This is a genomic window from Flavobacterium helocola (assembly GCF_038289885.1).
Lineage (GTDB): Bacteria > Bacteroidota > Bacteroidia > Flavobacteriales > Flavobacteriaceae > Flavobacterium > Flavobacterium cheniae.
In genome coordinates, this window is sequence record NZ_JBBYHT010000002.1 from 1 (window position 1) to 115,343 (window position 115,343).

Sequence of the window (115,343 nt, forward strand, 5' to 3'; positions counted from 1 at the left end):
CTTCACACCGAATGGTGATGGTATCAATGATACATGGAACATCAGTGGCTTGAATCAAGCAGATGCTAAGTTGTATATTTTTGACCGCTATGGTAAATTAATAAAACAACTAAGCGCTACAGACGATAGCGAGGGTTGGGACGGAACATACAATCAAGAATTACTTCCATCAACCGATTACTGGTTCTCATTAGATTACACAGAAAATGGAGTCGCTAAACAGTTTAAAGCGCATTTTTCACTAATTAGATAAACAATAAAAGCAATCCTTGGGATTGCTTTTATTTCACAAAAAAAGAGTTCACTATTAGTAGTGAACTCTTTTTTTATAATTTTTTATTACTTGTTATTATAAGCAGTAATAGCTTCTTTTAAAATTTGAACTGATTTGATTAAATCATCTTTCTTTAAAACATAAGCTATACGAACTTCATCTAACCCAACATTTGGTGTAGAATAGAATCCTGCTGCGGGAGCTACCATAACTGTCTCTCCATTTAAGTCGTATGATTCTAACAACCATTGAGCAAATTTATCCGCATTATCAATAGGTAATTTTGCAATACAATAGAAAGCACCTTTTGGAGTAGCAACTGTTACACCTTCAATTTTATTTAATTCGGCAATTAAAGTATCTCTACGATCTTTGTATTCTGAAATAACATCATCAAAATAACTTTGTGGAGTTTCTAAAGCAGCTTCGCTTGCAATTTGTGCATAAGTTGGAGGACTTAAACGAGCTTGAGCAAATTTCATAGCAGTAGCCATAACTTCTTTGTTTTTTGAAACAATACAACCAATTCGTGCTCCACACATACTATAACGTTTAGAAACCGAATCAATCATGATAGCATTTTCTTCTAATCCAGGAACATTCATAACTGAAAAATGTTTATCGCCATCGTAAATAAATTCGCGATACACTTCATCAGCAATTAGGAACAAATCATGTTTCTTAACAATTTCCGCTAATTTTAAAATTTCTTCTTGTGAATATAAATAACCTGTTGGGTTACCAGGATTACAAATTAAGATTGCTTTTGTTTTTGGAGTAATCAGTTTTTCAAATGCTTCAATTGGAGGCAAAGCAAAACCAGTTTCGATTCCTGAAATTACTGGAACAACTTTTACGCCTGATGCAGTTGAAAACCCATTATAATTGGCATAAAATGGTTCTGGGATAATAATTTCATCATCTGTATCCATTGTACTTCCCATAGCAAAAAGCAAAGCTTCTGAGCCACCCGTCGTAATGATAATATCTTGTGTATCTATTGGTAATCCGTGATTTTTATAGTATTGAGAAAGTTTAGTTCTATAGCTTTCAAAACCAGCAGAATGACTATATTCTAATACCGTTATGTCGGCATTTTTTACAGCTTGTAGCGCCACTTCTGGAGTTTTAATATCAGGTTGCCCAATATTCAAATGATATACTTTGTGACCTTTTTTCTTAGCAATTTCTGCATATGGAACCAATTTTCTAATTGGAGATTCTGGCATTTGTTGCCCTTTAACGGAAACTTTTGGCATGACTTGTTTTTTAAAGATGTGCAAAATTGCGATTTTTTTTTGTGATATTAGTAAAACAACACATTAAAAAATGTTAAATCAATTATTTGTATTTATGTTTTTATTATCTTAGAATAAAAAATTTATGACAAAAATATTCTTCTTAAGAATACTAATTTTATATACTGCAATATCTTTTGCACAAGACTCTATTGTTTGGAATTCAAAAAAAGATAAAATAAAAATACCATTTGAACTTTCGCATAATCTTATTATTGTGGATGTCATTTTTAATGGAGTTAAGTTAAAATTAATTGTTGATTCTGGTTCAGATGAAAGTTTGCTATTTAGCCTACCTGTAAATGATTCAATCTTTATAAAAGAAGCGGAACTAATTAAAATAAAAGGAGTAGGTAAGAATGATTTAATTGATGCTTATTTAGCAAAAAAAAATATCTTAACAATAAGACAATATACTAATAATAATTTTAATATTTTGGTAGTCCCAAATCAAGAAATTGATATTGTTAATATTACAGGAATTCAGATTAATGGAATATTAGGAGCTAGTTTTTTCGAGCATTTTTTGGTTGAAATTAATTATGAAAACAAGTATATTGTACTTCATAGGGACGTTGAAAAAATAAATAGAAAAATAAAAAAAAATAAAAGTGCGCCTATTTCTGTAGAAAATAGAAAACCCTATATTGAGATTCCCGTTATTGTTGAAAGCATTCCAATTAATTTAAAATTATTAGTTGATACAGGTTTGGCAGATGGACTTTGGTTGTTTGAAAATGAAACCATTAATTGTAGTGCTAATTATTTTATTGATGTATTAGGATTTGGTCTTTCTGGTGTTGTTTCGGGTAAACGTTCAAAAGTTAAAGAAATTGTTTTGTCAGATTATTCTATTAAAAACGCACTAGTTTCCTATCCTGAAAAAGATTTCTTTAAAGGAGTAAATATTTCAAAAGGTAGAAATGGCTCAATAGGAGGTCAATTTTTGAAAAGGTTTAATTGGTTTTTTAATTATAAAGATAGTATTGTGTATTTTGAAAAAAATAAGCTTTTCAATTCACCTTTCGAGTACAATATGTCTGGCATAGAAATTCAACATAAAGAATCTAAATGGGTGAAAAATACAATCTCGTCTGTAGATAGAAAAAGCAATGAATTTGATAAAACAATGGATTTTAATCAAAAAATGGTTGATTTCAAGTACGAATTACAGCCAGTTTACGAGATTTATGCCTTGAGAGAGAATTCACCAGGATTTAAAGTTGGTTTGAAAGAAGGTGATTTGGTTTTGAAAATAAATGGAAGAAAAGCTACAACTGTAAAAATTGATTTTTTTAATGATTTATTTACATCCGAAGATGGTAAACAAATAACAATAGTCGTTGACCGAAAAGGACAAATTTTGACCTTTAAATTCAAACTTGAAAAAATCCTATAAAAAAAGTCCCAACTAAATTGGGACTTTTTATTTATGAATTTGGAAACGTTTTCTTTTTAACTAACGGACTAATTTCTTCCTTAACAATAACTGTACCTTTAATTCGTAAAGGAACCATACCATTTGGTTTGTTAACCGCATTACTTTCAATTGTAATCGTTTTACTAATAGGACCTGGATTCATATTATACTGAACTTTAATTTGTCCTTTACTATTTGGTGCAATGGGTTCTTTTGGCCATTCAGGCACAGTGCAACCACAACTCGATTTTGCATTGGTAATAATAAGCGGAGCATCACCAGTATTCGTGAATTCAAAAACTCTAATCCCATCATCTTTTCCTTTTTCAACTTCGCCATAGTTTATAGTTTCCTCTTTAAACTCAATCTTTGGACCCGTTTGAGCAAATGAAGCCATCCCAACTAATACAGTTAAATAAACAAGTAATTTTTTCATCATCTTATAAATTAATAGGTTGTTGTAAAATTAATTAAATATAAGCAACCAACAAACTACTCCTAACATTTTTTTTATTTTCGTGATATAGTTACTTTTGCAGTTACTAATACAAAAAACATACCAAAGTAAATTTTGGAATGTTAAAAAGAACAGTCAAACTGTTCAACGATTCAATAATTAAACAAGAAAAAAATATAATGATTCCTGCACAATTCAACGCTAAAGAAGTAGAACAAAAGTGGTACGACTACTGGATGAAAAATGATTATTTTACATCCAAACCCGACCACAGAACGCCGTACACCATTGTAATTCCGCCACCAAACGTAACGGGAGTCTTACATATGGGACACATGTTGAATAACACTATTCAAGATGTATTAATTCGCCGTGCGCGTTTAAAAGGGTTCAACGCTTGTTGGGTGCCAGGAACTGACCATGCCTCTATTGCAACCGAAGCTAAAGTAGTAGCCAAGTTAAAAGAAGAAGGTATAAACAAAAACGATTTAACTCGCGAAGAATTCCTAAAACACGCTTGGGAATGGACCGATAAATACGGCGGAACCATCTTAGAGCAATTAAAACAATTAGGATGTTCTTGCGATTGGAGTCGTACTAAATTTACGATGGATGACGATATGTCAGCGTCTGTAATTCACTCGTTTGTAGATTTATACAACAAAGGTTTGATTTATCGTGGTTACCGAATGGTTAACTGGGATCCAGAAGCTAAAACGACTTTGTCTGATGAAGAAGTAATCTTTGAAGAACGTCAAGGAAAATTATACTTTATCAAATATAAAATCGAAGGTTCGGAAGATTTCTTAACCGTTGCAACTACGCGTCCAGAAACTATTTTTGGTGATACTGCAATTTGTATCAATCCAAATGACGAACGTTTTTCGCATTTAAAAGGTAAAAAAGCAATTGTTCCTATTTGTGGTAGAGTTATTCCTATCATCGAAGATGAATATGTTGATGTAGAATTTGGTACGGGTTGCTTAAAAGTAACGCCTGCTCACGATACAAACGATAAAACTTTAGGTGATAAACACAATTTAGAAATTATCGATATTTTCAATGAAGATGCGACTTTGAATTCTTTCGGATTGCATTATCAAGGAAAAGACAGATTTGTAGTTCGTGAAGAGATTTCGAAAGAACTAGAAACTATCGGAGCGTTAGCAAAAACTGAAACACATTTAAATAAAGTAGGAACTTCTGAAAGAACCAAAGCGGTAATCGAACCAAGATTATCAGACCAATGGTTCTTAAGCATGGAAGAATTAGTAAAACCAGCCATCAAAGCGGTTTTAGAATCAGACGAAATCAAATTATATCCAAGTCGTTTTAACAATACGTATGCGCATTGGTTAAACAATATTCGCGATTGGAATATTTCACGTCAATTGTGGTGGGGACAACAAATTCCGGCTTACTATTTTGGTGACGGAAAAGAAGATTTTGTAGTAGCTGAAAACATTGAAAAAGCAGTTGAGCTTGCAAAAGTAAGAACAGGAAATACACAGCTTCAAGCTTCTGACTTAAAACAAGACGCTGACGCATTAGACACTTGGTTCTCATCATGGTTATGGCCAATGGCGGTTTTTGGAGGTGTTTTAAATCCAGAAAACGAAGATTTTAAATACTATTATCCTACCAATGATTTAGTTACGGGTCCAGATATTTTATTCTTTTGGGTAGCACGTATGATTATTGCAGGGTATGAATATGCAGGTGAAAAACCATTTTCAAACGTATATTTAACGGGATTAGTTCGCGATAAACAAGGTCGTAAAATGTCGAAATCATTAGGGAATTCGCCGGAACCGCTTGGACTAATTGAGAAATTTGGTGCTGACGGAGTTCGTGTGGGATTATTATTAAGTGCTTCGGCAGGAAATGATATTTTATTCGACGAAGAATTATGCAACCAAGGAAAAGGTTTCTCTAATAAAATTTGGAACGCTTTCAAACTAATCAAAGGTTGGGAAGTAGCGGATATTGCACAACCAGAAGCTTCAAAAGTTGCCATCGAATGGTACGAAGCGAAGTTGCAACAAACCTTAGCCGAAATCGAAGATAATTTTGATAAATACAGATTATCAGATGCTTTAATGGCGATTTACAAATTGGTTTGGGACGATTTTTGTTCTTGGTTCTTAGAAATGATTAAGCCAGGCTACCAACAACCAATCGACCGCGCTACGTTTGACAAAGCGATTGAAATGTTAGAAGCTAACTTGAAATTGTTACATCCGTTCATGCCGTTTTTAACAGAGGAAATTTGGCACCATATTGCCGAAAGAACACCAGAACAAGCGTTGATAGTAGGTGAGTGGCCAAAAGCTAAATCGTTTGATGCAAAATTAATTGCAGATTTTGATTTTGCTACCGAAGTTATTTCTGGAATTAGAACGATTCGTAAAGACAAAAACATTCCGTTTAAAGATGCGATGGAATTAAAAGTAGTGAACAACGAAAAAGCGTCAACGTATTTTGATTCAGTGATTCAGAAATTAGGAAATGTTACTACTTTAGAATACGTTTCTGATAAAGTAGATGGCGCATTATCGTATCGTGTGAAATCGAATGAATATTTTATTCCAATTACAGGAAACATCGATGTAGAAGCAGAAATTGCAAAATTAACCGAAGAGTTAAATTACACCAAAGGTTTCTTACGCTCTGTACAAGGTAAACTTTCGAATGAGAAATTCGTAGCCGGCGCACCGGAACAAGTAATTGCAAACGAACGCAAAAAAGAAGCCGACGCTTTAGCAAAAATAGCCATGATTGAGCAGAGTTTAGCAGGTTTGAAATAGCATTTTGTCATTCTGAACTCGATTTTAGAATCTAAATAACAAATCCCGAGTGTGAGCTCGGGATTTTTTTATTTCCAATGTTAAGTTTTTCCTTGAAATGAAAACTTAACATTGGCGTATTCATTTAATGATTAAATTTGTTAACAATTAATTTACATTACAATAACAATAATTAAACATATATAAAATGACAGAAGATAATAAAGCAATTGCTGCGTCTGAAGCTTCAGAAAAACAAGAAATTGTAACTCCTTTAAATGAACCGGTTAAAAAAGCTCCTGTAAAAAGAACAACTGCTCCAAAAGCGCCTGTTAAAAAAGTAGTAGAGAAAGTTGAAAAACCAATTGTTGCTGTTAAAGAGCCTCAAGTTAAGTCGGTTAATCCAATAACTCCCGAAGTAAAAAAAGCTCCTGTGGCAAAACCAACAGTTGAAGAACCAATTGTTGATATTGTTTCTCCTAAAGCGGAAAAAGAGAAAAAAGAGAAAAGTAAAAAACTTAAAAATAAATCTAAAAAAGACAAGATGAGTAAGAAAGACGAAGAAAAAGCAAAAGATAAAAAAGCAAAAGATAAAAAAGCAAAAAAGAAAGCAAAATTAAAAGCTAAGAAAAAAGCTAAGAAGAAAAAAGCTATTCAAAAAGCGAAAAAACAAAAGGCAAAAGACAAAAAGAAAAAGTCAAAAGCTAAAAAGAAAAATAAAAAATAATACAAAAATCCCGAGTGTGAGCTCGGGATTTTTTTGTTTATATTTTAAAAATGGCGAGTAGCCATAAACAGCTTTTTTAGGGTTTAATTTTAACGTTTTGCAGCTACAAGAAGTTGGCGATTTCGGAGACGAAAACTGTCTGCCACCACTAAACTTGATACGGAGCACAATGCTTAATTTGGCCACTGAACCGCCAATTTCTTGTAGGTGCTGTTAGCGGTTCGTTGTTTTTTCACTTTTTTTTATGTCAATATATTCATTATACAATAATGAAAATAGATTTAAATCTTCGTATTTGTCAGCTACAAAATAATGCTGCCTTAATAACCCGTCTTTAGTAAACTGATGATTTTCAATAATTCTCAAAGAAGCAATATTGTTGCTTCCAACATGTGCTTCAATTCTGTGTAAATTTAATTTATTAAAGCCATAATCAATAACTGCACTGACAGCTTCGGTCATTAGTCCTTTTCGTTTAAAATTTTCGTCAGATATGATATAACCTATTTCTGCTCGATGATGTTCTTTATTCCAATTATGAAGTGCGCTCCCTCCGATAATAGTATTTGTTACTTTTTCTGTCAGTAAAAAAAGTATGAAATCCCTATTATAAGATGAGTATCCATTTTTGTACTTGTATTCTTCCTTCTGATAATCTTCTTCAGTCTGGTGTCCTAAAATTTTCTTTATTTCGTCCTTGCTAAAATTTTCAAAAATAAAATTCATATCCTGCGATGAATAACCAGTCAGCTTTAGTCTTTGGGTTTCAATTATTATTGGTTTCAAATTCATTTTATATCTCCGTTTATTATTTTCTTGCTCGTCTTATACAATGACCGCTAACTTGTATATATGCGCTACAAAGTAGCGCCAATCTACCCATTTTTGGGTGTATATGCGCTATAAACTAGTGCTTTTCAAAAATAATAAAAATTTCCTACAAATTATCAAACACAACATTAGTTTAAATATCATTTTATAAACAAAAAAATCCCGAGCCTAAACTCGGGATTGCTTGTTTTTAATGTTCTTTTATTTTTTCTACCGTTGTATCTAAAACACGTTGCATTTTTTCTAATGCTTCAAAAAAGGCTTTTTCTGGGCTATCGGCATTAGCGGTAACGGCTATCGGTTGTTTTTTTTCTACTTTGGCTTCAATGACACATTTTTTGTCGTTTGGAGTAGATTTATTTCCGTTTTCATCGGTAATATGAACTTCAACTCGGGTTACAATTTCGTCAAATCGTGCTAATTCATTTTTAATTTCGGTTGTAAAATATTCTGCAAAACGGCTTCCGCCTTCAATGTTTTTGTCGGTGTGAATTTGAACTAACATAGCGTTAAGGGATTAAATTATTAATACCTAAACTTACGAATATTCTTTCAGTCTTACAAATTCAATAGCGTTAAAAAAGTCCTAATTCTAATCTTCCACAAATTCTAAAATATCGCCTGGCTGACAATCTAAGACTTTACAAATGGCCTCAAGTGTACTAAAACGTACTGCTTTTGCCTTTCCTGTTTTTAAAATGGACAAATTGGCTAAGGTAATGTCTACTTTTTCCGAAAGTTCGTTGAGCGACATTTTGCGTTTTGCCATCATCACATCTAAGTTTACTACAATTGCCATACGTTATACGGTTAAGTCGTTTTCGTTTTGAATATCGATTCCTTTTTTAAAGATAATCGCGATAATATAGATAACACCTCCCATTAAAATAAAAGCGCCGCTGTCTGCCCAAAATTGGTTTAAGTTATCGGGAACAAAACCATGATGCATTAAACTTTTAACTATTTGTCTCGCAATGTGACTTAATATTCCAATCGATAGGGTGAAATAACTAATAAGTAAAATTTGTTTTGCCACAAAAGTGTTGAACGGTTTTGATAAATCCATTTTGTGCATTAGATGAATTACAGCATAAAATAGAAACGCTTTTAAAATAGAAATGATAAGTATAAAGCTATAAACACCATAAAAAGTTAATTTACTGTCGTTATACATAGCCATTAAGTCTAACTTTTGATACAGATTTTGAATAATTTCAGGATTATAAAGGCTGAAAAAGAAATTAACGATTATGGCTCCAGCTTCAATGGATAAGCCAACAAAAATAAGCCAAGCTATAACATATAAGCCCCAAAATACGAAGTTGTTTGTTTTTGACATAACTACAAAGTTTAAAATTACTTTGCAAATGTCAATAAAAATTTATTGAAAAACAATAAAAATTTAGTTATTTTAGATAAATTATTTTAAAATAGTTGTGTTTGCTGGGTTTTGGGAATAAAAAAACTCCTGAGATTAATCAGGAGTTTTTATTACTTAATCACCAAATCATATTTTTTCAAAAGTCCAGCTAAATTGTCTGAAGAAAAAATAGCACGTTTTAGTTTGTTTTTTTCAGGGTCAATGATGAAATCATAACTTGTTGAAAAATCGGTTTTGTGAGCCGTTGTTCCAATAAAAACAGCATGTCTCAAATTGCAATTGTCAAACATCGCTTCTGATAAATCACTTTCCATAAAATCTACGGCAATCATACTGCAATTGATGAATTGCATTTTTTTGAGTTTTAAACTGTAAAACTGAGCATAATCGAGTAAGCTGTCTTTAAAATGAAACTCGTATAAAATTTGATCCGTCATAGCAAAATTCACCGAAGTAAAATCGCATTTCGTAAACCAAACATCACGCAACGACACATGGTTAATCTTCGTACCTCTAAAATTACAATCGATAAAGTTGCAGTCAATAAACGTAACCGCAATAAACGAACACGCTCTAAAATCGCAATTCGTAAACGTGCAATTCTCGTATTCTTTGTATTTTACATCGCTTTCAGCATAAGTAATATCAGAGAAATTCTGGTCGATAATATAATCTGCGTGCATGGTTTTATTTTAGAAATGTAAAACTACTTCAATTTTTTATCGAATCAAAAAGAAACTTATGTGTTTAAAATAAACTATATTCGTGAAAATTTTGGGGATGTAGCTCAGTTGGCTAGAGTGCTTGACTGGCAGTCAAGAGGTCGTGGGTTCGAGCCCCATCTTCTCCACTTTTAAAAAACCTTAATAGTTGATATTCAGTTTATTAAGGTTTTTTTATTTTTGATTTAGACCACATTTAGACCACAATCAATTTAAAATTTATTTACAATTTTATAAAGCCCTTTTTTCTTTGATTTAGCGCGTAAACTTAATTTTTGATACTTAGGCAGCATTTCACAAAAAACATCGTTATATGGCTTTGCATAGCCTTCTTTTATCATAATTTCGTTTAATACTCTACCATCGTTTAAAATAAGATAGCCTAAATGTCTTCCATATTTATCAACTAAATTATTTTGTTCCTGTACTAATGTGCAATAATCACCCAAATTAACTTGATCTTTTAAAAAGTTAAATGATAAATAACCTAACTTGATTAATAGTGCAGCTGGAACTTGCAACTCTTTTTCATCTTGTTTTATTTTATTACAATAATTTATTTCGGGTGCATCGATACCCAAAAATCTAACTTCAAATTCCTTTTTTGAAATAATATCTTCTAAAATAATTCCATCACCATCAACAAACTTTACAATTTTCAGAAGGTTTTTTTTAATCGTTGTTTCTTTTGCGTTAAAATGCATTATTTTACTTTATTTAATACGTTGTAAATCAGTGTTTTATGTTGTAAATTTAAATGAAATTTTTCAAATAAAACAATTAAATTTTTAAAGATTATGGCACAACAAAAAGGTCATGTTAAGTATGTCGGAACACTTGGGGAAGTTAGACACTTCAAAATTAAAGGTAACACTGGTTACTATGCAGGATTAAAAGGAGGACCAACAGGAGAGCAAGTAAAAACCGCTCCGGGTTTTGTTCGTACTCGTGAAAACATGTCTGAGTTTGCAGCATGTGCAATGGCAGGGAAATCTGTTAGAATTGCTTTATCAGCTCTAATGAAACAAATGACTGATAGCCAATTTACAGGTAGATTAACTGCTATTATGAAAAAAATAAATATTGAAGATGGTTCAGAAGCCAGAGGACAAAGAGCTGTCTTGGTTTCACAACAACCTCAATATTTAAGAGGATTGGATTTTAATAAGAACATTTCTTTTAATGGTATTCTTAGTGCTCCATTTACATTAACTGCAACAGTTGATAGAAACGAAAGTACTTTATCATTACCAGCTTTTAATCCAATGAGTTTTTTAAATGTTCCATCAGGAGCGACACATTTTAGAATTATCAATGCCTTAGCTGCTGTATCGGATTTTGTTTATAATCCTGCTACAAGTGCTTATGAGCCTGCCGAACCAACATTAAACGAGTTATCAGACATTGCTTATTCTGCTTATACTCCTGTTAATGCTGTGACTTCATTAATTGATATTACAGCAACTTTGCCAGGTTCTCCAACCTTAACAACTAATATTGCTGTTTTAGGTTGTGTTGGTATTGAGTTTTATCAAGAAGTTGGAGGAAATTACTACTTATTCAATGCAGGTAACGCAATGAAAGTTCAAGAAGTATTCTAAAAAGACCATCAGTTTGCAAGTTTGCAAAGTCTGCAATGTTGCAAAGTAAACCCTTTCGAAAGAGAGGGTTTTTTATTTTGCACTAATTTATCTATAATCTGCACTCATATAGGAGTTATGGTGCATTTAAGTACGGAATATCTACGAATTAAGAAAAAGAAGAACAAACGATTTTTTATCCATTGTCCAATCACAAGGAAGCCCGTAACTTTCCATTCAAAATAGAATTAACCGACTGGTTGGAATTGACGCTGTTTTTTTTGAAAGAATGCCTACCGAAAAACGTTAATCGGAGCGGGAGATATCTGGCATTATTTTAAAAAAAATTGCACCCTAAGGGGTTAGGGGAAATGGGAGATTTCCCCTACTGAACTCTACCTAGTGCGCTGGCAGAAGCGGAACAAGGGTATAGTTTTTTATTTGCTTTACGGGTTTTTCTGATTGTTTTTATTGACGGCTTGATGCTAGATTGGTCTTTTTAAAATCGGGTTTGTTTGTTTATTGAATTGTTCTACGACATTGTATAGCATCAAGACGACTTAAAAACAATTTACTACCAATGTTCTGGCAAATATAAAAATATACTCTTGTGGGCAAATTTGATTTTTGAGGATGCCTGACTTGTCTTTTGAAATGGTTATTTTCTTTATACTACAAATGTTTATTTGTTATGTTATGGCATCTTCAAAAAACAATGAAAATACTTTACCTATTTCGGGTGGGAGCTTTGGGGAGCGGATATTTTACATAATAACTGTTATAACTGCCGTTGGCGTAGCATTGGGAGATGGAAGGCATTATAACACTTATTATGTAAACATAGCTTGGGGTGGTTTAGCTTTGGGAAAAACAGCTCTTGTTTTTTGGTAGGGTGTAAGTGGATAAAAAAAGGCGGACTGTGCGCGTGGGGTTGGGAAAACAGGGAGCCTTTTTTTATTGACTTACTGAGGGGAAAACAAGTGCTGTTAAAGGGAGGGAAAACCACTTGTGCGGTGGGAAGCGTTGGACTGGGTGGGCGCAAATACGTCAGCGATAGCGTACCTATTTTTAAAAAGATAACAAGAATGCCTATAGTTTGCTGTCTAGCCCTGATAGGAGCGATACCGTGTAAAAGCGGATAGCAGGAATATGGAAACCAAGAAAGCCTAAGCCATTCGCTGCTAATTTAATATTACTTTGTATGATTTGGTTTTATTGTCTACTTGTAGATTAATAAAGTAAATACCTTTTGTATTACCTGATAAATTGATTGTATTTGTAGCAGTATTTGTGTCTATCAATTGACCTAATGTGTTATAAACGCTATATTTATATTGTTTGTTCTCGTTGTTTTTGATATAAATTATATCATTTGTAATTGTTGGATATAATAAGTTATTTGATAATGTAAATTCGTCTGATGATAAAACACCCCACGTATCTGTTGCATGTGGACCATTCCAGATTATTGTAGCTAAATAAGGATTATCGATAAATGGATTTCTGTTACCTTGTATTGTGTTTAGGATATTGTTTCTATTCATTTCGTATTGTGAGACTGGGTCTTGTGCATTCCAATCTAAGAATACATTTGGCATATCACCATAGTTTGAATATGAAGTACTACCAACTCCAACATTGTTAGGCAAACATTGTGATGGGTATCGAACATACATATACATTATCATTCGAGCTACATCTCCTTTCCATTCGTTCCCAGGATACCAATTACCTGCAAGAGTAATGTATGACATATTAATACCGCTACCTTCTTCAAATTTTCTATTACTTCTAGAATTATTTCTATCACTATCTATTGAACGTAAATGATGCGCATCAGCCCCTGCAAATTCAAAACCTAAATTAGGTGTTCCTAATGAACGAGGATATACGTGTTCTCTTACCCAAAGTCCACTACATGATGAAGTATGACATGAAGCGGTTTGACTTCTTGAATAATCATTTGTAATATCGGCATCTGTATCGTCCCAACCATATACTAATAGAACATTGTTTGTATTTACTGGATTTAAGTCTGTTTGATATAATGCATCCCAAGTGTCTGTTACACCTGTTGCGGTATATGGTAAGTTAGTAGTATGAGTATTTGTAATTAGAGTGGTTAATTGGTTTTTTAAATTATCTCCTGTTTGGCTAAAATCAATTGAAGAGTAATATGCTGGAATTTGAGCATAGAACAATGATGGTATTAATAGAAAGAGTAGTTTTTTTATCATGGCTTTAAAATATTATCTTATCAAATTTACTATAAAAAAAAGATATTAAATAATTTTATTTAGTTTTGGTATGTCAATAATACTAAACTATTTAATCGATTACTATGGACTCAATAAATGAAAATGAAGAAATTGAATATTCTTTGACTCTAGAAATAAACGATTATAAAGTACCAAATGACTTAAAAGACGAAGTATTATTTTTGACTGTAAAACAAGATTTATTGGATCTGCTTACTGATTCAAATACCAACATTACCTACTTTGGTTATGCGCCTGATAACACAGCAGATAATCAAGATGATTTATTATTAGATGGATTTTTTTTTAGAATAATAGCCTATAACAAAGATTTGTGTTTGACCTTAGATAGTACTAAAGAAGATATACTTTTAGCGTATTCTAATCTTATTACTAATAAATCACCTTATTGGACTACAATTATTACTGAAAAGGGTTTTATAAAAGAAGAAATTACCATAGAGTTATTATATCAGTAGGAAAAGCTTTTGCTACTAAATTTACTTCATAAGGAAAGGCAAATTTATTAATTGGTTCGTGTTGTAACCATTTTGATTCGTCTTCTGGTTTTAGAATAATTGGCATTCTTTTTTTTGTATTGTGAATTTCTGCCATTAATTCATTTGCTTGTGTTGTTACAATCGTATAAGTATCTTTTATTTCTCCTGTAATTGTATTAACCCATTGAGAATATAGCCCTGCAAACGCAAATAAATCTTCGTTTCCAATACCTATTTCGTATTTGATTTTATTTTTTCCTTTGCTGTCTAGCCATTGCCATTCGTAAAAACCATTAGCAATAACTAAGCATCTTTTATTAATTGAGTTTCTAAATGATGGTTTGTCATCTATTGTTTCAATTCTTGCATTTAAAGTGAGTTTTTTAATGTCTTCATCTTTAGACCATGAAGGTATTAATCCCCAATTAAAATGTTTAATTGTACTTGGGTTTTCATCTATGATAATTGGATTTAAGCCAAAATCAAAACCGTTGACATTATTTGAAGTTTTGAAAAGTTCTTTATTTTCTATTGAAGCTTTAAATCTGTTTTCAACTTCTTGAGCTGTTTTTGTTTGTTTTGAATGGAAGCACATGTTTTTATTTTTTATGCTTTAAAAGGTATGTTGAACGTTTCCACGCTTTGTTATGTTGCGAACTACGGAACCGATTATTTTCTATCAAAGATAAAATTTCTTGCGAAAAGTAAACGTGAATTTACTACAAAATTCGCAATCTTTCCAAACGCTTGTTGTGCGACGTATATTTTGGCACGATTTTTTATCTTTATATAAAAAATAAATTGTATTTTTGCAAACAGATAGTTTACCTATGAAAGAAAAAGATATAAAAGAGATTAGCTTTGTTTATGATGACAAAGTAGAGAATATCTTTACTGATTTAGTTCAGTTGAATGTTAATCACGAAACTGTGAAAATTAAATTAGCAGTTAAGGATACTCATGAAGCTACCGCCCAAGTGTCCCATGTAATGATTATGACAATGCCTCATTTTTTAAGATTCGCTAAAATTTGTCATGATGCATCGGAAAAACTTATTTCAGATTTAAATTCTTTAAAAGATTAATTATGTTTTTTATAGCTACGACACAGATTGATAGTTCACAATGTGAATATGATGTAGTATCAACTATTGATACTGAAACATCTCCTCGTTTCAATAAAAATATTTTGAATCAAAATTTTAATGATGTTATGGTTGTATATAAAACCGAAAATGTTGATTTTAATCTTAATGAAGATGAATTGACAAAAACTTTGTATTTTATTTCTACAGATTCATTCGATGAAATATGGAGTAAAGAAGAAGATAATTACTGGGAAAATTACATGTAATAATGAAGTTTAAACAAGGAGATATTGTCATAGTAAATTTTCCATTTACTGATTTAAGTAATTTTAAACCAAGACCTGCAATTATTGTTTCTAATCCTTTAATAAATGTTTCTGGTGATTATATAATTGTGATGATAACTACTCAAGAAATTCGTGGAGGTTTTTGTGTTGAAATTTCAAATTCTGATGTTACAGTTCCATTTAAACCTCCACATGATACTATGTATGTTTATTGTAAAAAAATTGCAACTTTGAGTGAGAGTATTGTAAAGAAAAAAATAACAGAGATAAAAAATAAAGAAAAGTTAGAAGAAATCATTTCAAAAATAAAAAACGGTTTAGATGTAGTCTAAACCGTTTTTTATTATATGTTGCACAACTAGTAAATATCATAAAATATATACAACTTTTTTATATTTTAATTGTAATAATTTCATCAATTCTTGTTGTGTAGGACTTTGATAACTTTTCTTGTTTCATTTTCCATTGTCTGCCAAGTGATTGATTAGCGAACTTGATTTTGTTTTTGCCGTAGCTTTTATTTAGTTTATCAACTACCGACATTAAAGGTTGGTGTTTAGGGTTTGAAGTATTGAATAGTGATAATTGTGTTTGATTGTTTGGTGTTAAACCCATTACTATGACACCTGCTTTTTTATAATTATAGCCTTCTTTAAATATTGCTTTTAATCCTATTTGTGCATAATGATTTAACTCTATTGTTGAGTTGGTTGGGAAATCTGTATTTATCACTATGTTTCTTGAATATTGTGGTTGGTCTTTTCTATGATAATTAGTAAGAACAAAAACCATAATCATGTTGCAATGGCTGTTTTGTCTTCTTAATTTTTCTGAACAAGATGCTGTAAATGTTGATACTCTTTCTGATATATCTTCAAATTTAGTTAAAGACTTTTCAAATGATCTAGTAGTAGCAATCATCTTTTTACTTTTTGGAGTTTCTAAATCCAATGTTGGCTTTCCTTCTAATTCGTGTTTTAATCTCAACCCTACAACTGCCATTTCTTTTTTTACCCAATCATCGTGTAATTGTGTGAATTGATAAGCATTAAAAACATTTACTGCTTGTAATCGTTTTGTGTGTTTTCTTCCAATACCCCAAACATCTTCAATTTTAGTCCATTTAAGGGCTTTAATTCTCTTTTCTTCACTATCTATTACATAGACGCTTTTTGTTCGTTCTGGGAACTTTTTTGCTATCTTATTGGCTACTTTGGCTAATGCTTTAGTTGGTGCAAAACCTACACTTATTGGAATGCCTGTGCTTTTAGTAACCGTCTTTTGTATATTAAATCCATAATCTTGAAGATTGTATAATTCAAAACCTTCAAACTTTAAAAATGCTTCGTCAATACTATATACTTCTATTTCTGGAGTGTATGTTGCAAGTATGTTCATTACTCTACTACTCATATCACCATACAACGCATAATTTGAAGAATAGACAAATACATTATTTTCTTCAAAAAGTTTTTTAAATTCAAATGCAGGAGCACCCATAGGTATTCCTAATGCTTTAGCTTCATTAGAGCGTGCAATTACACAACCATCATTATTGGAAAGTATTACTACTGGTTTTCCAATTAAATGCGGTTCAAACACTCTTTGACAAGAGGCGTAAAAGTTATTGCAATCTACTAAGGCAAACATTCTTTTTAAGTGATTAGTAATTAGTGAATAGTGATTAGTTTCTTGAAATTATTTCTAAGTATTCTTCAATTAATTTAAAGTTAGTAATATCGGAACTTTCTATTTTGAGAGTTTTTCTATCTCCGTTACTAATATCCCAAAGTATAAGATAACTATCTCGACCATCCCAAAACATTTCTAATTCTATCGTTTTAATGTACCACGACTTATAAGCTTCAAATGTGTAATTTGAATCCTTTACATCTTTAATTAAAAAGAGAAAAATATCATAAACAAGCTTTGAAAATGAGTTGTAATTTGCTGATTCAATTTGAATTATTTGTTCAATAAATTTATAATCATCGTTATTAGCTGTGTTTGATTTTATTTTTTCTAAATGATTGATAATTAAATTAAATCTATCCATAACTAATCAAAATGTTTTAATGCTATGGATTACGATTCCCCAAATCATTAGTTCGTTTTCTTCTGTAACCTTAATAGGTTTATATTCTTCGTTTTCAGCTATTAGCCAAACAATATCTTTTTCAATTTTAATTCTTTTTACAGTAAATTCTCCATCGATTTGACATATTGCAATTTTACCATCTTGCGGTGCTAAACTTTTATCAATCACCAATAAATCGCCATCAAAAATACCTGCGTTTTTCATAGAATGACCTTTTACTTTAGCAAAGAAAGTACTGTCTTTATGTTTTATGAGATGCTTATTTAAATCGATAGTTAACTCAATAAAATCATCAGCAGGAGAAGGAAAACCTGCACTAATGCCTACATCAACAAAAGGTAAGTCTAACTCTGTTGAATAGTCTGGTGCGTAAAATTCAAATATTTTTGTAGTATGTAAACTTCTTAACTTCATCATAAGACAAAATTAAGTAAGTATTGTAATAGAAAATAGGATTACTGAAAAAATAGTTATTAACGAAATGAAGCAAACAAAGAATTGATGCTAGGAATACTTGGACTAGGAGCGATTTTTGTGCAGATGAATGAGGTAATAAATATGAATATTATATAGATTTCATTGATTTTATCAAAAATGATAATTGTTGTTCGTTACTTGAAAAAATTTCATTCATATTTTGATGGTCAATTTGTGATGATTGTAATTGCTCAACAACCACTATACCTAAAGGAGGTCTAGAATCTTCATTATCTAATCGATATATAAAAAATGAACAGCTTTTCATTTTAATATTTTTTAATGTTGAGTCTGAAATATTGCATAATTCCTTAATAGCATTTTTATAATCTTTACCATTTTTTGTCCATTGTGGGATGTTATAAATTTCATAGATTTCATTTGCCCAGCCTAATGCAATAAAACCTTCATTTGAAGGATAACTATCACGCCCTTTTTTATTGTATAATGGATTATTAGAATATCTGCCTAATAGTTTAAAAACATCGCCATCATACTTATATACACTAACTCTACCACAGCCATTTGATAAATCAAAAAAACTTTTAAATATTATTCTTAAGTTGTCAGAACATAATTTATAATATTCTTTTTTAATTACTTCTAGTTTTTTATTTGTTATTTCTAGTTCTGAAACTAGTTCTTCATTTGTAATAAATTTTGATTTTATTTTAAAATTAAGATATACAGCTAAAAGAGCTAATGCTATACCAAAAAAAACTAACAAAGAATTTATATCACGCCAAGAATAATCTAAAATGATTAAATTGAAGGAATCACTTTTTATATCTGCAAGTAAATAAAAATAAGCAGATGAAACACCTAGGACCTCAGGTATATTTTTTTCAAATATTTCTTTAGTTTTTGGTAATATGAATAAAATTAAAATTGCAAATACAAAGCCTATAAAATAAAAAACATCACTACTCATCTAAAATATTATAATAATTTAACAACCAATTTTTCAATAACTTTTTTTACCTATTAATTATAATCCTATTTACAATATCATATTTATAATTCACAATTTCACCGCTTATAATTAATTGAATTGATTGTTCTATAACTTCTAATGGAGCTATAAACCATTCTCTAGGTGTGTGACGAATTTTATTTTCATCAAATATATCAATGTTTAAACAAGAGCTGCCAAAAAAGTTATGAAGTAGTTGTTCTAATTTTTGTGGGTTCATATTGTAGCATTTCCAAGCACTTTCTATTTTGACTTTAGCCATTAAATAAGTTGGTTCTTTTTCTGCATTTTTTATTCTTTCTAATACATCAACCTTTGAATATCCTATTTTAAAAAGGTTTTCTATTGATGCTATTTTTTCATCTTTACTCTTCGAACTTAATACATAAATAAATCCTGCTTCTTCATCTTCCTCAGTTATATTGCTAAACTTCTCAATAAAGCTTTCGTTTACTTTATCTATGTTTTCAGATACTACTTGACCATTTGCATACAATATCTTTTCTACCGACCTTTTGAGCATATTTGATACTGTACCATTTTCGAAAATACATCTTGTTCTTCCATCTTCTCGAACTCTTGTGCCATCTTCTCTATAATGTTCTTTCTTACTGATTTGAATTTCTTCTAATAAGAATAAAACTCCGTTATGAACATAATATGCACCCTCACGTAAGTTACCCATTTTGAAATCAACTAATTTTCTTTTGCCATTAGCTAAATCCTTTTGAATTTCCTTGAATAAATGTTCGTATTTATCAAAGTCTTTCATTGGTTTTCTTCTTGCTACAAAGTCTGTTGCAACTCTTTCGTCAGGTTTAGGTGTATGTTTGAAATCAAATAAATCTGTATCGTCGTCAAACAAATCAAAGGCATCATCATTTAGAATATCATCAATTGAGTTTATCTCTTTTATTTCAAAATCAAGCAGGTTATTAGTGTCTATATCCTTTAATTGTTCTTTCTTCTCTGGGTTTTCTCTAATTCCTTTTAATCTAGTGTATAATTGATATTCTGATACGCTTGAAATGTTTGGTTGTGGTTCTCTTTTGTTTTTTTCTACAAAATTATTGATTTCATGAAAAGAATTTAATAACCTTTCATCTGTAGTTTTTGCTCCAGAAGATTTTGGTTTGACATTTAGAATATCAAACGGGTCATTATTAAAAATATCGTCAAGTACTGAATTTTTATCCATTTGCTAAACGTTTTCTTTTTTCCTCTTTTAAATAAATAATACATTCTGCCATTCTTCTTTCTAATGGATCATTAGCATTAAGACTTGGTTCTTTATCATGTAATTTTTTAAATTCAACAATTTTGGGCCATAATATTTTGGCTTCTTCAAAATCCATTTTGATACGAGTTGCTTCAATTGTATCTTGGATAACTTTCAACACTTTTGTAGTAACTGATTTTGATAATATTTCATAAGCTTTTTGGAATGGATTAACCGCATCAATTAAGTCAATATGAATATCATCTATATTAATGAATTTATCTGCTAAACGAATAAATCTTTGGTCGCCAACTTCTTTAATTTCTCCACTTTTAACTACACTATCAACAACTACATATTGTCTGATTTCTTCAACTTCATCTTCAGTTAATTCAGGATATTTTATTTTAATGATTTTTGGGATTAATACTCTGTTGATTACTTCTGCATCAATTGTACCTGACATAGTTTTTAACATGTTATCATCTTGCAGTATAGTAGCTTTTAAGTCATTCAAATCAGCTTCGATAATATCTTTAACTCTTTTTGAACTTGGCTCTTTAAAACCTCTTACTTTGATTGTTCCCGGCTCTGCATCATCATCATTGTCAAGCTTTGTTTTAAATTTGAAATTAGGTGCTAACACTTGCTCCATTAATAATGATGCTGTAATTGCTTTTAGCATATCATTAGTGGCTTTCTTAACATCGTCTTGGATTGCTTCGGGTTGTGCTATTAAATTTGTAAATTGAGCATGCGTTTTATTATTACTATCTCTAGTACATCTACCTATAATTTGAATAATTTCGGTTAATGAACCTCTATAACCAACTGTTAAGGCATGTTCACAATAAGGCCAATCAAAGCCCTCTTTTGCCATACCTAATGCTATAATCAAATCCATATCATCAACAGAAGAAATGTTTCGTAAATAGTTAACTATTTTATCTCGTTCTCTTGGTGTATCTTCAACTAAATCAGCAATTTTAATAATCTTTTTATCTGTATGTCTTTCAACATAAATAACTCCTGTTTCACTATCTTGTCTTAAAACACGACCTATTGCATCAATAATAAAATCTACTTCATTATGCTTATCTTTTGTACTTTCTCCTGAGTTTACATTTGGAATATGAACAATGGTTTTTAAATCAGTATCTAACACATCAAGGATTGCTTCTGTATATTTTCCTGTGTAAAAATGATACCCAATACCCAATGATTTTAAGTAGTTATAACCGTTTAATTGTTCGTAATAGTTATATGTTACTTTAGTGAACTTTGCTTCGTTCTCTGGTGTTAAAATAGGCACACTATCACCTCTGAAATATGAACCTGTCATAGCTATAATATGAGCTGTTGACTTATTCATTATAACTTTTAATAGTTCGCCTAATCTGTTGTTTACATCGGCAGAAACGTGGTGAAATTCATCAATAGCTAATAAAGTATCATTTAATTTAGTTTCGTCTAATGTATCACAAGCAAAGCGTAATGTAGCATGTGTACAAATCAAAATCTTTTCATCGCTATCCATAAAATTATGAAAGGCTTGTACTTTGCTACTGCTACCATCATCGCCAGGAGTACAAAGATTATAATTGTCGTTTGGTTCCCAATTTGCAAAGAAACCATCTTTCATTAAATCTGTTTGAGAAAATGAACTACCAATTGAGCGTTCCGGTACCGCTACTATGACTTTTTTAATGCCTTGATTTATCATTTTATCTAAAGCTAAAAACATTAATGCACGAGATTTACCCGATGCTGGAGGTGCTTTTAATAATAAATATTTTGCATCACGAGCTTCAAAGGCACGAGATTGCATTTCACGCATACCCATTGTATTGGTGCTTGTGCTTTTTCCTGTTTGGTGGTATGATACGTTTACTAAATTTGGCATGTTTTATTTTTTTAATATTTTATCTAATAAATAAATAAACCCTTGATATTGCTGTGATTACGGTTTTTATTTACGATTTTATTTTTTATTTATTTTTTTTTGGAATTTGATATGTTCTATTCTTTTTTCCACCTTCAATTTCAATCTCACCATCATCAACCATTTTATAAACAGTCCTTTGAATATCTTGTTTAGGTACATCGGGCATTCTATTCTGAATATCAGACATTTTACGATTTCCATTATGTTTCAAATCTTCTATTATTAATGCTGCTAAAACATAAGGTTCTATAGTTTTTAGTGAAGGTTTAATATCAAGTTTAGCTTGAGCAAATAAATCAGGATTTAATAAATATTCTGTACCCTTTTTTGCTCCTCTTGTTATTAATATGTTTTTATCTAATAATGTACCAATCCAAGATTTCATTTTATCTTCTTGTGTCATTTGCAATTTCAAAGCTAATTGCGTTGACAATATTTTCTTTTCAGTTGCAACAATTCCTAAAGCAATATATTCTTTTTGTGTTAACTGAAAATGCTTATCTATATAATCAAGAATAGAAATAACTTCCGTATCAATTGCACCTGAAAAGACTGTTACAGCAACCCTTGTAAATTCATTTTCAATAACAGGAAGTGGCTTTGCATCTCTAACTAATTTCTCATACACTAAATCAAATCCAGAACCTTCTCCCTCCATTAGTTTTAAATCACTTAATGTTTGAATAAGATGTGGGTTTCTTCTATGTCTTTCATGTAAAATATTATCTTTAGTTATACCTAAAGGAAGATTACCCGGGCTTGTTATTACCATTCTATCAGGATAAACTTCGATAAAAATATCACCTGAAATAGTGTATTTTTTATGAGCAATTGCATTTATTAATAATTCTCTAACAACTTCTTTAGGATATTGTCTAACAGTTTTTCTAAACAAACCATCTGGCAACTCACTACTGTACGTTAGTTCTACTGCTTCTTTTTCTAAATCTAATAATAATTCTTTAGGACTATAATTGTGAAAATGCCACTCTTTTTTTCTAATTTTTTCATCACGCTCATTGTAAACAATGTATTGAATTGTAAGTGGATAACTCAACCTTGCACGCTGTGATGGTTTGCCTAACCACAAAACCCCTAAATTTGTTAAATAATTATCAGGGCTTAATAATTGATAAAAACTAAGAATTTCTAAATCATCCTTTAATTTGATGAAGTCAGAAACTTTATCAGACTTTTTAATATCATTAATAAAATTAATAACATCGTTGGCTTCAACATCATTTAATGTTATTTTTTGAGGTGCCACGATTTCCCATTGAAAAGCAGTTTTTTCAGCAGACAAATTAGTTAATTCATCACTACCAACTGGATAACAACTATCTGAAATTCTAATTAATACCTTACCCGATGAAGTTGTAGCTATAACTCTTGTTGATGGTAATATTCTTAATGTAAAATAATCTGAACCATTATCATGTATTTGTATTGAGGGATTAACAATACCAACACCATCCGTAAGGCTTCTTAATTGCTTAACCACATTATTCATGTCGTCAACTTTTATTTTTTGATTTATTGGTGGATGTTTATCATTATCTTCTATACCAATTATTAATTCACCTCCTTGAGCATTTGCAAAGCAAACACAAGTTTCTGCCAAAGATTTTAAATCGGCTTGTTTGCCAACAGCTTTTTTTAAGCTTTTATATTCTTTATTTTTGTCTTCAACATTCATACTTTCTTGCTTTTTTTAGCTTTCTTTTCTTCCTTAAATAACGTGTCTTTTGTTTTTTCCTCTGAAATCATTTGTTCGTATAACTTGAAAAGGTATTCTAATCTTTCTTCGTCTGTTTCAAAAGGTTTACTGCGGTAACAACGTTCTACAGCTAAATCATTTAACCTATGAGCTTCACGCAAGCCTTGTGGCATTTTCTCTGGGTCGTATAATTGTGCTAATGTTTTTTCGGAATGGTTTTCTCGTTCTTCTAATATTCTAAATACACATTGTGTTAATTCTTGTTTTTGAGCTTCTGAAATTTTAGGGAATGGGAAAGTGTTGTAACTTAAAGCTGTTAAATATCTAATATCTCCCCTTAACTTGCCGGATGTTAATTTTACCCATAACATGTGAATTTTTGAGCTAATTACACCAAACACATATGTTTCGCCATCATAAATTGCAGCAGCAGAACTTAAAATAATCGTATCAGCTGGTAATAAACCCATTGGTATATATTCTCTTCTACTTGATGAAACAATCGGTATAATAATAATAGAACTTATACCTTGATGACGATATCTAAATTGGTGAGGTCTACTAGCCAAACCTCTAGCAACATCACCACCTTCTAATCTCTGCTTATAGTTGTTATCTATTCTAGTTTTTATTATATCTATATTTTTGGCAAATTCTAAATCATCATCATCAATCCACAAAGAATATCTTTCAATATTATTAATATATTCATTTGCTCCAAATGTTTTTCTAATTAACTTTTTTGAACTAGGATTAAGGTTTATTAATTCATTTTTTTCTTCAGGAGTTAACATTAAATTGCCACCATCATAAGGACTATTTCCAGTTATCATTATTGGTAATGATGAAAATGGATTTTGTTTTTTTGTAACATATATATCGTTTGCTATCGACAAATAACCATTTATTTTAGGTACTTCAAGTTTACGATTTTGATCAAAAAGATATTTCTTTGTATTGGCATTTTTATATTGTACACCAATAATAGAACACGTAACACCTGCTTTGTCTTTTGCATTGTTTGTCCAATTAAATGGTTTGTACGCAAAAAATATTTCATTTTCCAAATCAGATATAATAGGCCAAAGTTGTTCAACCTGAGCTCCTTCACAAATTGAACTTGTAGTTACTAAAGCATATTTTGATTTTTTATCAATATATTTTGAAGCTAATAAAAACCAACAAGCAATATAGTCTAGTTCTTTATAGTTTTTGAAACCTTTAAAAACCAAATCCATATCATCTTTTTGTTCCTTGGATTGCCCTTTACCCCCCAAATACGGTGGATTACCTAAAATATAGATTTCATCATTTTCCTTTTTAGGACATACTTTTTCCCAATCTACTCTAGTAGCGTTACCATGAACGATATTACCACCTGCTTGTAATGGTAATGTTGGGGTGCTTTCTCCTAACACTTCTTTAAACTTTTGGTTCATTTGGTGTTGAGCTAACCACAAAGATAGAATTGCTATCTCGTGAGCAAAATCGTCTAACTCTATACCAAAGAATTGTGCTAACTCAATGCGTGAAAATAATGTTGGTTGGTATTGTGCTGCTAATGTTAATTGTGCTTTTGGAATTAGTTCTAATTGATAAGGCTCAAAGCCTGTTGCAGCTTTTTGTAATTCTTGTAATTGAACAAGTATTTTAATTTCTAGAAAACGTAGTTCTTTGTAAGCTATAATTAGGAAGTTACCACTACCACACGCAGGATCAAATATTTTGATTTTACCTAAACGTTCTAATAATTTATTTAGTCTTTTTGGTTCGTATTTACCTTTTTCAAACTCTTCATTTAATTCATTTAAAAACAAAGGTTCAATTACTTTCATAATGTTAGGTACACTGGTATAGTGCATTCCTAAACCACCACGATGCTCAGGTGTAATAACAGCCTGAATCATTGAACCGAAAATATCGGGATTAATAGCTGACCAATCTAACTCTCCTGCATCAATAATAGCCTGACGAGAACGACGTGTGAAAGTTGGTGTTTTGTGTTTGTGTTGAAATAAACCACCATTTACATAAGGAAATTCATTTAGATAAGCAGGAAGGTCTTTTCTATTTCTATCATGTGTATTAAGAACATCGAATAGTTTATCAAGATAATTGCTTAAATCACTGCCATCAGTTTGCGTATGTGAACTGATTGCATTTGTGAATTGACCTTTCTTGAAAATATTGGTATCTTCTGCAAAAAAGCAAAATAACAACCTAGATAAGAAAACATTTAAACCGTGAATGAACTCATCTGAATTATCTGGATTGTCTTTTTTAATCTCATCAAAAAGCTTTGCCATTTTTTCGGCTGCTTTTACATCGGCAGGGTTTTCATTTTTATGGGTTGCTTTTTCCATTCCAGCCCACGGCAAAAAGAAATCGAAATGATTTGGTAAAACTTCAAGTTCAATATCAAGTGTATCACTTGTTTTTGTATCAACCGCCAACAACGTCTTATAATCCGTTACGATTATAAAACGTTGTTCTTGTTTTGCTTCTTCTTTGCATTTGGTTATAGCAACGTGTAAATCTTCATTTTCAATTGGCTTGAATAGCACCTTTTTTTTCCAAGATACTTCGCCTTGAACCTTAGAAAGATTTAAGTTTCCATTTTGAAGTCTTGTTATTGATGCTTTAGGTAACCCATAAGCCAATAACAAATCGAAAATGAACGTGTCTTTGCTAAAATTTTTAATCAGGTTTTGAAGATTGTTTTCAATTTGTGCTATATTCATATTATTGAATTTCTATATAAAAACTCAAAAATAAGACATTATAATTATTGTTTAACTATATAATTAATTTTAGTTGATTTTTCTGTAATTTCCATAGTCTGGTTGTTCTAAATATTTTCCTAAACATGATTTTAGAAAGTTGCCCACTGAACGTTCACCAATATCAAACTTTTTACCGATTTCAATTGCTTCTTTTCTCTGGAATTTATTAGGTAATGCATCAAAGAATTTCTTTTTATTTTCACCTGATTTGAATGGTCCTTGTTCTCCTTGCTTTGGTAGATTAGTAAACATTATAACACTGTGTTGAATGTAGGTTTTAGTTAATGTTAATGCTGTTTCAAAATCAATATCGGAACAATATACTTCTTTGTGATAGTCATTTGTTGTAAACTTTCTTATTGCTGTGAAAATCATACAAAAACGGTATAATATCAATCCTAAACGCTTTACTATACTTAAGGCATCTTCGCTGACAAATGTGTTTATTTGTTCTAAAAACGAACTGAAAATAGGGTTAAATCTATCCCATTGTTCATCAGTTAAATGTAAAATCATCTCGTCTCTTTCATAAAACTCTACCAGCTTTAAAACTAGTTTTGATTGTGTTGTGAAATAGTCAGTTAAATTTACAGGATTTCCTTTTGGTGATGGGTCTAACCATACTGCATCTGTTTTAAAAACATAGAATATAAATCGACTAAATAAACCATCTTCTGCTGATGAAATAACATTAAAAACTTGTTTTGGTGTGCCTGATAATGCTACTGATAGTTGCGGATTGTTTACTTCTATATATTCTCCATCGGTTTTAACGCTTTTTGATACTTTTTCATGATGAAAACATTTTCTCAATAAATCCGAATAAGCACCCCAATCATTTTTAAAAGCTTGTCCCATTGTGTCGGCTTCGGTTTCACAAATAATTCCTTTACCTTCATTCCATTCTAAATGGTTCATCATTTTTGCATTACTTATGCTTGCCGGAATATATACTACTTTGAATTTTGGAGCTTGGGGCATTTCTTGACCTTGTTCTAGTTTACCTTTTGATTTTAGCATTTTATAGGCTGCTAAATTTTCATCATATCGCTTTTTATCCTCAATTGAAGTAGCTAATGTTTTGTCGTGGTATTTGTCCGCTAATGCTTTTGCAAATTTCAATGCTCCTTTTCCTGAAGCGGCTGGAGCTAAAATAAAAGAAAACAAACTAGGATAAACAATACTTCCACTATATAAGCCTGATACATTAGGTAAACAACCTGAAAGAATTGCCAATGCTCCTGTAAGATATACATCTCTTTCTCTTTCTTGTGTAAATACTTTACAGCTTTCAAACAAAATAGGTGGTAGGTTATCGTAAACCGATTGCGGAATTATAGGTGTTCCTTTTAGACAATCTTCATAATCATCAAAATTATTGTCTGCATTTATAACACTATCTGTATTTGAACTTTGCATGTTTGCAAACTTTGCAAACTTTGCAAAGTCTGCACTTTGGTTTTTATATGTACTGTTTACCGTTGCTTTTATCTCTCTTTCTTCTAAATCAAAATTATTAATGCAATAGTTCAATGTATCATCTTCATAAATACCAAACTTGTTTGCATTGCATGAGAATAGGAAAATAAAGTTGTTTCTATTGCCATTGTAATACTGTTCTTTTTGTTCGGTAAACGTTAAGCATTTATCTAATAATTCATCTGTTGTAAGGTCATGTTTTACTTCTTTTTGTGGTTCTGTTTTTAATGGTTTTATTTCTTCCTTTACTTCAAAAATTACTGCATTTTCATTTAAAAATAAATCTGTATCACAAGAAACAAAACACAATCGGGTAATGTCTTTACATTTTGCATCAAAATCATAACCTGATAACTCTTTATAAAAATTTGCGATTTGATTGTAAACTGTTGTGTGTTGCTCTGCATTTGAATTGACTTTAATGAATACTTTTAAACCTTCGTTACTTGGACTTATAAATGATGCGAACGTGTATCTACAGGTATTTACAAGCGTTACAAGATTGTTTATTTCAGTTAATGGTATATCATCAAAATCTAAACATACTACTTGTGAATAGGTTACTATATTTGCTTTTGTTCTGCTTTCTCCAAATGTTCCAGAAGTTGTAAAACCTAATAAATTACTTTTGATTTCTTCCGCTGTTTTTTCATCTCCTTTATGCAAAGCATATCGGATAGAATTAATTTCACTTTGATATTTATTGGATTTGATTTCTTGTAATACTTCTAAAAGATTTCTTTCTCCTAAATTGTATTTAAACTCTTGATAAACACTAACCATCAGTTTGTTGTTTGCTATCTGTTCCATTGTTACTTAGAGTTATAGTTATCATTTAGTAATCTTTGGATATCTGAAAGTCTGTAATAGATTTTATTACCTACTTGAGAAAACTCGATAATTTTCTTGTTTCTCCATTCCTGTGCTGTTCTTTTACTGATGTTCATTAGTTTCATAAATTCGCCGTTATCAAAAAAAACATCTTCGGGATCTAATTTGCCACCCAATTTCATTTGTGCAACTAATAAGGCAACACTTTCGTCTAACCTTTTTAATACTTTTTCGGCATCGTCATAAAAATTATTCATAGCTTACTTTTTTAATAGGGTTAAACATTCCATTATTTCAGACTTTTTGTAGTAACGTCTTGCACCTATGCCATAGGCTTTGACTTTACCATTGTTTGTCCATGCCCATAAAGTGCTGCTATCAATTTTTAGAAATTGGCAGGTTTCTTCTCTGGTCATTAATTCTTCTGAATTGTCTTTTGTTTGAATTTCTTTTTGAAGTTCAAGAATACCGTTTCTAACGGATGTACCTATTAGCTGTTGAAGCTGTTCAACAGTTAGGGTTTGAAGTAAAATTGCATTGTTTTGCATGACTTGTTATATTTAAGATTAACAAGTCAAAGGTTGGTACGAGGTCGTGTTGTGGATTGAATGAAATCGTGTGTTTTATGACACGGTTGTTTTAAACTCTTTTAAATTCTATTATATATGCCTTCTCTTAAATCATTATTACCTAATTGGCTTAATGGTTTAAGTCTATCTAGATGTATTTCAAAAAATGATAAAAAATCAATATATTCTATTTGCTTTAAATCTTTATAAATTAGATTATCTTTTTTCATTCTGTGAAACACAAAACTATAATTAGCTAAGTCTTGGTTGGTTTTTTCAAATTCATTTCGAAGATTTGTAAATTTTAAATAAGCACCAACGCTTGTAAAAATTCTAGGATATGGATTATCATTCTGTTTGCTAAGTTCATTTTGTTGAGTTGTGACGTCTTGATTGTCATCAATCTGCAAAATAGAATTTAATTTTTCAGTATAGTATTGGTCTTTCTTTTCTGTTAGTTTATCTTCAAGTTTTATTAGTGAGTTTGTTAAAAAATCATATTTCAACTCGTCGGGAATATTATCTAGTGTATTGTCAATCTTTTTTTTCAAATTAACTCTTGTTTCTAGTATATCCTTTTCAAAATCTTCAAGTTTCCCACCATTGTCTAAGTGATTTTTTTTTATAATTTCAAATAATTGATGGATGTCTTTTTTTAGTCTAACTTTTCCAACATAAATTTTACTGTTGTTTATATCAACAAAAAAATCTTCGTTTTTAAAAAGCCATTCTTCAAAATTATTTTTGAAAATTTCTTCGGTTAAACCAAGAGCATGTAAATTTTCTATATTTAAATCAATACACTTCATGTGTCAAAATTAAAAATAATTTGTTAACTCCATAGCAATATCTTTGTTGCTTTTTCCAATATAAGTTAAAAACATTGCTTCTGTTGTATGCCCCGTAATGTACATTAAAAAAGATGTTGGGATTTTACCATAATTATTGGTTGCAAAGCTTCTTCTTCCAATATGAGAAGAAACCAACAAATGTTTTGGATAATCTTTTGTAACTTTTTCTTTTTTGTCATGGTCGAATAATGTGCCGTGAGTAGGAGTGTTGATTTTTGCTTTCTCACATACTTTTTTGATATGCTCATTATAACGCTGGTCTGATATTTTTCTTGGAAAATTACCGTCGTATCTCTTCATTATTTCAATGATTTTGGAATGAAGCGGTATTGTCATTATCTTATCTGTTTTAATCTGTGTAAACTCGATTAATGGCTTTAATTCTCCTGTTTTATTCTTTTCGTATCTAATCATTGATTTATCAAAACGTAAAAAATCGGAAACCCTTTGACCACAATAACAGCTTATCAATAACCAATCACGTGCATTTTCTAAACCATCGGTTAGATTCTTACTTTTTATTTTTTCTATTGCTAGAATCTCCTTTTCATCTAAATAGATATTTTCAACTTTATGGTATTTTGCTTTAATGCTATCAAGCTGATAATGTGTTTCTACTCCGTTAGCTTTTGCATGTCTGCAAACGGTTTTTATAAATCTAATAGTTCTAGCTGTGGTGTTTGGTGCATAACCTTCACTAATACAATAATTTTCAAAATTCATTTTGAATCTTGTGTCTATATCGCGAATTAATAAAGGTAATTTGGTGTATTCTTGATAACGTATTATTAATTGCTTAATAACATTACATTTTGCTATTGTGCTTTTCTTTAAATCTATTTTTTTAAGTGCAACATAGGTGTCAATATACTCTTGAACACTTTCTGGGTGTTTTATTTCTTCTTGAGGAGGATTTATAAAATCTTTTAACCATTGAGTGTCTACAACTTTAGTTCCTTTACTACGATTGTACTCTTTTAATAGGTCGTTTTTTAATGTTGCTAAATCTGTATCCAGGTTTGCAATATCAATATCTTTTAAAGCTTTCTTTGTTGGTCGCTGTTCAGCATCATCCCAATTGATAGGGTCAATATGATAATTTGTTTTAGCTTTGATGTCAAGTGTTCGTCCATCACGTAAACGAATGTAAATTACCGCAGGACTTTTTTTGCTCTGAAGGAGTAGGTAAATAGATGCCATATTTTTGCCTTTTTATGTTCCATAAAGATACAAAATTTAGTCCACATTTAGTCCACATATGTCCTAAAATATCCTAATTTATCCAAACTTATCCAATAGTGATATTTGTAAAAAGTGCTTTTAAGTATTGAATTTGTTGGAGGTTTCTTTGTTTTTAGTGTTTTTGATATTTTAAGAAATTTCAATATTCGAGCCCCATCTTCTCCACAAGAATCCTGTTTCGGCAGGATTTTTTGTTTTAAAACCCTTCAAAAACGCCTAATCCAAATAAAGCAAAATCGTATTTGACTGGATCACTCGAATCTAACTTTCTTAAATTTTCATCCAATTCCGCTAAAGCTTTAGCATCGTTTTGTTTGCGAGTTAGTAATTCTAATTTCCGAGCCACGTTTCCCGAATGCACATCCAACGGACAAGAAAGTAGACTAGGAGAAATGCTGTTCCAAATACCTAAATCGACACCTTTGTTATCTTTTCGAATCATCCAACGCAAATACATGTTGATACGTTTCGCAGCCGAACCATTCAACGGATCAGAAATATGTTTTTCAGTTCGAGCTAAATGAGGTGCTTCAAAAAACAATTGTTTGAATTCTGAAATCGTATGTTGCATGGTTGGATTTTCTTTCGAAAACACGGCTTCTAATCCGTTATGATTTTGGTAAATATGTTGTAAACCTTTAACGAATCCAACAAAGTCTTTTCCGTTAAAAGTACGATGAACGAAATTTTCTAACGATTCTAATTGCGTTTCCGAATGATTCATGACAAAATCGTAAGGTGAATTTCCCATCAAATCCATCATTTTCTTCGCATTGTTGATAATCATTTTACGATTTCCCCAAGCAATTGTAGCTGCCAGAAATCCTGAAATTTCAATATCTTCTTTCACCGAATACAAATGCGGAATCTGAATTGGATCGCTTTCAATGAAATTCGGATTGTTGTATAATTCGACCTTTTCGTCAAGAAATTCTTTTAACTCGGATTGTGTCATTTTAAGAACTTACAATATTCCCATCCACCATCGTTAGTTTTCTATCTGCCATGTTGGCTAATTCTTCGTTATGGGTAACAATTACGAAGGTTTGCCCAAATTCATCACGCAATTTAAAGAACAATTCGTGTAGATTTTCGGCTGTATGTGTATCTAAATTTCCTGAAGGTTCATCGGCAAAAATAACAGCTGGCTTATTGATTAAAGCTCTCGCAACCGCAACACGCTGTTGTTCACCACCAGAAAGTTCGCTTGGTTTGTGATGTGTTCTTTCGGCTAAACCTAAATAAGATAATAAACGTTTGGCTTCGGTTTCCACTTCTTTTTTATCGCGATTGGCTATAAATCCCGGAATACAAACATTTTCTAATGCTGTAAATTCAGGTAATAATTGGTGAAACTGAAAAATGAAACCTAAATGTTGGTTTCTAAATTTAGAAAGTTCTTTGTCTTTTAAATTCAAAACCGATGCTCCATTGATTTCTAAAACGGTATCGTTTTGTTTGGCTGGTAAATCTAAAGTGCCTAAAATTTGAAGTAAAGTCGTTTTTCCAGCACCTGAAGCACCAACGATTGAAACGATTTCTCCTTTTTTAATGTGTAAATCCACTCCTTTTAAAACATGAAGCGAATCGTAATATTTATGTAGATTTTTTGCCGTAATCATAATGGAACATTTCTACAAAGAAACAAAGATTTTTGGCTAATAAAAAAACTATTCGAAATCTATTCACGTATCTCAATTAATAAAGTTTAGTTAAAATAGTATTTATGTTTAATTTTTATGTAAATTTGTTAAACAAAATAAACGAATGTAATTTATGAAAAACAGTTTAAAAGGGTTGTCGTTAGTTTTGGGTTTGGTTTTTGGTTCATGTACCGCTAAAGAAAAACCAATCGTAGAAGAAGAATTTAAAGAACCTGTAAAAATAAAAGTAAAAGAAGGTATGGAAGTTGCAACATTTGCTGGAGGCTGTTTTTGGTGTACCGAAGCAGTTTTCTTAGAGATAAAAGGAGTAGAGAAAGTGGTTTCGGGATATATTGGTGGGAAAACTAAAAACCCAACTTACAAGGATATTTGTACGGGTGAAACAGGTCATGCAGAAGCGATTCAAATTACATTTAATCCGAATGAAGTAGCGTATGAAGATTTATTAGAAGTTTTCTTCGCAACACACGATCCAACCACTCTAAATCGTCAAGGTGCCGATGTAGGAACACAATATAGAAGTGAGATTTTCTATCATTCGGAAGCTCAAAAAGCGAAAGCAGAAAACTACATTCAGTTGTTAGAAAAAGAAAAATTATATGACAAAAAGATTGTAACGAAAGTGTCTTCGGCTAGTGTGTTTTATAATGCAGAAGAGTATCACCAAAATTATTACAATCAAAATTCAAGTCAAGGTTATTGTCAAATGGTGATTGCACCAAAATTAGAAAAATTGCGCAAGTATTATAAATCGAAATTAAAATAGAAGGGAAAAATTGCTATGAACACTACTATTGAAAAAGAAATATTCGACATTATCGGTGATAATCATCAAATGACATCAGTGGAAACTCCATTGAGACCAGATGCTTTTGTAAGATCCGATGCTCAAAAAATGGAAGTTATTGAACACCATTTTGAAATTATCATGAAAGAGTTAGGTTTAGACTTAACTGATGACAGTTTGCAAGGAACACCGCATCGTGTGGCAAAAATGTTTGTTCAGGAAATATTTTCAGGATTAAATCCTGCGAATAAGCCTAAAATTTCAGTTTTTGACAATTCATATCAATATGATAAAATGTTAGTGGAGGCGAATATCAGTTTCAACTCAACTTGCGAGCATCATTTTTTACCGATTGTTGGAAAAGCGCATATTGGTTACGTTTCTTCTGGAAAAGTAATTGGTTTATCTAAACTAAATCGTATTGTAGATTATTATGCGAAGCGTCCACAAGTACAAGAGCGTATGATTATGCAAATTTTCAACGAACTAAAAACGGTTTTAGAAACTGATAATGTGATTGTGGTGATGGAAGCTACACATTTATGTGTTTCGAGTCGTGGTATTAAAGATGAAAGCAGTTATACTTCAACTTTGCAGTATGGTGGAGTTTTTAATCAGAAAGAATTCCGTGACGATTTTTATAAAATGATTCATAAAGAATAATTTGGCATCTATTTTGTATATTCGTAATAGAATTTACAAAATAAGAAATGATAGAAAAAGCAATTAATAATCCAGTTCAACCCGTAAAAAGCGATAAAACCTCGAAATTAATTTTGAGTTTGTTGTTTGATGGAATAGGAATGTTGTCATATTTAGTTCCTGTATTTGCCGAAGTAACCGATTTAGTTTGGGCACCCATTTCAGGAATATTATTAATCACAATGTATAGAGGAACTATTGGGAAGTTAGCTGGTATTTTTGGCTTTATAGAAGAATTGGTACCTTTTATAGATTTTGTCCCAACATTTACCATAACTTGGTTTTACACTTACGTCATCAAAGGCGGAAAAGGACAAGAATAAAAAAAGGAGCTTTATTGCTCCTTTTTTTATTTTTCTTTCTTAGACAAAGTTGCGTTATTAATGAATTTATTAATTTGAATTTTTGATTCACCTAATAGTTCTACTTCAGTTTTTCCTGATGCTGATAAAGTGAGGTTGGTTGTTACATTAACATAGCACTTTGCATAACCTTCCATAGTTAAATCTAAAGTAGCTATTACTAGTTTTTTTGCGATAAGTAATGAAGAGTTATCTAATCTTAGTTTAGCATTATTAGAATTGCCTTCAATTGTAGCCTGACTTTTTTGATACATGTCAAGTTTTAATTCAGGTGATGTAACTAAAGCTTTTAATTCAGCATTTTTACTTAATTCCAAAGAAGTGTTTTCTGCTTTTACGTTGATTTCTGCTTCTGCTTTATCATTTAAAACTAACGCAAAATAGTTAGCTTTCACATTTAAGAATGCTCTAGAATTATCATAATTTTTAACGGTAATGTTTTCTAATTCTAAATCAGCTAAAGCATGAACAGAGCTTTCATTTTTTGCAGTGATTAATTTTAAATCGGAAGTATAGTTAATTCGTAATGCGAATTTTTTTGCTCCAGTAGCTTCTCTCAAAGACGAAACTCTTAATGTTCCAGCAACGACTTCATAATTGATGATTTCGTGAAGATTATCATCGGCTTCAATTTCTAGAGAAGTTTTATCTGCTTTTACTAAGAAGACTTCAAAATTGTCATTGATTTCAATATTTTCAAAAGCTGGAATTTCTTTAACGGAAACAGTTACAATTTTTGAACCTTTAATTTTTTCTTTTTTTTGAGCTACAGCAATTGTAGTGATAAATAAAAGCGCAAATAGAAAAGATATTTTTTTTGTCATTTTTATGATAATTTGATATCACAAACATACACAAAATTTGTTCCAATTTTATTTTTTCAGAAATAGATTAAAAAAATTAACGCTATCTGATAGGGAGAAAAAAATAAAAAGCACCAGTTTAAATACTGATGCTTTCATTGTTTTATATAATGGAATCTATTAAATTTACTACTAAAGTAAAAACAAATTCTACGACTTGAATTATCAACTTAATCATGAGAGTGAAGTTTTTAGTTGTTAATGTAAAATTATAAAATGCTTGAAACAAAGCTGTTAATTAAATACTAATTATTTGTTAATTAGTTAAGGCTCACACTTCCGCCAGAAGTTTCTTCTTTAATCACTTTTTTTGGTTCTTTAACATAATCAATAGAACTTCCGCTAGAGGCTTTTGCATTTAACAATACAATTGGATTTACGGTTGTATTGCTTCCGCTTGTAGATTGAGCTGTGATTTCGTTTGCAGCTAAGTCTTTGGCATCTATTTCACTTCCGCTTGACGATTTAGTATCTAAAGTAAGTGCTTTACCAGATAGTTTAATTTCGCTACCACTTGTTGATTCGCTGCTTACTTTTTCGTATTCTAAATCGGTGTTAATTGTACTTCCGCTACTTGATTTTAAAGCTAAATTTGTTCCTTTTAAAGTGTTTTTTGAACGAATAGTTGCACCACTAGAAGATTCTAACCCTTCGATAGTTTTTGTACTTACACGAACAATTGCACTTTCCATTGTATTAATGTTGCCATCAATTTTTACAATTAAAGTTCCATTTTCAACTCTTGTAACAATATGCTCCATCAAGTTGTCATCTACTTCCACTTCTACTTCTGTAGTTGCGCCTTGTTCTACAATTACTTCAACACCTGTACTGGCATCAATTTTAGTAAAAGGAGCGTCGATAGTTCTTTTTTCGGTTACCACGTTTCCGCTTCCATCAATACCATCTCCTAAATTTAGATTAGCATTGCACGAGGCAAGACTAAGAGTTAGGAATAGAGCAACTAATTTTAAAGTCGTTTTCATGTTTTAATTTTTTAGTAGTTCTTATTTAGTTTTTATTGTAATGATTTCTTTGGTTTTTGAAGAATCAGTTTCATTTACTTTAACTTCTTTTTTAATCAAAACTCCATTCTCGTCATAATAGATGGTTGCAGAAGAATCTTCATTTTCTATTCCATTGTTTTCTCTATTTTCTTCCGCTAAACAATTTAAACATCTTACTTTATCTGCATCTACTCTATAAACTGGATTTTTTGTATCATATTCGTTTTCATCGAAAAACCCGTAATCACTTCTGTCAAAGTTACTAAAACTTTCATCAGTTTGGAAGATAGTTCCTTTTGGTAAATAAAGATAAATTTCTACTTCCTGACCTCTGAATTTATTTTCAACAGCTGTCAATAAATAATTGTCTAAAATGATGGTGTTGCCTTCAATTTTATATTCATATTTAATTTTTTCAGCTCTCTTTTTTGCTTGAGAAGTTGATTTTCCATTAGCTAATTTCTCAATTAACATATAAGGAGCAGCTGCATCAGTTTCTTTGATTTCAATACTCACATTGTTAGAATAAATAATTTCGTTATCACCTTCATCTTGCGTTATCTTGAAATCGTGATTTCTGTAAATACTTTTCGAATAAAAATCATTGTTTTTGAATTTGATTTTCAACGTATCCGTTGGTGCAATCGTAATCACTTCTTTCTGAACTGATTTTCCATCAAAAGCTAATTGAGAAGCTTCGTTAATTCCCAATGAAATAATAATTCCTACTGCAACAATCCAAACAGCTAATAAGCTATATTTTATATAATTACCTATCGATCTTAGGTTGTTAACCATTAATTTTAATCCTAAAATGAATAAGAAAAATAACGGAATTCCAAATCCAAATAAAAATAGTATTCCTTGTGCCCAAAGTGGTGTTTCTAATCCAATTGGTGTTTGAATGTGATTTAAAATATAGTTCTCTGGCATTGTTGATGAAAATATCATAATAATGCTTGTTATAACAATGCCTAACAATGCTATTGCTGAGAAAAATAAGATAAATGAACCTATTATTTTTGCAAATACTTTGAATATTGTGGTAATAACTTCTTCTATTGATGATCCAATTCTTGAAGCTCCTGATTTGGCAGTATTGGTGATTTTTTCATGGTCGATACTACTTATTTTCGAAGTAATATCATCAAAACCTTCCTTTACTTTTTTTTCGATATTAGAGATGGTTATGGGTTGCCCTTTCATTTCTAGTTTTTGAGTAGTTGTAATCGCTTCTGGAACTAAAATCCATAATACGATATATACAAATAAACCAGTTCCAAATCCAAAGAATAATATCACCATTAAGATTCTTAACCACAACGAATCAACCCCTAAATAATGACCTAATCCAGCCATTACACCACCAATCATTCCGTTTTCTTTATCTCTATACAATCTTTTTGACGGATAATAGAAATTAGTTGATGAAGAAGAACTAGATTGGTATGATGTTTTTTCGTCATCAATTTTATAATCTTCTGGTTGTCCCATAATCGAAATTACTTCTTCGATTTCGCTTAAACTTACTACTTGTTTATCGTTTTTTAAACGCTCTTGAAAAAGTTCGGCAATACGACTTTCTATATCTTTCATGATTTCGTCTCTTCCATCAGGCGAAAGTGAACGCTTCACCGCATCAAAATAACGCGATAATTTTTGATAGGCATCTTCGTCAATGTGAAAGAAAAAACCTCCTAAATTTATACTTATTGTTTTGTTCATGACCTTTAGTTTTGACTTGTTATTATGTTTACTGCATCTGCTAATTCTTTCCAGGTGCCATTTAATTCTTGTAAAAATTCTTTGCCTTCATCGGTTAAACCGTAATATTTTCTTGGTGGTCCCGATGTTGATTCTTCCCAACGATAATTTAGTAATCCATCGTTTTTTAGCCTTGTTAGTAGTGGGTAAACGGTGCCTTCCACAACTAGTAATTTAGCATTTTTTAGCGTATCCAATATTTCAGAAGTGTATGCATCTTTTTCTTTTAAGACCGATAAGATACAGAATTCCAAAACACCTTTTCGCATTTGTGCTTTAGTGTTTTCAATGTTCATAATTCCCCTTGTTTTTTTTAATTAGACTGTTCATTTTTTGATTTGTTTTGCTTGCGCAATGATTGATTTGATGATTGAAATTAGATTACCTATTAATTTCTTATACAAAGATAAGTCTAAAAGAAGGTATCTTGTTACGCATAGTACTTATATTTAACATAAAATTAACATTTAAAAAAATAGTAGGAATGCATAGTATTTTTTGTATTTTTACAAAATAAATCAATGAATTATGGAGTTTACACCTGCAAAACTGAATCTTTTTACCTTTTTTAAACTGCCTTCTGCTTTTTGGAGTGGTGTTCGCGTTAAGTCAATTTCACCTGAAGTTTGTGAGGTTACCGTAAAACATCGTTGGTTTAACCAGAATCCGTTTAATTCCATGTATTTTGCTGTACAAGCTATGGCAGCCGAGTTTACAACGGGAGCTTTAGTCATGTATCAGATAAAAGAAAGCAAGAAAAACATCTCAATGTTAGTGGCTCAAAATAAAAGTGTATTCACAAAAAAAGCTACGGGAAGAATTACTTTTACTTGTAATCAAGGAACAGCAATTAAAGAAACCATTCAAAATGCAGTAGCTACTAATGAAGGACAAACGATTTGGTTAACTTCTATTGGTAAAAACGAAAAAGGAGAACAAGTTTCGGAAATGCAATTTGAATGGACAATTAAAGTAAGAGCTTAGAAGTTTTAATCCCAAACTTTCAACTTCTTGCATTCAACTTAAAACTAATCCTAAACATAAGTTAATTTACTTTCATTCCTTATTTATTGATAGTAAATTTGAGAAAAAGGAAAAAGAAAATGACAGTATTAATAACAGGGGCTACGGGGTTAGTTGGACAAGAATTGGTGAATTTGTTGCTACAAAACGGGCACAATGTTCATTATTTGTCCACATCAAAAAGTAAATTAGTTACCAATACTAACTACAAAGGTTTTTATTGGAATCCTAAAAACGCTGAAATTGATACGAATGCCTTAACAGACGTTGAAGTTATCATTCATTTGGCTGGGGCTAATGTGGCAAAAAAATGGACCACAGCTTATAAGGAAGAAATTATTGAAAGCCGTGTACTTTCAACACAGTTGTTATATAAAACACTTCAAAAGAATTCCCATCAAGTAAAACAAATCATTTCGGCTTCAGCTGTTGGAATTTATCCAGATAGTTTAACCGATATCTACCATGAAACCGATTTAGATATTGATGTTTCTTTCCTTGGTAATGTTGTGAAACAATGGGAAAACGAAGTCAGTCAGTTTGAAAAATTAGAAATAATCGTTTCTAAAATTAGAATCGGAATTGTACTTGCTAAAAACGGTGGTGCTTTGCAAGAAATGGCAAAACCGATTAAATATGGAGTAGGAGCAGCGTTTGGTTCAGGAGAACAATACCAATCTTGGATTCATGTTCAAGATTTAGTAGCTATTTTCCAATTTGTTATGGAAAATAGATTACCTGGTATTTATAATGGAGTGGCGCCTTATCCGGTTACCAATTCTGAATTAACAAAAGCAATTGCAAAAACACTAGGGAAACCTTTGTTTTTACCTAATATTCCAAAATTTGTAATGAAACTTATTTTGGGCGAAATGCATCAAATCTTATTTTCGAGTCAACATGTAAGTTGTCGTAAGCTTTTAGATGAAAATTTCCAATTCAAGTTTGCCTCTTTAGATAAAGCTTTGTATGATTTATTGAAATAAAAAAACCGCCAATTGGCGGTTTTTGTTTTTATTGTTTTGTTGCTTTTAATTTTACAACCAATTCAATTTCATCGTTTACAAACTTATCTTTTAAATCATCAAAGATTGATTTTGAAGCGTAGTTAACATTCCATTGAGTTCTGTTAATTTGGAAAGAATCAGAAGTTAAAGTCATATTGTTTCCTTCATACGCAACAGTTGCAGGAAATGTTACAGGTTTTGTAACTCCTTTTAAAGTTAAATTTCCATTTACAGTAGCTTTTCCATTTTCAGAAGTGATAGAAGTAATTTCAAACATTCCTTCTGGAAATTTCCCTACATTAAAGAAATGATCTTCTCCTTCTTTATCGCCGGTTCCTTTTAAGTGTGCTTCTAAATCTTCTTTTCCATCACCTGCTTTCAAATCGGTAACTACAATCGAATTCATATCGATTACAAATTTCCCGCTTTGAATACTATCATTCTTAACGGCAACTTCACCTGATTTTAAATTAATAGTTCCGTTGTGTTTTCCAGCTGGTTTAGAACCAATCCATTCAATTGCTGATGCTTTTGTATCAACCACATAAGTTGTACTTTCGGCAGTTGCAGTTGCTACTTCGCCAGCTTCACCATTTTCTTTTTCTCCTTTACAAGCTACATTCATAGAAATGGTAGCCAAAACAAATAAACTTAAGATGCTTTTTTTCATGTTTTAATTTTTTTTTAGTTCTCACAAACTTAATAAATCGAATTTTTAAATTGTCTTAAAAGCTTGCTAAAATTTTAATTCAAATAAATTTGGCTGACAATTTGACATTTTTAAACATTTGGCAATACATTTGCAATCCCATTTACTAAAGTAAAAATGTTTAAAAAAATATTCAAAAATATGAATCAAGAAAGTACTGAAAACATCGAAAAGGAGAACATTAATGAAGAAAATGTTTCAGAAAATCAAGGAATTCCAACACCAGATTTGTCGGTAGAAGAACAATTGCAAGAAGAATTAAGTAACGAAAAAGATAAATTTCTACGTCTTTTTGCTGAATTTGAAAATTATAAAAGAAGAACTGCCAAAGAACGCATCGATTTGTTTAAAACAGCAAATCAAGAAGTTTTACAAGCCATGTTGCCAGTTTTAGACGATTTTGACAGAGCTTGGGCACAAGTTTCTAAGTCTGATGATGAAGCATTAGTAACAGGTGTGCAATTGATTCATGATAAATTGAGAAGTACTTTAGTTTCTAAAGGTTTGGAAGAAGTAGAAGTTAGAGCAGGAGACGCTTTTAATGCCGATTTTGCTGAAGCTATTACTCAAATTCCAGCACCAAACGATAAATTAAAAGGCAAAATTGTTGATGTAATTGAAAAAGGTTACAAATTAGGAGACAAAATTATTCGTTTCCCAAAGGTTGTAATCGGACAATAATTTTACCGTAGAGACAAGTCATTACTTGTCTTTTTCTACATATTATAATACAAGATGTAATGAAAAAAGATTTTTACGAAATATTAGGCATTTCAAAAAATGCTACACCAGAAGAAATTAAGAAAGCGTATCGTAAGAAAGCAATCGAATTTCACCCTGACAAAAACCCAGGCAATAAAGAAGCGGAAGAAAAATTCAAAGAAGCTGCCGAAGCTTATGAAGTTTTAAGCGATGCTAATAAAAAAGCGAAATACGATCAATATGGTCACCAAGCTTTTGATGGTGGTGGATTTGGCGGTGGTCAGCACATGAACATGGATGATATTTTCAGTCAGTTTGGTGATATTTTTGGTGGCGCTTTTGGCGGTGGCGGATTTTCTGGATTTGGCAGTGGCGGAGGTCAACGTAGAGTAAAAGGAAGCAATCTTCGTATCAAAGTGAAATTAACTTTGGAAGAAATTGCTAATGGAGTTGAAAAGAAAGTCAAAGTAAAACGTAAAGTTCAGGCTAAAGGTGTAACTTATAGAACTTGTCCAACATGTAACGGTTCTGGACAAATAATGAAAATTGCTAACACTATCTTAGGTAGAATGCAAACTGCAACTACTTGTCATATTTGTAGTGGTTCGGGTCAAATTTTAGACCAAAAACCTGCTGGTGCAGATGCACAAGGAATGTTGTTAGATGAAGATACCGTTTCAATCAAAATTCCTGCGGGAGTAGTTGATGGAATGCAATTAAAAGTTGCCGGAAAAGGTAATGAAGCTCCAGGAACTAACAGTATTCCAGGTGATTTAATTGTAGCCATTGAAGAAATTGAGCACGAATTCTTAAAACGTGAAGGCGAAAATTTACACTATGATTTATATATCAGTTTTGCCGAAGCTGCTCTAGGTGTCTCTAAAGAAATTGATACCGTTTCTGGAAAAGTACGTATCAAGTTGGAAGAAGGAATTCAATCGGGTAAAATTTTACGATTAAAAGGAAAAGGTGTTCCAAGTATAAATGCTTATGGAAATGGAGATTTATTAGTTCATGTAAACGTTTGGACGCCAAAAACATTAAACAAAGAACAAAAGCAATTTTTTGAGAAAATGCTTACAGATGAAAACTTTATTCCGAAACCAGAAAAGTCAGATAAATCTTTTTTCGAAAAAGTTAAAGATATGTTTTCATAATTAAATAAATATTAATACATTTGAAACTCACTTTCTTAGGAGAGTGAGTTTTTCTTTTTCATAGCAATTTTTCCCATCCTTTAGCAATAAAGGGTGGGTTTTTTTTGTAACAAATTCCACTTTTTGCTACTAATAAATAAACAAAATCACTCAATTTATGAGCAATATTCTCGAAGTACAAAATGTAGTTAAACAATATGGCAATTATACGGCACTTAATAATGTTTCGCTACAAGTTCCTAAAGGAAGTATCTACGGACTTTTAGGTCCAAATGGTGCCGGAAAAACATCGCTTATTCGTATTATCAACCAAATTACCATGCCAGATAGCGGTGTGGTGCTTTTAGATGGAGAAAAGTTAAAGCCTGAACATGTACAATATATTGGTTATATGCCCGAAGAACGCGGTTTGTACAAAACCATGAAAGTAGGCGAGCAGTGTTTGTATTTGGCTCAACTGAAAGGAATGCCAGAAGCTGAGGCTAAAAAACAATTAAAATATTGGTTTGAGAAATTAGAAATTCAAGGTTGGTGGGACAAGAAAATTCAGGAACTTTCAAAAGGGATGGCACAAAAAATTCAGTTTGTGGTTACTGTATTGCATAATCCTAAATTATTGATTTTAGATGAGCCGTTTTCTGGTTTCGACCCAGTTAATGCAAATTTAATCAAGGACGAAATTATTGAATTAAATAAAAAAGGAACTTCAGTAATTTTTTCTACACACCGAATGGAATCTGTAGAAGAAATGTGCGATTACATTGCGTTAATTCACAAATCGAATAAATTAATCGAAGGGAAGTTGGAAGATGTAAAACGCCAACATCGTACGAATACGTTCCAAGTGGGAATTGTTACTAATAATATTGAAGGTTTAATGTTGCAACTAACACATAAATTCACTTTAAATCAAACCAATTTCAAATCGCTAAACGATGATTTAAAATTAGAAGTGCATTTAGGTCAGTACAATTCAAACGAATTACTTTCAATCCTAACGCAATTTGGTCAAGTGACACATTTTGTTGAGAAAATTCCAAGTGTAAACGATATATTCATTCAAACCGTTAGTCAATAATTATGAGCGTATTATCTTTAATTATCAAAAGAGAGTTTATTGCAAAAGTGCGCAATAAATCATTTATCGTAATGACTTTTTTAGGTCCGTTATTGATTGTGGGAATGACTTTTTTTATCGCTTATTTATCAAGTGTAAACAAAGGCGAAGTAAAAACAATTGGAGTTCATGATAGAGCTAGTGTGTTTGTAAACGATTTTAAAGATTCAGAAGATATTAAATATGTGAATCTTTCGAGTTTGTCTTACGACAAGGCAAAAGATTCTTCAAGCAATGCATTTGAAGGATTAATTTATGTTCCAGAAGTGAAAAATATTGAAGAATTAGCCACTAAAACCACTTATATTTCGGATGATAGTCCAAAAATGGATTTCTTAATGGCTTTGCAAAGAACTATTGATGCCAAGTTAAATAAAGAAAATTTAGAAAAATTGGGATTCAATTCTGATACAATTGAAAAAGCTAAAATCAAATCGGAAGTTCAATTTGCAAAATTTTCAGGTGAAGATGGATTAAAATTCTTAAACGAAATTAAAATTGCTATTGGTTTCGCTTTCGGATATTTAATTATGATGTTCATTATTATCTACGGAAACATGGTAATGCGAAGTGTTATCGAAGAAAAAACCAATCGTATTATCGAAATTATCATTTCTTCGGTAAAACCCTTCAAATTAATGATGGGTAAAATCATTGGAACTTCATTAGCAGGAATTTTACAATTTTTAATTTGGATTGTACTTGGTAGCGCTATCATGATTGGAGCTTCTTTCTTTATGGGAGGCAATCAAGAAGCGGTGGCTACATCGCAAATTACAGCCGAACAAGCAGAAGTAGCAACGAATTTCATGGATCAAATTCATTTGTATATGAATGAAATCCCAGTGGCTTCAATTTTAATTTCATTTGTTGTTTTCTTCATTGGAGGTTACTTTTTATATAGTTCGTTTTATGCCGCTATTGGAGCCGCAGTAGATTCAGAAACCGATTCGCAGCAGTTTTTAATGCCTATCATTATGCCTTTAATGTTAGCGGTTTATGTTGGGTTTTTAACAGTTATGAATGATCCTCACGGAACAGTCGCAGTTGTCTTCTCTTTAATTCCATTAACCTCGCCAATTGTGATGCTAATGCGTATTCCTTTTGGAGTGCCATTATGGCAATTAGCACTTTCTGTAGTTTTATTGTACGGAACGTTTATCTTTGTAGTCTGGTTTGCGGCAAAAATCTACCGAGTAGGTATTTTAATGTACGGAAAAAAACCAACTTGGAAAGAATTATATAAATGGTTGAAATATTAAAGCCAACACATAATAATGAGTAAAATCCTTATCATAGAAGACGAAGCAGCTATTCGAAGAGTATTGACTAAAATACTTTCCGAAGAAAATGATTCGTACAAAGTTGAAGAAGCAGAAGATGGTTTACAAGGAGTTGAAAAAGTCAAAAATGAAGATTATGACTTAATTCTTTGCGATATCAAAATGCCAAAAATGGACGGTGTTGAGGTGTTAGAAGCCGTAAAAAAAATAAAACCTGAAATTCCAATGGTCATGATTTCTGGTCATGGCGATTTGGAAACAGCAATAAATACCATGCGTTTAGGAGCTTTTGATTACATTTCAAAACCGCCCGATTTGAATCGTTTATTGAATACGGTTAGAAATGCATTAGATAAAAAACAATTAGTAGTAGAGAACAAAATCTTGAAAAAGAAAGTCTCTAAAAACTACGAAATGATAGGCAATAGCGAAGCCATCAATCATATTAAAAATATGATAGATAAAGTAGCTCCAACTGATGCCCGAGTTTTAATCACAGGTCCAAACGGAACTGGAAAAGAATTAGTAGCGCATCAATTACATGAAAGAAGCGAGCGTTCATCTGCTCCTATTATAGAGGTAAACTGTGCTGCTATTCCGTCAGAATTGATTGAAAGTGAATTATTTGGTCACGTAAAAGGTGCTTTTACTTCAGCTGTAAAAGACAGAGCAGGAAAATTCGAAGCGGCTGATGGCGGAACCATTTTCTTAGATGAGATTGGCGATATGAGTTTATCAGCTCAGGCTAAAGTTTTACGTGCGTTACAAGAAAATTTAATTCAAAGAGTAGGAGCAGACAAAGACATTAAAGTAAATGTTCGTGTGGTTGCAGCTACCAATAAAGATTTAAAAAAGGAAATCGAAGAAGGAAGATTCAGGGAAGATTTGTATCATCGTTTAGCGGTGATTTTAATCAAAGTTCCGGCTTTAAATGATAGAAGAGATGATATTCCAGAGTTAATAGAGCATTTTGCTGCTAAAATCGCTTCAGAACAAGGAAATGCTGTGAAAAGTTTTTCCAAATCAGCCATAAAACTATTACAAGAATACGATTGGACCGGAAATATCCGTGAGTTACGAAATGTGGTAGAACGTCTAATTATTTTAGGAGGGAGCGAAATTTCGGAACAAGACGTACAATTATTTGCGAGTAAATAATACCAAGTGAAAAGTGATTAGTAATTAGTGAATAGTTTGCTAATTACTATTCACTCTTCACTAATTACTAAATAAAAATGCAATTAAAAAAAATAAATCCCAACCTTCAGAAAGCGTTAATTGAAAACGACTTTATTGAAGCGAATGAGTTACAACAAGAAACATTTTCAACCATTAAAAGTGGTGTTGATGCGGTTATTCAATCGCCAAACGGTTCTGGAAAAACCACTACAATTTTATTGAATGTAATTCAAAGAATGGAAAAACCAGTGGGTGAAAGTACACGTGCTCTGGTTTTGGTTCAGGACAAAGAAAAAGTTTTGGAAGCTGTTGAGCAATTCAAAAAACTAAACCATTACACAAATTTACGAGTTTTTGGAGTGCATGAAAAAGGCGATATGGATTATGATAAAAACCAAATTTCATTAGGAATGGATGTTTTAATTGGAACGCCAATTCGTATCAATGAAATGTTTTCTTCTGCAGGATTTAATATGAATACCATTAAAATGTTTGTGGTTGATGATGTAGAAGAAATGTTGCGTAAACGCGAAGACTCAATCATTCAAAGACTTTCTATGAGTGCTGAAAAAACTCAACGTTTGTTTTTCTGTTCTCAAATTACCGAAAGAGTAGAAGTTTTAGCGGATAGAATAATGATAGAACCACTTTTCTTCGAATCAGAAGATTAGGTAAAGCAAAAGATATGGGAATAATGAAAGTATTTTCGGGAAGTGAAATTCTTGCTGAAGCATTAAAACAAAAAATAGAAGCTGTTGGAGTTGAAGTAGTAAAAAAAGATAACTTACAATCGGCTCGTATGGCTGGATTTGGTTCTTCTGATTTAGCAGTTGAATTATTTGTAGACGAACGTTATTATGGTAAAATTAGTCCGGTTTTAGAAGAATTTAGGATGAGTTTGTAAACTTCCTCAATATATTTAAAAAACAAAGCTCCTGAATTTTCAGGAGCTTTTTAGTATTATTTTACTTGTTCTAAACCTCTTTTTCTAAGAAGTGGCTCAACACTTGGTTCGGCACCTCTGAAGCTTTTGTATAATTCCATTGGATCTTCTGTTCCACCTTTTTCCAAAACGTTTTTTCTAAACGATTTTGCATAATCTGAATTGAACAATCCATTAATTTTAAATACTTCAAAAGCATCGGTATCTAATACGCCTGACCAAATATAACTATAATATCCAGCCGAATAACCTCCAGCAAAAATGTGATTGAAATACGTACTTCTATATCTTGGAATAATTGTACTTGGTAAATTAATTTTGTTCATAGCTTCTTTTTCAAACGTTTCAGCATCTGATGTTATATCTACTTTTTGAGTATGATAAGCCATATCTAAAATAGAAGCCGCTAAATATTCGGTAGTTACAAATCCTTGGTCGAAAGTGCCTGCTTTTTGCATTTTTTCAATTAATGCATCTGGAATTATTTCACCAGTTTTATAATGTTTGGCATACATTTTCATTACTTCTGGTTCGGCAGCCCAGTTTTCCATAATTTGCGATGGTAATTCTACAAAATCTCTTGGAACACTTGTTCCTGCTAAACTTTCATAGGTTACGTTTGATAATAATCCGTGTAAAGCGTGTCCAAACTCGTGAAAGAATGTACTTACTTCATCGAAAGTTAATAAAGCTGGAGCATTTTCTGTTGGTTTTGTGAAATTACATACAATAGAAACTACAGGAGCTACACGTTTTCCGTTTTCCATTTTTTGAGTTCGGTATGAAGTCATCCAAGCGCCACCTCTTTTTGAAGTTCTTGGGTGAAAATCCATGTATAAAATTCCAACGTGACTTCCGTTAGCTTCTGTTACTTCCCAAACGGTAACATCTTCGTGGTATTTTGGAACATTGTTTAACTGTTTGAATTGTAATCCATATAAATTTTTACAAACGGTAAAAACACCTTCTCTTGTTTTTTCCAAACTGAAATAAGGTTTCATTTCTTGTTCGTCTAAATCAAAACGTTCTTTTCTGATTTTTTCGGTATAATATCTCCAGTCATAAGGTTGAACAGGTTCATTAATACCTTCTTTTTGCATCATTTTTTGAATATCAGCAGCTTCTTTATTTGCCATATTTAAAGCTGGAATCCATAAATCAATCAATAATTTGTTAGCTGTTTCTGGATTTTTAGCCATCGATTTTTCTAAAACATAATCAGCATGAGTAGCATATCCTAAAAGACGTGCTTTTTCGCCTCTTAAATTTGCAATTTTGATTGCTAATGATTTGTTGTCTTTGTCGTTTCCATTGTTAGCTCTCAATTGGTAAGCATTCCAAATTTCCTGGCGTAATTTTCTATTTGAACTGTATTGTAAAAATGGCATCACACTTGAATTTGATAAAGTAAATACCCATTTTCCAGCTTTTCCTTTTGCTTTTGCATCAGCAGCTGCGGTTTCAATAAGTTCGTTTGGTAAACCTGATAAATCGTTTTTATCAGAAATTACTAATTCGTACGAATTCGTTTCAGCTAGTATATTTTGTCCGTATTTTAAAGTAGCAACAGCCATTTCAGAGTTGATTTCTCTCAATCGTTTTTTGTTTTCTTCTGAAAGGTTGGCACCACTTCGTACGAAGTTTTTATACAAATTTTCTAAGATTTTAGCTTGTTCTTTGTTCAATTTGAAATTCTTTTGGTTGTCCCAAACGACTTTTACTCTTTTGAATAAAGCATCATTCAAATATATATTATCATTGTGTGCTGATAATTTTGGAGCTAATTCTTTTGCAATCGCCTGAATTTCTTCGTTGGTATTCGCACTATTTAAATTATAGAACACAGTACTAACTCTTGCTAATAATTTTCCCGAGTTTTCCATAGCCAAAACAGTGTTGTCAAACGTAGGTTTTTCTTTGTTCGAAACAATCGAATTGATTTCAGTTTCTTGTTTTTTGATTCCCTCTAGAATGGCAGGTTTAAAATGTTCATTTTTAATTAAATCAAATGGAGGAACTTGATAAGGTGTAGTATACGTTTCAAAAAACGGATTCATAATAGTTTTGTTTTTATCTTGTGAATGCATGGAAACAGCACCTGTTAATGCTGAAAATAAAAGTAAAGTTTTGATTTTCATTTTAGTGAATTTTAAAACGTAAAAATAGTGGATTTCTATTGGTATGACTAAAACTTAACTATATTTTATGAAATGTGTTTACAGCATTCCAAAATCTGAATTTTAAAGTTATCTTTGCATCTTCAAAAATTTCAGTAAAATGCCTTTTAGCTTTTTACTTATAACTTTTTACTTTAAAAAATGATTACAGTAAACGACATCGCCGTAGAATTTGGCGGAACCACTCTTTTTAGCGAAGTAACTTTTGCCATCAATGAAAATGATAAAATTGCCTTAATGGGTAAAAATGGAGCAGGAAAATCTACGCTTTTAAAAATTGTTGCCGGAGAAAATAAACCAACTCGTGGTGTAATTTCGGCGCCAAGCGATGCTGTAATTGCTTATTTGCCTCAGCATTTATTGACTTCTGATGATTGTACCGTGATGGAAGAAACATCAAAAGCGTTTGCTGATGTATTGAACATGAAGAAAGAAATCGACGAAATCAATGAGCAATTAACGATTCGTACCGATTATGAAAGTGATGAGTACATGAAATTGATTGAACGCGTTTCGGAATTATCTGAAAAATTCTATTCGATCGAAGAAGTAAATTATGAAGCCGAAGTTGAAAAAGTATTAAAAGGGTTAGGCTTTGAACGTGAAGATTTTACGAGACAAACTTCCGAATTTTCTGGAGGTTGGAGAATGCGAATTGAATTAGCAAAAATCCTTTTGAAAAAACCCGATTTAATTTTGTTAGATGAGCCTACGAATCACATGGATATCGAAAGTATTCAATGGTTAGAGGATTTCTTGATCAATCAGGCAAAAGCGGTTATGGTAATTTCCCACGATAAAACCTTTGTTGATAATATTACCAATCGTACTATTGAAGTTACAATGGGACGAATTTATGATTACAAAGCGGTATATTCTGAATATTTAGAATTGCGAAAAGATAGAAGAATTCACCAACAAAAAGCTTACGACGAGCAACAAAAATTCATCGCAGAAAATCAAGCATTTATTGATCGTTTTAGAGGAACTTTTTCCAAAACAGAATCGGTTCAATCGCGTGTAAAAATGTTGGAAAAAATTGTTCCAATCGAAGTAGACGAAATAGACACTTCGGCATTGAAATTAAAATTTCCACCTTCGCCACGTTCTGGGCAATATCCAGTTGTTGTAGAAGGTTTATCAAAAACGTATGGTGATCATGTGGTGTTCAAAGATGCCAATATGGTTATCGAGCGTGGTCAAAAAGTAGCTTTAGTTGGGAAAAATGGAGAAGGAAAATCAACCATGATTAAAGCGATTATGGGAGAAATTGATTTTGAAGGTAAGTTAGAAGTAGGGCACAATGCTCAAATTGGGTATTTTGCACAAAACCAAGCCTCATTGTTAGATGGAGAAATGACCATTTTTGAAACGATTGACCAAATTGCTGTTGGTGATGTTCGTACAAAAATCAAAGATTTATTAGGCGCGTTCATGTTCAAAGGAGACGATATTCAAAAGAAAGTAAAAGTACTTTCTGGAGGAGAAAAAACGCGTTTGGCTATGATTAAATTATTATTAGAACCCGTAAATGTTTTGATTCTGGATGAGCCAACGAATCACTTAGATATGAAAACCAAAGACATCATCAAAGATGCTTTACGCGATTTTGACGGAACTTTAATCTTAGTATCGCACGATCGTGATTTCTTAGACGGTTTAGCTGAAAAAGTATTTGAATTTGGACACAAACGAGTAAAAGAACATTTTGAAGATATTAAAGGATTCTTAGCGCATAAGAAAATGGATTCTTTGAAAGAGATTGAGAAATAAGATTTTTAAATTAATAATAAAAAGCTCCTTAAATGGAGCTTTTTTTGTTTTAAAACGTTTTGTTTCAGTTTATCTTTTTATTAATATTCTGACATATTTCTTGGTCAATTCAATAAAAATTTTAAATTTGTATACTTGCCCAAATATTTATTTCATTTTTAGCCTAAAATTTAACAAATCCCCTTTGATTAAAAATGTTTAAACAAGCTATTATATTTTTTTGTTTGCTATTCTTCTTCCAACTGTCCTTTGGACAAGGAATTGGATATAAAGATAAGTATGCAAGAGGTTTATATGATAAAGCTTTAAAAGGCTTAAACGATTTGAAATGTAGCGAATCTTTAATGTATTCTCAACAACTTCTAGAATACTCCTTAAAGAGAAATAAGTTCGATATGGTTGCGGCTTCTTACAATATCATCGGATTGAATTTTGAAGAATTTGGTGATTTAAAAAAATCCATTCAATATTATAATTCTGGAGTTTCTTATGCTCTATTAGCCAAAAATGATACGATAGAAAATTACTTGTATAATAACATTGGTAATTTGTATTATTTCAGACTGAAAGATTCTAAAAAAGGACTTTATTATTACCAAAAATCATATGAATTATCCAAGAGGTTAGATGTACCAAGAGATATCGCTTTTGCAGAAATTAATTTAGCCGATGTATATTTAGAATTAAATGAATTTGACAAAGGGAAATATTATCTGCAATTAGTAGAAAAAAAAATGTCGCCGGATGATTATGAAATGGGAATGTCGTATTATTCGTTAATGGGATATTATTATGAAATGCAAGGCGATTTTGTTAATGCCGAAAAAAATTATTTAAAATGTATTTCCGATTTTCAACATCAGGAGTTTGAATATCATAAATCACATCAAATGGACATTTATGCCATGATTTATGCATTTTATAAAAAGTATAAAAAAACAGACCTAGCGCTTTATTATTTAGAAAAGCACGATCAATTACAAGATGAACTTTTTAGTAAGGAAAGAAATATAGAAATAAAAATGGCGGGTGGCGATATTGAAGCACTTGAATATAAATATAAAGTGCAACAAATTGAAACAGAGAAAAGGATTCAGGAGCAAAAGATGAAAGCTTCAAGTCGTTTTAATAAAGTCGTTTTGTGGTTTCTTGGATTTGTAATAGTGTTTTTGATTTTTATTTTCAAAGGATTTGTAAATTATAGAAATTTAAGTAAAAAATTGTCTGATTATAATTTTCAATTGCAAGTGGCTCGAGAAAAATCAGAAGAGGCAACCCGATTGAAAACTCAGTTTTTATCTAATGTGAGTCATGAATTGCGAACACCTTTGTATGGCGTAATTGGAATGGCTGAAATTTTAGAAAGCGAACACAAAGAAATTAAAAAGAGTCCGTATTTTAATGCTTTAAAATTTTCTTCTCACTATCTTTTAACTTTGATTAACGATGTTTTAAACGTGTATAAAATTGAAGATAATGATATTAAATTCAATTATGAGAACATTAATGTTAGAGAAGAAATTGGCCACATAAAAGAATCAATGAATGTGATTGCGAAGTCTAATAAAAACGAGATTATTGTTTCAATTGCTGATGATGTTCCGCAATACATCAAAACTGATTTAACTCGATTTTCTCAAATTTTAATTAATTTAGCTAGCAATTCATTAAAATTCACTAAAAAAGGAAAAGTTACAATTAGTTTGTCTTTAGACAAGGTAAATGATAATTCGTTTTTGAAATTAGAGGTTTTAGATACAGGAATTGGAATTCCAGAAGAATACATTGATAAAATTTTTGAAAAATTTGTTCAGGTTGATGTTAATCTTCAAGAACAATACAAAGGAACAGGACTTGGATTATCTATTGTAAAACGTTTGGTTGAACTGTTCAAAGGTAGCATTTCAGTTGAAAGTAAAATTAATGAAGGCAGTAAGTTTACAGTTATGTTTCCTCATATTCCTGCTGATGAAATTGTAGCTTCTGACCAACTAAAAACTCATTCTCAGAAAAAGTTAAAGAACTTGAATATTTTAGTGGTAGAAGACAATAAGATCAATCAAATGGTGACTAAAAAACTGCTAGAGAAAAATGGTCACAGCTACCAAATGGCAGAAAACGGATTAGAAGCACTTCAATTAGTGGAACAAAATACTTTTGACATTATTTTAATGGATATCAATATGCCAATTATGAACGGAATTGAAGCTTCTATTAAGATGAGAAACCTTGGAATTAAAACGCCTATCATTGCTTTAACTGCTTCTGACAAAGAAAATATTCTAAAAGAAATTTTAGAAAAGAAAAATGGTCTTACCGATGTCTTAGTAAAACCATTTGAATATGCCGATTTAGAAAATGTTATTTCGAGGTATATTTAATTAAAGATAATGCTATCTAGTTCTTTGTTGAAATACTATAATTAATCAAATTTTTATAAAATCTAGGAAAACCAATGTTGTTGATTTCGGATGTTTTTAATTGCTTGTTATTAGCTACATTTAAAGTATCAGCTCTTACATCATCATACAATGGCATTTGCATAGAAACTAGTTTATTGTTTGATAAATTTAAGTTTTTTACAATCCCATCTGTATAATAAAAAGATTCAATTTTATTATTTGAAAAATTAACTAATTCAAGATTTCTTACATTATTAAAAATAACTTTTTTTGAAATCCTATTGCTACTAAAATTTAGTTTTTGAATTCCTTTTGGAAGTTTGTTTTCATCAAAAGCAGCTATTCTATTTTTGGAAATATTAAGTTCAATAATCGTGAATTTTGATAAATCGGGTTGTGTTTTTAAATTTCTATTTGATAAATCAAGATAATAAATGGTGTCAGATTGACTTAATTCATTACTATTGAATTTCGTATAAGTTTTGCAGCTTGATAATAGAATAAATATTATTAATGATATGAGTTTCTTCATAAATTTACTTTTAAAGTTAAAATTATAACTTCTTGAGTGTGTAATTATAAGGGTTGTTAGATTCTAAATGCATAGTAAAATGCAAATTGCCGTCTTTAAAATAGAATGATGCTTCTTTTTTTATTTTAATATTTGCAAGATTTGTTAAATCCAAAAATAGTAAGTTATTGATGATTTCATAAGTTCCTTTGAAAGTTGGTGATATCGCTTTTTCTGAAAAAAAATAATAAAACTCATTCTCACTTCTAAATTCGAAAATCACTTCTCTGTTATCTCCTCTAATTGAAGCTTTATAATCTTGTTGCGAAACTTTATTGCGATAGAGCTTTTGTGTTTTTTCTGATAAAACTATTGAATCATTTTGAACTTTATAATAATAATCGTTATTGTATATCTCAATAACTTTCCATTTACCAAGTAAAGCTTTGTTTTCTTGGCCAATTATCGTGTTCGATAAAAATAATATAAGAATCATAATTATTTGCTTCATAAAAATAGGGTTTCAAATTTCATTCCAAAACTTATTTTTTCTTCCACTTCTCAAAGTTTATAACTAACATTAGAAAGTTATTTTAGTCAAAATATTCTAATTCTCTTTTCCAAATATATAATTTCTTTCCATTAACTGATTTTATTTGTTCAATCCAATTTTTATTATTATCTAATACATATTCAAAATCAACTTGCGTTGTAATTCCGTTTTCTAAATACAATAATTTAGTAGGATATTCAGTCTCATTATAAAAATATTCTAATGTAATATTACTTTCAGGATATTTTGGAGAAATACTATAATCTTTTGTCTTTCTATTTAAATTATCATATTCAAATGTTTTGTAATAAGTTAAACTATCTTTATTGTCATAAAAATAAATATTTTTTATCAAGTCATTTTCATAAATAGTAACTTCTTTTCCAGAAAACTCTATAATATTACCATCATCGAAATTAGGATTATATGATTTAGTTTCAATTATTCTATTTTTTTCATCGTATTTGAATTCTCTGCTAATTTGGTCATTGCCATTTTTGGTTCTTTTTTGACGACTTCCTGTTTTAGTTTTTACCCAAATAAATGGTGAATGATTAATAATCTTTGTGTTTCTATTTTTAATATCATATTCAAATTTAGTTCCATAATCTTCGCCATATTCATCAAATTTTTTTAGTTCAATTAAATTACCTAAAAGATCATAATAGTATTCCGTAATCCTTTTTTCTTTTGGATATTCTGAATTAAAATATTCTTCTCTAATAATTTGATTTTTTTTATTAAAAACACTTTTTGTAGTTGAATAATTTTTATCAGAATCAATATTTTTTGATAAAATCAAATTATTGTTATCATCATATTGATTAACTGTTTTTGACAATTTATATGAATTAAATTCTTGATTGATTATTTTTCCATTAATATCATATTTATTTTCGCAAGAACTTAATATACTTTGGTTTTTATAATACCAAACGACTTTTAGAAGTCTATTGTTGTTGTCAAATTCTTTATAATAATTAATATAATGAACCCAATAAGTTTTATACCACCAAATATTAAATCTACTTTTTGTATATTCTTCACTTAAAAATCCATTATGCCCGTAATCACCTTCAGTACTAAAAAGTTTTAAATTTTGTCGATTTTCATCTAAAAAGATAAGTTGTTCTCTTATTGATTTTATTTTACCGTAAATAGTGTCCTTTGGTTGTGACAGTGAAATATTATAAAACAAAATAAAAGTTATAATTTTTAAAGAGTTCGATTTCATGTTTAATAGATTTTATTATTTTTTCTTCCACTTCTCAAAACCCATAACACTTTGCTTAATTTCTTTTTGCCATTGTTTTCCATAAGTTTTGTTTAGATAATTAAAAACCAATTCATTTTTAATTTCATATTCCTTAAAATTGGTAGGAGCAATGCAACCAAAATCGTGAAATTGAATATTGTATTTTTTAGCAAAAGCTAAATCTTCTTTGGTGATTACAGAAGCAATTCCGCCTAAGAAATAAATGGTTTTGGTATTTGAATTGATTTCGATTTTAATAGTATCATTTTGCTTTTTCTCTTGTGCATGAAGTGCAAAGGAGAAAAATAATGCTATGATTGTTAATTTAAAGTTCATGTTTAAATTCTTTATAAATTTTTCTTAGTTTTCTTTTTGAAATATTTTTAGTAGTTATTTTAATAACTCCAAACTTTCCTTTTTCGCCATATAATTCCATTGCTTTTTTATCTTTCAAGACCGTTACAGATTCGATATCGTTCGGATTCAAGTGTTCCATAACTTCATATTTTAAAATGGAATCATTTACTACAATTAATGGTTTTTCAGCTTTGATTGCCGTTACTGACTTTCTTGGTTTTGTTATAATGGTTTCTTGACTGTAACCTATATTTGAAGTCACAAAATATAGAAATAAGAGTATTGTTAATTGCCTTTTCATAATTAGATTTAGTTTTTTTTAATTGAAATAATCACAACCCCTTTTTCTCCTTTTTTACCATAAATTTTTACAGCATCTACAGGTTGGATGACTTCAATTTTTTCTATTTTTTGTTTGCTCAATGGCGCATACGGACTCGTTGGATTTTTTCCAAATAACGATTCTTCTGAATACTCCACTCCGTTAATAAAATAAATAGGTTCTTTTAGCTCAATAATTGAATCTATGTCATCAGGATTTAAATTAGAAAGGGATTCTTTGGTTAATTCTCCATCTACCAAAACTAAATCATCATTTGCTGTTTTTTTATCTTTTTCTTGAGTTTTTTCTGCTGAATTCATTGTAACATCATAACGTTTCCCTTTTGCTAAATAGCCTGAATTATTTATGGATGCTGAATTAGACATACTATTATTGTAACTCGGAACTAAACTCGTTTTTGCCATTTCTTGAACTTCTTCCATAGCAATAGGAGCAGAAAGTAGAACTTCTTTTTTCGATTTGTAATTGATTGTATCGTTAATCACAATGTTATTCTGAATTACGATTTGTTGCTGCAAAATTTGCTCCGCTTCTTTTTTAATTTCAGGAGTGGTGTTTACAAAACCATTCGCCGATTCTGGTGTTGGAATGTTATTTTTTGATGAATCAATCGTTGTAATCGTATTTTCTGGAATTATTACATTTTCTTTTTCTTGCAGTAAGAAAAAGGCTAATGTTCCCACTAAAACAATTGATGCAGCTACCGCTAATTTTTTCCACAAATGTTTCTCTTTTTGAAGTGTTTGTGTTTCCAACTTATCTTCAACGCGTGCCCAAATCTTCTCCATACCTGGAAAGTCTTTTTGCTCGGCATTTTCGGCAGCTTGTTGTATTTTTTTATATAATTTTTCTTCTGTTCCCATGACTATTTTGCTTTTTGATAATAAAAAGTTCTTACCAATTCTTTTAATTTACTTTTTGCCGCGTTCAATTGCGATTTGGATGTTCCTTCACTTATGCCTAATTGTTCTGCAATTTCTTTGTGCGAATAGCCTTCAATCACAAACAAATTAAAAATCGTTTGACATCCATCGGGAATATAATTCAGTAAATTGAGCAAATCTTCTTCTTCTAAATCGGTGACTTCATCTGCCAAGGGTTGTGAATTGTAGCTCACATCTTCCAAATACAAATTAAAGTTGATGTTCTTTTTAATTTGTAAAAGGCAATTGTTCACCGTTATTTTTCGCGCCCAAGCTTCAAAAGCCAAATCCTCTTTTAATTGATCTATTTTTGTAAATATGGTAAAAAAAGCATCGGCCAATACTTCTTCAATTTCTTCCTCCTTTTTTAAATACCGTTTACACAAACGATAGAGTTTTGGCGCCATAGTTTCATACACCAAGCGTTGCGCTTCGCGGTGTTGTTTTCGGCAGCCTTGTATGTGTTTTACATCCATAAAATGTTTTTATTGTCAAAATTCAAACTCAAGTTCAAATTCAATGTTCAAATTTTTTTACTTTTTGTACTTGAACTTGAACTTGACATTGTTCTTGTTCTTGACTTCGCTTTTTTATATAGAGCAGAAAAGTTAGGAAAAGGTTGGGACGACTTTAAAATATTTTAAAAAAAAAATCGCAAGTGATGAAACTTGCGATTATAAAAGTATGAAATAATACAGTGTTACACTGCGAAAAACGCTTCTAATTCTTTCAATGTTTCTTCTGAGGTGTTGATGTCTTTAACTACTTCACCCTTATTTAAAGCTACAATTCGGTTACAAACTTCTACAGTGTGAATTAAATCGTGACTTGAAATTAAAACGGTAACATCTGGATTTTCGGCTAATTCTTTTACAATTTTCTTTAATCGGTTTACCGTTGTTGGATCTAAATTTGCAAATGGTTCATCTAAAATCACTACTTCTGGATTTCCAATTAAAGTAGCAATAATGCCCACTTTTTTCATATTTCCTTTCGATAAATCGCGAAGATATTTTTTGGTATTTAGAATTTCGTTATTAAAAAATTCTTCATATTTTTTTAATAAAGCATCAACATCGGCTTTATTTTGACCGCGTAATTCACCAATAAAATAGAAATATTCTTCGGCAGTTAAATAACCAATTAAGAAACTTTCATCTAAAAAAGCGCCTGTAAAGTTTTTCCAATTTTCGCTTGTGTTTACTTCTATATTGTGATTGATAATTCCTCCAGTAGTTGGTTCAATTAAATCTAATAATAAACTAAAAAAAGTTGTTTTTCCCGCACCATTATTCCCTACTAAACCAAAACTTTGTCCCTTAGGAATTTCTAATTCTTGAATATTTAAAACCGTGGTAGCGTTATATTTTTTTGTAAGATTATTTACTTGTATCATGATAATTTATTGGATTTAAATTAATTTTTTTGTTTGTAAGCCACAATAGCATTGTATTTTTCTTTCTGAAATATTTTTTCAATAAGCATGAATAGTCTCGATTTGAAAAGCAATCCTAAAAGTCCAAAAACGGCAATTAATGCTATTCCAATATAAATATTGTCTATTAAAAGTCCGACTCCAAAAAGTAAAATTGGAATAAGCATTTGTGGTAATGAAAATAATAAGGTTTTTACATTGAACGCTTTTTTATCTCCAAAAGCTCCTTTCGCAGACTCTAAGTCAATCGCAGTTCTAGTGTAAGCGCCTGTGAACAATACTAAAAACGAATTAAATCCAATATTATATATACCAACAGCCAATATTGTAATATAAACATCCCATCCAAAGAAAATATAAAAGGAAGCTAAAAGCATGCTAATTGCTGTTCCAATAACCATTAGCCACCATTTAGAATTCAAATATTCTTTGTACGAAATACTTTGTGTCATCATTAATTGGTAATAAGAACTGTCCCAACTTGGTACAAACTGTCCAAAGTTAATTAAGAATCCACCCGTTACAAAAACCGCAGCAAAGGCTTGCATCACTGAATTTTTATAAATTTCTTGTGGAAAAAATATCAAGCCATAAAACAAGAAAAATAAACTCATGTATAAAGTTGTTTTTGCTCGTTTATTTCGCATTAATAGTTTAATGTCGTTTTTTAAGAAAGTTCCTAAAGTTCCAAATTGATTCAACCAAGTTAAGTCGTTTGAAGTAGCTAAGCTCTTTTTAATATGTAATCTTTCATCTAACGTTAAATCTTTTTTGAAGAAATTAAATGTGAAATAATAGATGATTACTAAGGCAAAAATTGGAAGTAAAACCATCCAAACATGCTCATACAAACCTTGAAAGAAAGGTTGTGTATAAATAGTAATATCAAATAATTTATAATATTGAGAAGCAATTAATCCGATAACAATTGTAGCTACAATTCCGAAGATAACATCTTTATTGTTGATTAAAATATTCAAGAAATTGATGAATAATATCACGGTCAAAATTCCTAAATGCCAAGTAATTACGCCTAATATACTATATCCATTTATCAGTAAAATAATACTGAATGGAATAAAAAAGAAAGCATGTGTCGTATTAAAATAGTTTAAAACCGTTTTGCCTAAAGAAAAATGTACAATTGTGTTTTTCTTGATTGGTAAAACTAGCAACGGTCTAATTGTTAATGTTGGAATTTTTTGAAAAAAATAGCGCATCATCATATCGGCAAAAAGATAATAAATCATAAACTTATTTACCGTTTGTAAAGGTTCTAAGCCAGCTTTTTTTATTCCGTAAAAGGCTCCAATACCAGCAAAAACAAACATCGCAGCAAAATATAAGAATATTAGCGCCATGAAAATTTTAAAAGCCAAATTGGTTTTAAACGATGCCGACCGAACAAAAGATTTCCATTCGAGAGTAAGAAAATGTTTAATCATAATTTTTTTGGTTTCTTATTTGTAGTATTTTCTTATCAAACGTTACGAATTTATTTCTGAAAGTTCAACTTATAAATTTCAGCTTCTAAATTCTCGGTATCATTGTCTTCGCAAAGTAAAAATTCTAATTCGGTTTCTGTTTCATTATAAAGTGTGATACCTTCAAATTTTTGATGTTCCGATAATAATTGAACATCTATAATTTCAAATGTTGGTGCGTGCATGATGCCTAAAATGGTTCCTAAAACTTCACCATCTTCATAAGTAGATGTTGTGTTTTCGGCGCAAGCCAAGAAATAAATTTTATCGCCAACCAATATTGCATCGGTAAAAGTGGTTTCTACATTATCTAGTGTTGGAAGCGAAATCGGTACAAATCGAATACCGTCTTCTTGATGATTTGGGATAATAAAAATGCCATTTTGACTATTCTTTGAATTTCCTCTTTGAAAAAGTAACATGGTTTGATGCGCATAAATCGCACCTTCAATATTTAATTGGTCATCAGTAAACGAACCAACATCTTTTAATTTTTGGTATAGAGCTGATAAATTTTGTGATTGTAAAGCATCGGATCCTAAATCTAAAGTGAACATCGAATTTCTTTTTTCTGTTGACCCAGAGCCTAACATAATTAGCTGATTGCCATATTGTGTGATGCTTTCTAAATCGGGTTTGTTTACTTTTTCAATGTTTTCTTTAGCGTCTTTTACCAATGGGAATTTTAGTAAAAGTTTTTTTGCGATGTCATATTGGTATAAAAAATTACTCGAATCTGAAATAACAAATAAAACATTTTGTGAGTACAACAAGCCAGATGGCGCTGCAATACCTTTTATAGTGAAGAGATTTGTAAGTTTGAAATTTTCCATATTTTTACCGATAACTTTATGAAGTTTTTAAGTCAGAAATTGCCCATAAAAGTACTATTTTTACACTTATTAAAAAGCGATACAAAATGGAAAACATAAATATTGAAGATTTTAAAGTAAAAACAACTATTAAGTTGGCTGATTTTGCTACGAAATTAGATATCGATACTGATAAAGACCAAGAAGAATTAGCGTTAGATAAAATCCAGAAAAAGCTTTCTAAAAAACAAGACGCTATGTATGCACACAATCGTCATGCTTTCTTAATTTGCTTGCAAGGCATGGATACTAGTGGGAAAGACAGTTTAATTCGTGAGGTTTTCAAAGAATTTAATCCGCGTGGAGTAGTGGTTCACAGTTTTAAAACACCAAATTCAACCGAATTAGAACACGATTATTTATGGCGTCATTATTTGGCTTTGCCTGAAAAAGGAAAATTTGCTGTTTTTAATCGAACGCATTATGAAAATGTTTTGGTAACTCGAGTACATCCTGAATATATTTTGTTTGAAAACTTGCCAGGGATTGAAAAAGTGGAAGATATTACGCCTCAATTTTGGGAAAATCGAATGGAACAAATGGTGAATTTCGAAAAGCACCTTTCTCAAAACGGTACTAAAATTTTGAAGTTCTATTTTCACATGAGTAAAGACGAACAAAGAGAACGTTTGCTAAAACGTTTAGAAAATCCAGAAGACAATTGGAAATTCAGCACTGGCGATTTAAAAGAACGTGAGCGTTGGGAAGATTATATGAAATATTACGAAGAAGCCATCAATAAAACATCAACTGATTTTGCGCCTTGGTACATAATTCCAGCTGATGATAAAGGTGTTGCGAGATACATTGTAGCTAAAACCATTTGGGAAGAGATGGAAAAACTAACCGATATTACCGAACCCGAATTAGATCCAAAAGTAAAATCGAATATCGAAGTGTATCGTGAACAATTAAAAAAATAATTTCAAGAATATTAAAAATGAAAGTATATACAAAAACTGGCGATACCGGAACCACAGCATTGTTTGGTGGAACGCGTGTGCCAAAACATCATATCAGAATTGAAAGTTATGGAACGGTTGATGAATTAAATTCCCATATCGGATTAATTCGCGACCAAGACATGAGCGATTTGTACAAAAATGTATTAATTGAGGTACAAGATAGATTATTCACAGTCGGAGCTATTTTAGCCACACCACCTGAAAAAGAAACCCTTAAAAACGGTCAACCACGCTTGCAAAACCTGGGAATTGTGGAATCAGATATCGAATTTTTGGAAAATGAAATCGATACCATGGAAGAAGCGTTACCACCAATGACACATTTTGTTTTGCCAGGTGGACATACAACGGTGTCATATTGTCATATTGCACGCTGTGTATGCCGTAGAGCCGAGCGTTTAGCAGTACATTTGAATGACATAGAACCGACAGACGAACGTGTAATTAAGTACCTAAACCGACTTTCTGACTATCTTTTTGTGTTGGCACGAAAGTTGTCCCATGATTTGAACGCTGATGAAGTACAATGGATTCCTAGAAAATAGTGTTCGATAATCAGTTTTAAGTGTTCAGTACGCCTGAAAACAGAGATGAAAAGTCATGTTTTGAGCACTTAAAAAAAAACGTTCTTAAATTTTAATAAAAAAAGTAAAAAAAAACTTGCCTTATTGGGTAATAAATTTATTTTTGCATAAACTTAAATCGATAAAAGATGTATTGGACATTAGAATTAGCGTCATACTTAAGTGATGCGCCTTGGCCAGCAACCAAAGATGAACTTATCGACTATGCTATCAGAACTGGGGCTCCATTAGAAGTAGTGGAAAACTTGCAATCTATAGAAGACGAAGGAGAAATCTATGAATCAATGGAAGAGATTTGGCCTGATTATCCTACTGACGAAGATTATCTTTGGAATGAGGATGAATATTAAAAAATAAATAAACACAACAGAAACAAGTCTCTTTACTGAGACTTTTTTTGTGGTTATATTTGCAAACCTATTTAGAAAATAAAAATTATGAGTATCATAAATTCCATATTGAAAGCTTTTGTGGGGGACAAATCGGAGAAAGATGTAAAAGCGATTCAACCACTTATTAACAAAGTAAAATCTTTTGAGAGTGCTTTACAAGCATTGTCTCATGATGAATTGCGTGCTAAAACAGCCGAATTCAAAGCTAAAATTAAAAATGCTCGCGCTGAAAAAGATGCTAAAATCGCTTCTTTAAAACAAGACGCAGAGCAAACTCAAGACATTGATGCTCGTGAAGATATTTATGCTGAAATCGACAAAATCGAGAAAGAAGCTTATGAAATTTCTGAGAAAGTATTAAACGAAATTCTTCCAGAAGCGTTTGCAGTAGTGAAAGAAACAGCTCGTCGTTTTAAAGAAAATACGTCAATCACGGTTACCGCTACTCCAAAAGACAGAGAGTTATCGGCAACTAAATCGTATATCGCAATTGAAGGTGATAACGCTACTTGGGCCAATTCTTGGAATGCAGCTGGTAAAGCTATTACTTGGGATATGATTCACTACGACGTTCAGTTAATTGGTGGAGTTGTGTTGCATCAAGGTAAAATTGCCGAAATGCAAACAGGAGAAGGAAAAACATTAGTAGCAACATTGCCATTATACTTGAATGCCTTAACCGGAAACGGTGTGCATTTAGTAACTGTGAATGACTACTTAGCAAAACGTGATAGTACTTGGAAAGCACCTTTATTCGAGTTTCACGGCTTAACTGTAGATTGTATTGACAATCACCAACCAAACTCTCCAGAAAGAAGAAAAGCATATGAAGCCGATATTACTTATGGGACAAATAACGAATTTGGTTTCGATTATTTGAGAGATAATATGGCACATGCTCCAGAAGATTTGGTACAACGCAAACATAATTTTGCCATTGTTGATGAGGTCGATTCAGTTTTAGTAGATGATGCGAGAACACCTTTAATTATTTCTGGACCAGTTCCTCAAGGTGATCGTCATGAGTTTAATGAATTAAAACCTAAAGTTGAAAACCTAGTTACTTTACAACGTAAATTAGCTACGGATTGTTTAACCGAAGCAAAACGTTTATTCAAAGAAGGTAACAATAAAGACGCTGGATTTAATTTATTACGTTCGTACAGAGCATTACCAAAAAGCAAAGCTTTAATCAAATTCTTATCGGAAGAAGGAGTTAAACAATTACTTCAAAAAACCGAAAACCAATACATGCAAGATAATAACAGAGAAATGCCAAAAATTGATGAGGCACTTTACTTTGTTATCGAAGAAAAAAATAATCAAGTTGAGTTAACGGATAACGGAATCCAATTCTTATCACAAGATACAGATGCACAATTCTTTGTTTTACCAGATATTGGGACAGGAATTGCTCAAATTGAAAGAGAAAATTTAGAGCCAGAAGTAGCTGCAGAACGTAAAGAAGAATTATTCCGTGATTTCTCAATAAAATCTGAACGTATTCACACGTTAACGCAGTTATTAAAAGCTTATACTTTATTTGAAAAAGATACCGAATACGTTATCATGGACAATAAAGTAATGATTGTAGATGAGCAAACAGGACGTATCATGGATGGTCGTCGTTACTCAGATGGTTTACACCAAGCAATCGAAGCTAAAGAAAACGTAAAAATCGAAGCTGCTACTCAAACATTTGCAACCGTTACGTTACAGAATTATTTCCGTATGTACAGCAAATTAGGAGGAATGACAGGAACTGCGTCAACTGAAGCAGGTGAGTTCTGGGAAATCTACAAATTAGACGTAGTGGAAATCCCTACCAACCGTCCAATGGCGCGTAAAGATAAAGACGATTTAATTTATAGAACCGTTCGTGAAAAATTCAACGCAGTTATCGAAGATGTAGTACAATTATCAAATTCGGGAAGACCTGTATTAATTGGAACAACATCGGTAGAGATTTCGGAATTATTAAGCCGAATGTTAAAAATTAGAGGTATTCAACATAATGTATTGAATGCTAAAATGCACAAAAGTGAAGCAGAAATTGTAGCTGAAGCAGGAAAACCTGGAGTTGTTACAATTGCAACCAATATGGCTGGTCGTGGTACCGATATTAAATTATCTGACGAAGTGAAAAAAGCAGGTGGTTTAGCAATTATCGGAACAGAACGTCACGATTCGCGTCGTGTTGACCGTCAGTTAAGAGGTCGTGCTGGTCGTCAAGGAGATGTAGGTAGTTCTCAATTCTACGTGTCTTTGGAGGATAACTTAATGCGTTTATTTGGTTCTGAAAGAGTAGCGAAAGTTATGGATAGAATTGGTTTGAAAGAAGGTGAAGTAATTCAGCATTCTATGATGACAAAATCTATCGAAAGAGCTCAGAAAAAAGTAGAAGAAAACAACTTTGGAGTTCGTAAACGTTTGTTAGAATATGACGACGTAATGAATGCACAAAGAGAAGTAGTATACAAAAGAAGACGTCACGCTTTACATGGAGAACGTTTGAAAGTGGATATTGCAAACATGATGTACGACACTTGCGAACTAGTAGTGGAACAAAACAAACTAGCAGAAGATTTCAAAAATTTCGAATTTGAATTAATTCGTTACTTCTCTATTAGCGCTCCCGTTTCACAATCAGAATTTGCAAAATTATCAGCAAGAGAGATTACTGGAAAAACATACAAAGCGGTTTTAGCTCATTACGAAGAAAAAATCACTAGAGATGCACGCGAAGCGTATCCAATCATTAAAAATGTATACGAAAACAACAATGGTCAGTACCAAAGAATTATTGTGCCATTCTCTGACGGAATCAAATCATTAAATGTGGTTACCGATTTAGAAAAAGCATATGCTTCAGAAGGACGTTCGTTAGTGGCTGATTTCGAGAAAAACATCACTTTGGCTATTGTGGACGAAGCTTGGAAAAAACACTTACGTAAAATGGACGAATTGAAACAATCGGTTCAGTTGGCGGTTCACGAACAAAAAGATCCATTGTTGATTTACAAATTCGAAGCGTTCAACTTGTTCAAGAAAATGATCGATGATGTAAATAAAGAAGTAATTTCATTCTTATTCAAAGGAGATTTGCCTTCTCAAAATACTTCTGAAATTCAAGAAGCTAAGCAAGTGCAACAAAAAGAAAACTATACTGAAACTAAAGAAGATTTAGATAGCGAAGATACAGCAGCACAAGCAAAAAGAGCAGGAGAAATGGCAAGTCAAAGACCTCAAGTAACAGAAACGATTACAAGAGAAATGCCAAAAATCAATCGTAATGACACTGTTACTATCAAACACGTAATGAGTGGAAAAAGCGAAACCATGAAATATAAAAAGGCAGAAAGCATGATTGCTTCTGGCGAATGGGTTTTGGTTAACGAATAATTAAAACACATAAATAAACTAATCCTCAATTGCTAAAAGTAGTTGGGGATTTTTTTTGAAACACATAGTCACATAGGTTAATTAATTTGCTATGTGAATTATGCTAAGTGAAACGCCTAAAAATAAAGACATAGTAAATCTTATGTGTCTATGTGTTTAATTTTATTTGTGTTTCATCAAAACTAACTATCTTTGATAAAATTAAAATCACTCAAAATGAAAACCAAAATTCTATTCATCGCATTCTTCATTTTTCAAACTATTGCTGTTTTAGCGCAAGACATGACGTCTTTAAAAACCGAGGCGCTTAAGTCGTATAAAGCAGGAGTAAATATGAATTTTGATGCCATTTTTGAAACTACCTATCCAAAAGTATTTGATATTATTCCACAAGAGCAAATGAAGACAATGTTTGGTCAAATGATGGAGAACGAACAATTTTCAATCAAATTAGTAGAAGTGGAACCTGGTTTTTCATTTGGTGAAATCAAGAAAATTGAAGGAAAAACGTTTTGTCTTATTGGACATAATAATGTGATGACCATGCAGTTTAAAGAGCCTATGGAAGATGCGGAATCTATGACAGATATTTTTAAATCGTCAATGAATGCTGAAAAAGTGACCTATGATAAAGCAACAAATACGTTTCGTATTGAAATGCGTTCAACCTTAATTGCTGTTGCTGACGAATTGACTAAAAACCAATGGAAATTTTTGAATAAAGACAAGGACAACAAATTGTTTTCTATGATTTTTGATGAAAAAATTGTAAAAGCTTTAGACTTATAACATGAACGAAAATAACATCACTTATACCGAATTTTTTAACCAAGTTAGAGCAAGTATTTCGAAAGGTACTTTTGCCAAATTAACGTTGGCTAAAACCGTTGGAAAACCTGAATTACAGAACATTTACGTGAAAACCATCGTAGAAGACAATATCTTAAAATTGTCGATGACATATAAAATTTACACTACCGAAAAGCAAGAATTAGTGAAAATCTGCAAATTAGACGATTTAGAAGCAGAGTTAATTCCGCACATCAACAACCCATTTTTATCCGCGTTGTTATTTACTACCGAAGCTGATATTAATCTAAAATTAAACAAAAAACGCGTGGCAAGGATTGACGAACAAGCACCAACGTTTAAAAATGCGGATGCGAGTTTGATGGAGTTTTTAGGGAAGTAGTAATTATAAATACTTTTGAGATGGAATATCCAAACTTTAATAAACAATTATTAAACACTCTCGAAAATGGAAAAACAACTATTGAGGAGTTAAAAGCAATTGAACCTATAATGATTGAAAATTGTAAGTCAAGTATAAAACTTATGTACAATTATTATTTTGCAACAATTGTTTTAGCAATTCTTTGGTTTTTAATTGATAAATCTATTGTAAGCGAAGTAAAAATATTAGATGTAACTGTTAATAACAAACAAATTTTATTATTAAGTATTCCTTTTCTCTCGATTATATGTTATTATTTTACTATTTCATATATGGCTTTTAATCAATTAATTGATGCTGGACTCAAACTAATTCAAAGTAAATTATATCCTAATATTAGTGAAGGTTCAATAATGGAATTATTGATTTATCCTTCTTTGATTGAGTTAGAATCAATAAAAGTTAGATTGTCAAATGATTCATTATGGAGTAATTTGGGTTTTATTTTATTTCATTTCTGTTTTTGTTTACTCCATTAATTCTGAATGGAGTAATATGTTGGAGTTTGTTTTTTAATAAATGGACACCTATTTTTTTTCCGATTATTTACATTTTAATAATGGGGAAAATTATGTTAAATATTATATTTTATATAAGACAAGTTATATAAAGCGGATTATTAACAGTAACAGTTTTATTTTAAATGTATTCCCCATCAGGAAAAATCTTCCCAGGATTCAACACATTATTGGGGTCAAAAATGGCTTTGATGCGTTCCATTAATTCCAAATGCACTTTTGAAAACGCGATATCCATGTAGTTTTTTTGTACCAAGCCAATGCCGTGTTCACCAGAAAGCGTTCCTTTTAAACCAACCGTCAATTCAAAAATTTCACGAATACCTTTTGGAACTTCGGTTTTCCAATTGTCGTCGGTCATGTTGCCTTTGATGATGTTTACGTGTAAATTACCATCGCCCGCATGTCCATAACACACCGATTGAAAACCATATTTAGCACCAATTTCTTTGATACCTTTTAATAATTTAGGTAACTCATATCTTGGTACAACCGTATCTTCTTCTTTATAAATGGAATTCGCTTTTACCGCTTCCGCCACAGAGCGACGTATTTTCCATAGTGCATTTTTTTGTTCTTCGGTATCGGCAAACAACACTTCGTCGATTTCAAATTGTTCTACTACTGCCAAAATTTGTTCCGCTTCTTGCATTAAAATTTCTGGATAATTACCATCTACTTCAATCAACAAATGCGCCTGAACGTTATCTTTGACTTCCACATTCAACCCATCGACAAATTTCAATGTCCAATCAATCGCATCGCGTTCCATAAACTCTAAAGCACTTGGGATAATTCCTGCTCTAAAAATCGCTGAAACCGCTTCACACGCTTGCTCTGCTTTATAAAACGGAACCAAAAGTAAAAAGTTATGTTTATTTTGAGGTAATAATTTCAATACAATTTTTGTCACGATTCCCAAAGTTCCTTCACTACCAACCATTAATTGCGTAAGGTTGTAACCCGTTGAATTTTTCAACGTATTAGCACCTGTCCAAATGATGTCTCCTGTTGGTAAAACTACTTCTAAATTCAGGACATAATCTTTCGTAACACCATATTTCAAAGCTCTTGCGCCACCAGAATTTTCTGCAATATTTCCACCAATAAAACAACTTCCCATACTACTTGGATCTACGGGATAAAACAAGCCTTTTTCGGCAACAGCTTCACGTAAAACTTGCGTAATTACGCCAGGCTGAGTTGTAACTTGTAAATTTTGTTCATCAATTTCAATAATCTGATTGAATCGCTCCATTGAAATTCCAATTCCACCATAAATAGATAAAGCACCACCACTCAAACCGGTACGAGCACCAATCGGTGTTGTCGGAATTTTATACGTATTCGAAACTATTAAAATTTGCGCAACTTCTTCAGTATTGGCAGGTTTTACCACCACATGAGGCGGAAAACTCAAATCTTCCGTTTCGTCGTGACCATATGTTTTACGAGTAGCTTCATCAGTAAAAATATAAGCCGAACCTACAATGTTTTCAAGCGCAAGTAATATTTCAGGATTCATAGTGTACAATTGAAGTGTAAAGATAATTAATTTTATGTTTTTTGGGACACAGAATTTTTCGCTCGCAAAAGCGTTAAGTCGCAAAGATTTCAAAAAAACTTGGCGGAACTTTGTGTCAAACTTAGTGTAACTTTGTGCTACAAACTCAGAACCCAATACCAAAAAGCTACCGTCAGCAACGACAGCGGAATTCCAATACCAATCATCATACTACTCAATTTGGGTTTTAATCCATAATTGGAAGCTAAAATCGCACCTGTTATCATTGGCGCCATTGCTGATTCCATAATTGAAACATCTATTTCTAAACCTTTTCCGCCTAATATGATTTTGTAAAGCAAGAAGAAAAAAGCGGGCATTAAAATCAATTTGAAAAATAATCCTAAAGTTAAAAAAGACCAATGTTTACTTCGTGTATCAATTTTTAATTGCAATCCAACGGCTACTAAAGCAACTGGAGTTACCGTATTTCCTATTCTTAAAAAGGAGTTTTGCAACGCTTCTGGAAATTCTAAAGTGAATATGGTACAGAAAAGTGCAATCGTAAACGCAATAAAAGGTGGGAACTTTACAATTTTCAATACGATTTCAGAAGTACTCAAATTACCTCTTGAAAAACTGGCAGCCACTAAAATACCTAAAGTCGTTACGACTACGAATGAACCGGGTTGGTCAACGATTATGGCGGTTTTTAATCCATCTGCACCATACAAAGCTTCGATAATTGGAAATCCTACGAAAGAAGTATTACTCAATCCACCAGTCAAAATTAAACATCCAATTAGCTTTTTCGACCATTTGAAATACGTCCCCAAAGCATAGAAAAACACAAACGATAATCCGAAACCTAACCACGCAATTCCTAACGGATAAAGTAAAGCGAGTGAAATTGTGATTTTCGGAATATAATATAACGCCAAAGCCGGAAGCGAAACGTAAATCACGTATTGATTCAAACTTTGATAGGCATTTTTAGGAAATTGCGGCACTTTTTGAAGCGCAACGCCCAAAATCAAGCATAAAAATAATAAAATGATGTTTTCCATGTACTCTAAATAGAATGCAAAATTACCACTATAAAATAAGGTTTTAAATTTTTAACGCTTTTTTAATGTTTTGTAATTATTTTTGTTTTAAATTTGTAACATAATTTATTACAGTATGATTTCAGGTAAGTTTGCAATATCAATTCACATTTTAACTTTACTGGCTAAGTTTCCAGATGATTATTTATCATCTGAATTTATTGCTAGTAGCATTAATTTGAATCCAGTTTTAGTGAGAAAGGAAATTGCTAATTTGAAAAAAAATCAAATTGTAATGAGTAAAGAAGGAAAAAATGGAGGTACTAAATTGAACGTTTCACCATCAAAAGTAACTTTGAAACAGATTTTTGAATCTACGTTTGAAGAAATAAGTTTGGGATATTCTAAGAATGAACCCAATCCGAAGTGCCCTGTTGGAAGAGAAATTAATCAAAATTTGAGTACGCTTTATACGAAATTAAACGATTCTGTTATGAAGCAACTTGAATCCACAACATTAGAAGAATTTGCTAATAAATTTTAGCTATTTTTTTAAATAAAACTGTAACATTTTTTATTACTATTAAATATTTATATTATGAAAATTGCACTTATTGGAGCCACTGGATTTGTTGGCTCAAACATTTTAAATGAATTAGCAAGGCGTAATCATGAAATTACAGCAATTGCAAGAAATTCAAAAGCGGAAGAATTACCAAATGTAACCTTTGTAAAAACTGACATTTTCAATATTGAAGAATTGTCAGAAGTTGTAAAAAATCATGATGTTGTTGTTAGCGCTTTCAATCCAGGATGGACGAATCCTAATATCTATGAAGATTTTATTTCAGGTTCTAAAGCAATTGTAGAAGGTGTCAAAAAATCAGGTGTTACACGTTTCATCACAATTGGTGGTGCAGGAAGTTTATTTGTTGCACCAAATTTGCAAGCAGTTGATACGCCTGATTTTCCAAAAGAAATTTACCCAGGTGCTTCTGCGGCAAGAGATTTTCTAAACCTTATTAAAGAAGAAAAAGAATTGGATTGGGCATTTTTTAGTCCAGCTTTTGAGATGCATCAAGGAATTACAACGGGAAGAACAGGAAAATATCGTTTAGGATTAGAAAATCCAGTTTTCGATGAAAATCAGAGAAGCATTTTATCGGGTGAAGATTTAGCAGTAGTAATTGCAGATGAAGTTGAACATCCAAAACATCATCAAATTCGATTTACAGCGGCTTATTAATTAAGAACTTTGTAAAGAAACAGTTTCATTGAGCAATTTGCTTTTTGAAACTGTTTTTGTTTTCCGTACTTTTACTTCTCGAAACAAACTAGATGGAAAAGCCAAGTGAACATAAATCTGCTTTAAAAGAAAAAGAAGGCGTTGCCCAACCTGAAACGTTGAGTACCGTTGTGGCAAGTCAAATTCAACAATTCCGAAGAAAACAACCTTCGGCAGATGAATTAATTGCTGGAATTTTAAAAGGAGATAAAATCGCTTTGAGTCGTGCGATTACTTTGGTTGAAAGTACCAATCCTGAACATTTAGCCAAAGCGAATGAAGTAATTAAAGGTTGTTTGCCAAATGCGAATCATTCGGTTCGTGTTGGAATTACAGGTGTTCCAGGTGTTGGAAAAAGCACTTTTATTGAAGCTTTTGGAAAATATTTAACTTCCATTGGAAAGAAAGTTGCCGTTTTAGCGGTTGACCCAAGTTCGTCCATTAGTCATGGAAGTATTTTAGGCGATAAAACTCGTATGGAAGAATTGGTAAAAGACGAGAATGCCTATATTCGACCAAGTGCTTCTGGCGATACATTAGGAGGCGTTGCTAGAAAAACCCGTGAGACTATTATTTTGTGTGAAGCTTGTGGATTTGATACGATTATTATTGAAACCGTTGGAGTAGGGCAAAGCGAGACCGCCGTTCACAGTATGGTCGATTTCTTTTTGTTGCTGAAAATTTCAGGTGCTGGCGATGAATTACAAGGCATTAAACGCGGCATCATGGAAATGGCGGACACTATCGTAATCAATAAAGCGGATGGCGATAATATTGCGAAAGCGAAATTAGCCAAAACGGAGTTCAATAGAGCGTTGCATTTATTTCCAGCCAAATCTTCGGGTTGGATTCCAAAAGTTACGACTTGTAGTGCTTATGAACAAACCGGAATTGATGCGATTTGGGACATTATTTCCGAGTATTTTGAATTGGTAAAATCCAATCATTATTTCGAAGAAAAACGCCAAAATCAAAATCAATTTTGGATGATGGAAACGATTAATGAACAATTGAAATCACATTTTTACAATCATCCGAATATCATTCAACTATTAGAAGAAAACAAAAAAGCCGTGCAAAACAATGAAATTTCACCTTTTGCAGCGGCTGTAAATTTATTGGAACAATATTTTAAAAAATAATTTTTAGTAGGGACAAGTCATTGACTTGTCGCTACGGGAATCATAATCAAAGATTATTCCTGCTCGTAACGTTCAATTTCTCTATCGTAGAATTCTCCAGCAATGGTAATTAAATGTTCCATTTCTGATTCTAATTCTTTTTCGTCTTCTTCTTCAATGTCTTCTAAAAATTCTACTTCGTCATCTTTCAAGTTGATTACGAATCTTGGATATTCTAAATGGATTACGAAAATATCTTCTGGAAAGTCGGTGTTATCTCCGATTACAAATTTTGGTAAGTTCATGTTTTTATGATTTTAATTTCTTCTTGTTATTGTAATTGAACTTGTTCTTGCGTTTGCACTTGAACCAGTTTTTTAGTCAAATAATTAAAGCGAATATACAAAAATATAGCTGCTGCTGTTAATCCAGCTAAAAGTCCAATCCAAACGCCAACTGCTTTTAATTCGGTTTCTAATCCTAAATAAATGGAGATAGGAAATCCAATTACCCAATACGCTACAAACGTAATATACATTGGAATTTTAGCATCTTGCAAACCACGAAGCGCACCTAAAACCACCACTTGCAGGCCATCTGAAATTTGAAAAACAGCAGCCACTAAAAGTAAATTAGCCGAAATAGCAATTACTTCTAGGTTTTCTGTTAGGTTTGTAACATCGTTAATATCTACAAAAATATAAGGTAAAGTGGTGTGTAAAGCCACAAATAGTAAAGCAAAAACAATTTCGATAACGATAGCTAATAAGAAAATGGATATCGCTACTTTTCGTAAGGTTACATAATCATTTAATCCTTTTTGGTTTCCAATACGAATCATTGCGGTAACGCTTAATCCCATGGCAAACATAAAGGTTAAAGAAGCTAAACTCAATGCAATTTGATTCGCTGCTTGACTTGTTGTTCCAATCATTCCACATAACCAAATGGCTCCTGTAAACAACGCCACTTCAAAGAACATTTGCATGGCAGAAGGCATCCCAATTTTAATGATTTTTTGGTTGACTTCTTTCTTAATTTCTTTCAAGCTAAATCCTTTAAAATACGGATGAAATTTTGGTTTTAAATTCATTATGTAGTGCATATACCCTAACATCACAAAACGCGAAACAATAGTTCCTACAGCGGCTCCAACGATGCCCCATTTTGGAAAAATCCATATTCCGTAGATTAAGAAGTAATTGATAACTACGTTGGTTAAATTTCCAATAATGGTTGCCCACATCGAATATTTAGTTTCACTCAAACCGTCTGCAAATTGTTTGTACGCTTGGTACATAATTAACGGAATCAACGAAAAACCAACGATATCTAAATACGGTTTTGCCATTTCTACTACTGCTTCGGGTTGTCCCATGTAAGCAATTAATGGTTTCGAAAAGAAAATTAAGGTAAATAAAGCAACACCTAAAATCGTACACAAATACAATCCGTGATGAAATGCAGAACGACCACCAGCTACATCATTTTTTCCATCTGATTCCGCTACTAAAGGTGTAATTGCAGTTGAAAATCCAATTCCTAATGACATGGCAATGAACACAAAACTGTTTCCTAATGACACCGCAGCTAATTCGGTTGGACCTAATTTTCCGACCATGATATTGTCTACAATTCCCACAACAGTATGACCTAACATTCCTAAAATAATAGGGTAGGCAAGTTTTAAGTTATATGAAAATTCTTTAGAGTAGTCGGAAAAAGTCATTTTGGCAATTTTGAGCAAAGGTAATAATTTGAAAAGGATTTCAATAAAAAACCTGACAGGATTCAGAATCTTGTCAGGTTAAACTATTTGTGAATTGAATTTACTTTTTAATATTTGGATTTATGGTATCGCTTTCGATAATTCCGTCACGTAAACGAATGATTCTGTGTGCGTAAGCTGCAATATCTTCTTCGTGAGTTACTAGAATTACAGTGTTTCCGTTGGCGTGAATTTCGTTGAATAAATTCATAATTTCCACCGAAGTTTTACTGTCTAAGTTTCCGGTTGGTTCATCGGCTAAAATAATGGATGGTTTGTTAACCAAAGCTCTCGCAACCGCCACACGTTGACGTTGACCACCCGAAAGTTGATTTGGTTTGTGATCCATTCTGTCGTTCAAGCCTACTTGTGTTAATACTTCAGTAGCACGTTCAACGCGTTCTGATTTGGAATGACCGGCATAAACCATTGGTAAAGCCACATTATCCAAAGCCGTTGTTCGTGGCATTAAGTTGAACGTTTGAAATACGAATCCAATTTCTTTATTACGAATTCCTGCCAATTCATCGTCTTGCATTTCACTAACGTGTTTTCCGTTCAAAATGTATGTTCCAGAAGTTGGTGTGTCTAAACAACCTAAAATGTTCATCAAAGTTGATTTTCCAGAACCTGAAGGTCCCATTAAAGCTACATATTCGCCTTTATTGATTTCTAAATCGATGCCTTTTAATACATATACGATTTCGTTTCCTAAAGGAAAATCTCTTTTGATATTGGTTATTTTGATTAACGGATTTGCCATAATGAAATTAGAATTTAGCCTCTCGACTTCGCTCGAGATTACAATATTATTGATGTAATACTCTAATAAGTAGAAAAAGAAAGGAATTTGTTACATAAATAAAGCAAAACAATGATTTAATTTATCATTAAATACAACCATTGACCAAATTTATATCCTGATTTAAACAAATAAATTATTCCCAATACAATAATAAAAGGAAGTATAAATTTGAAATATTTTGATTTAAAAAAAGAAGGATTTTCCATAATAACCAATTTATAGTTGTTTGATTATTAGTAAGAAAATATAAATTTTGTTACAACTAAAAACGAATTCTTTCAAACAAATGCGAACTAATCGTTTTATTAGTATTGATGATAAAATGTTCTTTTTCTTGTTCGGCTCTAAAAAAAACAATTCCCCATTGAAACGTATCAATTGTAACCGAAACCTTTGGATGATTTTTTATGATTTCCCAAGCCTCTTCCATATCGGCTGACCAATGAATATCATCAAAAATCCAAACAGAATCATTTGAAATGGTTGGAAGTAACGCTTCAAAATAATCTAAAGTAGCTTTTTTGGAATGATTGCCATCGAAATAGATTATGTGATGGGTGACAGGTGAAAGGTTAAGGGTTTTAAAATAGCTTGAAAATTCGGTATTAATAAATTCTATATTTTGAAAATTTGAATTTGTCTCGAAACTTCGGGATTGTAATTGTACTTGTGCTTGTTTTTGTGTGTTTGGACAACCTTCTAAAGTGATAATTTTCGCATTTGAATTTCCTAACGAAAGAGCCGAAGTAGCTAATCCTAATGAAGTACCAATTTCTAAAATGCTTTTGGGTTGAAAATAACGAACTATTCTAAAAAGTAGTTCAGCATTTTTTGGAGTAATTCCAGCGGTTTGCGCAATTTTTGAAATTTCTCTTGTATTCGATTTAAAAACTCGTGAACCTGCACCAAAATCTATTACTTCAATTGTGTTTTTGTTTTCTAAAAGCGATTTTCTATACGATTTTAAGGTTTCGTATTCTGGATACTTTGTGTTATCATAAAAACATTTCGTAACCAAATCAAACACAAATGGCGAATGTACTCCATGTTCGTTTTTGGAATGGAAAAGGAATTTTATGTAAGATTTTATTTGTTGTAGCACTAAGTTTCTCAAAGTTTGGCACAAAGTAACACAAAGAATTTATAAGAAAAAAAACTTAGTGAAACTTTGTGTAAAACGTGGTGTTACATTGTGAAACTTTATTCCATTTTAGAACTCAATTCAAACCATCGTTCTTCTTTTTCTTCTAAAGATTGAATAATTTTTTGTAATTCGTTTGCTTTCGCTTCAATCTTATCATCCAAAACTTTTCCGTCGGCGAATTCTTGTTCGATTTGTTTTTTATTGTATTCTAAATCTTTGATTTCTTTTTCAATTTTATTGAATTCCTTCTGTTCGTTGAAACTTAATCCGGTTGTAGCCGTTTGTTTTTCCTTCCAATTTGTTTTTTCAGTGCTTACCGAATTCAAAACTTTTGGTTCAGCTGAATCTTCATATGCTCTGAAATCTGAATAATTTCCAGGGAAATCTTCAATCTCACCTTCGCCTCTAAAAACAAATAAGTGATCGACAATTTTATCCATGAAATATCTATCGTGACTCACCACTAATAAACAACCAGGATAATCTAAAAGGAAACTTTCCAATACATTTAACGTAACAATATCTAAGTCATTCGTAGGTTCATCCAAAATCAAGAAATTTGGATTTTGAATTAAAACCGTACATAAATACAAACGTTTCAATTCGCCACCACTTAATTTTTCTACGAAATCGTATTGTTTTTTGGCATCAAATAAAAAGCGTTCCAATAATTGCGAAGCCGAAATAATTTTTCCTTTCGTCAACGGAATATATTCGCCATATTCTTTGATGATATCAATAACTTTTTGCCCTGGTTTTGGATTGATACCACTTTGGGTGTAATAACCAATTTTAATCGTATCACCAATAATTACTTTACCTGAGTCCGGTTGAATCGTTTGCGTTAAAATATTTAAAAAAGTCGATTTTCCTGTTCCGTTTTTGCCAATAATTCCAATGCGTTCACCACGTTGAAACGAATAGCTGAAATCTTTTAAAATGGTTCTATCAGGAAAGTCTTTGTTCAATTTTACCATTTCGATAATCTTGCTTCCCATACGCTCCATGTTGATTTCGAGCTCTACTACATTTTCTTTTCTTCGGCTTTCTGCTTTTTCTTTAATCACGTAAAAATCATCTTGACGCGATTTCGATTTGGTAGTTCGTGCTTTTGGTTGACGACGCATCCAAGCCAATTCTTTTACGAATAAGTTTTGTGCTTTGTCGATACTCGCATTTTCAGAAGCCAAACGTTCTTCTTTCTTTTCTAAATAATACGAATAATTGCCTTTGTATTGGTATATTTTTCCGTTGTCTAATTCGATAATTTCGTTACAAACTCGTTCCAAAAAGAAACGGTCGTGCGTTACCATAAACAACGTTATGTTTTCTTTTGCAAAATAATCTTCTAACCATTCAATCATTTCTAAATCAAGATGATTGGTTGGCTCGTCTAAAATCAATAAATCAGGTTTACTAATCAAAATAATCGCTAACGAAAGTCTCTTTTTTTGTCCACCCGACATGTTTTTGACTTTCATTTTCAAGTCTTCCAACTTTAGCTTGTATAGAATTTGCTTGAATTGCGTTTCAAAATCCCAAGCATTATGTCGGTCCATATCGTCAAAAGCTCTTTGATACGCTTCTTCATCATTCGGATTTTCTAAAGCTTTTTCGTAGCGTTCAATTACTTTCAGAATTTCATTATCCGAAGCAAAAATATTTTCCTCAATAGTTAATTCGTCTTGCAAATTATTGTTTTGCGACAAAAACGCCATGTTGATTTCTTTTCGAATCACCACTTGACCTGTATCTGGTTCGTCTAAACCATTAATCATGTTCATAATGGTGGTTTTTCCCGAACCGTTTTTAGCGATAAAAGCAATTTTTTGATCTTTATTAATTCCAAACGAAACGTTGTCAAACAACACACGTTCGCCATAAGATTTGGAGATATTTTCGACTGATAAGTAATTCATAATACAATTTAGAGCTGCAAAAATAGTTTATTGTAACAGATGAAACAATCTTTTGGAATTAAATAAAAAAGCCATCATTTCTGACAGCTTTGGTTTTGTTATTTTAAAATTTCTACTTCTAAATGACTTTCTTCAAAGATTTTAATAAAAGCCTTAGTGTAATCTTGTTTTTCTGACAAGTAAGGGTTTTCTAAAAACTTCTGAGGATTAACAGCAATTAATGGATACCAAGTGCTTTGTACTTGAATTTGAATTTTATGTCCTTTTTTGAAAGTATGTAAAACATCTTGTAATCTAAAATTAACTTCCGTAGTTGCGTTTGGAGTTAAAGGTTCTGGTTTTTCGAAACTATTTCTAAAACGTGCTGGCATTACCTCGCTTCGCACCATTTGGTGATAGTTGGCATAAAGTACATTTGGTTTGTCTTTATTTTGAGGTTCGTCAGCTGGATAAATATCGATTAATTTTACGATAAAATCTCCATCTGTTGCAGTTGAAGCAATTTTTAACTTAGCCATAATTTCTCCAGCTAATGTAATATCTTCCGTTAAATAATCTGTTGTAAAAGTAACTACATCAGGTCGGCTCAAGGCAAATCTTTGGTCTTCGCTCATGTAATTTCTGGGTGTGAAACCGTTATATTCAGCATAATTGACACTACTTGGAACAGGATTGTTTGGATCGCTGTAGTATTCACTGAAATTAGTATTTACGCTTTTTTTGGTTTCTAATTTTCCATTTGAACTTAGATAAAAATTCAGTTTTGTGCTTTCTTTTGGAGGCCAATTTTCAAATGTTTTCCATTCTTTTCTTCCTGTATCAAACATGTAAGCTTCGGGAAGTTGTGCAGCTTCTTTTGATTTTTCTTTCAAATAGTGATTGAAGAATTTATGTTCGATGTTTTTTTGATAGAATGTAGCGATACTATCTCCAAAATAAACATCGTTGTGATAGTGTTTTCCAGCTTCTCTCGACCATCCGCCGTGAGAGAAAGGTCCCATTACAATTGTGTTTTTTGCTTTAGGATTATTTTTTTCAATTGTTTTATAAATGTTCAATGGTCCAGCTAAGTCTTCTGCATCGTACCATCCACCAACAGTCATAACTGCGTGATCGATTCCTTTTAAATGGGGTAACAAATTTCTAGATTTCCAGAAGTCATCGTAATTAGGATGATTTACAATTTCTTGCATAAAAAAATTGTCTTTGTAATATTTATCAACCGCTTCTTTTAAAGTTCCAATTTCTTTATAAAAAATAGAACCATCTCTTGAAGTTGTTTTGATGGATTGGTCAGAATACCAAGCTTTATTTTCAGGTTTAGTTTTTTGAACTCCAAAAACAGGGAAAGTTTTGAAATATCCCATTAAAAAAGCACCATTATGATGAAAATCATCAAAAAAGAAATCGGAAATTGGTGCTTGCGGAGATGATGCTACTAATGCAGAATGATTGGCTAAAGTTCCTACCGCAGTATAAAATCCGGGATATGAAGTTCCATACTGTCCGACTTTTCCATTATTGTTTTTAATGTTTTTGATCAACCAATCAATCGTGTCGTAAGTATCAGTACTTTCATCAGTATCTTTCTTGCTTTTTTGAATAACTTGAGGTGTCATATTTGTAAAAGTTCCTTCACTCATATATCTTCCTCTCACATCTTGGTAAACAAAAATGTATTTATCTTTTTGTAAAAACACATTTGGTCCTAATGATTTTTTATAATTATCCTCACCATAAGGGGCAACACTATAACAAGTTCTTTGCATCAAAATAGGATACTTTTTGCTAGAAGAAATGTCTTTAGGAGTATAAATGGCAGTAAAAAGTTTTGTACCATCTCTCATTGAAATATAAACTTCTTTTTTGTCGTAATTAGCTTTTATATCCTCTTGCGAGAAAATAGAAAATGATGTTAAAAATAAAATTAAGGTAATTATATTTTTCATGAAATGGGTTTTAAGTTTTCGAAGATATTAAGTTTTTGTTCAATAAAAAAAGAAGGATTAATTTTAAATTCAGATTTAAAATATTTGTAACATATATAATGAATCTATAATAATTTGTAACTTTGTAAAAATGCATTTTTATGACTTCTAAAAAGAAAAATAAAATAGAAGAACCAGCAGAAGCTTACGAAGTAACTCCAAAAAATGAGTTGACTTCTGAGGAATTACATCCTGTTTTAGTTCAAATGCTTGAAATTGGACTCAAACAAATTGAATTGGGACAAACAAAACCTCATGACCAAGTTATGTCAGAAATGAAGAAAAAATACAATTTCAAATGAATAATGTATTCGATTCATTGGTCAAAATTAGCAGAAATTACTTTTTCTGAAGAAATGGATTTTATTTTTGAAAAATGGAATCAAAAAGAAGTTGATAAATTTGGACTTTTAGTTCAAAATTCTCTTCAATCAATTTCTGAAAATCCAAAAATTGGGAAAAGTGAATCTGAAAATCAAGTGTATTCTTTTGTGATTTCAAAACAAACGACCATTTACTTTAAAATTTCAGAAATTGAATTAAGAGTTGATTTAATTCTATTTTGGAACAATAAGAAAAATCCAATTTTACTTGATAAATATCTAAACTATTAGGATAAAATTCTTGTTATATTTGCCCAATGCAACTATCCGTAATCATTCTCAACTACAACGTCCGCTACTTTTTAGAGCAATGTGTTTTCAGTGTTCAAAAAGCATTGGAAGGCATTGATAGTGAAATTATTGTTATTGATAATGCTTCTTCTGATGCTAGTTGTGAGATGATGAAAACCAAATTCCCGCACATCAAACTCATTGAAAACGCAGCTAATTTAGGTTTTCCAAAAGGAAATAACATCGGAGTTGCTCAAGCCAAAGGCGAATACATTTGTATTTTGAATCCTGATACCGTTGTTGCGGAAGATACTTTTTTTAAAATTTTAAACTCCCAACTCGTAACTCGTATCTCCCAACTGGGAATAATCGGTTGTAAATTAATCGACGGTGCTGGAAATTTCCTTCCCGAAAGCAAACGTGGAGTTCCAACCCCTAGGGTCGCTTTTACGAAAATCTTCGGATTGTATAAAATTTCGGATTATTTCGGAAAATATTATGCCCAACATTTATCTGAAAACGAATCAGGGAAAGTCGATATTTTAGTTGGCGCTTTTATGGTAATGAAACGCGAATTGTATCTCGAAGTTGGTGGGTTTGATGAAAATTGCTTTATGTATTCGGATGATATAGATTTGAGTTATTTGGTGTTGAAAACAGGTAAATCGAATTATTACTTTCATGAAACTTCGGTGATTCATTACAAAGGTGAAAGTACAGTACGAGATGGAACCTATATGAAACGTTTCCGTGAAGCGATGCAATTTTTCTATAAAAAACACTTCAAGAAATCATGGTTTTTTGATGTTATGATGCAAGTAGGAAGTTTTGTTTTTAGTCTTTTGAAGAAGAATCAACAAAAGAATGAAGTTCGGATTATTGATGAATATGTCGTTTTTTCAAGAGAAAATTTAGAATTGAACCTATCAAAAAAAGCAACTTATTTGTCTGATTTTAATCAATTTGAGAACCAATCGCATAAAAACATTGAAATAATTTTCGACACTACTACTTTTAGTTTTGCTGAAATTATTACTTTTATGCAGTTAAATAAGAGTAAAAATCTAAGTTTCAAGAATTATATTTCGAGTTCGAATTACTTAATAGGAAGCAATAATTCTAACGATAGAGGACAAATAATTTTATTGTAAAAAATTATTGAATTGTTTAAAAAACGAACGAAAAATTAGTATTTTTGCAAACCAAATACAAAAACACAACTTTAGTTTAAAGATATGGCAAAGTTTGAATTGAAATTACCTAAAATGGGTGAAAGTGTTGCAGAGGCAACAGTTACTAACTGGTTAAAAAAAGTTGGTGATAAAATTGAAATGGATGAAGCAGTACTTGAAATTGCTACTGATAAAGTAGACAGTGAGGTGCCTTCAGAAGTTGCAGGAACACTTGTTGAAATTTTATTTAATACCGATGATGTAGTTCAAGTGGGACAAACAATCGCTATTATCGAAACGGAAGGTGGTGCCGTTGCAGCAACTCCAGAAGTTAAAGCAGACGCTCCAGTTGCAGTTGCAGAAGTAGCAAAAGCAGTAGAAGTAGCAAAAGAAACTGTTGCTTCAGCTGATTTTTCAGCATCTGATAAGTTCTTTTCGCCTTTAGTGAAAAACATCGCAAAAGAAGAAGGAATTTCATTAGCAGAATTAGAAGCAATTGCTGGTTCTGGTAAAGATGGCCGTGTAAACAAAGAAGATTTATTAAATTATATCAAAAATAGAGGAAGTCAGCCTGCAGTTGTTGCAACTCCAGTGGCGGCTCCAAAAGCAACTCCAGCTCCAGTAGCACAAGCCGTTCCGGTTTCTGTAAATGGTGGTGACGAGATTGTAGAGATGGACAGAATGCGTAAGTTGATTTCGGGTTACATGGTAGCTTCGGTACAAACTTCGGCTCACGTACAATCGTTCATTGAAGTAGATGTTACGAACATCGTAAAATGGAGAGATAAAGTGAAAGCTGCTTTTGAAAAGAGAGAAGGTGAGAAACTAACTTTTACTCCAATTATGATGGAAGCGGTGGCAAAAGCTTTGAAAGATTTCCCAGGAATGAATATTTCAGTTGATGGAGATTATATCATCAAACGTAAAAATATCAACTTAGGAATGGCGGCAGCTTTACCAAACGGAAACTTAATTGTTCCTGTAATTAAAAATGCTGATCAATTAAACTTAGTTGGAATGGCGAAAGCGGTTAACGATTTAGGAAACCGTGCAAAGGCAGGGAAATTAAAACCAGACGATACGCAAGGTGGAACTTATACAGTTACGAATGTGGGAACTTTTGGTTCTGTTTTTGGAACGCCAATTATCAACCAACCACAAGTAGGTATTTTAGCTTTAGGAGCGATTAGAAAAGTACCAGCTGTTATTGAAACTCCAGAAGGTGATTTCATTGGAATCCGTCAAAAAATGTTCTTATCACACTCTTATGATCACAGAGTTGTTGATGGAGCGTTAGGAGGAAGTTTTGTAAAACGTGTTGCAGATTATTTAGAAGCTTTTGATGTAAACAGAGATTTCTAAACTGAAAATAAATTTATAAGTAAACCCGATAGTTTTTAAAAGCTGTCGGGTTTTTCTATCTTTGTCTTATATAAAATCGCTATGGAATTAAAATTAACACGCCCAATCTGCTTTTTCGACCTTGAAACCACTGGAATTGATGTTGCTAGAGACCGAATTGTAGAAATCTCAATATTTAAAGTATACCCAAACGGAAATAAGGAAAGTAAAACTTGGTTGGTAAATCCTACGATTCCAATTCCGCCACAAACCACTGCGGTGCACGGAATTACCGATGAAAAAGTAGCTAATGAACCCACATTTAAAGAGTTAGCAACGCAAGTTCATAACATGATTAAAGATTCTGATTTGGCTGGATTTAATTCCGATAGATTTGATATTCCGCTTTTGGCAGAAGAATTATTGCGTGCCGAAGTTGATTTTGATATGAAAAACCGAGTTTCTGTTGATGTACAAACGATTTTCCACAAAATGGAAGAACGTACTTTGAGTGCAGCATACAAATTCTATTGCGGACAAACTTTAGAAAACGCGCACAGTGCTGAAGCTGATACGATGGCAACCTATGAAATCTTAAAATCACAATTGGATCGATATGAGAATTTAGAAAATGATATGAAATCGTTATCTGAATTTACAACGCGTAAAAAATCAGTTGATTTTGCTGGATTCATTGCTTTGAATAACGAAGGAAAAGAAATTTTTACCTTTGGAAAACATAAAGGTGCTTTGGTAGATGATGTTTTTGATAAAGAACCAGGTTATTTTGGATGGATTCAAAACGCTGATTTTCCACTTTATACGAAAAAAGTACTGACAGGAATTAAATTAAGAAAGTTAAATACTAAATAAGGTGAAAGGTAATGGGTAAAAGTTAAAAGGTTCTACCCATTGCCCTTAACCATTTACCCTTAACCTAAAAAAAATGAAAATAATCTGCATAGGTCGAAATTACGCCGACCATATTTCGGAGTTGAATAATGAAAGACCAACAGAACCGGTAATCTTTATGAAACCTGATTCTGCAATTTTGCCAAATAAGAATCCATTTGTGATTCCGGCTTTCAGTAATGATATTCATCATGAAGTAGAAATTTTGGTTAAGATTTGTAAAGTTGGGAAGCATATCGACGCTAAATTTGCTCATAAATATTATGAAGAAATTGGTTTAGGAATAGATTTTACCGCTCGAGATGTGCAAAGTAGACTGAAAGAGAAGGGGTTGCCTTGGGAAAAAGCAAAGGCATTTGACCATTCAGCGGTAATTGGAAGCTTTACATCGAAAAAAAATTATACTTCGTTAGAAAATATTAACTTTGAGTTAAAATCAAATGGAACCACCGTTCAGGAGGGTAATACTAGTTTGATGTTGTGGAAAATAGATGAGTTAATAGCTTATGTTTCGCAATATTTTACGTTAAAAATTGGAGATATTATTTTTACAGGTACTCCAAAAGGTGTTGCAAAAGTTACCGAAGGTGATGTTTTGGAAGGTTTTATAGAAGGAAAATCGATGTTTAAAATTCAAATCAGATAGTTATGGCATTACAATACAATTTAGCGAAGGTTTATGAAATTTCTGAAAACGATATTGAATTTGCATTGCAAATCGTAACCTTATTTTTTGAAGAGGTTCCGGCTGAAATAAAATCCATCAAAGTAGCTATCGAAGAAAAAGACTACACTAGAACTTATGCTTCTTGCCATAAAATAAAACCGACTTTAGATTTATTAGGAATGGATTTAGCTTATGAAGAGAATATTCAAATCATGACTTGGGCAAAAGCCGAAGGTAAAAGAAAAGAAATTAAAGAAGTATTCAAATCGTTAAAAAGCAGAATTGATTTAGCAGTAAAAGAAATAAAAAAAGATTTCAAGTTGTAACATTCTGTTTTTTTAAATTCCCCAATCTATTAAATATTCAAAATGAAAGCTGCTATAGTAACCATTGGCGATGAAATTCTTATTGGCCAAATTGTCGATACGAATTCTTCTTATATTGCCAAAGCTCTTGATAAAATCGGAATTGCAACGCATGAAATGTTGTCGATTTCAGATGATAAACAACATATTTTAGACACTTTTAATTCGCTTCAAAATAAAGTAAACGTAGTTATCGTAACTGGTGGATTAGGTCCAACAAAAGACGATATTACTAAGAAAACTTTTTGCGATTATTTTGAAGATACTTTAGTGGAAAATGAAGCCGTTTTGTTGCATGTAAAATCTATTATTGAAGGGATTTATAAGCGACCAATTACACAAATTAATAGAGAGCAAGCCTTGGTTCCAACTAAAGCAAAAGTGCTTTTCAATCAAGCAGGAACAGCGCCAGGAATGTGGATGGAAAAAGAGAAAACCGTATTTATTTCTTTGCCTGGAGTTCCATATGAAATGAAGTATTTGGTTGATAACGAGGTAATTCCAAATTTAGTACAAAAATTTGAGCGTCCTTATATTGTTCATCAAACGATTATGACTTACGGTCGTGGCGAAAGTATGATTGCCGAACAAATTGAAGAATGGGAAGATAATTTACCCGATTTTATAAAACTTGCTTATTTGCCAAGTCCTGGAAAAGTTCGGTTGCGATTAACCGCTAGAGGAACGAATGAAGAACTGTTGAAAAGTGAAATAAAACTCCAAGTTGAAAAGCTCGATTTGTTAATTCATGATATAATTGTAGGGTACAACGAAGACGAACCTATTGAAGTAGTTTTAGGAAGGTTGTTAACTGAAAAAAAGGTAACAATTTCAACAGCGGAAAGTTGTACGGGTGGGAAAATTGCTGCAACTTTGTCTTCAGTTTTTGGAGCATCAAATTATTTTAAGGGAAGTGTTGTAAGTTATGCCACTCAGACTAAAATAAATGTGCTAGGGATTGCTAATGAGGTTATTGCAAAATATGGAGTTGTAAGTGCAGAAGTTGCTACTGAAATGGCAAAATCAGCGCAAAAAATAATGAATTCTGATTTTGCAATTGCTACCACAGGAAATGCTGGTCCAACGAAAGGTGATGAATCTGCAGAATTAGGAACGGTTTTCATTGCGGTTGCTACACCAAATGAGGTTTTTGTTGAAGAATTTAATTTTGGTCAACCTCGCGAAAAGGTTATTGATAGGGCGGTTAGTAAAGCATTAGAATTAATTTATAAAGAAATTTTAAAAAAATAATAAAAGATAGTTGTGTATATGAAATCGATTTTGTTTCTTTGCACCCTGATTTTAGATAACGAAATAAAGCTGAATAATAATGTCAAGAGTTTGTGAACTTACAGGTAAAAGAGCAATGGTAGGGAACAATGTTTCTCACGCTATGAACAAAACGAAGAGAAAATTCTCTGTTAACTTAGTAAAAAAACGTTTTTACATTCCTGAAGAAGATAGATGGGTAACGTTGAAAATTTCAACTGCTGCATTAAAAACTATTAATAAAAATGGAATTGCTGCTGTATTGAAAAATGCAAAAGCAAACGGATTTGTAAAATCTGTATAATCCGCAATAATATATATCAAAATGGCAAAGAAAGGTAATAGAATCCAAGTTATTTTAGAATGTACTGAGCACAAAACTTCTGGAGTTCCAGGAACGTCTCGTTACATTACTACGAAAAACAAAAAAAACACTCCAGATAGATTAGAGATTAAAAAATTTAATCCAATCTTGAAAAGAGTAACTGTACATAAAGAAATTAAATAAGATAAGTCATGGCAAAGAAAACCGTAGCAACTTTACAAACAGCTTCTAAAAGATTAACCAAAGCTATTAAAATGGTTAAATCTCCAAAAACTGGCGCTTACACATTCGTTGAATCTGTGATGGCTCCTGAATTAGTTGATGAATTCTTGAAAAAGAAATAATTCATAAAACAATTATATAGATAAGCTACTTTCGTTTGAAAGTAGCTTTTTTATTTTTACATTTGTCAGATAATTGATTTTGCAGTAAATACAAAATCAGTAAAAGCTTAAACCCTATTTAGTATGAGTTTTTTTAAAAAAATATTCTCTTCGGAAAAGAAAGAGCCCGTATTAAACGAGCAAGAGAAGCAAACTTTAGATAAAGGTTTAGAGAAATCGAAAACATCGTTTTTTTCTAAGCTTACTAAAGCTGTTGCTGGAAAATCGAAAGTGGATGCCGAAGTATTGGATAATTTAGAAGAAATTTTAGTTTCTTCAGATGTTGGTGTCAATACTACATTAAAGATTATTGAACGTATAGAAGAGCGTGTTTCAAAAGATAAATATTTAGGAACTGACGAATTAAATAGCATTCTTCGTGAAGAAATTGCTGGTTTATTATCGGAAACTAATTCAGGTGAAGCTACTCAGTTTGAAATACCAGCTAACACAAAACCATATGTAATTATGGTGGTTGGTGTTAATGGTGTAGGTAAAACAACCACTATCGGTAAATTAGCTTACCAGTTTAAGAAAGCAGGTTATAACGTGGTTTTAGGAGCTGCGGATACGTTTAGAGCAGCTGCTATTGATCAATTGCAAATTTGGGCAGATAGAGTAGGTGTGCCAATCGTAAAACAACAAATGGGAAGTGATCCTGCATCGGTAGCTTTTGATACATTACAGAGTGCAGTAGCTCAAAATGCTGATGTTGTAATTATCGATACTGCAGGTCGTTTACATAATAAAGTAGGTTTAATGAATGAACTTTCTAAAGTAAAAAAAGTAATGCAAAAAGTGGTGGAAAATACACCAAATGATGTACTTTTGGTTTTAGATGGTTCTACAGGTCAAAATGCTTTTGAGCAAGCAAAGCAATTTACAGCAGCTACAGAAGTTTCTTGTTTAGCCGTTACAAAATTAGATGGAACTGCAAAGGGTGGAGTAGTAATTGGAATTTCTGATCAATTTCAAATACCAGTAAAATACATCGGAGTAGGAGAAGGAATCGAAGATTTACAAGTGTTTAATAAATATGAATTTGTGGATTCGTTTTTTAAATAAGATTTAAACTGTGAAAGAACTTTTAAAATATAGAACAGTTCAGTTATTTTTAGTGGCTGTTATAATGGCTTTAATTGCCATTCCATTTAGTGATTATGATTTTATATTTCTAACATTAAGATTGGCTTCTTTTGCCATATTTATGTACTTACTGATTAAGTTTACAAGCGGTAAGAAGAAAGCAAAAAAATAAAAAATATATGCTGTTAATTAATAACAGCATTTATTTTTTGCCAAAGTTCGTTGTCAAAGTCAGAAAGTGCAAAATTTGTCCCATCGGCAGCATCCCCCATTCGAATAATAACTAATTTTTTACTTGGCACAACATATATTTTTTGATCATCTTTACCTAGAGCACAATACATGTCATTCGGGGCGTTAGGTATTAAAGTTCCATTAAATTGAAATTGAGTTTGGGGTAATCGATAACTACTTTTCCCATTTAACCACCACATATATCCATAAGCCAAATTTAAATTTTGAGATGTCGAAGTTGAATTTCTGAAGTAAGAATTGTCAATAATTTGATTGCCATTCCAATTTCCTAAATTCAAAGCTAATAACCCAAATCTTGCCATACTTCTTGTGTTGCTTCTGTAAACTCTATTTTCACCGCTTTGAAACCAAAATCCCGTCATTCCTATTCTATCTCTTAATTTAGTATTGAAATAGTTTGTCCAAGTTTGTCCAGTAGATGCAGCGACTACATCTTGTAATTTGACATATACGTTATGATATGCCCAACGTGTTCCAGCATCAGCTACGTATTGTAAATTAGCAGGAGAAACATCATCTCCTAAGGCATCATTTAAACCCGATGACATCGTTAAAAGATGTTTGTTGGTAATTAGATTTTCTTTAGCAATCGGAGCACTTGTCCAGCCTGTTCCAAGATAATCCGAAACTTTATTATTGATGTTTAAATATCCTTCTTGTTCAGCTATACCAGTAACAGTTGCGGTTAATGTTTTTCCTGCACTTGCCCAGTACCAGGTGTCAGTAGCACTGTGACCATTAAAATAGTTTTCCATTACAATTTTTCCATTATGAAGAATAATAAAACCTTTAGTGTTTTTTAACTCTAAATAATCTAATAAAGGTTGTACTTGAGTTTCATTCCATCCAAGTGATGCTATTGTTTTGGTTTCCCATGTAGAAGAACCAATAGGAGGAAAATACATAGCTTCTTCGTTTGATGAATTTCCATCATCTGAATTACAACTCCATAATGAAGTAATAAGGATAAAAAGTAGTGATATTTTTTTCATAGCTAAATTAATTTTAGAACTTATACAAGTTAGACAATAAAAATACAGAATAGTTTAATTCGAATGATTTTTAATTGTAATTTTATAGTCTAATTTGGTAAATATAGTATGAAGAAAATTCTTTTTTTAATTGTTTTAGGCTCAGTTCTTTCGTGTAAACAGAAGATTACGGATGCTGATATTTCGAATTTAAATGGCTATTGGGAAATTGAAAAAGTAGAACTTCCAGATGGTGATAAGAAAGAATATAAAGTAAATGAAACTATCGATTTTTTTAAAATAGATGGCAATAAAGGTATTAGAAAAAAAGTAATGCCTCAATTAGACGGGACCTATTTAACTAATGATATCCAGGAAGATATTGTTATTGCTGTTAAAGATGGTGATGCTACAATTCAGTATAAAACCACTTATGCTAGTTGGAAAGAAGAAATTATAGAGTTGACAAAAGATAAATTAGTAGTTAAAAACGAGCAAGATTTAGAATATCATTATAAAAGACCGGTGAAATTTTCTGTAAAGTAAGTTATGGCAAAGCGATTCAATGAAGAAAGTCCGATAGGAGATGTGTTGAAACAATTTATTTCTCAAAATAAGTTGGAAGCTGGTATGGATGTGGTTAATGTTCGTGATGCTTGGAAAAATTTAATGGGAAATGGCGTGAATAATTATACAACGGAAATTCAATTAAAAGGTTCTACCCTTTATGTAGCTTTGTCTTCTGCTGTTTTGCGAGAGGAATTAAGTTACGGAAAAGATAAAATCATAAGAATGATAAATGAAGAACTTAGGAAAGAATTAGTAACTAATTTGGTTTTACGATAAAAAAAATCCCGATTCATTGAATCGGGATTTTTTATATAATTAATTCTAGAATTAGAATTGCTCTCTTCCTGAAAAATGGAAAGCACCTTCAATAGCTGCATTTTCATCAGAATCAGATCCGTGAACTGCATTTTCACCAATAGAAGTAGCGTATTTTTTACGGATAGTTCCTTCAGCTGCATCAGCAGGATTTGTAGCTCCAATTAAAGTTCTGAAATCCTCAACTGCGTTATCTTTTTCTAAGATAGCAGCTACAATTGGACCTCTTGTCATAAATTCAACTAATTCACCAAAAAATGGTCTTGCAGCATGAACAGCATAAAAAGCTTGTGCATCAGCAATAGTTAATTGAGTTAATTTCAAAGAAACAATTTTGAAACCACCTTCTGTAATCATGTTTAAGATTCCACCAATATGTCCGTTTTCTACAGCATCTGGTTTAATCATTGTAAAAGTTCTGTTTGTTGCCATTTTTTAAATTTTTTGCAAAGGTACCATTTTAATTAGGTTTTGCAATATTGTTTTTTATTATTTTGTAATTGTTCTAGCTACTCTAAAACCATAAAATTCATGTGTTTTATTTGGTTCTGTAGAAATTCGGTTAGCAGGTCTTACATAATTTGGTTGGCTATCCCAAGAACCACCTCTTACGGTTCTTCTTTCTCCCATTTCTGGTCCTCTAGGGTTTTCTCCTTTTTCTTGTTTGTAGAAATCTTTATTGTACCAGTCCCAACACCATTCCCATACGTTTCCACTCATATCGTGTAAGCCTAATTCATTAGGTAATTTTGTTCCAATAGTATGAGGACTTCCTTTGCTATTTCCTTTGTGCCAAGCAACATCATCTAAATTATTACTGCCACTGTACTTAAAAGATTTTGATGAAGCACCGCCTTTTGCAGCAAATTCCCATTCTGCCTCAGTTGGTAATCTATATCCATTTGCTTTGAAGTTGCAAATAAAGTTTGGTCCTTTTTTAGAATAAACGGGTTGAAGGTTTTCTTTTTTGCTTAACCAATTACAGTAAGCAATCGCTTCGTTCCAAGTTACTCCATTAATAGGGTAATTATCTTGCCATCCCCAAGTTGGTTTAACTGGCATTTTCATTTTATTCGCTTTGATGAATTGTTTCCATTCCCAAACGGTAACTTCAAATTTGCTAATTTCAAATGTATTAAGATTAACGGTATGTTCTTTTTGTTCATCAACATCAGCTAATCCATCAGAATCTTTTGAACCCATTTTAAAAGTTCCACCTTGAATTTTGATTAAATCGGTGTCTATAAGACTATTTTTAAATGCAAATAATGTTAAAAGGGTAATTAATAATGTAGAATAAAATGTAATTTTTTTCATAAGTAGGGTTACTAATTTAGGTGTGCAAATATAGCAATAATTTAACATTAATAAGGTAAATTGTTATAAAAATGATTTTTTATCTCAATTTAATGTTAAAAAATTAAATATATTGTTTTTTATCGAATAAAAGTGTTTTTAGTCGATATTTTTAAATAATAACAATGCTGAAGTTTTGCTTTAAAGGTTGTAAATGAGGGTTTAAAAGTGAGAAAAAAGCCTCAAAATTATTTGCTTCGTCGTAAAAATCAGCGAAATTTGATTTTCTTTCTTGTAAAGTTTGATTTGGAAATAATTCGTTTTGAAGTTGAATAATTCGGTCTAGTCTTTCTTTATGAATTCTTTTTTCTGCTTTCAGAAGTTTCTTTTCTAAAGTATCAAGTCCTTTTAATTGTTTTACTTCTTGTGCATTCACAGCGCCTAAAAATGACTTATCGGTTTTATTTGCAATTTCATGTAAAGCTTTAAATTGATTTTTTAGAAATTCTTTTTGTTCGCTGAAATCAATTGTAAATTCTGATATTGCTTTGGTTTTCTCGTTGATTAATACTTGTTGGTTTTGGAACACATCTGCCCAATTAAGATTCAATCTTTCCATTTTTTCAACCTGTTTTTTTGTAGCAACTAATACAGAGTTTCTGAGTAACAAAATTGGAAAGGTAATAGTGTTTGCTTCAAAATTTGATTTTAGCTCTAACCAGTAAGCCAATTCACCTCCGCCACCAATGTAACAAAGGTTTGGTAAAATAATCTCTTGGTATAACGGGCGTAAAATGACATTCGGACTAAAATTTTCTGGATTTTTTTCTAGTTCGGTTAGTATTTCACTTTCGGAAAAAGATAATAAAGTATTATTGATTTTGAAATTTCCGTTTTCAAAAACGATGCGTTCTCTTAAATTATCCTGAATATAGAATAGATTAATTTCTCTCGGATTTACCTGAACATTATATTCTTTTAATAACGGAAGCGTTTCATTTACTTTTTTAAATGAAGTTTGATGTATTAATTCGTTTTTAGCGAAAGGAATAAATAGTTTTTTTAGTTCTGAATCGTCTCCATCAAGGATAACTAAGCCTTCATTTTTAAATAATTCATTTGCTAAATAGCGAGTTGCATCGGCTAAATTATCATGTTCTAAATACGTTTTTTTAAAAAGTTCACGAACGCAATTCGCATTATTTCCTAAGCCTAATTCGTTTGAAAATTTCTCAAATACTTCTTCTAGTCCAGAGTTGTTCAATCTACCAACAGGTCCATTGCTCTCTTTTTTCCATTGAATTTTATTGCCTTTGAAATTGAAGTAATTGATTTCATCAAAATCGTGATCTTCGGTCGCCATCCAATAAATAGGAACAAAATTGTTTTCTGGATAATTATTCTTTAATTCTTTAGTTAAATTAATAACCGAAATAATTTTATAGAGAAAGTATAAAGGACCAGTAAATAAATTTAACTGATGGCCTGTAGTTATTGTATAAGTGTTTGACTTCTTTAAAAGTTCAATATTAGTAGAAGTAGCTTCAGAAATTTCGAACTTTTGATATTGATTTAGTAATGCTTTAGCTAAAATTTCTCTGTTCTCAAATGGAAAATTTTTGCTTTTTTCTTCAATTTGAAGTTTAAAGTTTTCTAATGTTGGAAACCGATTGTATAACGACTTTAATTCAGCCTTTTGGTCTAAATAATCTACAATTAATCTTGAAAAATATCCCGAATTTTGATACGTAATACAGTCGTTTGGCATTTTAGCAATTATTTTTCTGCTAAAATACTAAAAATATAACTCACAAAAAGGGTTTTAACAAAGGCTTATAATTTTATCTTTTTAACGTAAAATGACCTCTATATTCTTTTCCATTTTCTCTTTTTACTACAAACCAATAATCAGTAGAAGGCATTGGATTATCTTGGTAAGTTCCATTCCAGCCAATATTATTTGAATCAAATTGCGTTATAAGTTTTCCGTAACGATCAAAAATAGTTACTGTTAAATTTGGTTCATTTTCCGAAAACTTAATTCTCCAGAAGTCGTTATATCCATCTCCATTTGGAGTAAAATATTTTGGATACATCAATAAATAAACATCTTCTGAACTTACTCCACAACCGTTTTTGTCTCTAATAAAGACTGTGTATTCGCCATTTTCTAAACCATAAAAGGTATTGTTATCTTGAAAATCAATTCCGTTTAAAGAATATTCATAATTTCCAAAGCTATTTGATGACAATAAAACTGAAATTGTGTTTTCATTTTGTGTCCAATCAGAAGTAATAATCTCAGAAATAGTTCCTATGTTGGAGTTTACTACAGTAAAATTTTTAGTAGTAGAACAAACTAAAGTTCCGTGATTTTCTGAAACAGTAACTGAGTAATTTCCAGGTTGAGTAACTATGATGGAAGAGCTTGTTTCACTTGTAGACCAAGTATAGTTGTCATAACCAAAACCAGCATCAATTGTAATTGAACTTCCTTCACAAATTGGCATAACATCATTAATGTTGATAAATGGTTTACTAACTAAAGTTAAATTAAGTGTTACAATTTGGAAACAAGTATTTGGCGATTCAATTCTGACATAGAAAAGGTTATTTCCCAATGATAAATTGTAATTTGAACTATTTTGTACTTCATCTGAAGTTACTTGGTTTTGAGCTCCGTTTAAAGAATTGTAATATTTAAAAATATTTCCAGTCGAAGATATTAGTAACGAATTGTAATTGGAAAGGTTTATTGTTTCAAAACCATTATTCAAATCATCACAAATAGTTTCAGAATAATTGTTGGCGTTTAAAGTGTTGATTAGTTGAATTGAAACAGCTAACCTTGTTTGACTTTCACAACCATTTATAGTTTGTGAAGCATAATAAGTTACTCCATTTTGTAATAGAGTAGAAGTTGGCAAAATAGTATTTCCAGATAAGCTATTATACCAAATAATGTTAGTTCCAGTTATAGCAATATTGTTAAAAGTAGCATTTTCAGTACTACAAAAACTTTGATTTTGATTTCCTGTTGGAGCTGTAGAATTTTGAATAGATACTAAAACTTGTACTCTAGTGCTTTCGCAACCATTTATAGTTTGCGATGCATAATAAGTTATTCCATTTTGTAATGAAGTGGTGTTTGGAAGTAAATTTCCGCCCGTTGCAGAATCATACCATTTAATGTTTTGACCCGAAATTGCAATGTTATTTAACGTTGCGTTTTGTTGGATGCAAAATTGTTGTGGCGATGTTAGTGTTGGTAACACAACTGATGAAATCGTAACATTTTGTGTTTGAGAACTTGTATTTCCATTTCCATCGTCATAATTCCAAGTAATGGTGTAATTTCCAGAATTTGAATATGTTAGTGGGTTTGTTGTTGTTGCAATTATTGTTCCTGCGCAATTGTCTAATGCTGTAGGAATCGTTGAAATAACAGTGTTACAATCTCCAGTAATTATTGGCAAATTTGTAATTGTTGGTAAAGGTGCAACAGAATCGCCAACCACAACATTTAAAGTAACAGTGTTATCACATCCACCAGTTCCTGTAATTGTACAAGAATATTGACCACTGTGAGATGTGTTTGCATTTGGAATTATAGGATTTTGGTCTGTAGAAGTAAACCCGTTTGGACCTGTCCAAGAGTAATTGGTTCCTCCAGAGGCTGTTAGGGTAGTCGTGCCACCAACGCATGCAGGTGAGTTACTTGAAACATTAATTAAATTTGGACTAGTTTCTAGAAACTTCATGGAATAGTAATTTAATAAACCTAGCATATTTTGTTGATGACTACTGCTATCTGATATTAAGTTATTGGAACTGGTTATTCCAGAAGCATAAATGTTGTTGGTATTATCAATAGATAATTTTGTTGCATAATCAATAACGAAACCACCATTAATTGCATTTCCTCCAAGAAATGAACCCCAAATAAAATTACAATTTTTAGAAAATTTACCAATATATCCCAAACCTAGGCCATTAATATTCCTATTGAAAGAACAAGGATTCGTTAGATTTTGATTGCTGGAACGTCCAGTTGCACCAAGGTAAATAGCGTTATTTTTATAAATAATTGAATAAACATTTAAATCATTTAAGTAGGAACCCCAGAGCCTTACTCCAATATTAGATAATTTAGCGAAAAATCCTTTGTATAATTCTTGACTTGTAAATTGAAAACTTCCTGTTGTTGTCATGTTAGAACTACTAGCTGTTTGTCCTCCAATATAAACATTATCTTCATCATCAATTTCTACAGAAAGAATTTGTTCTATATTGTCACCACCATAATAAGATGACCATATTCTGTTTCCATTATTTGAAAATTTATAAATCATACCATCAACTTGTCCATCTGGATATTTAGACTCTTGAAATACTCCATTTGTTGCAATATTAGTCTCACTTCTGGTGTAACCAACTGCTACTATTTGATTTCCTTTTACCACTACTGCATTAAAACTTTCAAAACTTTCTCCTCCAGCATAAGTACTCCAAATAATAGTTCCTGTTGAATCAAATTTTGCTATAAAAGCATCTCCATAACTTGAAGTACTTTGAAATAATTGGGATTGATAATTAGAGTTATAAGCAATTCCTGAAAGACTTGAAGTGCCACCTACAATATATATGTTATTTAAATTATCTATATCTAAACCAAATGCGAAGTCATCATTATTTCCACCAAAATAACTGCCCCAAACTCTGATACCTAATTCATTAAATTTAACAATGTAAGCATCTCTACCTCCTTGATTATTTTCTTGATGAGATCCAACTGTACTAATGTTTATTGGCGACTGTGTTTGTCCAGTTATAACAATATTATTTTGTGAGTCTGCTTTTATGCCACGAATATCATTATAATTAATACCACCGTAGTATGTACCCCATAATCTTGTTCCATTTGTGTCAAATTTTACAATAATACCATTTGTACATAAATATTGTGAAGTAGGAATAGAGTTTTGATGTGCACCGATAGTAGCAAAAGACGAGTTTGATGCTGAAGTTGAACCAGACATATACAAATTGCCGTAGGAATCTATTGTATTATTTACGGTACCTAATGAATAATTATTATTAGTTTTGTCTCCGTATAGTGTTCCCCACAACCTAACAGGAACAGGATCGATTACAATAATTTTATTTGAAGAATTCAAATCACCTTCAAAGCCATAAACATTCTTTTTTATCTTTTTATAGTTGATTTTAATTTCATTTTTACTATTTCCTTGTTCAGTCCAACTCATCGGAATAGTTTCTTCCATTTTCCCAAAACGTAGGTTCATTCGTATTTTGTTTTCAACTAGTTCTGTTTTTCCACCTTCAATTTTTAGTTGAATATCTGAAATTTTCCCACCTGGTTTTACAATGAAATTATATTCCACAACTTTTGTGGAATCATTTGGAATAAAAAAAATAACATCAATTTGATTGTAAATGTTTTGATAAGTAACTTTTTTGTATTTATGAACATTTGTTATGCCATTTCTAGCATGAGCAACATTGTAATAATTATCATAATCTTTAGATTTTTCTTCAGCAATTAATTTTACGTTTTTATTTGCATTCAAAAAGTCAATATCAATTCTATGAAAATTATATCTTAATGAATAATCGGGTGTTTTAATTCCATTATCAAAATTTGGATTGAAAGAATGAAATTCTTTGTCTTTTTTGGATAACGGAATTTTTTCAGTTTCGTAAACGTCATAAGAAAAGCCTTTTTCTCGCAATTGAACATTTAAACCATTAGTGTTTAAAAGATATTTTACACTTGGATTAGGTTTGCTTTTTTGATCAACAATTTGCCCTTTGTTTTCAATAAAACCAATGGATTTGTTATTAACCTGACCAAATGTCAATATAAAGAAGAAAGAAAAAAAGAGTAAAGCTATTGCTCTCATTAAGAAAAATATTTCCACAAAAATAATAATTTAAAAGACATTGTATCCAAATTATTACAAATTAGCTCGAAACGATTTTTAATTTTACCTTTGCAAAAATCTCACGACTTGAAAGACATTCTCTTAATCACACCGCCTTTTACCCAACTGAATACTCCGTATCCAGCAACGGCTTATATCAAAGGTTTTTTGAATATCAAAAATATTTCGGCGTTCCAAATGGATTTAGGTATCGAGGTGATTTTAGAATTGTTTTCAAAAGAAGGTTTAGAAAATTTGTTTCAAGTTTCAGGTTTCAAGTTTCAGGAATTTGAACCAAATTCACAACGAATTTATTCGCTCAAAGACGATTACATCAAAACAATCGATTCCGTAATCGCTTTTCTTCAGGGTAAAAATCCATCTTTAGCACGTCAAATTTGTTCAGGGAATTTCTTACCCGAAGCGTCTCGTTTTGACCAATTAGACGATATGGAATTTGCATTTGGTTCCATGGGAATGCAAGATAAAGCCAAACATTTAGCTACCTTATATTTAGAAGATTTATCCGATTTTATTGTGGAATGTATAGATGAAAATTTCGGTTTCAGTCGCTATGCAGAACGTTTGGGAAGAAGCGCCAATTCGTTTGATGAGTTATACAATCACTTGCAAAACGAGTTAACTTTCATAGACGAAATCACAATCAAAATTCTGAAAGAGAGAGTTGAAGAAGTACAACCGAAATTGGTTTTAATTTCAGTTCCATTTCCTGGAAATTTATATAGCGCTTTTCGTTGTGCTCAGTTTATAAAAGCCAATTATCCTAACATAAAATTATCGATGGGCGGAGGTTTTCCTAATACCGAACTTCGCGAATTAAAAGATAAAAGAGTTTTTGAATTCTTCAATTTTATCACGTTAGATGATGGTGAACTTCCAGTTGAATTACTATATGATTTTGTCACATCGAGTCAAGTCGAGAAGCCTTTAAAAAGAACTTTTCTATTAGAAAATAATCAAGTCGTTTATAAAAACAACACGAAACGTCACGATTACAAACAAGCAGAAGTGGGAACACCTGATTATTCAGATTTGTTGTTAGATAAATACATTTCGGTCATAGAAATTGCAAATCCAATGCACAGTTTATGGAGCGATGGTCGTTGGAATAAACTCACCATGGCTCACGGTTGTTATTGGGGAAAATGTACGTTTTGTGATATTTCTTTAGATTACATTAAGCTTTACGAACCTATAGCTGCTAAAATTCTAGTAGACAGAATGGAAGAATTAATCGCTCAAACAGGCGAAAACGGATTCCATTTTGTAGATGAAGCAGCGCCACCAGCTTTAATGCGAGAAGTAGCTTTAGAAATCATTAAGCGAAAATTAGTAGTCACTTGGTGGACCAACATTCGTTTTGAAAAAAGTTTTACAGCTGATTTATGTTTGTTGTTGAAAGAATCAGGTTGTATCGCAGTTTCTGGTGGATTAGAAGTAGCCTCTGACCGACTTTTAGAATTAATAAAAAAAGGAGTAACAGTTGAACAAGTAGCTCAAGTTACTCGAAATTTCACCGAATCAGGAATTATGGTTCATGCGTATTTGATGTACGGTTATCCAACACAAACGATTCAAGAAACCGTTGATAGTTTGGAAATGGTACGTCAGTTATTTGAACTCGGTGTTTTACAAAGTGGTTTTTGGCATCAATTTGCCATGACAGCGCATTCTCCAGTGGGAATGTTTCCCGAAGAATTCGGAGTAATTCCAGAGCAGAATGAAATTACTTTTGCTAATAACGACATCAATTTTAAAGACAAAACCGGAATCAATCATGATAAGTTTAGTTTCGGATTAAAGAAGTCGTTGTTCAATTATATGCATGGAATCTGTTTCGATTACGATTTGCAAGATTGGTTCGATTTCAAAATCCCAAAAACAAAAATTCCTTCTGATTTCATTTATAATTGTCTTGAAAAAGAACAAAATTTCAACACGAAACCCAATGCGAAAATCGTTTGGATAGGAGGAAAGCCTCAAATCGAAATCTTCACCAAATCGAAAAAAGGAACTTCATGGGAAATGATGAAATTAACGTTTCACAATAAAACTCAAACCTATGATATTTCGGTAAATGCAGAAGAAGGAAAGTGGTTGGTTAATATCTTAGAGAAAATTTCGGTTTACTCAGATAACAAAATGACTTTTTCACAGCTAAAATCTGATTTTGAACAACAATTTGACGATTTTGAATTATTTTGGTATTCAAAACCAATTATGACTATGCGACAATTTGGATTGTTAACTTTGTAAATTAGCTATAGTATTTTTACAAATTTTATGAGAATTATCAGTTTAGAAAACGTTTTCTTTTTGTAAGTTTACGTCGACTAAAAATAATCTCATATGAGCACAAATTATAAACTTTTAGTAAACAATTCTGCTTCGTTTGAAGTTACTGAAAACGATCTTCAAAAATTAGATGCCGTAAAGGTAGATGAAGCTAAGTTTCATGTGCTAAAAGATAACAAACCCTACAAGGCTGAAATTGTTTCAGCTGATTTTCTTTCTAAAAAATATACCGTAAAAGTTAACAACAACACTTATGATGTTGCTATTTCTGATGCTTTAGATGAATTAATCAAAAGCATGGGAATTGAACGTGGTAGAACAAAAGTGGTGAACGCTATTAAAGCTCCAATGCCAGGTTTGATTTTAGAAATCAACGTTTCTGTTGGACAAGAAGTAAAAGAAAATGATCCTTTATTGATTTTAGAAGCAATGAAAATGGAAAACTGTTTCCTTTCGCCAAGAGACGGAGTTATCAAATCGATTGCCGTTGAAAAAGGAAACGCTGTAGATAAAGGACAATTGTTAATTGAATTCGAATAACATGAAAGAAATTAAAAAAATATTAGTTGCCAATCGTGGTGAAATTGCTATCAGAGTAATGAAAACCGCGAAAAAAATGGGAATCAAAACTGTTGCTGTTTATTCGTCAGCCGATAGAAATGCATTGCATGTAAAATATGCTGATGAAGCAGTTTTAATTGGAGAAGCAGCTTCGAGTCAATCGTATTTACGTGGTGATAAAATCATCGAAGTTTGTAAAGAATTGGGTGTTGATGCTGTTCATCCAGGTTATGGCTTCTTAAGTGAAAATTCACATTTTGCAGAAGAATGTGAAAAGAACAATATCATTTTCATCGGACCAAAATCGAAAGCCATCGAAATGATGGGAAATAAATTAGCGGCTAAAGATGCTGTTAAAGATTACAACATCCCAATGGTTCCAGGAACAGAAGATGCTATTACAGATATCGAAGCAGCAAAGAAAATTGCTACAGAAATTGGTTTTCCTATTCTAATCAAAGCCTCAGCAGGTGGTGGTGGAAAAGGTATGCGTATAGTAGAAAAAGCAGAAGACTTCGTTTCTCAAATGGATAGAGCGATTTCAGAAGCAACAAATGCTTTTGGAGATGGTTCGGTTTTCATTGAAAAATATGTTACGAAACCACGTCACATTGAAATTCAAGTAATGGCGGATAGTCATGGTAATATTGTCTATGTTTTCGAAAGAGAATGTAGCATCCAACGTCGTCACCAAAAAGTAGTAGAGGAAGCGCCTTCAGCAATTTTAACTCCAGAAAAACGTAAAGAAATGGGTGAGGCTGCAGTTAAAGTAGCAAAAGCTTGTGATTACTTAGGAGCAGGAACTGTCGAATTTTTGATGGATGCTGACCATAATTTCTACTTTTTAGAAATGAATACACGTTTGCAAGTCGAACACCCAGTTTCAGAATTAATTTCAGGATTGGATTTAGTAGAATTGCAAATTCGTGTTGCTCGTGGCGAAGCGTTACCAATGAAACAAGAAGATTTGCAAATCAAAGGTCACGCAATGGAACTTCGTGTGTATGCAGAAGATCCAATGAATGATTTCTTGCCAAATGTTGGTTTCTTAAGTACTTATAAATTACCAGAAGGAGAAGGAATTCGTGTTGATAACGGAATTGAAGAAGGAATGGATGTGCCAATTTATTACGATCCAATGCTTTCTAAATTAATTACGTACGGAAACACACGTGAAGAATCAATCGAATTAATGATTAAAGCAATTGATAATTATTTGGTTGAAGGAGTTGCAACAACCTTACCATTCGGGAAATTTGTAATGGAGCATGAAGCATTCCGTTCAGGAGATTTTGATACTGGATTTGTAAAAGCGTATTACGATGCTGAAAAACTAAAATCAAAATTAGATATTGAAGCTGAAATTGCAGCAATGATTGCATTTCAACAATACGTTGAAGATCAAAAAGTGTTAAGATTGCCTAATTAATTGGCAAATTGTCTAATTGACTCATTACAAAAAATGGAAGATAAAATTAAAGTATTAAACGATAAAATAGCTTTAGCCAAATTAGGTGGAGGCGAAAAAAGAATTGCGTCGCATCATGCTAAAAAGAAATTAACGGCAAGAGAACGTGTAGAATACCTTTTAGATGAAGGTTCTTTTGAAGAAATTGGTATGTTAGTTACACACCGTACAACCGATTTCGGAATGGAAAAAGAAGTCTATTACGGCGACGGAGTTGTAACAGGTTACGGAACTATCGATGGAAGATTAGTCTATGTTTTTGCACAAGATTTTACGGTTTTTGGAGGTTCGTTATCGGAAACCCATGCAGAAAAAATCTGTAAAGTAATGGATATGGCACTTCGCAGCGGTGCTCCAATGATTGGACTAAACGATTCAGGTGGTGCTCGTATTCAAGAAGGAGTTCGTTCTTTAGGTGGATATGCCGATATTTTCTACAGAAACGTTCAGGCGTCTGGAGTTATTCCTCAAATTTCAGCTATTATGGGACCATGTGCTGGTGGAGCCGTTTATTCTCCAGCTATGACCGATTTTACTATGATGGTGGAAGGCAATAGTTATATGTTCGTAACCGGACCAAACGTAGTAAAAACCGTTACCAATGAAGAAGTAACTTCAGAAGAATTAGGTGGAGCAGCTACTCATGCATCAAAATCTGGAGTTTGTCATATTACTTCACCAAACGGAATCGAATGTTTGGAAGATATCAAAAGATTGTTGAGCTATGTGCCTCAAAATAATAGAGAAACAACTCCTAAATTGCCTTATATAGTAGGTGATGAGGTTCGTGAAAAATTAGATACGCTTGTGCCTGATAGTGCTAACAAACCTTATGATATGCACGAAGTAATTGGTGGTATTATCGATGAAGATTCGTTCTTTGAAATTCATAAAGATTTTGCTGAAAATATTATTGTTGGTTTTGCTCGTTTAGGAGGAAGAAGTATCGGAATTGTAGCCAACCAACCAATGGTTTTAGCAGGTTGTTTAGATGTAAATAGTTCGATTAAAGCAGCTCGATTTGTGCGTTTTTGTGATTGTTTCAATATTCCATTATTAGTGTTAGAAGATGTACCAGGTTTCTTGCCAGGAACCGATCAAGAATGGAACGGAATCATCACACATGGAGCTAAATTATTATACGCATTCAGCGAAGCTACAGTGCCAAGAGTTACCGTAATTACTCGTAAAGCGTATGGTGGTGCTTATGACGTTATGAATTCAAAACACATTGGAGCTGATATGAATTTTGCTTGGCCAAGTGCAGAAATTGCGGTAATGGGAGCAAAAGGAGCTTCAGAAATTATCTTCAAAAAAGAAATTAGTGAAGCAGCTGATCCAGTAGCTAAATTAGCAGAAAAAGAAGCAGAATATGCAGAGTTATTCGCTAATCCATACACTGCAGCGCAACGTGGATTTATCGATGAGGTAATTTTACCAAGAGATACTCGTAGAAAACTGATGAAAGCATTTAGTATGCTGGAAAATAAAACAGTTGATACTCCAAAACGAAAACACGGAAATATTCCTTTATAATAAGAAAGGCCGACTTTTAGTCGGTCTTTTATTTTTTTATTTTAGAATCAACATATTTGCCTATGAATCCTAATTTCATTCGATTTAGCATTTTCTTTTCAAATTCCCAAAAGAATGCAAATTGTCCAAATATAGCTCCAATGATAACTAACATTACTTGATAAACAGGGAAAATAATTAATAATCTAAAAGGCCAATACAACCAAAGTGATAAATTTTCTTTTGTAATTCCTAACGCAGAAGTTACAGGTTTAGATAAATAGGCTGCGGTTGAACCAGTAATAGCAAATACTATAAAAATAATTACTAATTGCCAATTTGAAGTTACATTCCAACGTTCTTTTAGTTTGTTCATAAAATTAAATTCTCGGTGTAAATCCACCTAATTTTTGATTGTTTGTTAGTTGAAAATAGACCAAATAGTTATAAATCATGTAATTTACTTCATAACCATAATTGGTAGTACTATCATAATTAATTGTCATTTCATATAAATTTGGATTGTATTGTAAAGGTAACATGGCTCTTCTGTTCCATTCTAATATCCAAATTCTATTTCTTGATTCTAAATAGGATTGAGAATAGTAATTTCTCGGTTTTGCATAACTGTTAAACCAGGACGAAAATCCTATATCAATAATAAGAACTTCATACTCAATCTCTTCATTTGATATACGAATAGTATCGCTTTCTAGTTTTGGTTTATTATCAAAACTTTTTTTGTCCTGAGAAACCGAACAAGCTATCAGGAAAAAAAATAAAGCAGATAAAAGTAATAATACACGTTTCATAGCTCCTTGATTTAAAAGTATAAAGGTAAAAAAAAGCACCGACATAGTCGATGCTTTTAACTATTATATAAAAGGTATTACTTTCCGAATAATTTTCCTAAAAGACCACCCAATCCACCTTTTTTTGTAACGGCAGACATAGCGTCACTCATATCAACTTTTCCATCATTATTTTGATCTAAACCAAATTGACCACCATATTTAGAAACAGCATCCATTAAGCCACCGCCTTGACCACCAGAAATAGCACTTACTAAATCGTTCATGTTAAAACCTGGTTGGTTAGGATCTTTTGCTTTGTTAACTAATCCACCTAAAATTTGCGGAATTAATCCTCCAGCAACACTTCCTGCTGCATCAGATGATAAACCAAATTTTTCACCTAAATTTCCAGTTACTTTTTCTGTCAATTGTTTTACAACTGGGTTGTTTCCATCAATTGGAGTTTTTCCACTTAACATTCCAGTTAAATCGCTAATGTTTCCACTAGCTACCATATCTTTTAAACCCGAAAGGATAGATCCTCCGGCTTCTTGCATTACGGCATCATTTTGTTCATTTGGAACTGCTGGATTGTTTACGACAGCTTCGCCACCAAATTGTTTTACTAATTCTGAGAGTTGATCAAACATAGTTTTTAAAGTTTTTGTTCAGTTAAAGATAATAAAATTTTAGTTATTTTTCAATAAACTGATAATCTGCTCAGCAAGTTCTGTGCCAATTCTATCTTGTGCTTCTTCAGTAGCAGCTCCAATGTGAGGAGTTAATGAAATTTTCGGATGCATTAGAATTTGAATTTCTGGTGTTGGTTCTTTTTCAAAAACATCTAAACCAGCAAATAAAACTTTCCCTTCATCTAAAGCTTCAATTAATGCTACTTCATTAATTACACCACCACGAGCACAATTTACAATTCCAACATTTTCTTTCATTAATTGAAATTCTTCTTTATCAATTACATATCCATCTTGCGCTGGTACATGTAGAGTAATGAAATCAGAATGTTTGAAAATATCTTCTAATGATTCGGTAACGATTTCAACATTGATGAATTGTCCGTTGTAGAAATCTACTCTGATAACCGCTTCGTTAACATATTTATCAGCAGCAATAACTTTCATTCCTAATCCTAAAGCCATTTTTGCAACTGCTTGACCAATTCGACCAAAACCAATAATTCCTAATGTTTTACCGCGAAGTTCAATTCCGTTAGCGTAGGCTTTTTTCAATCCGTCAAAATTGGTATCACCTTCTAGAGGCATATTTCTGTTGGCATCATGTAAAAAACGAACACCTGTAAACAAATGCGCAAAAACCAATTCAGCCACACTTTCTGATGATGAAGCTGGAGTGTTGATTACATGTAAACCTTTCTCACGAGCATAAGCCACATCAATATTATCCATTCCAACGCCACCACGACCAATTATTTTTAATCCTGGACAAGCATCAATAATATCTTTACGAACTTTTGTAGCACTACGAACCAAAATTACTTTTACATCGTGTGTGTTAATATAGTTGGCCACTTGTTCTTGAGCCACTTTCGTAGTAATTACTTCAAAACCTCCTTTTTCTAAAGCTTTGATACCACTTTTTGAAATTCCGTCGTTTGCTAAAACTTTCATTTTACTTATTATTTTTATTACGCTAGTTACTATTTACTAGTCACTAATTACTAAATTTTATTTTCTAATTCTTGCATTACATCCACTAAAACTTGAACACTCTCAATTGGTAACGCATTATACATTGAAGCACGATAACCACCAACTGAACGGTGACCAGGTAAACCTGAAATTCCTGCCGCTTTCCACATAGCATCAAATTTTTCTTGATGTGCTTCATCATTCAATAAGAAAGTTACATTCATATTACTTCTGTCTTCTTTGACCGCAGCACCTTTGAATAATGGGTTTCTATCGATTTCAGTGTAAAGTAGGTTTGCTTTTGCTTCATTGATTTTTTCAATTGCTCCAATTCCACCTAAGTTTTTCAACCATTGTAACGTTAAAAGTGACGCATAAATAGGAAATACAGGTGGCGTATTGTACATACTTTCTTTATCGATATGTTGTTGGTAATCTAACATACTAGGAATATTTCGACCAGTTTTTCCTAAGATTTCTTTTTTTACAACTACTAATGTTGCACCTGCTGGCCCCATATTTTTTTGTGCTCCAGCATATATTAAATCAAATTTTGAAAAATCTAAAACACGAGAAAAAATATCCGAACTCATATCGCAAACTAAAGGAATATTTACTTCAGGAAACGATTTCATTTGGGTTCCAAAAATAGTGTTGTTACTCGTGCAGTGAAAATAATCTGCATCAGATGGTATAGTATATCCTTTTGGAATATGATTGTAATTTTCTGGTTTTGATGAAGCTACAACTACGGTTTCTCCAAAATGTTTGGCTTCTTTAATAGCGCCACTTGCCCAAGTTCCAGTATCTAAATAAGCGGCTTTTCCGTCAACTTTCATTAAGTTGTAAGGCACCATTAAAAATTCTAAACTAGCTCCACCACCTAAAAATAATACTTCGTATCCTTTTCCTTCTAAGTTTAAAAGCTCTAAAACTAAAGCTCTAGCTTCTTCCATAACGGCTACGAAATCTTTACTGCGGTGTGAAATTTCTAAAATAGATAATCCTGAGTTGTTAAAATCTAAAATAGCTTGTGCTGATTTTTCGAATACTTCTTGCGGAAGTATGCATGGACCTGCACTGTAGTTGTGTTTTTTCATTGTAGTTGTAGTTATTTATTTAAAGTTCAAATTTCGGAATTCTTAAATAAAAAACAGGTCTAAATGCTACAATAATTATGAGATGTTATTAACAAAAACGTTTTCGCAATTTTATTTCTTCTTTTTTAAAGTTTTTCGATTTGAATTCACTTTCGCTTCCAAATTAAAATTGGGTTCGTGTTTGTGTATTTCTTTCTCTTTTTGGATTTTGATGATTTTCGAAATTTTCATATTACAAATTATTTAAAAACGCCAAAGTATCCACATTATCCGCATAATCCCAAAGTCTTGGTTGTTGCGTTTGCCCAAAAGTAACCGAATTTGGAATTAATTTTTTTGAAACCACGCATTGAATTTGTTCCGCATCTGCATTCAATCGAGTTGTGATTTCTTCTAAATTTTCGTAGAATTCATAGAAAACTGATGAAATAGGCGAGGCGTAACTCGTATCTTCTTTAATCGTTAAAAACTCGTTATCCAATAATTGAAAATTACTCATCAAGAAAACCGCTTTGTTGTAATCGTAATTGTTCGCATATTTTTCATATTGAATCACATCACGATATTCGTACATCGCTTTGAAAAAATTATCAAAGTTGTAGTCTTTCGGTACAAAAAGTTTCGAAACATTACGACATCCTAATCCAAAATATCTAAAAATATCTTCACCTAAACCCACTAAATCTTCAAAAGTTTCAGTTCCATCTAAAACGGCAACCGAATTTCTGTTTTTACGAATGATACTCGGTTTGTCTTTGAAATAATATTCAAAATAGCGAGCTGTGTTGTTGCTTCCTGTGGCAATTACGGCATCAAAACCTTCTAATTTACCTTCAACAAACGTTATTTTTGAGTTAAGTTCTGGTTGAATCGAGATTAAATATTTCGCTAAAAATTTTAATAAATGTTGGTCGTTTGATGAGGTTTTTACCAATACATCATGACCCGAAATCAATACTGAAAGAAAATCATGAAAACCTACTAACGGAATATTTCCTGCTAAAACTAATCCTACTTTTTTAGGTTCAATTTTCGAGAAATCGTAGTTAGAAAGCCACTGATTTAGGTTGTCTTCGGTTAAGGCTTTTGCCCAAGATTGTATACTAAATAAAACGTGTTCAGGAGTAAACCAACCATTGTGAGATTGAGAAAGTGTAACCAAAGAAGCAAAGTCATCAAAGAACAAATCGTTTTGTAAAACCGATGCCGATTTAACGTTTCCCTCTTCAGAAAATTGACGTAAGAAATTCCCTAATTCAACAAAACTCGATTTTATTTCAATTTGTAACATTTGTAACTTGTTTATATTTAGTATACGTTGTATTTTTGCACAAAGATATGAAGTGAAAAGGCATTAGCCAAAAGTTTAAATTAATAAGAGGTATTACTTTTAAACAATTGAACTTTTAAACAATTAAACGTAAAGAAATGGCAATTATAATAACAGACGAATGTATCAACTGCGGGGCTTGCGAGCCTGAATGTCCAAATACAGCAATTTATGAAGGTGCTGATGATTGGAGATGGAAAGATGGTACAAAATTAAGTGGTAAAGTAATTTTACCTGATGGAACAGAAGTGGATTCAGATGCGGCTCAAACGCCAATTTCTGATGATATTTATTACATTGTTCCAGGTAAATGTACCGAGTGTAAAGGGTTTCATGAAGAACCACAATGTGCTGCGGTTTGTCCAGTAGATTGTTGTGTGCCAGATGACAATCACGTAGAAAGTGAAGAAACTTTATTAAACAGACAATCGTTTTTACATAACGAATAAATTTTTTTTACAATATTTAAAAGAGAATTTTCATTTGAAGATTCTCTTTTTTTTTTTAAAGGTTTAGAAACTTCACTAAATAAGAGTTTTATAATTATTTTTTTGTTATATTTGATTGATAATCTGAAATTTATGATAAAAAAACTTACTTTTTTATTATGTTTTTTCACTACTATAGTCTTTTCGCAAAACCTCGAATTTACGGTTATTGTAAAAGATTTCGATACCGATTTGCCTATTGAGGAAGTTACCATCACAGCTCTCAGAACTCGTCAAGGTTTTTTAACTAATAAAGAAGGAAAAGCAATAGTTAGCCTCACCAGATCTTCTGATTTAGAATTAGTTCACTCCACTTACAAAACGATTGTTGTGAAGTTTTCTACATTAACCAAAAAGGAAAATGTAGTGTATATGGAACCTAATACGCAGCAATTAGAAGAATATATCATTACTAAAGATCATCCGCAAGAAATTTTAAAGCGTTTAATTGAAAATTCGCGTAACAAAATGACAATTCCTGTAAATTTAAAAGTGTATTTACATGAGTTTTACAAGCGGGATAATCAAATTGTTTTTTTTAATGACGGATTAATTAATTTTCAAGTATTAGGAGATAAAAAGAGTATCAAAACCGATATTTTAGTGGAACAAAATAGAGCGGTAGGAGTTTTGGATGGTGATATAGATCCTAATATTTTAGGTTATGATTTGAATAATATCATTGAAAATTATTACCAATTCAAATATTTAGACGAAGTATTGGATTCCCGAGCAAAGAAGATTTATGATTTTTCCGTTAAAACCTATCCTTCTAATGAAGATTATTTGGTAATTAAAATTGTTCCATTTGCTGAATCTAAAGGAATACTATCTGATTTTTTAGTAGTGTACGATAGTAATAAAAAAATAATCTTAGAAGTAAGTTCGTATGTAACTCCAGACCGACTTTTGGCTTATGAAGAAAGTATGTTTGCTAGTAGAAAAGTGTATAAATTAGAGTTTAAAAATACATTTCGATTAGAAGGAGATTTCTATTATTTAGCAAATTCGAAAGAAGTAATTGGCTTTGAGAAATACTATAAAAAGAAATCCAGAAGAATTGAAGTTAAAAATCATATGGTAATCACTGATTTTGATAAAAAGATGTTTGAATACAGTGATAAAAATGTTTTCAAAGACAAATCGTTAATTAATAAAAAGACTTCATTTTTTACCAATTATTGGGATGTAGAATCAGGTTTCGTATCAACAGATGAAGAGAAAATGATAATTGAAAGGTTGTCTAAAGGTGATGAATCCGATAAAGATGAAAACGAAGAATAAAAAAAGCCCTAAATTTCTCTAGGACTTTTTTGAAGTAAAAACTTTAAATTTATTTACTTACATTATATTTTTCGTAAGAAACAGTATCCGTTTTTGGATCGTAAGTTTCTAAAATTAGATTTCCCTCTACATCAAAATAGCCAATTGCAATTTTGTTTTTATTGCGATAAATAAAACTATTAGTTGATGTTTTTCTTAAAAAAGCTTCTTCCTTATTGTCTTCAGATAAAATTCGGTAACCTCTACTGTCTAAAGCAACATTATATTTTTTACCATTTAGTAAATAATAAGAAGAACGATCAATATCTACAGTTCTTGTAGAGCCATCAGGATTAGTTATTGTAGTTGTAGATTTAACCATGACAGCGGAATCTTTCAAATCCATGTTAATATTTTTTGGATTTTGTTCTTTCAATTCAATATTTTGAACTTCGCGTGTATTTTCTTTTTTTACATACGTTTTTTCGCCTTTAGAATCTACAACTGTTGTAGTTGTAGTTTTCGTTTCGTCTTTTACGTTTTTGTTTTGACTGTTTATAGTGCTTGTTGCGCATATAAATAAAATTCCAAATAGGATTGATTTCATAATGTATAATGTTAAAAATTAATAAGTTATAAAGATAAATTTCTTCTTCTCACTTGTCTTACATCTGAAATTAATAATGTTATATATTTTCCACTTTTGTTTTTATTCAGTTTCAGTGCTTTAAAGTTAACTTTGCTTAGGTGCAAACTTTGTGGCTTTCCAACTTTTAAACTATATTTGCACACTTTTAAAAATACATTCATAATGAAAGCAGGAATTGTAGGATTACCAAATGTTGGAAAATCAACTTTATTTAATTGTTTGTCAAACGCTAAAGCGCAAAGTGCAAACTTTCCGTTTTGTACTATTGAGCCAAATATTGGTGTAGTAAACGTTCCAGATCCACGTATTGCTCGTTTAGAGGAATTGGTTAAACCAGAGCGTGTTCAAATGGCAACAGTTGATATCGTAGATATTGCAGGTTTAGTAAAAGGAGCAAGTAAAGGAGAAGGTTTAGGAAATCAATTCCTAGGGAACATTAGAGAATGTAATGCAATTATTCACGTTTTACGTTGTTTTGATAACGATAATATCGTGCACGTAGATGGTAATGTAAATCCAATTCGCGATAAAGAAACCATCGATATCGAATTGCAATTAAAAGACTTAGAAACAGTTGAGAAGCGTTTGGAAAAAACCAATCGTGCAGCAAAAACTGGAAACAAAGAAGCACAAGCTGAAAAAGCGTTGTTAGATAGAATTCGTCAGACTTTAATGGAAGCAAAATCGGCTCGTACTGTAATTCCTCAAAATCAAGATGAGGTAGATATGATGGAAGAATTCCAATTAATCACTACAAAGCCAGTTTTATATGTTTGTAACGTTGACGAAGCTTCAGCAGTAAACGGAAATAAATATGTGGATCAAGTTCGTGAATTAGTAAAAGACGAGCAAGCAGAAGTAATCATTCTTTCAGTAGGAGCAGAAGCTGATATTACCGAATTAGAAAGCTACGAAGAGCGTCAAGTATTCTTAGAAGATATGGGATTAACTGAGCCAGGTTCGGCAGTGTTAATTCGTGCAGCATATAAATTATTAAAATTACAAACATATTTTACAGCAGGTGTTAAAGAAGTTCGTGCTTGGACTATCAACATCGGAGATACAGCACCAAAAGCAGCTGGAGTAATCCATACGGATTTCGAAAAAGGATTCATCCGTGCAGAAGTTATTGCATTCGAAGATTTCTCAAACTTTGGTTCAGAAGCAAAAGTAAAAGAAGCTGGAAAATTAAGAGTAGAAGGAAAAGAATACATTGTAAAAGATGGTGATGTAATGCATTTCCGTTTTAATGTATAATTCCTGAGAATATAGAAAACAGAACATTAAATATAGAAAAACCGTTGAAGAAATTCAGCGGTTTTTTTGTGGCACAACATTTGTATCTGCAAATTAAAACAAACTACCATGAAAAAATATCTTATTCTAGCCACCTTTGCTTTGGCTATGGTTTCCTGTAGAGAATCAGCTATGGAAAATAGTTTTATTTATTTTTCTGAAGCACAACCCACAAATGTGGATGAGATTAATGAATTTCCAAAGAAGTTTGTTCGAACCTATACGATGGATTATTCACATCGTTTGGTAGTGGAACCCAAATGCGCTTACATTCTAGAAATTGAAACCTTAACTGCTTTAAAATCAGAATTAGATTCTATTCCAGAATTTGAATTACTCAACAATCAAGTTTATGATAAATCAGAAAATAAAGCCTATAAAACGTTTATTAAAGGTGATACAATTGCTTTCGAAATAGAACGTTTGGATACCATTTTTTCTTTTGCCGAAAATGAAATAGCTAAAGAATATAAATCTTCGTTAGTTTTAAATAAGGAAGTGGATGGAAAATACCAAACGAGTATTTTGAAATTATCAACTATTGGAGCAAGACACATCCAACTCGGAACCAAAAAAGATTTTACCAAATTAAAGTCCGAATTAAAAATTCCTTTTGCAACCGAAATGAAAGAAAACGACACGCTTCACGTAGTTTTAACGCCAACTCGTGCCGATTTTAGAAAGCTATTACGAAAAGAAGGTTTTGAGTACGAAAGTAATTACTTGTTTAAATAAAAAGCTATGGGATTTATCAAAAAACTCCTAAAATACACTGCAATTTTTGTGTTGTCATTGATGACTTATTTGCTCATTGTAACTTTATTGTCGTTTGTTTCTGTGAATGAAGGTTTGGTGAAAAGTCGCAAAGAAATCCCAATTTACATCTTAACTAATGGTGTTCACACCGATGTTGTTTTGCCTTTAAAAAGCGAACATTACGATTGGACTAACCAACTCAAGCCAGAACACACCAAAGCAAAAGATTCCACGTATCAATATGCAGCTTTAGGTTGGGGCGACAAAGGTTTTTACTTAGAAACGCCTACTTGGGCAGATTTGAAAACAAGTACAGCTTTAAAAGCGGCTTCAGGATTGAGTTCAACCGCAATGCATGTAACGTTTTACAAAGATCTGAAAGAAAGTAACTCTTGTAAAAAACTTCAAATTTCTTCCGATAATTACAAAAAGTTGATTCTGTTTATTAACGAATCTTTCCAAACGAAATCAGGTGAATTTCTAAAAATTGAAACCGAAGCCGTTTACGGAAAACACGATGTTTTTTATGAAGCCAACGGAAGTTATTCGTTATTTTATACTTGCAATTCTTGGGCAAACCAAGCCTTAAAAGCAGCCAATCAAAAAGCCGCACTTTGGACGATTTCAGATAGTGGAATTTTTAGACATTATGAATAATAGATTGATTATTTTTACAAAATGAAATTATTTTTATTTGCTCTAATTTCAACTATATTTTTTGGGACTAAAAAAGATTTAGTTGAAAATAAAAAATTCTACAATCATAAAATTACTGATACAATAAAAAATGTTGATACACTTTTAATTGGAGATTTGAATTCGGATAAAATTC

At 31.7% G+C, this 115,343-nt stretch carries 118 protein-coding genes and 1 tRNA gene (1 of these 119 running past the window's edge); 58 read left to right on the forward strand and 61 right to left on the reverse strand.

What is annotated here, in order from left to right; translation table 11 throughout:
* Window positions 1-253 (forward strand): T9SS type B sorting domain-containing protein (locus AAEO58_RS04845; protein ID WP_341682383.1); only part of this gene is annotated, 253 nt, incomplete at its 5' end.
* An 86-nt stretch (window positions 254-339) separates the two neighbouring features.
* Here AAEO58_RS04845 and AAEO58_RS04850 read toward each other — a convergent pair.
* Window positions 340-1,533, reverse strand: coding sequence for a pyridoxal phosphate-dependent aminotransferase (locus tag AAEO58_RS04850; RefSeq protein WP_341682384.1), 1,194 nt, complete (start codon window positions 1,531-1,533; stop codon window positions 340-342).
* Window positions 1,534-1,657: 124 nt separating this feature from the next.
* Between AAEO58_RS04850 and AAEO58_RS04855 the strand changes: the two genes are divergently transcribed.
* The gene (locus AAEO58_RS04855; protein ID WP_341682385.1) at window positions 1,658-2,971 is read left to right on the forward strand and encodes an aspartyl protease family protein; all 1,314 of its coding nucleotides are present in this window, start codon (window positions 1,658-1,660) and stop codon (window positions 2,969-2,971) included.
* A gap of 31 nt (window positions 2,972-3,002) precedes the next feature.
* On the opposite strand, the gene AAEO58_RS04860 is transcribed toward AAEO58_RS04855, so the two are convergent.
* A complete protein-coding gene (locus AAEO58_RS04860) occupies window positions 3,003-3,428 on the reverse strand; it encodes a DUF1573 domain-containing protein (RefSeq protein WP_341682387.1) in 426 nt (141 codons plus the stop codon).
* Window positions 3,429-3,625: 197 nt separating this feature from the next.
* Between AAEO58_RS04860 and AAEO58_RS04865 the strand changes: the two genes are divergently transcribed.
* Together AAEO58_RS04865 and AAEO58_RS04870 are read left to right on the forward strand one after the other, a co-directional pair.
* Window positions 3,626-6,256, forward strand: a complete 2,631-nt coding sequence (locus AAEO58_RS04865) for a valine--tRNA ligase (RefSeq protein ID WP_341682818.1) — start codon at window positions 3,626-3,628, stop codon at window positions 6,254-6,256.
* A gap of 187 nt (window positions 6,257-6,443) precedes the next feature.
* Window positions 6,444-6,962 (forward strand): hypothetical protein, encoded by a 519-nt coding sequence (locus tag AAEO58_RS04870; RefSeq protein WP_341682389.1) that lies wholly within the window; start codon window positions 6,444-6,446, stop codon window positions 6,960-6,962.
* 213 nt (window positions 6,963-7,175) lie between these two features.
* Here the strand turns inward: AAEO58_RS04870 and AAEO58_RS04875 are convergent, their stop codons facing one another.
* From AAEO58_RS04875 to AAEO58_RS04895, 5 genes are all read right to left on the reverse strand, one after another.
* Complete coding sequence (locus AAEO58_RS04875) at window positions 7,176-7,754, reverse strand: GNAT family N-acetyltransferase (RefSeq protein ID WP_341682391.1); 579 nt, start codon at window positions 7,752-7,754, stop codon at window positions 7,176-7,178.
* Between the two features lie 229 nt (window positions 7,755-7,983).
* Window positions 7,984-8,298: an HPF/RaiA family ribosome-associated protein gene (locus AAEO58_RS04880; RefSeq protein ID WP_341682393.1), complete on the reverse strand. Its 315-nt coding sequence runs from the start codon at window positions 8,296-8,298 to the stop codon at window positions 7,984-7,986.
* Window positions 8,299-8,385: 87 nt separating this feature from the next.
* Window positions 8,386-8,592, reverse strand: coding sequence for a helix-turn-helix domain-containing protein (locus AAEO58_RS04885; RefSeq protein WP_133607940.1), 207 nt, complete (start codon window positions 8,590-8,592; stop codon window positions 8,386-8,388).
* A 3-nt stretch (window positions 8,593-8,595) separates the two neighbouring features.
* Complete coding sequence (locus AAEO58_RS04890; RefSeq protein WP_341682397.1) at window positions 8,596-9,132, reverse strand: DUF2975 domain-containing protein; 537 nt, start codon at window positions 9,130-9,132, stop codon at window positions 8,596-8,598.
* Window positions 9,133-9,284: 152 nt separating this feature from the next.
* Window positions 9,285-9,857, reverse strand: coding sequence for a pentapeptide repeat-containing protein (locus tag AAEO58_RS04895; RefSeq protein WP_291135035.1), 573 nt, complete (start codon window positions 9,855-9,857; stop codon window positions 9,285-9,287).
* Window positions 9,858-9,950: 93 nt separating this feature from the next.
* On the opposite strand from AAEO58_RS04895, the gene AAEO58_RS04900 reads away from it, so the two are divergent.
* Window positions 9,951-10,024 (forward strand) — tRNA-Ala (locus AAEO58_RS04900).
* An 84-nt stretch (window positions 10,025-10,108) separates the two neighbouring features.
* On the opposite strand, the gene AAEO58_RS04905 is transcribed toward AAEO58_RS04900, so the two are convergent.
* The gene (locus tag AAEO58_RS04905; RefSeq protein WP_341682401.1) at window positions 10,109-10,600 is read right to left on the reverse strand and encodes a thermonuclease family protein; all 492 of its coding nucleotides are present in this window, start codon (window positions 10,598-10,600) and stop codon (window positions 10,109-10,111) included.
* Between the two features lie 93 nt (window positions 10,601-10,693).
* Here AAEO58_RS04905 and AAEO58_RS04910 point away from each other — a divergent pair, with 93 nt between their 5' ends.
* Complete coding sequence (locus AAEO58_RS04910; protein ID WP_125012700.1) at window positions 10,694-11,497, forward strand: hypothetical protein; 804 nt, start codon at window positions 10,694-10,696, stop codon at window positions 11,495-11,497.
* Window positions 11,498-12,657: 1,160 nt separating this feature from the next.
* Here the strand turns inward: AAEO58_RS04910 and AAEO58_RS04915 are convergent.
* Entirely contained in the window at window positions 12,658-13,713 is a 1,056-nt protein-coding gene (locus AAEO58_RS04915; protein ID WP_341682404.1) for an endonuclease, read from the reverse strand.
* Between the two features lie 104 nt (window positions 13,714-13,817).
* Here AAEO58_RS04915 and AAEO58_RS04920 point away from each other — a divergent pair, with 104 nt between their 5' ends.
* Window positions 13,818-14,213 carry a hypothetical protein gene (locus tag AAEO58_RS04920; protein ID WP_341682405.1) on the forward strand — a complete coding sequence of 132 codons (396 nt, stop codon included), beginning with the start codon at window positions 13,818-13,820 and terminating at the stop codon, window positions 14,211-14,213.
* Here the strand turns inward: AAEO58_RS04920 and AAEO58_RS04925 are convergent.
* Window positions 14,188-14,829 carry an SOS response-associated peptidase gene (locus AAEO58_RS04925; protein WP_341682407.1) on the reverse strand — a complete coding sequence of 214 codons (642 nt, stop codon included), beginning with the start codon at window positions 14,827-14,829 and terminating at the stop codon, window positions 14,188-14,190. The two genes, AAEO58_RS04920 and AAEO58_RS04925, sit on opposite strands and share 26 nt — an antisense overlap.
* A gap of 235 nt (window positions 14,830-15,064) precedes the next feature.
* Here AAEO58_RS04925 and AAEO58_RS04930 point away from each other — a divergent pair, with 235 nt between their 5' ends.
* From AAEO58_RS04930 to AAEO58_RS04940, 3 genes are read left to right on the forward strand one after another with little or no spacing between them, the layout of a single operon-like run.
* The gene (locus AAEO58_RS04930; RefSeq protein WP_341682409.1) at window positions 15,065-15,319 is read left to right on the forward strand and encodes a hypothetical protein; all 255 of its coding nucleotides are present in this window, start codon (window positions 15,065-15,067) and stop codon (window positions 15,317-15,319) included.
* Window positions 15,320-15,321: 2 nt separating this feature from the next.
* Complete coding sequence (locus AAEO58_RS04935; RefSeq protein WP_341682411.1) at window positions 15,322-15,588, forward strand: hypothetical protein; 267 nt, start codon at window positions 15,322-15,324, stop codon at window positions 15,586-15,588.
* A 2-nt stretch (window positions 15,589-15,590) separates the two neighbouring features.
* On the forward strand, window positions 15,591-15,941 hold the full coding sequence (locus AAEO58_RS04940; RefSeq protein ID WP_341682412.1) for a type II toxin-antitoxin system PemK/MazF family toxin: 351 nt from the start codon (window positions 15,591-15,593) through the stop codon (window positions 15,939-15,941).
* A gap of 58 nt (window positions 15,942-15,999) precedes the next feature.
* Here the strand turns inward: AAEO58_RS04940 and AAEO58_RS04945 are convergent, their stop codons facing one another.
* From AAEO58_RS04945 to AAEO58_RS05015, 15 genes are all read right to left on the reverse strand, one after another.
* Window positions 16,000-17,259 (reverse strand): Y-family DNA polymerase, encoded by a 1,260-nt coding sequence (locus AAEO58_RS04945; RefSeq protein WP_341682413.1) that lies wholly within the window; start codon window positions 17,257-17,259, stop codon window positions 16,000-16,002.
* A 34-nt stretch (window positions 17,260-17,293) separates the two neighbouring features.
* Window positions 17,294-17,665: a hypothetical protein gene (locus AAEO58_RS04950; protein WP_341682415.1), complete on the reverse strand. Its 372-nt coding sequence runs from the start codon at window positions 17,663-17,665 to the stop codon at window positions 17,294-17,296.
* A gap of 6 nt (window positions 17,666-17,671) precedes the next feature.
* Window positions 17,672-18,121: a LexA family protein gene (locus AAEO58_RS04955; protein ID WP_341682819.1), complete on the reverse strand. Its 450-nt coding sequence runs from the start codon at window positions 18,119-18,121 to the stop codon at window positions 17,672-17,674.
* A gap of 151 nt (window positions 18,122-18,272) precedes the next feature.
* On the reverse strand, window positions 18,273-19,115 hold the full coding sequence (locus AAEO58_RS04960; protein WP_341682416.1) for a hypothetical protein: 843 nt from the start codon (window positions 19,113-19,115) through the stop codon (window positions 18,273-18,275).
* 46 nt (window positions 19,116-19,161) lie between these two features.
* Window positions 19,162-20,355, reverse strand: a complete 1,194-nt coding sequence (locus tag AAEO58_RS04965; RefSeq protein WP_341682418.1) for a GIY-YIG nuclease family protein — start codon at window positions 20,353-20,355, stop codon at window positions 19,162-19,164.
* Window positions 20,348-22,279, reverse strand: coding sequence for a DEAD/DEAH box helicase (locus AAEO58_RS04970; RefSeq protein ID WP_341682420.1), 1,932 nt, complete (start codon window positions 22,277-22,279; stop codon window positions 20,348-20,350). Before AAEO58_RS04970 ends, AAEO58_RS04965 begins: the two co-directional genes overlap by 8 nt.
* Before the next feature lie 85 nt (window positions 22,280-22,364).
* Complete coding sequence (locus AAEO58_RS04975) at window positions 22,365-24,017, reverse strand: ATP-binding protein (protein ID WP_341682423.1); 1,653 nt, start codon at window positions 24,015-24,017, stop codon at window positions 22,365-22,367.
* Complete coding sequence (locus AAEO58_RS04980) at window positions 24,014-26,779, reverse strand: class I SAM-dependent DNA methyltransferase (protein WP_341682425.1); 2,766 nt, start codon at window positions 26,777-26,779, stop codon at window positions 24,014-24,016. The genes AAEO58_RS04975 and AAEO58_RS04980 overlap by 4 nt, the downstream gene beginning before the upstream one ends.
* Before the next feature lie 69 nt (window positions 26,780-26,848).
* The gene (locus tag AAEO58_RS04985) at window positions 26,849-29,110 is read right to left on the reverse strand and encodes a DUF3987 domain-containing protein (protein WP_341682427.1); all 2,262 of its coding nucleotides are present in this window, start codon (window positions 29,108-29,110) and stop codon (window positions 26,849-26,851) included.
* Between the two features lie 2 nt (window positions 29,111-29,112).
* Window positions 29,113-29,388, reverse strand: a complete 276-nt coding sequence (locus tag AAEO58_RS04990) for a helix-turn-helix domain-containing protein (protein WP_026726787.1) — start codon at window positions 29,386-29,388, stop codon at window positions 29,113-29,115.
* Between the two features lie 3 nt (window positions 29,389-29,391).
* Complete coding sequence (locus AAEO58_RS04995; RefSeq protein WP_262319431.1) at window positions 29,392-29,679, reverse strand: helix-turn-helix domain-containing protein; 288 nt, start codon at window positions 29,677-29,679, stop codon at window positions 29,392-29,394.
* Between the two features lie 101 nt (window positions 29,680-29,780).
* A complete protein-coding gene (locus AAEO58_RS05000; protein WP_341682432.1) occupies window positions 29,781-30,509 on the reverse strand; it encodes a hypothetical protein in 729 nt (242 codons plus the stop codon).
* Window positions 30,510-30,518: 9 nt separating this feature from the next.
* A complete protein-coding gene (locus tag AAEO58_RS05005; RefSeq protein ID WP_341682434.1) occupies window positions 30,519-31,751 on the reverse strand; it encodes a tyrosine-type recombinase/integrase in 1,233 nt (410 codons plus the stop codon).
* Between the two features lie 238 nt (window positions 31,752-31,989).
* Window positions 31,990-32,748 (reverse strand): TIGR02757 family protein, encoded by a 759-nt coding sequence (locus AAEO58_RS05010; protein ID WP_341682436.1) that lies wholly within the window; start codon window positions 32,746-32,748, stop codon window positions 31,990-31,992.
* Between the two features lies 1 nt (window position 32,749).
* A complete protein-coding gene (locus AAEO58_RS05015; protein WP_341682437.1) occupies window positions 32,750-33,415 on the reverse strand; it encodes an ABC transporter ATP-binding protein in 666 nt (221 codons plus the stop codon).
* Window positions 33,416-33,695: 280 nt separating this feature from the next.
* Here AAEO58_RS05015 and msrA point away from each other — a divergent pair, with 280 nt between their 5' ends.
* The 3 genes from msrA to AAEO58_RS05030 are packed head-to-tail and all read left to right on the forward strand — an operon-like array spanning window position 33,696 to window position 35,269.
* Window positions 33,696-34,223: a peptide-methionine (S)-S-oxide reductase MsrA gene (gene msrA, locus AAEO58_RS05020; protein WP_341682820.1), complete on the forward strand. Its 528-nt coding sequence runs from the start codon at window positions 33,696-33,698 to the stop codon at window positions 34,221-34,223.
* A 15-nt stretch (window positions 34,224-34,238) separates the two neighbouring features.
* Window positions 34,239-34,907: a GTP cyclohydrolase I FolE gene (gene folE / locus AAEO58_RS05025; protein WP_291135041.1), complete on the forward strand. Its 669-nt coding sequence runs from the start codon at window positions 34,239-34,241 to the stop codon at window positions 34,905-34,907.
* Between the two features lie 47 nt (window positions 34,908-34,954).
* Complete coding sequence (locus tag AAEO58_RS05030) at window positions 34,955-35,269, forward strand: hypothetical protein (protein WP_341682438.1); 315 nt, start codon at window positions 34,955-34,957, stop codon at window positions 35,267-35,269.
* Between the two features lie 26 nt (window positions 35,270-35,295).
* Here AAEO58_RS05030 and AAEO58_RS05035 read toward each other — a convergent pair whose 3' ends face one another.
* The 4 genes from AAEO58_RS05035 to AAEO58_RS05050 all read right to left on the reverse strand — a co-directional run bounded on the left by AAEO58_RS05035 (window position 35,296) and on the right by AAEO58_RS05050 (window position 39,238).
* Window positions 35,296-36,132 (reverse strand): GIN domain-containing protein, encoded by an 837-nt coding sequence (locus AAEO58_RS05035; protein WP_341682439.1) that lies wholly within the window; start codon window positions 36,130-36,132, stop codon window positions 35,296-35,298.
* A 299-nt stretch (window positions 36,133-36,431) separates the two neighbouring features.
* Window positions 36,432-37,157 carry a head GIN domain-containing protein gene (locus AAEO58_RS05040; protein ID WP_341682441.1) on the reverse strand — a complete coding sequence of 242 codons (726 nt, stop codon included), beginning with the start codon at window positions 37,155-37,157 and terminating at the stop codon, window positions 36,432-36,434.
* A gap of 21 nt (window positions 37,158-37,178) precedes the next feature.
* Window positions 37,179-38,903 (reverse strand): PspC domain-containing protein, encoded by a 1,725-nt coding sequence (locus AAEO58_RS05045; protein ID WP_341682443.1) that lies wholly within the window; start codon window positions 38,901-38,903, stop codon window positions 37,179-37,181.
* Window positions 38,904-38,908: 5 nt separating this feature from the next.
* The gene (locus AAEO58_RS05050) at window positions 38,909-39,238 is read right to left on the reverse strand and encodes a PadR family transcriptional regulator (RefSeq protein WP_133607913.1); all 330 of its coding nucleotides are present in this window, start codon (window positions 39,236-39,238) and stop codon (window positions 38,909-38,911) included.
* Between the two features lie 232 nt (window positions 39,239-39,470).
* Here AAEO58_RS05050 and AAEO58_RS05055 point away from each other — a divergent pair, with 232 nt between their 5' ends.
* The gene (locus AAEO58_RS05055; RefSeq protein WP_341682445.1) at window positions 39,471-39,926 is read left to right on the forward strand and encodes a DUF4442 domain-containing protein; all 456 of its coding nucleotides are present in this window, start codon (window positions 39,471-39,473) and stop codon (window positions 39,924-39,926) included.
* A 119-nt stretch (window positions 39,927-40,045) separates the two neighbouring features.
* Entirely contained in the window at window positions 40,046-40,951 is a 906-nt protein-coding gene (locus AAEO58_RS05060; RefSeq protein WP_341682447.1) for a TIGR01777 family oxidoreductase, read from the forward strand.
* A gap of 28 nt (window positions 40,952-40,979) precedes the next feature.
* On the opposite strand, the gene AAEO58_RS05065 is transcribed toward AAEO58_RS05060, so the two are convergent.
* Window positions 40,980-41,642, reverse strand: a complete 663-nt coding sequence (locus AAEO58_RS05065) for a YceI family protein (protein WP_341682449.1) — start codon at window positions 41,640-41,642, stop codon at window positions 40,980-40,982.
* Between the two features lie 156 nt (window positions 41,643-41,798).
* Between AAEO58_RS05065 and AAEO58_RS05070 the strand changes: the two genes are divergently transcribed.
* The 7 genes from AAEO58_RS05070 to AAEO58_RS05100 all read left to right on the forward strand — a co-directional run bounded on the left by AAEO58_RS05070 (window position 41,799) and on the right by AAEO58_RS05100 (window position 48,023).
* On the forward strand, window positions 41,799-42,362 hold the full coding sequence (locus tag AAEO58_RS05070; protein WP_153200891.1) for a nucleotide exchange factor GrpE: 564 nt from the start codon (window positions 41,799-41,801) through the stop codon (window positions 42,360-42,362).
* A gap of 59 nt (window positions 42,363-42,421) precedes the next feature.
* Entirely contained in the window at window positions 42,422-43,540 is a 1,119-nt protein-coding gene (gene dnaJ / locus AAEO58_RS05075; RefSeq protein ID WP_341682452.1) for a molecular chaperone DnaJ, read from the forward strand.
* Between the two features lie 157 nt (window positions 43,541-43,697).
* Complete coding sequence (locus AAEO58_RS05080; protein WP_133607901.1) at window positions 43,698-44,618, forward strand: ABC transporter ATP-binding protein; 921 nt, start codon at window positions 43,698-43,700, stop codon at window positions 44,616-44,618.
* A gap of 2 nt (window positions 44,619-44,620) precedes the next feature.
* The gene (locus AAEO58_RS05085) at window positions 44,621-45,919 is read left to right on the forward strand and encodes an ABC transporter permease (RefSeq protein WP_341682454.1); all 1,299 of its coding nucleotides are present in this window, start codon (window positions 44,621-44,623) and stop codon (window positions 45,917-45,919) included.
* A gap of 15 nt (window positions 45,920-45,934) precedes the next feature.
* Window positions 45,935-47,098 (forward strand): sigma-54-dependent transcriptional regulator, encoded by a 1,164-nt coding sequence (locus AAEO58_RS05090; RefSeq protein ID WP_341682456.1) that lies wholly within the window; start codon window positions 45,935-45,937, stop codon window positions 47,096-47,098.
* Between the two features lie 77 nt (window positions 47,099-47,175).
* Complete coding sequence (locus AAEO58_RS05095) at window positions 47,176-47,790, forward strand: DEAD/DEAH box helicase (RefSeq protein ID WP_341682457.1); 615 nt, start codon at window positions 47,176-47,178, stop codon at window positions 47,788-47,790.
* Window positions 47,791-47,804: 14 nt separating this feature from the next.
* On the forward strand, window positions 47,805-48,023 hold the full coding sequence (locus tag AAEO58_RS05100) for a putative signal transducing protein (RefSeq protein ID WP_133607893.1): 219 nt from the start codon (window positions 47,805-47,807) through the stop codon (window positions 48,021-48,023).
* A 56-nt stretch (window positions 48,024-48,079) separates the two neighbouring features.
* Here the strand turns inward: AAEO58_RS05100 and AAEO58_RS05105 are convergent, their stop codons facing one another.
* On the reverse strand, window positions 48,080-50,200 hold the full coding sequence (locus AAEO58_RS05105) for a M3 family metallopeptidase (protein ID WP_341682459.1): 2,121 nt from the start codon (window positions 50,198-50,200) through the stop codon (window positions 48,080-48,082).
* A 180-nt stretch (window positions 50,201-50,380) separates the two neighbouring features.
* Here AAEO58_RS05105 and AAEO58_RS05110 point away from each other — a divergent pair, with 180 nt between their 5' ends.
* Both AAEO58_RS05110 and AAEO58_RS05115 read left to right on the forward strand, forming a co-directional pair.
* Window positions 50,381-52,012, forward strand: coding sequence for an ABC-F family ATP-binding cassette domain-containing protein (locus tag AAEO58_RS05110; RefSeq protein ID WP_341682461.1), 1,632 nt, complete (start codon window positions 50,381-50,383; stop codon window positions 52,010-52,012).
* Window positions 52,013-52,206: 194 nt separating this feature from the next.
* Complete coding sequence (locus tag AAEO58_RS05115; RefSeq protein WP_341682463.1) at window positions 52,207-54,393, forward strand: tetratricopeptide repeat-containing hybrid sensor histidine kinase/response regulator; 2,187 nt, start codon at window positions 52,207-52,209, stop codon at window positions 54,391-54,393.
* Window positions 54,394-54,409: 16 nt separating this feature from the next.
* On the opposite strand, the gene AAEO58_RS05120 is transcribed toward AAEO58_RS05115, so the two are convergent.
* The 10 genes from AAEO58_RS05120 to AAEO58_RS05165 form a co-directional block, all read right to left on the reverse strand.
* Entirely contained in the window at window positions 54,410-54,946 is a 537-nt protein-coding gene (locus AAEO58_RS05120; protein WP_341682465.1) for a hypothetical protein, read from the reverse strand.
* A gap of 22 nt (window positions 54,947-54,968) precedes the next feature.
* A complete protein-coding gene (locus tag AAEO58_RS05125) occupies window positions 54,969-55,436 on the reverse strand; it encodes a hypothetical protein (protein WP_341682466.1) in 468 nt (155 codons plus the stop codon).
* A gap of 82 nt (window positions 55,437-55,518) precedes the next feature.
* Window positions 55,519-56,712, reverse strand: coding sequence for a hypothetical protein (locus AAEO58_RS05130; protein WP_341682468.1), 1,194 nt, complete (start codon window positions 56,710-56,712; stop codon window positions 55,519-55,521).
* 15 nt (window positions 56,713-56,727) lie between these two features.
* Window positions 56,728-57,069 carry an FEKKY domain-containing protein gene (locus tag AAEO58_RS05135; protein ID WP_341682470.1) on the reverse strand — a complete coding sequence of 114 codons (342 nt, stop codon included), beginning with the start codon at window positions 57,067-57,069 and terminating at the stop codon, window positions 56,728-56,730.
* Window positions 57,059-57,391 carry a hypothetical protein gene (locus AAEO58_RS05140; protein WP_341682472.1) on the reverse strand — a complete coding sequence of 111 codons (333 nt, stop codon included), beginning with the start codon at window positions 57,389-57,391 and terminating at the stop codon, window positions 57,059-57,061. The genes AAEO58_RS05135 and AAEO58_RS05140 overlap by 11 nt, the downstream gene beginning before the upstream one ends.
* An 8-nt stretch (window positions 57,392-57,399) precedes the next feature.
* Window positions 57,400-58,296, reverse strand: a complete 897-nt coding sequence (locus AAEO58_RS05145; RefSeq protein ID WP_341682474.1) for a hypothetical protein — start codon at window positions 58,294-58,296, stop codon at window positions 57,400-57,402.
* A gap of 2 nt (window positions 58,297-58,298) precedes the next feature.
* Entirely contained in the window at window positions 58,299-58,832 is a 534-nt protein-coding gene (locus AAEO58_RS05150; RefSeq protein WP_341682476.1) for an RNA polymerase sigma factor, read from the reverse strand.
* Window positions 58,833-59,056: 224 nt separating this feature from the next.
* The gene (locus tag AAEO58_RS05155; RefSeq protein WP_341682479.1) at window positions 59,057-59,752 is read right to left on the reverse strand and encodes an ABC transporter ATP-binding protein; all 696 of its coding nucleotides are present in this window, start codon (window positions 59,750-59,752) and stop codon (window positions 59,057-59,059) included.
* A gap of 20 nt (window positions 59,753-59,772) precedes the next feature.
* Window positions 59,773-61,236, reverse strand: coding sequence for a DUF5687 family protein (locus AAEO58_RS05160; RefSeq protein WP_341682480.1), 1,464 nt, complete (start codon window positions 61,234-61,236; stop codon window positions 59,773-59,775).
* Window positions 61,237-61,286: 50 nt separating this feature from the next.
* Window positions 61,287-62,108, reverse strand: coding sequence for a DUF6929 family protein (locus AAEO58_RS05165; RefSeq protein ID WP_341682481.1), 822 nt, complete (start codon window positions 62,106-62,108; stop codon window positions 61,287-61,289).
* A gap of 86 nt (window positions 62,109-62,194) precedes the next feature.
* Here AAEO58_RS05165 and AAEO58_RS05170 point away from each other — a divergent pair, with 86 nt between their 5' ends.
* The 7 genes from AAEO58_RS05170 (at window position 62,195) to AAEO58_RS05200 (ending at window position 69,203) form a co-directional block, all read left to right on the forward strand.
* On the forward strand, window positions 62,195-63,070 hold the full coding sequence (locus tag AAEO58_RS05170; RefSeq protein WP_341682483.1) for a PPK2 family polyphosphate kinase: 876 nt from the start codon (window positions 62,195-62,197) through the stop codon (window positions 63,068-63,070).
* Window positions 63,071-63,087: 17 nt separating this feature from the next.
* Window positions 63,088-63,657 carry a cob(I)yrinic acid a,c-diamide adenosyltransferase gene (locus AAEO58_RS05175; protein ID WP_133607867.1) on the forward strand — a complete coding sequence of 190 codons (570 nt, stop codon included), beginning with the start codon at window positions 63,088-63,090 and terminating at the stop codon, window positions 63,655-63,657.
* A gap of 167 nt (window positions 63,658-63,824) precedes the next feature.
* Window positions 63,825-64,046, forward strand: coding sequence for a DUF2795 domain-containing protein (locus AAEO58_RS05180; protein ID WP_002986941.1), 222 nt, complete (start codon window positions 63,825-63,827; stop codon window positions 64,044-64,046).
* 87 nt (window positions 64,047-64,133) lie between these two features.
* A complete protein-coding gene (gene secA, locus AAEO58_RS05185; RefSeq protein ID WP_341682514.1) occupies window positions 64,134-67,490 on the forward strand; it encodes a preprotein translocase subunit SecA in 3,357 nt (1,118 codons plus the stop codon).
* A gap of 216 nt (window positions 67,491-67,706) precedes the next feature.
* Window positions 67,707-68,279: a hypothetical protein gene (locus AAEO58_RS05190; protein WP_341682515.1), complete on the forward strand. Its 573-nt coding sequence runs from the start codon at window positions 67,707-67,709 to the stop codon at window positions 68,277-68,279.
* A gap of 1 nt (window position 68,280) precedes the next feature.
* Complete coding sequence (locus AAEO58_RS05195) at window positions 68,281-68,682, forward strand: hypothetical protein (protein WP_341682516.1); 402 nt, start codon at window positions 68,281-68,283, stop codon at window positions 68,680-68,682.
* A 20-nt stretch (window positions 68,683-68,702) separates the two neighbouring features.
* Window positions 68,703-69,203, forward strand: coding sequence for a hypothetical protein (locus AAEO58_RS05200; protein WP_341682517.1), 501 nt, complete (start codon window positions 68,703-68,705; stop codon window positions 69,201-69,203).
* Window positions 69,204-69,363: 160 nt separating this feature from the next.
* On the opposite strand, the gene AAEO58_RS05205 is transcribed toward AAEO58_RS05200, so the two are convergent.
* Window positions 69,364-70,767, reverse strand: coding sequence for an FAD-binding oxidoreductase (locus AAEO58_RS05205; protein ID WP_341682518.1), 1,404 nt, complete (start codon window positions 70,765-70,767; stop codon window positions 69,364-69,366).
* 137 nt (window positions 70,768-70,904) lie between these two features.
* Window positions 70,905-71,813, reverse strand: a complete 909-nt coding sequence (locus tag AAEO58_RS05210) for an AEC family transporter (protein ID WP_341682519.1) — start codon at window positions 71,811-71,813, stop codon at window positions 70,905-70,907.
* Between the two features lie 115 nt (window positions 71,814-71,928).
* Here AAEO58_RS05210 and AAEO58_RS05215 point away from each other — a divergent pair, with 115 nt between their 5' ends.
* The 3 genes from AAEO58_RS05215 to meaB all read left to right on the forward strand — a co-directional run bounded on the left by AAEO58_RS05215 (window position 71,929) and on the right by meaB (window position 74,219).
* Window positions 71,929-72,336, forward strand: coding sequence for an Rrf2 family transcriptional regulator (locus tag AAEO58_RS05215; RefSeq protein ID WP_341682520.1), 408 nt, complete (start codon window positions 71,929-71,931; stop codon window positions 72,334-72,336).
* Window positions 72,337-72,390: 54 nt separating this feature from the next.
* On the forward strand, window positions 72,391-73,038 hold the full coding sequence (locus AAEO58_RS05220; protein ID WP_341682521.1) for an NAD(P)-dependent oxidoreductase: 648 nt from the start codon (window positions 72,391-72,393) through the stop codon (window positions 73,036-73,038).
* A 92-nt stretch (window positions 73,039-73,130) separates the two neighbouring features.
* On the forward strand, window positions 73,131-74,219 hold the full coding sequence (meaB, locus tag AAEO58_RS05225; protein WP_341682522.1) for a methylmalonyl Co-A mutase-associated GTPase MeaB: 1,089 nt from the start codon (window positions 73,131-73,133) through the stop codon (window positions 74,217-74,219).
* 53 nt (window positions 74,220-74,272) lie between these two features.
* Here the strand turns inward: meaB and AAEO58_RS05230 are convergent, their stop codons facing one another.
* From AAEO58_RS05230 to AAEO58_RS05255, 6 genes are all read right to left on the reverse strand, one after another.
* Complete coding sequence (locus AAEO58_RS05230; RefSeq protein ID WP_008253940.1) at window positions 74,273-74,503, reverse strand: hypothetical protein; 231 nt, start codon at window positions 74,501-74,503, stop codon at window positions 74,273-74,275.
* A 26-nt stretch (window positions 74,504-74,529) separates the two neighbouring features.
* The gene (locus tag AAEO58_RS05235; RefSeq protein WP_341682523.1) at window positions 74,530-75,927 is read right to left on the reverse strand and encodes an MATE family efflux transporter; all 1,398 of its coding nucleotides are present in this window, start codon (window positions 75,925-75,927) and stop codon (window positions 74,530-74,532) included.
* A gap of 100 nt (window positions 75,928-76,027) precedes the next feature.
* The gene (locus AAEO58_RS05240; RefSeq protein ID WP_264550385.1) at window positions 76,028-76,729 is read right to left on the reverse strand and encodes an ABC transporter ATP-binding protein; all 702 of its coding nucleotides are present in this window, start codon (window positions 76,727-76,729) and stop codon (window positions 76,028-76,030) included.
* 304 nt (window positions 76,730-77,033) lie between these two features.
* Window positions 77,034-77,873, reverse strand: a complete 840-nt coding sequence (locus AAEO58_RS05245) for an O-methyltransferase (RefSeq protein WP_341682821.1) — start codon at window positions 77,871-77,873, stop codon at window positions 77,034-77,036.
* Between the two features lie 98 nt (window positions 77,874-77,971).
* A complete protein-coding gene (locus tag AAEO58_RS05250) occupies window positions 77,972-79,834 on the reverse strand; it encodes an ABC-F family ATP-binding cassette domain-containing protein (protein WP_341682524.1) in 1,863 nt (620 codons plus the stop codon).
* A 98-nt stretch (window positions 79,835-79,932) separates the two neighbouring features.
* Window positions 79,933-81,783 (reverse strand): CocE/NonD family hydrolase, encoded by a 1,851-nt coding sequence (locus tag AAEO58_RS05255; protein ID WP_341682525.1) that lies wholly within the window; start codon window positions 81,781-81,783, stop codon window positions 79,933-79,935.
* 140 nt (window positions 81,784-81,923) lie between these two features.
* On the opposite strand from AAEO58_RS05255, the gene AAEO58_RS05260 reads away from it, so the two are divergent.
* From AAEO58_RS05260 to ftsY, 12 genes are all read left to right on the forward strand, one after another.
* Window positions 81,924-82,124: a hypothetical protein gene (locus AAEO58_RS05260; RefSeq protein ID WP_341682526.1), complete on the forward strand. Its 201-nt coding sequence runs from the start codon at window positions 81,924-81,926 to the stop codon at window positions 82,122-82,124.
* A gap of 3 nt (window positions 82,125-82,127) precedes the next feature.
* Window positions 82,128-82,436 carry a type II toxin-antitoxin system RelE/ParE family toxin gene (locus AAEO58_RS05265; RefSeq protein WP_341682527.1) on the forward strand — a complete coding sequence of 103 codons (309 nt, stop codon included), beginning with the start codon at window positions 82,128-82,130 and terminating at the stop codon, window positions 82,434-82,436.
* 26 nt (window positions 82,437-82,462) lie between these two features.
* The gene (locus AAEO58_RS05270; RefSeq protein WP_341682528.1) at window positions 82,463-83,587 is read left to right on the forward strand and encodes a glycosyltransferase family 2 protein; all 1,125 of its coding nucleotides are present in this window, start codon (window positions 82,463-82,465) and stop codon (window positions 83,585-83,587) included.
* A gap of 84 nt (window positions 83,588-83,671) precedes the next feature.
* On the forward strand, window positions 83,672-84,970 hold the full coding sequence (locus AAEO58_RS05275) for a dihydrolipoamide acetyltransferase family protein (RefSeq protein WP_341682529.1): 1,299 nt from the start codon (window positions 83,672-83,674) through the stop codon (window positions 84,968-84,970).
* Window positions 84,971-85,051: 81 nt separating this feature from the next.
* Window positions 85,052-85,822, forward strand: coding sequence for an exonuclease domain-containing protein (locus AAEO58_RS05280; RefSeq protein ID WP_341682530.1), 771 nt, complete (start codon window positions 85,052-85,054; stop codon window positions 85,820-85,822).
* Between the two features lie 73 nt (window positions 85,823-85,895).
* Window positions 85,896-86,507 (forward strand): fumarylacetoacetate hydrolase family protein, encoded by a 612-nt coding sequence (locus AAEO58_RS05285; RefSeq protein ID WP_341682531.1) that lies wholly within the window; start codon window positions 85,896-85,898, stop codon window positions 86,505-86,507.
* 2 nt (window positions 86,508-86,509) lie between these two features.
* Window positions 86,510-86,854 carry a histidine kinase gene (locus tag AAEO58_RS05290; protein ID WP_133607835.1) on the forward strand — a complete coding sequence of 115 codons (345 nt, stop codon included), beginning with the start codon at window positions 86,510-86,512 and terminating at the stop codon, window positions 86,852-86,854.
* Between the two features lie 42 nt (window positions 86,855-86,896).
* Window positions 86,897-88,144 carry a CinA family nicotinamide mononucleotide deamidase-related protein gene (locus AAEO58_RS05295; RefSeq protein WP_341682532.1) on the forward strand — a complete coding sequence of 416 codons (1,248 nt, stop codon included), beginning with the start codon at window positions 86,897-86,899 and terminating at the stop codon, window positions 88,142-88,144.
* A 79-nt stretch (window positions 88,145-88,223) separates the two neighbouring features.
* A complete protein-coding gene (gene rpmB, locus AAEO58_RS05300; protein WP_008253904.1) occupies window positions 88,224-88,466 on the forward strand; it encodes a 50S ribosomal protein L28 in 243 nt (80 codons plus the stop codon).
* A 21-nt stretch (window positions 88,467-88,487) separates the two neighbouring features.
* Window positions 88,488-88,670 (forward strand): 50S ribosomal protein L33, encoded by a 183-nt coding sequence (gene rpmG, locus AAEO58_RS05305; RefSeq protein ID WP_008253902.1) that lies wholly within the window; start codon window positions 88,488-88,490, stop codon window positions 88,668-88,670.
* Between the two features lie 8 nt (window positions 88,671-88,678).
* A complete protein-coding gene (locus AAEO58_RS05310; protein WP_113988621.1) occupies window positions 88,679-88,831 on the forward strand; it encodes a DUF4295 domain-containing protein in 153 nt (50 codons plus the stop codon).
* Window positions 88,832-88,954: 123 nt separating this feature from the next.
* Complete coding sequence (gene ftsY, locus AAEO58_RS05315; protein ID WP_133607831.1) at window positions 88,955-89,935, forward strand: signal recognition particle-docking protein FtsY; 981 nt, start codon at window positions 88,955-88,957, stop codon at window positions 89,933-89,935.
* A gap of 206 nt (window positions 89,936-90,141) precedes the next feature.
* Here ftsY and AAEO58_RS05320 read toward each other — a convergent pair whose 3' ends face one another.
* On the reverse strand, window positions 90,142-91,203 hold the full coding sequence (locus tag AAEO58_RS05320; protein ID WP_341682533.1) for a serine hydrolase domain-containing protein: 1,062 nt from the start codon (window positions 91,201-91,203) through the stop codon (window positions 90,142-90,144).
* Window positions 91,204-91,311: 108 nt separating this feature from the next.
* On the opposite strand from AAEO58_RS05320, the gene AAEO58_RS05325 reads away from it, so the two are divergent.
* Window positions 91,312-91,728, forward strand: coding sequence for a lipocalin-like domain-containing protein (locus AAEO58_RS05325; protein ID WP_341682534.1), 417 nt, complete (start codon window positions 91,312-91,314; stop codon window positions 91,726-91,728).
* Window positions 91,729-91,731: 3 nt separating this feature from the next.
* Window positions 91,732-92,028, forward strand: coding sequence for a DciA family protein (locus AAEO58_RS05330; protein WP_341682535.1), 297 nt, complete (start codon window positions 91,732-91,734; stop codon window positions 92,026-92,028).
* 51 nt (window positions 92,029-92,079) lie between these two features.
* Here AAEO58_RS05330 and AAEO58_RS05335 read toward each other — a convergent pair whose 3' ends face one another.
* The 4 genes from AAEO58_RS05335 to AAEO58_RS05350 form a co-directional block, all read right to left on the reverse strand.
* Window positions 92,080-92,499 (reverse strand): nucleoside-diphosphate kinase, encoded by a 420-nt coding sequence (locus AAEO58_RS05335; protein WP_133607821.1) that lies wholly within the window; start codon window positions 92,497-92,499, stop codon window positions 92,080-92,082.
* 57 nt (window positions 92,500-92,556) lie between these two features.
* Window positions 92,557-93,384 (reverse strand): formylglycine-generating enzyme family protein, encoded by an 828-nt coding sequence (locus AAEO58_RS05340; RefSeq protein ID WP_341682536.1) that lies wholly within the window; start codon window positions 93,382-93,384, stop codon window positions 92,557-92,559.
* 151 nt (window positions 93,385-93,535) lie between these two features.
* Window positions 93,536-95,131 carry a bacillithiol biosynthesis cysteine-adding enzyme BshC gene (gene bshC / locus AAEO58_RS05345; RefSeq protein WP_341682537.1) on the reverse strand — a complete coding sequence of 532 codons (1,596 nt, stop codon included), beginning with the start codon at window positions 95,129-95,131 and terminating at the stop codon, window positions 93,536-93,538.
* A gap of 73 nt (window positions 95,132-95,204) precedes the next feature.
* Window positions 95,205-99,287 carry a DUF7948 domain-containing protein gene (locus AAEO58_RS05350; RefSeq protein WP_341682538.1) on the reverse strand — a complete coding sequence of 1,361 codons (4,083 nt, stop codon included), beginning with the start codon at window positions 99,285-99,287 and terminating at the stop codon, window positions 95,205-95,207.
* Between the two features lie 108 nt (window positions 99,288-99,395).
* Here AAEO58_RS05350 and AAEO58_RS05355 point away from each other — a divergent pair, with 108 nt between their 5' ends.
* The 4 genes from AAEO58_RS05355 (at window position 99,396) to AAEO58_RS05370 (ending at window position 105,189) form a co-directional block, all read left to right on the forward strand.
* Complete coding sequence (locus AAEO58_RS05355) at window positions 99,396-101,585, forward strand: B12-binding domain-containing radical SAM protein (protein ID WP_341682539.1); 2,190 nt, start codon at window positions 99,396-99,398, stop codon at window positions 101,583-101,585.
* A 93-nt stretch (window positions 101,586-101,678) separates the two neighbouring features.
* Complete coding sequence (locus AAEO58_RS05360) at window positions 101,679-102,164, forward strand: acyl-CoA carboxylase biotin carboxyl carrier protein subunit (RefSeq protein WP_264368554.1); 486 nt, start codon at window positions 101,679-101,681, stop codon at window positions 102,162-102,164.
* Window positions 102,165-102,174: 10 nt separating this feature from the next.
* On the forward strand, window positions 102,175-103,614 hold the full coding sequence (locus tag AAEO58_RS05365) for an acetyl-CoA carboxylase biotin carboxylase subunit (protein ID WP_341682822.1): 1,440 nt from the start codon (window positions 102,175-102,177) through the stop codon (window positions 103,612-103,614).
* A gap of 33 nt (window positions 103,615-103,647) precedes the next feature.
* Entirely contained in the window at window positions 103,648-105,189 is a 1,542-nt protein-coding gene (locus AAEO58_RS05370; RefSeq protein ID WP_341682540.1) for an acyl-CoA carboxylase subunit beta, read from the forward strand.
* 28 nt (window positions 105,190-105,217) lie between these two features.
* Here the strand turns inward: AAEO58_RS05370 and AAEO58_RS05375 are convergent, their stop codons facing one another.
* The 6 genes from AAEO58_RS05375 to AAEO58_RS05400 form a co-directional block, all read right to left on the reverse strand.
* Window positions 105,218-105,544, reverse strand: coding sequence for a DUF6787 family protein (locus tag AAEO58_RS05375; RefSeq protein ID WP_341682541.1), 327 nt, complete (start codon window positions 105,542-105,544; stop codon window positions 105,218-105,220).
* Window positions 105,545-105,548: 4 nt separating this feature from the next.
* On the reverse strand, window positions 105,549-105,980 hold the full coding sequence (locus tag AAEO58_RS05380) for a DUF6146 family protein (RefSeq protein WP_341682542.1): 432 nt from the start codon (window positions 105,978-105,980) through the stop codon (window positions 105,549-105,551).
* A gap of 77 nt (window positions 105,981-106,057) precedes the next feature.
* A complete protein-coding gene (locus AAEO58_RS05385; RefSeq protein WP_133607803.1) occupies window positions 106,058-106,612 on the reverse strand; it encodes a DUF937 domain-containing protein in 555 nt (184 codons plus the stop codon).
* 39 nt (window positions 106,613-106,651) lie between these two features.
* Window positions 106,652-107,608: a D-2-hydroxyacid dehydrogenase gene (locus tag AAEO58_RS05390; protein ID WP_341682543.1), complete on the reverse strand. Its 957-nt coding sequence runs from the start codon at window positions 107,606-107,608 to the stop codon at window positions 106,652-106,654.
* A 50-nt stretch (window positions 107,609-107,658) separates the two neighbouring features.
* Window positions 107,659-108,729 carry a 3-phosphoserine/phosphohydroxythreonine transaminase gene (gene serC / locus AAEO58_RS05395; protein ID WP_341682544.1) on the reverse strand — a complete coding sequence of 357 codons (1,071 nt, stop codon included), beginning with the start codon at window positions 108,727-108,729 and terminating at the stop codon, window positions 107,659-107,661.
* 232 nt (window positions 108,730-108,961) lie between these two features.
* The gene (locus AAEO58_RS05400) at window positions 108,962-110,020 is read right to left on the reverse strand and encodes an acyl-CoA reductase (RefSeq protein ID WP_341682545.1); all 1,059 of its coding nucleotides are present in this window, start codon (window positions 110,018-110,020) and stop codon (window positions 108,962-108,964) included.
* 137 nt (window positions 110,021-110,157) lie between these two features.
* Here AAEO58_RS05400 and AAEO58_RS05405 point away from each other — a divergent pair, with 137 nt between their 5' ends.
* Both AAEO58_RS05405 and AAEO58_RS05410 read left to right on the forward strand, forming a co-directional pair.
* Entirely contained in the window at window positions 110,158-110,508 is a 351-nt protein-coding gene (locus AAEO58_RS05405) for a 4Fe-4S dicluster domain-containing protein (RefSeq protein WP_026726242.1), read from the forward strand.
* A gap of 132 nt (window positions 110,509-110,640) precedes the next feature.
* Window positions 110,641-111,831: a hypothetical protein gene (locus AAEO58_RS05410; RefSeq protein WP_341682546.1), complete on the forward strand. Its 1,191-nt coding sequence runs from the start codon at window positions 110,641-110,643 to the stop codon at window positions 111,829-111,831.
* A gap of 49 nt (window positions 111,832-111,880) precedes the next feature.
* Here AAEO58_RS05410 and AAEO58_RS05415 read toward each other — a convergent pair whose 3' ends face one another.
* Entirely contained in the window at window positions 111,881-112,417 is a 537-nt protein-coding gene (locus AAEO58_RS05415) for a hypothetical protein (RefSeq protein WP_133607792.1), read from the reverse strand.
* Between the two features lie 204 nt (window positions 112,418-112,621).
* Between AAEO58_RS05415 and ychF the strand changes: the two genes are divergently transcribed.
* The 4 genes from ychF to AAEO58_RS05435 all read left to right on the forward strand — a co-directional run.
* Window positions 112,622-113,716, forward strand: coding sequence for a redox-regulated ATPase YchF (ychF, locus tag AAEO58_RS05420; protein WP_341682547.1), 1,095 nt, complete (start codon window positions 112,622-112,624; stop codon window positions 113,714-113,716).
* A gap of 108 nt (window positions 113,717-113,824) precedes the next feature.
* Window positions 113,825-114,490, forward strand: a complete 666-nt coding sequence (locus tag AAEO58_RS05425; RefSeq protein ID WP_341682548.1) for a hypothetical protein — start codon at window positions 113,825-113,827, stop codon at window positions 114,488-114,490.
* Between the two features lie 6 nt (window positions 114,491-114,496).
* On the forward strand, window positions 114,497-115,168 hold the full coding sequence (locus AAEO58_RS05430) for a TIGR02117 family protein (RefSeq protein ID WP_341682549.1): 672 nt from the start codon (window positions 114,497-114,499) through the stop codon (window positions 115,166-115,168).
* Window positions 115,169-115,189: 21 nt separating this feature from the next.
* On the forward strand, window positions 115,190-115,343 hold the beginning of the coding sequence (locus AAEO58_RS05435) for a hypothetical protein (protein WP_341682550.1). 422 nt of this gene lie beyond the right edge of the window; 154 of the gene's 576 nt are visible here — the first part of the coding sequence; its start codon is at window positions 115,190-115,192; its stop codon lies off the right edge, out of view.

Coding starts and splice junctions, on each gene's coding strand:
- AAEO58_RS05010 (WP_341682436.1), bottom strand. CDS start 32,748: ATGACACAATCCGAGTTAAAAGAATTTCTTGACGAAAAGGTCGAATTA.
- AAEO58_RS04925 (WP_341682407.1), bottom strand. CDS start 14,829: ATGTGCTTCCATTCAAAACAAACAAAAACAGCTCAAGAAGTTGAAAAC.
- AAEO58_RS05180 (WP_002986941.1), top strand. CDS start 63,825: ATGTATTGGACATTAGAATTAGCGTCATACTTAAGTGATGCGCCTTGG.
- AAEO58_RS04890 (WP_341682397.1), bottom strand. CDS start 9,132: ATGTCAAAAACAAACAACTTCGTATTTTGGGGCTTATATGTTATAGCT.
- AAEO58_RS05350 (WP_341682538.1), bottom strand. CDS start 99,287: ATGAGAGCAATAGCTTTACTCTTTTTTTCTTTCTTCTTTATATTGACA.
- meaB (WP_341682522.1), top strand. CDS start 73,131: ATGGAAAAGCCAAGTGAACATAAATCTGCTTTAAAAGAAAAAGAAGGC.
- AAEO58_RS05045 (WP_341682443.1), bottom strand. CDS start 38,903: ATGAACAAAACAATAAGTATAAATTTAGGAGGTTTTTTCTTTCACATT.
- AAEO58_RS05360 (WP_264368554.1), top strand. CDS start 101,679: ATGAGCACAAATTATAAACTTTTAGTAAACAATTCTGCTTCGTTTGAA.
- AAEO58_RS04965 (WP_341682418.1), bottom strand. CDS start 20,355: ATGGATAAAAATTCAGTACTTGACGATATTTTTAATAATGACCCGTTT.
- AAEO58_RS04995 (WP_262319431.1), bottom strand. CDS start 29,679: ATGCAAAACAATGCAATTTTACTTCAAACCCTAACTGTTGAACAGCTT.
- AAEO58_RS05150 (WP_341682476.1), bottom strand. CDS start 58,832: ATGGATGTAAAACACATACAAGGCTGCCGAAAACAACACCGCGAAGCG.
- AAEO58_RS05430 (WP_341682549.1), top strand. CDS start 114,497: ATGGGATTTATCAAAAAACTCCTAAAATACACTGCAATTTTTGTGTTG.
- AAEO58_RS05055 (WP_341682445.1), top strand. CDS start 39,471: ATGGAGTTTACACCTGCAAAACTGAATCTTTTTACCTTTTTTAAACTG.
- AAEO58_RS05255 (WP_341682525.1), bottom strand. CDS start 81,783: ATGAAAAATATAATTACCTTAATTTTATTTTTAACATCATTTTCTATT.
- AAEO58_RS05370 (WP_341682540.1), top strand. CDS start 103,648: ATGGAAGATAAAATTAAAGTATTAAACGATAAAATAGCTTTAGCCAAA.
- AAEO58_RS05375 (WP_341682541.1), bottom strand. CDS start 105,544: ATGAACAAACTAAAAGAACGTTGGAATGTAACTTCAAATTGGCAATTA.
- rpmB (WP_008253904.1), top strand. CDS start 88,224: ATGTCAAGAGTTTGTGAACTTACAGGTAAAAGAGCAATGGTAGGGAAC.
- AAEO58_RS05415 (WP_133607792.1), bottom strand. CDS start 112,417: ATGAAATCAATCCTATTTGGAATTTTATTTATATGCGCAACAAGCACT.
- ftsY (WP_133607831.1), top strand. CDS start 88,955: ATGAGTTTTTTTAAAAAAATATTCTCTTCGGAAAAGAAAGAGCCCGTA.
- AAEO58_RS04950 (WP_341682415.1), bottom strand. CDS start 17,665: ATGGATAGATTTAATTTAATTATCAATCATTTAGAAAAAATAAAATCA.
- AAEO58_RS05135 (WP_341682470.1), bottom strand. CDS start 57,069: ATGAACTTTAAATTAACAATCATAGCATTATTTTTCTCCTTTGCACTT.
- AAEO58_RS05015 (WP_341682437.1), bottom strand. CDS start 33,415: ATGATTACGGCAAAAAATCTACATAAATATTACGATTCGCTTCATGTT.
- AAEO58_RS05380 (WP_341682542.1), bottom strand. CDS start 105,980: ATGAAACGTGTATTATTACTTTTATCTGCTTTATTTTTTTTCCTGATA.
- AAEO58_RS05400 (WP_341682545.1), bottom strand. CDS start 110,020: ATGTTACAAATTGAAATAAAATCGAGTTTTGTTGAATTAGGGAATTTC.
- AAEO58_RS04910 (WP_125012700.1), top strand. CDS start 10,694: ATGGCACAACAAAAAGGTCATGTTAAGTATGTCGGAACACTTGGGGAA.
- AAEO58_RS05085 (WP_341682454.1), top strand. CDS start 44,621: ATGAGCGTATTATCTTTAATTATCAAAAGAGAGTTTATTGCAAAAGTG.
- AAEO58_RS05270 (WP_341682528.1), top strand. CDS start 82,463: ATGCAACTATCCGTAATCATTCTCAACTACAACGTCCGCTACTTTTTA.
- AAEO58_RS04985 (WP_341682427.1), bottom strand. CDS start 29,110: ATGGAACAGATAGCAAACAACAAACTGATGGTTAGTGTTTATCAAGAG.
- AAEO58_RS05425 (WP_341682548.1), top strand. CDS start 113,825: ATGAAAAAATATCTTATTCTAGCCACCTTTGCTTTGGCTATGGTTTCC.
- AAEO58_RS05155 (WP_341682479.1), bottom strand. CDS start 59,752: ATGATACAAGTAAATAATCTTACAAAAAAATATAACGCTACCACGGTT.
- AAEO58_RS04905 (WP_341682401.1), bottom strand. CDS start 10,600: ATGCATTTTAACGCAAAAGAAACAACGATTAAAAAAAACCTTCTGAAA.
- AAEO58_RS05280 (WP_341682530.1), top strand. CDS start 85,052: ATGGAATTAAAATTAACACGCCCAATCTGCTTTTTCGACCTTGAAACC.
- AAEO58_RS05115 (WP_341682463.1), top strand. CDS start 52,207: ATGTTTAAACAAGCTATTATATTTTTTTGTTTGCTATTCTTCTTCCAA.
- AAEO58_RS05260 (WP_341682526.1), top strand. CDS start 81,924: ATGACTTCTAAAAAGAAAAATAAAATAGAAGAACCAGCAGAAGCTTAC.
- AAEO58_RS05340 (WP_341682536.1), bottom strand. CDS start 93,384: ATGAAAAAAATTACATTTTATTCTACATTATTAATTACCCTTTTAACA.
- AAEO58_RS05130 (WP_341682468.1), bottom strand. CDS start 56,712: ATGAAATCGAACTCTTTAAAAATTATAACTTTTATTTTGTTTTATAAT.
- AAEO58_RS04935 (WP_341682411.1), top strand. CDS start 15,322: ATGTTTTTTATAGCTACGACACAGATTGATAGTTCACAATGTGAATAT.
- bshC (WP_341682537.1), bottom strand. CDS start 95,131: ATGCCAAACGACTGTATTACGTATCAAAATTCGGGATATTTTTCAAGA.
- AAEO58_RS05320 (WP_341682533.1), bottom strand. CDS start 91,203: ATGAAAAAAATATCACTACTTTTTATCCTTATTACTTCATTATGGAGT.
- AAEO58_RS04885 (WP_133607940.1), bottom strand. CDS start 8,592: ATGGCAATTGTAGTAAACTTAGATGTGATGATGGCAAAACGCAAAATG.
- AAEO58_RS05170 (WP_341682483.1), top strand. CDS start 62,195: ATGGAAAACATAAATATTGAAGATTTTAAAGTAAAAACAACTATTAAG.
- AAEO58_RS05100 (WP_133607893.1), top strand. CDS start 47,805: ATGGGAATAATGAAAGTATTTTCGGGAAGTGAAATTCTTGCTGAAGCA.
- AAEO58_RS05335 (WP_133607821.1), bottom strand. CDS start 92,499: ATGGCAACAAACAGAACTTTTACAATGATTAAACCAGATGCTGTAGAA.
- AAEO58_RS05095 (WP_341682457.1), top strand. CDS start 47,176: ATGCAATTAAAAAAAATAAATCCCAACCTTCAGAAAGCGTTAATTGAA.
- AAEO58_RS05265 (WP_341682527.1), top strand. CDS start 82,128: ATGTATTCGATTCATTGGTCAAAATTAGCAGAAATTACTTTTTCTGAA.
- AAEO58_RS05175 (WP_133607867.1), top strand. CDS start 63,088: ATGAAAGTATATACAAAAACTGGCGATACCGGAACCACAGCATTGTTT.
- rpmG (WP_008253902.1), top strand. CDS start 88,488: ATGGCAAAGAAAGGTAATAGAATCCAAGTTATTTTAGAATGTACTGAG.
- dnaJ (WP_341682452.1), top strand. CDS start 42,422: ATGAAAAAAGATTTTTACGAAATATTAGGCATTTCAAAAAATGCTACA.
- serC (WP_341682544.1), bottom strand. CDS start 108,729: ATGAAAAAACACAACTACAGTGCAGGTCCATGCATACTTCCGCAAGAA.
- msrA (WP_341682820.1), top strand. CDS start 33,696: ATGGAAGTTGCAACATTTGCTGGAGGCTGTTTTTGGTGTACCGAAGCA.
- AAEO58_RS05310 (WP_113988621.1), top strand. CDS start 88,679: ATGGCAAAGAAAACCGTAGCAACTTTACAAACAGCTTCTAAAAGATTA.
- AAEO58_RS04850 (WP_341682384.1), bottom strand. CDS start 1,533: ATGCCAAAAGTTTCCGTTAAAGGGCAACAAATGCCAGAATCTCCAATT.
- AAEO58_RS04855 (WP_341682385.1), top strand. CDS start 1,658: ATGACAAAAATATTCTTCTTAAGAATACTAATTTTATATACTGCAATA.
- AAEO58_RS05080 (WP_133607901.1), top strand. CDS start 43,698: ATGAGCAATATTCTCGAAGTACAAAATGTAGTTAAACAATATGGCAAT.
- AAEO58_RS05050 (WP_133607913.1), bottom strand. CDS start 39,238: ATGAACATTGAAAACACTAAAGCACAAATGCGAAAAGGTGTTTTGGAA.
- AAEO58_RS04980 (WP_341682425.1), bottom strand. CDS start 26,779: ATGAATATAGCACAAATTGAAAACAATCTTCAAAACCTGATTAAAAAT.
- AAEO58_RS05060 (WP_341682447.1), top strand. CDS start 40,046: ATGACAGTATTAATAACAGGGGCTACGGGGTTAGTTGGACAAGAATTG.
- AAEO58_RS05140 (WP_341682472.1), bottom strand. CDS start 57,391: ATGAAAAGGCAATTAACAATACTCTTATTTCTATATTTTGTGACTTCA.
- AAEO58_RS05030 (WP_341682438.1), top strand. CDS start 34,955: ATGATAGAAAAAGCAATTAATAATCCAGTTCAACCCGTAAAAAGCGAT.
- AAEO58_RS05390 (WP_341682543.1), bottom strand. CDS start 107,608: ATGAAAGTTTTAGCAAACGACGGAATTTCAAAAAGTGGTATCAAAGCT.
- AAEO58_RS04860 (WP_341682387.1), bottom strand. CDS start 3,428: ATGAAAAAATTACTTGTTTATTTAACTGTATTAGTTGGGATGGCTTCA.
- AAEO58_RS04970 (WP_341682420.1), bottom strand. CDS start 22,279: ATGCCAAATTTAGTAAACGTATCATACCACCAAACAGGAAAAAGCACA.
- AAEO58_RS05410 (WP_341682546.1), top strand. CDS start 110,641: ATGATAAAAAAACTTACTTTTTTATTATGTTTTTTCACTACTATAGTC.
- AAEO58_RS05160 (WP_341682480.1), bottom strand. CDS start 61,236: ATGATTAAACATTTTCTTACTCTCGAATGGAAATCTTTTGTTCGGTCG.
- AAEO58_RS05325 (WP_341682534.1), top strand. CDS start 91,312: ATGAAGAAAATTCTTTTTTTAATTGTTTTAGGCTCAGTTCTTTCGTGT.
- secA (WP_341682514.1), top strand. CDS start 64,134: ATGAGTATCATAAATTCCATATTGAAAGCTTTTGTGGGGGACAAATCG.
- AAEO58_RS05090 (WP_341682456.1), top strand. CDS start 45,935: ATGAGTAAAATCCTTATCATAGAAGACGAAGCAGCTATTCGAAGAGTA.
- AAEO58_RS05105 (WP_341682459.1), bottom strand. CDS start 50,200: ATGAAAATCAAAACTTTACTTTTATTTTCAGCATTAACAGGTGCTGTT.
- AAEO58_RS04945 (WP_341682413.1), bottom strand. CDS start 17,259: ATGTTTGCCTTAGTAGATTGCAATAACTTTTACGCCTCTTGTCAAAGA.
- AAEO58_RS05035 (WP_341682439.1), bottom strand. CDS start 36,132: ATGACAAAAAAAATATCTTTTCTATTTGCGCTTTTATTTATCACTACA.
- AAEO58_RS05205 (WP_341682518.1), bottom strand. CDS start 70,767: ATGAATCCTGAAATATTACTTGCGCTTGAAAACATTGTAGGTTCGGCT.
- AAEO58_RS05200 (WP_341682517.1), top strand. CDS start 68,703: ATGGAATATCCAAACTTTAATAAACAATTATTAAACACTCTCGAAAAT.
- AAEO58_RS05250 (WP_341682524.1), bottom strand. CDS start 79,834: ATGAATTACTTATCAGTCGAAAATATCTCCAAATCTTATGGCGAACGT.
- AAEO58_RS05215 (WP_341682520.1), top strand. CDS start 71,929: ATGATTTCAGGTAAGTTTGCAATATCAATTCACATTTTAACTTTACTG.
- AAEO58_RS05285 (WP_341682531.1), top strand. CDS start 85,896: ATGAAAATAATCTGCATAGGTCGAAATTACGCCGACCATATTTCGGAG.
- AAEO58_RS05235 (WP_341682523.1), bottom strand. CDS start 75,927: ATGACTTTTTCCGACTACTCTAAAGAATTTTCATATAACTTAAAACTT.
- AAEO58_RS05330 (WP_341682535.1), top strand. CDS start 91,732: ATGGCAAAGCGATTCAATGAAGAAAGTCCGATAGGAGATGTGTTGAAA.
- AAEO58_RS05195 (WP_341682516.1), top strand. CDS start 68,281: ATGAACGAAAATAACATCACTTATACCGAATTTTTTAACCAAGTTAGA.
- AAEO58_RS04955 (WP_341682819.1), bottom strand. CDS start 18,121: ATGAAGTTAAGAAGTTTACATACTACAAAAATATTTGAATTTTACGCA.
- AAEO58_RS04920 (WP_341682405.1), top strand. CDS start 13,818: ATGGACTCAATAAATGAAAATGAAGAAATTGAATATTCTTTGACTCTA.
- AAEO58_RS04875 (WP_341682391.1), bottom strand. CDS start 7,754: ATGAATTTGAAACCAATAATAATTGAAACCCAAAGACTAAAGCTGACT.
- folE (WP_291135041.1), top strand. CDS start 34,239: ATGAACACTACTATTGAAAAAGAAATATTCGACATTATCGGTGATAAT.
- AAEO58_RS05220 (WP_341682521.1), top strand. CDS start 72,391: ATGAAAATTGCACTTATTGGAGCCACTGGATTTGTTGGCTCAAACATT.
- ychF (WP_341682547.1), top strand. CDS start 112,622: ATGAAAGCAGGAATTGTAGGATTACCAAATGTTGGAAAATCAACTTTA.
- AAEO58_RS04940 (WP_341682412.1), top strand. CDS start 15,591: ATGAAGTTTAAACAAGGAGATATTGTCATAGTAAATTTTCCATTTACT.
- AAEO58_RS04990 (WP_026726787.1), bottom strand. CDS start 29,388: ATGAATAATTTTTATGACGATGCCGAAAAAGTATTAAAAAGGTTAGAC.
- AAEO58_RS05110 (WP_341682461.1), top strand. CDS start 50,381: ATGATTACAGTAAACGACATCGCCGTAGAATTTGGCGGAACCACTCTT.
- AAEO58_RS05190 (WP_341682515.1), top strand. CDS start 67,707: ATGAAAACCAAAATTCTATTCATCGCATTCTTCATTTTTCAAACTATT.
- AAEO58_RS05295 (WP_341682532.1), top strand. CDS start 86,897: ATGAAAGCTGCTATAGTAACCATTGGCGATGAAATTCTTATTGGCCAA.
- AAEO58_RS05275 (WP_341682529.1), top strand. CDS start 83,672: ATGGCAAAGTTTGAATTGAAATTACCTAAAATGGGTGAAAGTGTTGCA.
- AAEO58_RS05230 (WP_008253940.1), bottom strand. CDS start 74,503: ATGAACTTACCAAAATTTGTAATCGGAGATAACACCGACTTTCCAGAA.
- AAEO58_RS04915 (WP_341682404.1), bottom strand. CDS start 13,713: ATGATAAAAAAACTACTCTTTCTATTAATACCATCATTGTTCTATGCT.
- AAEO58_RS05070 (WP_153200891.1), top strand. CDS start 41,799: ATGTTTAAAAAAATATTCAAAAATATGAATCAAGAAAGTACTGAAAAC.
- AAEO58_RS05065 (WP_341682449.1), bottom strand. CDS start 41,642: ATGAAAAAAAGCATCTTAAGTTTATTTGTTTTGGCTACCATTTCTATG.
- AAEO58_RS05240 (WP_264550385.1), bottom strand. CDS start 76,729: ATGGCAAATCCGTTAATCAAAATAACCAATATCAAAAGAGATTTTCCT.
- AAEO58_RS05005 (WP_341682434.1), bottom strand. CDS start 31,751: ATGGCATCTATTTACCTACTCCTTCAGAGCAAAAAAAGTCCTGCGGTA.
- AAEO58_RS04930 (WP_341682409.1), top strand. CDS start 15,065: ATGAAAGAAAAAGATATAAAAGAGATTAGCTTTGTTTATGATGACAAA.
- AAEO58_RS05385 (WP_133607803.1), bottom strand. CDS start 106,612: ATGTTTGATCAACTCTCAGAATTAGTAAAACAATTTGGTGGCGAAGCT.
- AAEO58_RS04960 (WP_341682416.1), bottom strand. CDS start 19,115: ATGAGTAGTGATGTTTTTTATTTTATAGGCTTTGTATTTGCAATTTTA.
- AAEO58_RS05125 (WP_341682466.1), bottom strand. CDS start 55,436: ATGAAGCAAATAATTATGATTCTTATATTATTTTTATCGAACACGATA.
- AAEO58_RS04880 (WP_341682393.1), bottom strand. CDS start 8,298: ATGTTAGTTCAAATTCACACCGACAAAAACATTGAAGGCGGAAGCCGT.
- AAEO58_RS05290 (WP_133607835.1), top strand. CDS start 86,510: ATGGCATTACAATACAATTTAGCGAAGGTTTATGAAATTTCTGAAAAC.
- AAEO58_RS04895 (WP_291135035.1), bottom strand. CDS start 9,857: ATGCACGCAGATTATATTATCGACCAGAATTTCTCTGATATTACTTAT.
- AAEO58_RS04975 (WP_341682423.1), bottom strand. CDS start 24,017: ATGAATGTTGAAGACAAAAATAAAGAATATAAAAGCTTAAAAAAAGCT.
- AAEO58_RS05000 (WP_341682432.1), bottom strand. CDS start 30,509: ATGAAGTGTATTGATTTAAATATAGAAAATTTACATGCTCTTGGTTTA.
- AAEO58_RS05145 (WP_341682474.1), bottom strand. CDS start 58,296: ATGGGAACAGAAGAAAAATTATATAAAAAAATACAACAAGCTGCCGAA.
- AAEO58_RS05120 (WP_341682465.1), bottom strand. CDS start 54,946: ATGAAGAAACTCATATCATTAATAATATTTATTCTATTATCAAGCTGC.
- AAEO58_RS05165 (WP_341682481.1), bottom strand. CDS start 62,108: ATGGAAAATTTCAAACTTACAAATCTCTTCACTATAAAAGGTATTGCA.
- AAEO58_RS05405 (WP_026726242.1), top strand. CDS start 110,158: ATGGCAATTATAATAACAGACGAATGTATCAACTGCGGGGCTTGCGAG.
- AAEO58_RS05040 (WP_341682441.1), bottom strand. CDS start 37,157: ATGAAAACGACTTTAAAATTAGTTGCTCTATTCCTAACTCTTAGTCTT.
- AAEO58_RS05210 (WP_341682519.1), bottom strand. CDS start 71,813: ATGGAAAACATCATTTTATTATTTTTATGCTTGATTTTGGGCGTTGCG.
- AAEO58_RS04870 (WP_341682389.1), top strand. CDS start 6,444: ATGACAGAAGATAATAAAGCAATTGCTGCGTCTGAAGCTTCAGAAAAA.